The organism is Streptomyces tailanensis (genome assembly GCF_008386495.1).
GTDB classification, from domain to species: domain Bacteria; phylum Actinomycetota; class Actinomycetes; order Streptomycetales; family Streptomycetaceae; genus Streptomyces; species Streptomyces tailanensis.
Genome location: NZ_VTHJ01000022.1, coordinates 1 through 113,007, shown reverse-complemented (window position 1 = coordinate 113,007; position 113,007 = coordinate 1). Strand labels below are relative to the sequence as shown.

Sequence of the window (113,007 nt, the reverse complement as noted above, 5' to 3'; positions counted from 1 at the left end):
ACGTCCTGGATCACCTTCGGGAGCTTCTCCGGACCGAAGACGAGCACGGCAAGGACGATGAGCGTCGCCAGCTCGAGCGCACCTATGTCATTGAACACCTGAAGCTCCTTGCGATGTCCTCGGTCGCGGCCCTCGGCAGATCTTCCGCGGTCCGGCAGGTCTTCCGTGGTCCGGGCCGGGTCCACGGTACCCGGCGATCCTGTCGATCGGGTACTGTCGCGCACCCTCCGACCAGGGTCGCACGGCTGGTTTTCCCAGCTGTTTGCCTGACAGGAGGGGGTGCGGGGCCCCCTCCTGTGAAGTTCCTGTCAGTACGTCCGGCCGTCCGAGCCGTGGTGGCGCACTGTCAGCCGCCGTCGGACGAGCCGAGGGTCAGGGTGACCTTCTGTTCCCTGCCGTCGCGCTGGAGGGTGAGCTCCAGCCGGTCGCCGGGGCGGTGGGCGCGTACCTTGACGATCAGCTCGTCGCCGGAGTGGATGCGCTGGCCGTCAACCTCGGTGATGACATCACCCGACCGAATGCCGGCCCGGTCGGCCGGCCCACCCGCGTTGACCGCGTCGCCGCCGTCGTCGTTGCCGATGCGGGCGCCGTCACCCGAGTAGTCCATGTCGAGGGTGACGCCGATCACCGGGTGGGTCGCCTTGCCCGTGTTGATCAGTTCCTCGGCGACGCGCTTGCCCTGGTTGATGGGGATCGCGAAGCCGAGTCCGATCGAACCGGCCTGCCCGCCGTCCGACTCGGAGCCGCTGCCGGCGGATCGGATGGCGCTGTTGATACCGACGACCCGGGCGTTGACGTCGACGAGCGGTCCGCCGGAGTTGCCCGGGTTTATCGGCGCGTCGGTCTGCAACGCGTCCACGTACGACACATCGCTGGCGTCGCCGCTCTGGCCGCCCGCCGTGATGGGCCGCTCCTTGGCGCTGATGATGCCGGAGGTGACCGTATTGGCCAGGTCGAAGGGGGCACCGATGGCGACGACCGGGTCGCCGACCTGGACCTCGTCGGAGTTGCCGAGGGGCAGCGGCTTGAGCCCGTCGACGCCCGTCACCTTGACGACGGCGAGGTCGTAGCCGGTGTCCCGGCCGACGATCTTGGCCTCCGCGGTGTCGCCGCCACTGAAGGTCACCGATATCTCGCCGGAGGTCGCGGCGGCCTCGACGACGTGGTTGTTGGTGAGGATGTGGCCCCGCTCGTCGAGCACGAACCCGGTGCCGGTCCCCTGCGCGTCCGATCCGCTCACATGCAGGGTCACGACGCTGGGCAGCGCACTGGCGGCGATCCCGGCGACGCTGTCGGGGGCCCGCCCCGTCCCGCCTCCGCCGGACTGCGGCAGCTCGACCTCGCCGACCCCGCCGTTCCGCTCCAGATACGCGCCCACGGCTCCGCCGGCGCCCCCGGACACGAGCGCGATCAGCACGGCACCGACCGCGGCGATCTTCAGCCCCCGCTTGTGCCGCGCCTGCTCGGTCACCACGGCGGCCCCGGTCTGCTGCAACGGGCCGGAGCCCGACCAGGGGTCGTAGTTCTGCCAGGGGTTGGGGGCGCCTTGCGGGACGGCTTGGGGCGCGTCCGCGTAGGGCGGCTGGGGGGAGGGGGACGGGTAGGAGGGCGGGGCGGCCTGGGACGCGTCCAGGTAGGGGGCGGCGGGCGTGGGGTGGGAGGGGTGGCCCGTGTAGGGCTGCGGCGCCGGTTGAGCCGAGTCCGCATAGGACGGCGGCGTGGGTTGAGCCGAGTCCGCGTACGGCGTCGCGTGGGGCTGCGGGGCGTCCGTGTAGGGCGCGGCCGCAGGCTGTGGGGTGTCCGCGTACGGAGTCGCCGCGGGCGCGGTGGCGTCCGGGTACGGGCCCGTCGCGGGCTGGGGAGCGGCGGGCGGCATGGAGGTGCCGGGGGCCGGGGTCACCGGCGACGGCGAGGGTGTCGCCGACGAGGCGTGTGTGCCGTGGGCCGAAGCGGCCGACGGCAGGGGGGCGGCAGGGGGCGCTGACACCGGCGAGGGGCCGTGCGGCGGGCTCGGTGCGGCGGCGGACGGCGGGGGCGGCGCCGCCGAAGTCGCCGTGCCGTGCGACGGCTGCGCCACGACGGCGGGCGCCCCATGCGTCTGGGACGTCATGGGAGCAGGTACGCCAGGTGCCTGGGACGTCACGGGGGCGGGCACCCCCTGCGTCTGGGGTGCCGTCGGGTCGGGCACACCGTGCGCCGGAGTCGTTGCCTGAACGTTTGTGCCGTGGGCCGGCGTCGTCGCCGGATGCTGGACCGGCGGCGCGGGCGCCCAGGGGCCGGGCTCGCCGTACGGCGGGGTGCTGTAGGGATCGGGGTCGTGCAGCGGCTTGGGGCGCTCAGAGGGCGCTCCAGGGGTGCCCAGGGCCCCGCTCTGCTCGCCCGCCACCACGGTGGTGTCCTGGACCCTCGTGCTCCGCTCCGCCGAATCGAGCCCCGGCCCCTCGTGAACGGCAGCCGACCGAGCCGTGTCGCCGTTCACCGAGGCGCTCTTCGTCAGGCCCAGTCGTGTGGTTGTCGCATCGCTCGTGGTGACCTCGTCGGCGGCGGGCGAACTCTCCTCGCCGAACGACGAGTTGCTCTGCTTCAGCAGCGTCGTCGCCCCGTCACCGGCAGGCGCGGCCTCAGCGGCGGCCACGTCCTCAACCGACGCCTCGGCCGCAGCGGGCCGCTCCAACTCGAAGTCGCCCCCGGTATCGGCATCCGACGCGGAGTCACCGGACTCGGAGTCACTCGGCTGTTCGGAGCCGTTCGGCGTCAAAGGCGGTGCCGGGCGGGCCAGTTCGAAGTCGTCGTCGGGGCCGGCCCCACCCGGGGCGGGCACCGTCGCGGGTCGCTCCAACTCGAAATCGCCCCCATCGCTTTCTCCGCGAACCGAGTCCGCGGCCACCCCGTCGACCCCCGTCGCCTTGTCCCCCGCGCCCTGCGACGCCCGGGGTCGGCTCCACCACTGCGCCTTCGTGGGCTTCCCCTCGTCCATGTTCTCCCCACACCTAGGGCCGTCTCAAAAACCGGCCCGCTGCCCACCGTTCACCGAGTGCCGCAGGCCGGAACCGGCCAGTGCGGACGCGGCCCACTCTGGATTCAACCAGGTTCGTGGGCCGGCGCGCAGAACTCGGGGTCAGCGGAGGGCAGGGGAGGTGGGAGTGGGGGACGAGGTGGCGTCGGGTGCCGTCAGCAGGCCCGGAGCGGTGAGCCCGGGTGCCGGGGACCACCCGGTCAGCTGGAGCGGCGGAGCGGCGGTGAGCGGACGTATGAGCGGGGACATGGCAGCGGCGCCGGCCAGGAGGGGCGTGGTCAGCGGGTGCGCGGTCTGCCGGACCTGGCCGACCGGAGCGGGGACTCCGGGCAGCAGGGGCGCGGAGATCGCCGTCGGCGCCACGGGCACCTCGCCCGTGGACCGCTGGCCCTGTCCGAGGAGCGGCCCGGCGGATCCCCGGCGGCGCTGCGACTCGGGGGCGGCTCCCGTGGCCTGCGCCCGCAGCGGTGTCACATTGCTGCCGGAGCCGGAACCGCCGCGGGCGTCCACCGTCTCGGCCGGCACCCCGGTGGTCATGCCGCCGAGCGCGATCGCGGCCAGCGACACCGCGCCGGCGGCCACGAAGGCGAACCGGAAGCCGCGTGAGGCCGAACGCTCGGCCTCGTGCCGGCTCACATCATGGATCCGAAAGCCACGGTCACCCGTGCCTCCGCGGTTCTCGGCGGTCTCGTCCCCCCGGCCCTCGGCGGGGTCGTCGTCCGCCGAGAAGCCGCGGCCTCGGTCGAGGAAGCCTCGGTCACCCGACGGGGCATCCGGGATACCACCCCCCAGCGCCCCTCGGTCGCCCAGGAAGCCGCGCCCGCTCAGAAAGCCGCGGTCACCGAGGAACCCGCGGCCGCCGGAAAGGCCCCGGCCGCCGAGCAGTCCACGACCCTCCGACGGCGACAGAGCGCCGCGGTGCGGTCCCGACGGGAGGTATCCGAAGGAGTCGGACCGGGGTCCGAAGACGCCGAAGTCCGCGAAGTCCCCGCTGTCAGAGGAGTCCAAGGGAAGACCGGGCCCACCGGCCGTCCCCCTGAGTCTTCCCCCGAAGCCGCCGCCGTCCAACGGCGAACCGCCGTCGGTGTCGCCGCCCGCCGGGAGCATCTGGAGCCGGGCCAGGAAGCTCTCGGAAGGGGGCGGTGGGGCGGCCTCCGCGAAGACGTTCTTCAGACGGCGCTGTGCGTCCGCCTCAGCCTTGCACTTCGAGCAGGTGGCGAGATGTGCCAGGACGCGCTCGCGCGCCTCATGACCGAGCTCTCCGTCGACCAGCGCGGAGAGACGGTCTCCCAGGTGCTGGTCAGCGACTCGCCGCTCGGCTGAATTGGGTCGTGATCCAGTCACGCGGTCGCGCCCCCTCCTCCCAGCGCGGGCACCCGTGGCACCGAGAACCCTCGACGCTCGGCCCGGGCTTCCGGGGAGCGGTGCGCGAGGGCCTTGCGGAGCTGGGAGCGGCCGCGGTGGATCCGGGAGCGGACCGTGCCGAGCTTGACGCCCAGGGTCGCGGCGATCTCCTCGTACGACAGTCCTTCGATGTCGCAGAGGACGACGGCGGCGCGGAACTCGGGCGCCAGGGTGTCGAGGGCCTGCTGGACGTCGGCGTCGAAGTGCGCGTCGTTGAAGACCTGCTGCGGGGTGGGCTCGCGGCTGGGGAGCCGCTCGGCCGCGTCGTCCCCGAGGGCGTCGAAGCGGATGCGCTGCTTGCGCCGGACCATGTCCAGGAAGAGGTTCGTGGTGATGCGGTGCAGCCAGCCCTCGAACGTGCCGGGCGTGTACGTCGACAGGGAGCGGAAGACGCGGACGAAGACCTCCTGGGTGAGGTCCTCGGCGTCGTGCTGGTTGCCGGTCAGACGGTAGGCGAGGCGGTAGACCCGGCCGCTGTGGGTGCTGACGATCTCCTCCCAGGTGGGCGGAGTCCACGCCTGCGCGTGCGCGTCCGTGGTGAAGGTCGCGGTCTGCGCGGCGTCGGTGGCGTGGCTGTGGTCAGCGGTGTCGTTCACGGATTTCGGCCTGCCCGCCGACCCGAGAAAGCGCCGCAGCACTCCTCCCCGATCCACAGGCGCGGCCGCACCTCCCCTGTCGGCTCTGGTGGTGTCCAGTGGAGCCCCTACCATAGCCACCTCGCCCGTTAGCTCCGGATAAGCGGTTTTATAAGAAATTGATGTGCGCCGATGTGGCTCATATGGCTGATGCGGCTCATATGGCTTGGTCAGCACCTGCGTCTGCGCCCGCGCCCGCTCCCGCTCGGCGTACCGATCCATCCCTAGACCCCCGTCCGATCCCCCGTCGCTCACTCATCCCTTTAAACGACCGGTCCCATCAGCAGGTTCCCGACGGCAACGGATACAGTCACGCCCAGGCAACCAGGGGACATAAGGAGAGGGTCATTACCGGCAACCGGCTGACGAGCTGGGCGTTCGCCGACGCCTTTGTCGCCGAGGACGACGCGCTGCGCTGGGCCCGCGACCGGGCCCGGGAGGCAGGGCTGCGCTCGGTGTCGCCCGGCACGGGCGCCGCGCTGCGGGTGCTCGCCGCCACCGTGGACGCGAAGGCGGTGGCGGAGATCGGGACCGGGACCGGTGTGTCCGGGATCCATCTGCTGCACGGCATGCGGCCGGACGGGGTGCTGACCACCGTGGATCCGGAGCCGGAGCACCAGCAGTTCGCCCGGCAGGCGTTCCGCGTGGCCGGCTTCGCCAGCAACCGCGCGCGCTTCATCCCCGGCCACGCCCTCGACGTACTGCCCCGGCTCGCGGACTCCGGGTACGACCTCGTCTTCTGCGACGGCGACCGGCTGGAGAGCCTCGACTATCTCGCTGAATCGTTGCGCCTGCTCAGACCCGGTGGCCTCGTGGCCTTCGAGGGTGTCTTCGCCAGTGGCCGCACCGTGGACTCCGGCCCTCAGCCCACCGAGGTCATACGCCTGCGGGAGCTGCTCCGCGCGGTCCGCGAGAGCCCCGAACTCGTACCGTCCCTGCTCCCGGTGGGCGACGGCCTGCTGTGCGCGGTCAAGCGCTGATCGCTCTACTGGACCGGCTCCCGCTACAACAGTGCCCCGGCACCGCCGAGTGGCGGTGCCGGGGCAGCTGAAAGGGTATGGTCGCTACGCGCGTCAGCCGACGACCTTCTTGAGGGCGTCGCCGAGTGCGTCGGCCTCGTCAGGGGTCAGCTCGACGACGAGCCGCCCGCCGCCTTCGAGCGGAACGCGCATGACGATGCCCCGCCCCTCCTTGGTCACCTCGAGCGGGCCATCGCCCGTCCGCGGCTTCATGGCCGCCATGCTCGTACCCCTTCCTGAAACCAGCTCATCGCCTAAGCCGACGGCCCTGGAGGGCAGGCGCGGTCCCACCTCGGGGCACGCGACACCGGCATCGAACACATTGCTTCCAGGCCATTATCCCGCATCTCATGACCCGATGACCAACATCAGTCGGCATCGCTTGGGCAACGCGCGCGAGCAAAACCACCCAATTCGGCGATGTGACTGCGATACTGCGCCACCGCACGGTCCTCGGCGGCCGCTCGGCCGATCGAGATTCTTTGACGCAGGTCACACGCTCCGCCCACGCCGCCGCCCGTGATCTCCGCCATGCTGTGCTGTGACGCAGGGCGTACTGACCAGTACGCCGCCAGCCGCGACACCGGAGGGGAACCGCCATGGCCGACACCGTGCTCTACGAGGTGAGCGACGGGCTCGCGACGATCACGCTGAACCGCCCCGAGGCGATGAACGCGCTGAACCTCGCGACCAAGGTCGCGCTGCGGGAGGCCGTGGAGGCCGCCGCCTCAGACAACGCCGTACGTGCCGTGCTACTGACCGCCGCCGGGGACCGGGCGTTCTGTGTGGGGCAGGACCTGAAGGAGCACATCGGGCTGCTGGCGGAGGGCTCGGGGCAGGTCATGAGCACGGTCAAGGAGCACTACAACCCCGTCGTGAAGGCCCTCACCACCATGGCGAAACCCGTGGTAGCCGGGGTGAACGGGGTCGCGGCCGGCGCCGGCTTCGGCTTCGCGCTCGCGGCGGACTACCGCGTGGTCGCCGACACGGCCTCCTTCAACACGTCGTTCGCCGGGGTCGCGCTCACCGCCGACTCCGGGGTCTCCTGGACCCTGCCGCGGGTCGTCGGGCCCGGTCGCGCCGCCGATCTGCTGCTCTTCCCGCGCACGGTCAAGGCGCAGGAGGCGTACGAGCTGGGGATCGCGAACCGGGTCGTCCCCGCGGCCTCGCTGCACACCACGGCCGAGCAGGTGGCGCGGATGCTGGCCGAGGGACCAACGGTGGCGTATGCGGCGATCAAGGAGGCGGTGGCCTACGGGTTCTCCCACTCGCTGGCCGAGACGCTGGAGAAGGAGGACGAACTCCAGACTCGGGCAGGGGCGTCGCAGGACCACGGGATCGCGGTGCAGGCCTTCGTGAACAAGGAGACGCCCAAGTATTTGGGCCGGTAACGGTTCGTGGGGAGCTGCGGGCCGGTTGTGGATGATCGCGCCCACGCGGCGGAGTCGCATGTGTCACTGCCCCGCGCCCCTCAAGCGGCGCTCCTGGCGACGCAAGTCTCCAAGTGGTCGTCGACCAATCCGCACGCCTGCATCAGGGCGTATGCCGTTGTAGGGCCCACGAAGCGGATGCCTCGCTTCTTCAGGGCCTTCGACAGGGCCTTCGACTCGTCGGTGACCGCGGGGACGTCCGCCAGGGACTTCGGGGTGGGGCGGATGGCCGGGTCCGGGGCGTAGGACCAGATCAGGGTGTCCAGTTCGCCGGGGGGCCAGTCGGCCAGGACCTGGGCGTTGGCGATCGTCGCTTCGATCTTGGCGCGGTTGCGGATGATGCCGGGGTCGGCGAGGAGGCGGGCCTTGTCGGATTCCGTGAAGGTGGCGACTTGGGCGATCTTGAAGTCGGCGAAGGCGGTGCGGAAGCCCTCGCGGCGGCGGAGGATCGTGATCCAGGACAGGCCCGACTGGAAGGCCTCCAGGCACAGCCGCTCGTACAGGGCGTCGTCGCCGTGGACGGGGCGGCCCCATTCCTCGTCGTGGTACGCCACGTAGTCGTCGGTGGACAGAGCCCAGGGGCAGCGGAGTACGCCGTCGGGCCCCGCGAGAGCCGTGCCGTCACTCACTGGTGGTCACCCTCTTCCCGCTTGTGCAGCGAGGTCAGGGTCGCCTCGCGGGCGCCCGCGAGGGCGGACTCCAGGTCGGCGATGCGGGCGTCGCGCTCGGCGATCTCGGCGCCGAGGCGGCCGAGGGCGTCGTCGACGTCGACCATGCGGTAGCCGCGCAGGGCGAGCGGGAAGCGGAGCGCCTCCACGTCCGCTCGGTTGACCGGACGGTTCTCCGGCAGCGGGTCCTGGAGGCGCTCGCCCGCGGCCTCCGGCAGTGCCGCGCTCTCGCCGCCGCCCACCACGGCGAGCGTCACCGCGGCGACCACGACCGCGAGCGCGACGACCAGGAACAAGAACATGAACATCGTTGAGGTCCCCACGCTTCGGCTGGTGTCTCGGATCCGGGTTCTGTCGCGGACCCGAGGTGTCTCCGGGGCGGATCGGATTCGGATCCGAGTTGTGTCCGGCTCCGATCGTGCCATGCGAGTCTGACAGTTAGGGTCGCAGGTGGTCAGGGGGGTTCGGAAAGTCCTGCGCCGTGGGTGCTGTGCGGACTTTCCGAACCCCCCTGAGTCGCAGGTCGTCCACAGGGCGCAGGGGAAGAGGTCACAGCGGATGCTCAGGCTGGGCAGGCGGGAATTCGGCGTGCACGAGCCGGTGATCATGGCGATCGTGAACCGGACCCCCGACTCCTTCTACGACCAAGGGGCCACCTTCCTGGACGAGCCCGCGCTCGCGCGTGTGGAGCGGGCGGTCGCCGAGGGGGCCGCCATCATCGACGTCGGCGGGGTGAAGGCCGGGCCCGGGGAGGAAGTGACCGCCGAGGAGGAGGCGCGGCGGACGGTCGGGTTCGTCGCGGAGGTGCGGCGGCGGTTTCCCGATGTTGTCATCAGCGTCGACACGTGGCGGCATGAGGTCGGTGAGGCCGTCTGCGAGGCCGGGGCGGATCTCCTCAACGACGCGTGGGGCGGGGTGGACCCTCGGCTGGCGGAGGTCGCGGCGCGGTATCGGGTGGGGCTGGTGTGCACGCATGCCGGGGGGTCCGAGCCTCGTACGCGGCCGCATCGGGTCGAGTACGGCGATGTCATGGCCGACATTCTTCGGGTGACCGTGGGGCTGGCGGAGCGGGCCGTGGCGCTGGGGGTGCCTCGGGAGTCCGTGCTGATCGATCCTGGGCACGACTTCGGGAAGAACACGCGGCACAGTCTTGAGGCGACTCGGCGGCTGGGGGAGATGGTGGCGACCGGGTGGCCGGTGTTGGTGTCTCTGTCCAACAAGGACTTTGTGGGTGAGACGTTGGACCGGCCCGTGAAGGAACGGGTGGTGGGGACGCTCGCGACGACCGCGGTGTCGGCGTGGTTGGGGGCTCAGGTGTATCGGGTGCATGAGGTGGCCGAGACGAAGCAGGTGCTCGACATGGTGGCGTCGATCGCGGGGCATCGGGCGCCGGCCGTTGCCCGACGGGGGCTGGCGTAGGGGTTTTTCGCCCCCGCCGCCCCTACCCTCCCCATCATCAGGGGCTGCGCCCCTTCAACCCCCGCGGGGGAGCTCGGTCCAGTCGGTGCGTTGGCGGGTGCGGCTGAGTGGGGGCCGTTCGCGCAGTTCCCCGCGCCCCTGAAGGGGCGCGGGGAACTGCGCGAACAACCAACGACAACCCGCACCCGCCATACAAACCGCACCCCCCGAGCTCTCAGGCGAAGCGGGGTCGAAGGGGCAGCCGCCCCTGGGGATGGGAATGGGTAGGGGCGGCGGGGGCGAGAAAAAGACCGCCGTCGGGTTAGCGGCCGGCCTCCTTGGAGACCAGGGCTACCGCCTCGTCCACGTCGTCCGTGACGTGGAACAGGGTCAGGTCCTTCTTCGCGGCCTTGCCCTCGGCCACCAGCGTGTGGGTGAGCCAGTCGATCAGACCGCTCCAGTAGGACTCGCCGAAGAGGACGATGGGGAAGCGGGTGACCTTCTGGGTCTGGACGAGCGTGAGGGCCTCGAAGAGTTCGTCGAGGGTGCCGAGACCGCCGGGCAGGACCACGAAGCCCTGGGCGTACTTGACGAACATCATCTTCCGGACGAAGAAGTAGCGGAAGTTGAGGCCGATGTCGACGTAGGGGTTGAGGCCCTGCTCGAAGGGGAGCTCGATGCCGAGGCCGACGGAGGTGCCGCCGGCTTCGAGGGCTCCCTTGTTGGCCGCCTCCATGGCCCCGGGGCCACCCCCGGTGATCACGGCGAAGCCCGCCTCCACCAGGCCGCGTCCGAGCCGCACGCCCGCGTCGTACTCCGCGGAGTCGACCGGCGTACGGGCGGAGCCGAACACGCTGATGGCGGCGGGGAGTTCGGCGAGCGTGCCGAAGCCCTCGATGAACTCCGACTGGATGCGAAGGACCCGCCAGGGGTCGGTGTGGACCCAGTCGGAGGGACCGCCCGCATCCAGCAGGCGCTGGTCGGTCGTGCTCGCCTGCACCTGAGTGCGCCTGCGCAGCACCGGTCCCAGCCGCTGCTCCTCCGGTGGCTGCTTCTTGCCCTCGGGGTTGCCGGTCGCCATGTCCGCTCCCTCCGCCGTGCTGGTGGTTCACCTCAGCGTAGATCCACGCGGGTTACGGAGGGGGTACGCGCGCGTGTCCGCCACAATCCGCCACCCGGTACTTCTCTGAACTCCTGCGAACTCCTCCGACACTTCTCCGGCAGACGTCGTCTCACGCCGTCAGCCATGCCCTCAGGCGCTCCTCCCCCGCCAGGATCGTCGCCGTGTCCACGCGTTCGTCGCGCTTGTGCGCCAAGTGGGGGTTGCCGGGGCCGTAGTTGACGGCCGGGACGCCGAGCGCGCTGAAGCGGGAGACGTCCGTCCAGCCGTACTTGGGCTGAGGCGTGCCGCCGACCGCCTCGATGAAGGCCGCGGCCGCCGGGTGGGAGAGGCCGGGCAGAGCGCCCGGGCTGTGGTCGTCCACGACGAACTCCTCGACGCCGCAGTCGGCGAAGACCTCGCGGACGTGGGCGAGTGCCTCATCCTCCGTACGGTCGGGCGCGTAGCGGAAGTTGACGGTGACCACGCACTCGTCGGGGATGACGTTGCCCGCGACCCCGCCCCCGATGCGTACGGCGTTCAGGCCCTCCCGGTACTCCAGGCCGTCGATCACCGGGTAGCGCGGTTCGTACACGGCGAGGCGGGCCAGGATCGGGGCCGCCGCGTGGATGGCGTTGGAGCCCATCCAGCTGCGGGCGGAGTGGGCGCGCTCGCCCTTGGTCTTCAGCAGGACCCGCAGGGTGCCCTGGCAGCCGCCCTCCACCTGGCCGTTCGAGGGCTCCAGCAGGACCGCGAAGTCGCCCGCGAGCCACTCGGGGTGGGCCTCGGAGACATGCTTCAGGCCGTTCAGTTCGGCGGCGACCTCTTCGTTGTCGTAGAAGACGAAGGTCAGGTCACGGTTCGGGGAGGGGACCGTGGCCGCGATACGGAGCTGGACCGCGACGCCCGACTTCATGTCGCAGGTGCCACAGCCCCACAGGACGCCGTCCCCGTCGAGGTGGGAGGGGACGTTGTCGGCGATGGGAACGGTGTCGATATGGCCGGCCAGGATCACGCGCTCCGCCCGCCCCAGCGTCGTACGGGCGACGACGTTGTTGCCGAACCGGTCGACCGTGAGATGCGGCAGGGCACGCAGCGCGGCCTCGATCGCGTCGGCGAGCGGCTTCTCGGTACCGCTCTCGGAGGGGAAGTCGACGAGCTGCGCGGTCAGGCGCGCCGCGTCCTGCGTGAGGTCAATCGGGGTCTCGGCCATGCCGTCGACTCTAACGCGCCACCGAAAACCGCCCCCGGTCGGCGGGGGCGGGACATGCTCGGGGTCGGGCGGACGACGTGCGCGGGACTCGGCGGGCAGCGTGCGCCAGGCGAGCAGCGTGCGCGAGGCCAGGCCGCGCCGCCGCGGGCGGCCTGCCGAGGAGGCATCGCCCCGGCTGCCGGCATCGGCGCCCAGCCCGCCGACGGGTGGCCGCCGCGGCCACACTCGTCGGGGCCGAGCGTGTTCGGGGCCTGGGCCGCGAGGCGCACGGCCGCAGGGCAGATGCCCGCCGCCGCCAGACGCGGCGGCTTGCGCCGGGGCGAGCGCGCCCGCGGCCTCCGCCGCTGCGGAGCGGCTGGGGCGGGCCGCCGCGGGGCCGCGCCGCCTCGGCCGGCCCTCCGAGGAGGTTCACTCCGGCTGCCGGCATCGGCGCCCAGCCCGTCGGCGAATGGCCGCCGCGGCCGCACTCGTCAGGGCCGAACGCGCTCGGGGCCTGTGGCCGCCCGGCGCAGTTCCAGGCCCCGCACGGCGCACGGGCGCGGGCGGGTTGCCCCGCCGCCACCAGACGCGGCGGCTTGCGCCGGGGCGGGCGCGCCCGCGACCTCCGCCGCTGCGGAGCGGCTGGGGAGCGGGCGGGGCGGGTCGCGGTGAGGTTGGCGATCGGATCCGGTCAGCTCTCGTACGACTGTTCACAACCCCCGGCGGACGGCCATTACTCTCCAGTACCTTGTACCGCGTGTCTGAGCCGTACACCGTTTCTCCTCATCCCCGTCGCCGTCGTGGTGGCTGCTTTCTGCGTTTCGCGGCGGCGTTCGTCGTGCTGGTCGCGCTCGGGGCGTATCTCACGATGCAGTATCTGACCGGGGGCAACGGCACACCGCGGTGTGTGGTCGTGTCGGGCGCGGACGACGAGGTGTCGTACGAGTTCACGCCCGAGCAGGCGGCCAACGCGGCGACGATCTCGGCGGTGGGTACCTCGCGCGACCTTCCCGAGCGGGCCGTGACCATCGCGCTGGCGACGGCGATCCAGGAGTCCGCCCTGCGCAACATCAGCCACGGCGACCGGGACTCGCTCGGGCTGTTCCAGCAGCGGCCGTCGCAGGGCTGGGGCACCGAGGAGCAGATCCAGGACCCGGTGTACGCGGCGGGCGAGTTCTACGACCATCTGGTCAAAGTGGACGACTATGAGGCCCTCCCGTTGACCGTCGCCGCCCAGCGCGTGCAGCGCAGCGGTTACCCGGACGCGTACGCCAAGCACGAGCCCGACGCCACGCTGCTCGCCGCCGCCCTGACCGGCCGGGCGGCCGCCACGCTGACCTGCGAGGGGCGCCAGGAGGCGTCCACCACCGCCTACGCGGGCGGTCCCGAGGCGGTGCGCAGCGCGCTCGCACGGGACTTCGGGGACGAGATGGACGAGATCTTCGACACGGCGGGGGCCGTGGTGGGTTCCTCGGGGTCCGAAGGTTCCTCGAAGGCTGCCGCCAGTGGTTCGCCGCAGGCGCAGACCAGCCCCGACCCCGCCGCCTCCCCCGTCGCCGGCGCCGTCACCATCCCTGTCTCGGACGCCGGGGGCGCCGACGAGGTCCGGCGGCGCGGCTGGGAGTTGGCGCACTGGGCCGTGGCCAACTCGTCCCGGCTGGGCGTGCAGCGCGTCTCGTACGCGGGGCGGGAGTGGGTCGCCGAGGGGCGGGCCGGCGCGTGGCGGCAAGCGGAGGGGGCGGCGGCCGACTCCACCGCCGAGGTCCGAATCGTCACTGGACAGTAGGGGGCACGGCTCACCCGTGCGAGGTACGCGCGACACACCGCGTCGACGAAAGGCGCAGGTTTTCGCCCACTCACCCTCCCTCTCGCGAGAATCCTTGAAAACAAAGGGACGTAAGGATTCAGCAGACTTTCGGACCGGGTGGCGTTTGTCCGCCTTCATCCCCATTCGATAATGCGACGTATTGCCAACTCTTTACGTCGGGTCGCCGCAACCTTCGCGGACTTCGAGCGGTAGTCACTGCGTCCGAGCCCGGAACGGTCGACTCGACATCCACTCGACTCGACGGTCAACTCCCGGGAACGGTCGGACACTTCAACGTTCTCTTCCGTCAAAGGAGCACCATGTCCCTCCCCCTGACCCGCCGGATCGCCAATGCCGCGCTGCTCACCGCAGCGGGAGCGGCCTCCGTGGTCGGTGCGGCCGGCTCCGCGAGCGCGGCGCCCGAACTCCCCGCCACCCCGAACCTCGGCAGCCTGTCCGCCGTCGACGCGGCGAACACCGGTACCGCCGTCGAGAGCGCGACGCAGAGCGTCACCGGGGTCGCGAACGGCGTCGGCAACAAGGCGGCCAAGGAGACCCTGCCGAGCGTGAGCAAGACCGGTGCGAAGGCCGTCAAGACCGGCGGGAAGACCGTCAAGAAGACGACGCCCGTCGCGCAGAAGGCTGCCGGGCAGACCGTCGGCACTGCCGGTGACGTCCTGGGTGACACCACCAGGACCGCCACGAAGAGCGGTCTGCCGGCCGGGCAGCTGCCGGGCGCGAGCCCGCTGGGCTGACGTCCGGGATTCACGGTTCGCGGCGAAGGGGTCCGGGGGTCTCCCCCGGGCCCCTTCGGCTTGCCACGCCAGGCACTCCACTACGCCAGGCGCTCTGCGGCTTACCCCAGGCGCTCTACCGCTGCCGCCACCCTCTCGTCCGTCGCCGTGAAGGCCACACGGACGTACCGCTCCCCCGCTTCGCCGTAGAAGTCGCCGGGCGCGACGAGGATGCCCAGGTCGGCGAGGTGGGCGACCGTGTCCCAGCAGGACTCGTTCCTCGTGGCCCACAGGTAGAGGCTGGCCTCGCTGTGTTCTATGCGGAAGCCGTGGTTCTCCAGGGCCAGGCGGAGCGCGGTGCGGCGGGCGGCGTAGCGGTCTCGCTGCTCGCGGACGTGTGCGTCGTCGCCGAGGGCGGCCACGACCGCCGCCTGGGTGGGGGCGGAAGTCATCATGCCGCCGTGCTTGCGGATCTGGAGGAGGGGGTTCAGGACGGCGGGATCGCCGAGCAGGAAGGCCGCCCGGTAGCCCGCGAGGTTCGAGCGCTTCGACAACGAATGGACCGCCACGATGCCGTCGTACGAGCCGCCGTTCACGTCCGGGTGGAGAACGGAGACGGGGTCGGCCTCCCAGCCCAGCTCCAGATAGCACTCGTCGGAGAAGAGCAGGATCTCGTGCTCGCGGGCCCACGCCACGATCCGGGTCAGCTCGGCCTTCGAGAGGACCTTGCCGGTGGGGTTCGAGGGCGAGTTCAGCCAGAGGAGCTTGAGGCCGGTGGGGTCCAGGGCCGTGGGGTCGTCGTAGACCTCGTACTCGGCGCGGGCGAGGCGGGCGCCCACCTCGTACGTCGGGTAGGCGAGGCGCGGGTACGCGACCCGGTCGCCAGGGCCGAGGCCGAGCTGGGTGGGGAGCCAGGCGACCAGTTCCTTGGAGCCGACGATCGGCAGGACGTGGTGGTGGGTGATCCCGCGGGCGCCGAGGCGGCGCTCGGCCCAGCCGGTGATCGCGTCGCGCAGCTCGGGCGTGCCCCAGACGGTCGGGTAGCCCGGTGAGTCCGCCGCGGCCACCAGCGCTTTCTGGATCAGCTCGGGCACCGGGTCGACCGGGGTGCCGACGGAGAGATCGACGATGCCACCGGGATGCGCGGCGGCCGTCGCCTTGTACGGCTCCAGCTTGTCCCAGGGGAAGGTGGGGAGGCGATCGCTGACTGCGGACACGGGATCTGGCTCACTTTCTCGTCCGTACGTTCCGCCGCGGTACCGGCGGGCCGCGGGGACGGAGGCGTACGTACTGCTCGTACGGCAAACGCCTCGGTCCCGTACGGCGATCATGGTGATCAGGCCGTACGGGACCGAGGCGGCGCGGATGCGGGCCGCCGACCAGGGCGGCCTGCGGCGTCGCTCTCTCAGGCCTGCGGCGGCAGCGCGGCGACGAACGGGTGGTCACGCTCGATCAGGCCGAGCTTGCTGGCACCGCCGGGCGAGCCGAGCTCGTCGAAGAACTCGACGTTCGCCTTGTAGTAGTCCTTCCACTCCTCCGGAGTGTCGTCCTCGTAGAAGATCGCCTCGACCGGGCAGACCGGCTCGCAGGCACCACAGTCGACGCATTCGTCCGGGTGGATGTACAAGGACCGCTGGCCCTCGTAGATGCAGTCGACCGGGCACTCCTCGATGCACGCCTTGTCCTTGACGTCGACACAAGGCTGCGCGATGACGTAGGTCACGCTGTCGTTCCTCCTCGATAGGGCGCTGGCGAGCCGTCTTCAGGCTCCGCCACCTGGCGCGCGGGAGCGCGGCGTCGTCGATGCCCGCACCTAGTATCTCCGTTCTTGGGCGTGATCCGAACAGGAGGGGTGAACTGACCTGTGGAAATCTCTGCCGGTGGACGGTTCGAGATCCGTGTCTCCGCTGCTGACGTGGGCAAACGTGTCTCCGTGCGACGCGTTGCCGCGGATGCCGCCGGGGGTGGGAAATTCACTGACACGGTGGGTGTTCTCACATCATGGGACGACGGAGTGCTGGTGATCGTCCGGCGGGACGGGCAGCACGTGCGGATCGAGGAGTCGTCGCTGGTGGCGGGGAAGGTGGTGCCCGCCACGCCCGCCCGCAGGCGCGGACCGGCCGCCTCGTACGAGGAGCTCGCGCACGTCTCCGCGCGGGCCTGGCAGCCGCTCGAACGGGAGCGGCTCGGTGAGTGGGAGCTGCGGGCCGCAGTCCAGAAGGTGCCGCGCGCAGCGCGTCCGTGGGGGGCGGTGGTCGGGCGACGGGCGGGATTCACCCGGCGGGCCAACTCGGTGCTGCCCCTCGGTGACCCCGGCATGCCCCTGGACGACGCGCTGACGGCCGTACGCGGCTGGTACGCGAGCCGGGGGCTGCCCGCGTACATGCAGCTCGCCACGGGCGCCGAGGGCACGCAGGAGCTGCTGTGCGCCGAGGTGGAGGAGCGCGGGTGGGTCCGGGAGGTCACCGCCGAGCTGTGGATCGGGGCGCTGGCACCGGTCGCCGACCGGGAGGCCGCCGGGGTCGTACTGTCCCGGTCGGCAGACGAGGCATGGCTGAGCCGCTACCAACGCAAGGGCCTGAGCGAGGTCGCCCTCAAGGTGCTCGGCAGCGGTCCCTCGGTGTGGTTCGCGACCCTCCCGGGTGCCGAGGGTGAGGGGCCGGCCGCGATCGGTCGGTGCGTCGTGGACGGCCGCTGGGCCGGGTTCGCGGCCGTGGAGGTCGCCCCGGGCCGACGCCGCCAGGGCCTCGCCTCGACGGTGATGGCCGCGCTGGCCCAGCGGGCGCTGGACGAGGGTGCCTCCGCGGGGTGGTTGCAGGTGGAGTCGGAAAACGCGGGGGCGCGGGCGCTGTACGGGGGGATGGGGTTCGCGATGCATCACGCTTATCACCACTATCGGGGGCCTGAGTTCGACACCGATGCCCGGTCCGAGTCGTATGGATCGTCGTGATGGGGCACCACCCTGCTATGTCTGCGCCCTTTCCTCCGGAGCCGGAGCGGGCCGCTGAGGTGCGGCGGCGGTTCGAGGAGGAGGCGCGGGCCGAGCGGCCCGATCTGGCCACGTTGTGCCTGTTGGTGGGGGCGGCAGGGGACGGGGCGCTGGACGAGGCCGGCATCGACGCGGCGCAGATCGAGCTGGACCGGCTTGCCGGGCAGCTGCCGTTCCGGCCCGGTGGGCCGCGGGCCTGGGCGGCCGCGCTCGCCGAGTCGCTCGGGGAGCGGTGCGGGTTTCGTGGGTCCGCCGCGGACTATCAGCGGCTGGCGTCGTCGCTGCTGCATCAGGTGCTCGTACGGCGGCGCGGGCTGCCGATCCTGTTGTCGGTGGTGTGGATCGAGGTGGCCCGGAGGGCGGGGGCTCCGGTGTACGGGGTCGCGTTGCCGGGGCACTTCGTGGTGGGGTTCGGGCCGCCGGAGGAGTTGTCGGGGCAGGTCCTCGCCGATCCGTTCGACGGCGGGCGGGTGCTCAGCGGGAGCGACGCGGAGACGCTTGTCGCCGGGGCGACCGGGGGGCCGTTGGACCCCTCGATGCTGAGCCCCGCGGATCCGTTGGACGTGGTGGTGCGGATCCTCAACAACGTGCGGGCGTGGGCCGCCGCCCGGCCCGAGCGGTCGGATGTCGCGTTGTGGGCCCTGGAGTTGTCGTTGGCGATGCCTTCGCATCCGGCACGGCTCCGGTACGAGTGGGCGCAGTTGCTCGTGCGGCGGGGGGAGTTTCTGCGGGGGGCGGCCGAGTTGGAGGCCTACGCGGAGGTGGTGGAGGCGGTGGATCCGGGGGCGGCTGAGAAGGTACGGCGACAGGCCGACGCGGCTCGGGCTCTGCTGAACTGAGCCGGGTGACTGTCCTACGACGAGAGGGCACCCGGCAGATGCCGGGTGCCCTCTCGTGCGCGATCCGCTAACTCGGGTCCGTCTCGATGACCGCCGTGCGGTCATCCTTGCTCTGCAGGGCCAGCCGCAGGGCGCCGTAGACATCCTCGACGGTGACCGGCGTCTTCTCGCCGTTGGCACGGGTGATCAGTACGCCGTCGAAGGTGCTGCCGTACAGCTCCTTGAGCGCCTTCTCGTCGTAGGAGTCGACGAGCTTGCCGTCGACGGCCTTGACCTTGAGGAACTTCCAGAGGGAGTTCTCGGGGCTGAGCGGGAGCGGGGTGCTCTGCGCGGGGTTCGTCTGCACGGTGACGTTGGCAGACATCGCCGGCGCCGCGAACTCCTTCATGAACCGGTCGACCTCGGCCTTGTCGACCGACGGCTCCTGGGTCCTGGTCGGGAGGTTCACCGCGGCGTCCTTGCCGGTCTCGACCTGGGCGCGGTACGCCTCCTCGACGGCCTCGGTGGAGCCGCCGACGTCGATGCCCTTGCCCGCCTTGCCGTAGACGGCGACGGCCTTGCCGGCCTCGAACTTGACGGTGCCGTCGCTCGCCGTGCCGGAGCTGCCCGCAGCGCGCTGGAGGGCGGCCTGCAGCTTCTCCTCGTCGACGGGCATGACGGGCTCGACGACCCGCTTCTGGCCGAAGAGCGCGCCGACCACCGAGACGGGGTTGTAGTCGCTGACGGCGGCCGCGCCGACCGTGGCCTGCTTGTCGAACTGGAGTCCGGCCTGGTCGGGCGTGAGGGAGACGGTCTCGCCGTCGACCGTGAGCTTCAGCGCCTTGGTCGTACGGTCGCCGAGGGCCTTGTCGAGCTTGTTGACGGCCTCGTCGCGGGTGCCGCCACCGATGTCGACGCCGAGCACGGTGGTGCCCTTGGGGACGTCGGAGTGGTTCATGAGGAGGCCGGCGCCGTAGACACCGCCGCCGAGGACGACCACACCGCCGACGAGCAGTCCGAGCTTGCTGCGGCCCTTCTTCTTGGCCGGCTTGGCCGACTTGGCCGCCTTCGCGTTCTTCGCCTGGCCGGGCTTCTGCTGCGGGCCCGGGTCGGGCAGCTTCGGCGGGGTGTGCTGGGTCGCGCCGTCGGCGCCGCCCGGACCGAACCGGTCGGCCTGCATGCCCGGCGGCACCACGGGGATGCCGCTGGTCAGGGTGTGCCCGGAGGGGTTGTCGACGACGGGGCCGGGGCCGCCGTAGCCCGGGGTGCCCGGCTCGGGGGCGGGCCGCTGCGGGGTGAGGATCGCGGTGTCGTCGCTGAGGCCGCCACCGGGGCGGGCGTAATCGGCACCGGGGGCGGAGAAGTCGTTGCCGGGGCCACCGAAGGGGTTGCCCGGGGCGGCGGGCGACCCGAGCGGGCTGTCGCCGGTGACGGGGCCGCCGGTCGGGCCCGCCGGGCCGGACCGGCCGTTCGGGCCGGAGGGACCGCGTCCCGGGTCGTTGTCCGAGAAGTACGGCAGATCGTCGCGCTCGGGCTTGGCGGCGGCGAGCGCGGCCGACACGTCGAAGGAGCCGGTGCCGCCGCCGTGGCCGGGAGCCACCGGTCCGGCGCCGGTGGCACCGGGGAGCCCGGCACCGTTCGTACCGCTCGTACCGCTCGTACCGCCGGGCCGGGGGCCGCCGTTCGCGCCGGGGCGCGGGCCACCGGGCCTGGCACCGGCGCCGACCGGGCCGCCGCCCAGCGGACCTGCGCCGTTGCCGCCGCCGGGGCGGGCGCCCCGGCCGGGGCCGCTCGGCGCGCCGGGGCCCGGCGCGGGCATCGTACCCGTGGAGAACCCGGCGCCATTGCTCGCGCCGGAGCCCGGACCCTTGGGCGGCGCGGAGGCCTTGCGTGGCGCGAACCAGTCGCTGGTCGGCTTGTCGTCGGCCGCCGGGGAGGGCTCCGGCACGGGTGCCGGGGTGTCCGTCAGCACGGGCATGGCCGTCGTGCCGGTGGTCTCCGACTCGGACCCGGTGTCGTCCGCGGCGCCCTCGCCGTCGCCGACCGGCGTGCGCACGACGACCGGCGGGATGGGCCGGGATCCGGGGATGTTGATCCGGACCCGCGTCGTCAGTGTGGTCTCGGTCTTGGGTCCCTCCGGCCGCTCGCCCGCGCCCGACCGGGCCGCGTCGGCGCCGGCCTCGGTGGCCATGGGCGTGCCGTACGGCGGTGTCCCCGACGGGTACGCGGTGCTGCCGCGCCCATTGGCCCCGGAGGACGAAGTGTCAGTTTCACGACTCAAGGCAGGTTCTCCCGGTTTGCTCCGCCGCCCGTCACGACCTCAACTCAGCGGGCAGCTCGGCGGCGCGCACCACCATACTGGCCACTTCCGGCGTGTATCCCACGACCGAGTGGGAAACCCACACGGGACCCCCACCTGCGCGCTGCGGCGAAGTAGTACGTCACTTCCCAAGTCGGGCGCCGGGCCCGGTCGGTTGCCGCCCCCAGCCAAGCGTGGCGCACATCACAGCGACGGCCATGCCGCCGAGCAGGAAGAGGTACGAGCCCGCTCCCGCGGCGAACATGAAGTCGCCCTCCGGCCGGGTGGAGGTGAGCAGGACGACGGAGATCATCCAGCCGAGGGCCGGTGCAACGGCCCCCGATCTGGAGCCCATCGCCCGGGCGCCGCCCAGGAAGAGCCCGGCCGCGCCGAGCAGCGCGAGCAGCAACCCGCCGGGGAACCAGGCGGGTTGGACCAGCCCACCGGCCACTCCGACCACGGCTCCCAGCGCGAAGAGCCCCAGGTGGGCGGCGCTCCGCCCGAGCGAGGGCATCGTCAACGGCTGTGCGAGCGCGCTGCCTTGCCCGCCCGTCGGCCGGTCCGCCCGCGTCATCGCCGGACCACCTCTCGGCTTCCGCCCGCGAGCACCACTCGTTCGTCATGCACATATGTACGCATCACAGGCCCGTTCCGTTCTGAGCAGCCTCGAATGAAGTGCCCGGGATCCCCTCGAACAAGTCGCTCTCCCGGCTCCCCCCTTCACGTCTGCCACGCACCAACTCGTAGTACTCGGTGGCCAGAAGAGGCTGCGCCAGCTCGTTGGAGAGGACGAAATACGGCTCGGCGACCGCGATCTGGGTGGCGTGCGCGCGCATCGCCGCGGCCTTCGCTGCCGCGAAGCCGGTGCCGTCGATCTCGGTGGTGACGATGTGGTCGTCCACCACTCCGGGCACATCGGTGACGGCCGCGGCCCGGGTGAAGGGGAGCCGTCCGGGCTCGGCGAGGTCGCGGCGGAGCCGGGCGAAGCCCTCCACGATCACGCCGCGCGGCATCCGGTTCCAGTAGACCTTGGCGATCTCCCAGGGCCGGCCCAGATCGGGGCGGAACTCCGGGTCGGGGGTCAGGTCGGCGGCGCGCATGGCGACGCGGTGGGCCTGGATGTGGTCGGGGTGGCCGTAGCCGCCGCCCGGGTCGTAGGTGACGAGGACCTGGGGGCGTACCTCGCGGATCACGGCGACGAGGTGGGCGGCGGCCTCGTCGAGGTCGGCGGACCAGAAGGCGCCGGGCCGCTCGTTCTGCTCGACGCCCATCATCCCGGAGTCGCGATAGCGGCCGGGGCCGCCGAGGAAGCGGTGGTCGGTGACGCCGAGCTCCTTCATGGCCTCGGCCAGCTCGCCCACCCGGTGCGGGCCCAGCGCGTCGTCACGGTCGGGCGCGAGATGCCCGAGGTGGGGCGGGATGACCTCGCCCTCCTCGCCGAGGGTGCAGGTCACCAGCGTCACCCGCGCTCCCTCGGCCGCGTACTTGGCCATGGTCGCGCCGTTGTTGATCGACTCGTCGTCCGGGTGCGCGTGCACCAGGAGCAGTCGGCGAGCGACGCGAGATGGGGGTCCCCCCGGCCGAAGGCTGGGGGAGGGCAGATCCGTCATGGGCCCACCCTACGAGGCACCCGCACCCCGCCGACGGCGGGCACGGGCATTCACGGGAACGGGCGACCACGGGGGCGGGGACGGCCCCCGGGTGGCCAGAGGTGTCAGAACTTGATGCTGCCGATCATGCCCGCGATGTTGGTCGTCAGCTCGCTGATCGTCGGCGCGATGGTCGAGGAGGCGAGGTAGAAGCCGAGCAGGATGCAGATGATCGCGTGTGGTGCCTTCAGCCCTGACTTCTTGATCAGGATGAAGACGATGATCGCCAGCAGCACCACCGCCGAAATCGAGAGTGCCACGGCGGCTCACCTCCAAAAAGTTCCCTGGGACCTGGGGAGTGAAGCAGTAGTCAGGCTTGACGCGGATCGTGCGAGTCAAACCGTGACGTGGGTGACGCAGTTGTAAATCCACACAGCGGGCAGCAGGTTCATACCCACCCGGCGGTAGTGATCATAACTATCCATACGCGCGCATCGATCGGCGCACGGCCGCACAAGGGGGCGCATGGCCAATATGGTCGTCGCATGACGACCGAGCCCGAGTCCTTCCCCCGTCGGCACGCACGGACGCAGCGCTTCACCCTCGGCGCGCCGCGTGCGTTCTCCGTCGCTCCCGACGGTTCCCGTGTGGTGTTCCTGAGGTCCGCGTCCGGCACCGACCGGGCCAACAAGCTGTGGGTGCTGGACGTTCCGGACGGCGACGAGCGAAGCGGGACGGGCGTCCCACCGGGCGAAGGCCCGGAGAGGATCGCCGCCGATCCGGGCGCGCTGCTCGGCGGCTCCTTGGAGGAGTTGTCGGCCGAGGAGCGGGCACGCCGTGAGCGCAGCCGCGAGGGCGGCGCCGGCATCGTCGGCTACGCCACCGACGCGGCCGTGGAGTTGGCCTCCTTCGCCTTGTCGGGGCGGCTTTTCGTGGCCGAGCTGCGGGCCGGGACCGCACGTGAACTCGACGTTCCCGGACCGGTGATCGACCCCCGTCCCTCCCCCGACGGCCGGTACGTCGCGTACGTCGCCCGGGGTGGCCTGCGGGTCGTCGAGGCGGAGGGCGGCGGCGATCTGGCGCTGGCCGAGGAGGGGTCGGAGAACGTCACGCACGGTCTGGCGGAGTTCATCGCGGCCGAGGAGATGGGCCGTTCGCGGGGGTTCTGGTGGTCTCCCGACTCGGACCGCTTGCTCGTGTCACGCGTGGACGACACGCCGGTGCGCCGCTGGTGGATCTCGGACCCCGCGCAGCCGGAAGGGGAGCCGCAGCGGGTGGCATATCCGGCGGCCGGAACCGACAACGCGGACGTACGGCTCTTCGTGACCGACCTCTCCGGGACCCGCACGGAGGTGGTGTGGGACCGGGCGCGCTACCCGTATCTGGCGCATGTGCACTGGTCAGCGGCGGGTGCGCCGTTGATCCTGGTGCAGGCGAGGGACCAGCGCAGCCTGCTGTTCCTGGCCGTGGACCCGGACTCGGGGGCGACCCGGATGGTGCACGCCGACGAAGATCCACATTGGCTTGATCTTTTCCCTGGGGTGCCCTCGTGGAGTCCCTCCGGTCAGCTCGTGCGTGTCGCGGACGAGGGCGGCGCGCGGGTGCTGGCGGTCGGCGAACGCCCGCTGACGGGACCGCAGTTGCACGTCCGCGCGGTCCTGGACGTCTCCGACGACGACGTGCTGGTCTCCGCGTCGGCCGGCGAGGCGGCCGCCGAGCCGGAGATCGGCGAGGTGCACGTCTACCGCGTGAACGAGCTGGGCATGGAGCGTGTCTCCCAGGAACCCGGCGTGCACTCGGCGGTGCGCTCCGGGGGCGTGACGGTGCTGGTCTCCCATGTCCCGGACAAGGCGGGGGCCGAGGTGCGGGTGCTGCGGGACGGCAAGCACGTGGCGACCGTGGCGTCCTACGCGGAAGATCCCGGTCTGTCCCCGCGCGCACGGTTCACACAGGGGGGCGCACGCCGCGTACCGTGCGCCCTGCTTATGCCACGGGAGTACGACGGTGACACTCCCCTGCCGGTCCTCATGGATCCCTACGGCGGTCCGCACGGCCCCCGGGTACTGGCCGCGCACAACGCGCACCTCACCTCACAGTGGTTCGCCGACCAGGGTTTCGCGGTGGTGGTCGCCGACGGGCGCGGCACTCCCGGCCGCTCCCCCGCTTGGGAGAAGGAGATCGACGGCGACTTCACGCTCTCCCTCGACGACCAGGTGGACGCGCTGCACGACCTCGCGAAGTCGCATCCGCTGGACCTGTCCCGGGTGGCGATCCGCGGCTGGTCGTACGGCGGCTGGCTGGCGGCCCTCGCGGTCCTGCGCCGCCCGGACGTCTTCCACGCGGGCATCGCGGGCGCCCCGGTCACGGACTGGCGGCTGTACGACACGCACTACACGGAGCGGTACCTGGGCGATCCGACGGCGACCCCGGAGACGTACGCGAAGAGCTCGCTGGTGACGGACGAGGGGCTGTCCGCCCCCGCCGATCCGCACCGCCCGCTGATGATCGTGCACGGCACGGCCGACGACAACGTCGTGTTCGCCCACGCCCTGCGCCTGTCGTCCGCCCTTCTCGCCGCCGGCCGCCCGCACGAGGTGCTCCCGCTCTCCGGGGTCACGCACATCACCCCGCAGGAACAGGTCGCGGAGAACCTGCTGCTGCTCCAGGTGGACTTCCTGAAGCGCGCCCTGAACCTGGGCTGAGCACCGGCATTCCACGGAGCACCGCAACGATCAATTGAGGAACCACGACGAAGCACCAGCCCGGTCCGCGAGAGCGGCGCCGGTTCAGGCGCAAAGGACAGCAACAGGCCGGGGCGACATGGCGCGCCCCGGCCTGTTTACGGCACCCGCACGGCCGTACGTGATTTAGGTTCGCGCGTCCGTATATCGGAACCGCGTCAGCGAAGTTGCCGACGTGTTAACGCATTTGGTGCGCATTTGTCCGCTTATTCCACCCCATTCACATGATCGTCAGTCGGCTCCTCCGGCGGCACGACCTGCTTCTCCTCCGCGAAATGGCAGGCCGAGTCATGGGCCGCCGGCCCGGTGGTGAGCCGGAACTCCGCCGGGACCGCGAGCAGCGGTACCTCCAGCGCGCACCTCTCTTGCGCCTTCCAGCAGCGGGTGCGGAAGCGGCAGCCGGACGGGATGTTCGTCGGGGAGGGCACGTCACCGAAGAGGATGATCCGCTCCCGGTGCTCGCGGGCCTCGGGGTCCGGTACGGGCACGGCGGAGAGCAGCGCCTGGGTGTAGGGATGCGTCGGATGGTCGTAGATCTCGGCGTCGCGGCCGGTCTCCACGATGCGGCCGAGGTACATGACCCCCACCCGGTCGGAGATGTGCCGCACGATCGACAGGTCGTGGGCGATGAAGACGTACGACAGCCCGAACTCGCCCTGGAGCCGGTCCAACAGGTTGATCACCTGGGCCTGGACGGAGACGTCGAGCGCGGAGACGGGCTCGTCGGCGACGATGATCTCGGGGCGGAGCGCCAACCCGCGGGCGATGCCGATGCGTTGGCGCTGGCCGCCGGAGAACTGGTGCGGATAGCGGTTGATGTACTCGGGGTTGAGCCCGACCACGTCGAGCAGTTCCTGGACCTTGCGCCGCCGGTCGCCCTTCGGGGCCACCTCGGGGTGGATGTCGTACGGCTCTCCGATGATGTCGCCCACGGTCATACGGGGGTTGAGGGAGGTGTACGGGTCCTGGAAGACCATCTGGATGTTACGGCGGACGGACTTGAGGGCCTTGCCGGAGAGCTTGGTGATGTCCTCGCCCCTGTACTTGATCGACCCTGCCGTCGGCTGTTCAAGGTTGACCAGCATCTTGGCGACTGTCGACTTGCCGCAGCCGGACTCGCCGACGATGCCGAGGGTCTCCCCTTTGCTGAGAGTGAGGTCCACACCGTCGACGGCCTTGACGGCGCCGACCTGCTTCTTGAACAGAATGCCCTGGGTCAAGGGGAAGTGCTTGACCAGTCCACTCACCTCCAGGATCGGCTCAACCATGGAGGCACTCCGTCCAGAAGTGACAGGCGCTCACCCGGGTCCCGTCCGACGGGATCACGTCGTACAGCGGGGGCGCATCGGTCCGGCACACGTCCCGGGCCATCGGGCAGCGGGGGTTGAAGGCGCAGCCGGGCGGGATGTTCATGAGGTTGGGCGGCAGGCCCTTGATGGCGTAGAGCTCCTGTCCCTTCTGGTCCAGGCGCGGGATCGAGTCGAGGAGGCCTCGGGTGTACGGGTGGGCGGGGGCCTTGTAGATGTCGTGGACGGGGGCGGACTCCACGATGCGGCCCGCGTACATCACGGCGATGCGGTCGGCGACGTCCGCGACCACGCCGAGGTCGTGGGTGATGAGGATGAGCCCCATGTTCAGCTCGCGTCGGAGTTCGGCGAGGAGCGCCATGACCTGGGCCTGGACGGTGACGTCCAACGCCGTCGTCGGCTCGTCGGCGATGATCAGCGCCGGCTCCAGGGCCAGCGCCATGGCGATCATGATGCGTTGCCGCATGCCGCCGGAGAACTGGTGGGGATAGTCCCGTACGCGCTCCTTGGCGGCCGGGATGCGGACCCGGTCCATCAGCTCGACGGCCCTGGCGCGGGCGTCCTTCCTCGACATGCCCCGGTGGACGACGAACATCTCGCCGAGCTGGTCGCCGACGGACAGGACCGGGTTGAGGGACGACAGCGCGTCCTGGAAGATCATGGCCATCTCGGCGCCGCGGAACTTCCGGCGTTCCTCCTCCTTGAGCCGCAGCAGGTCCTGGCCCTTGAAGAGGATCTCGCCGCCGGTGATCCGCCCCGGCGGCATGTCGAGGATCCCCATGATCGCCTGCGCGGTGACCGACTTGCCGGACCCGGACTCGCCGAGGACGGCAAGCGTCTCCCCCTCATCCACCCCGTAGTCGACGCCGTTGACGGCCTTGGCGACCCCGTCCCGCGTCCTGAACTCCACATGCAGATCACGCACTTCGAGCAACATGGCGCCGGCTCACCTCAACTTCGGATCGAGGGCGTCGCGCACCGCGTCGCCGAGCATGATGAAGGCGAGGACCGTGATCGCGAGGGCTCCCGAGGGCCACAACAGCGCATGCGGAGCGTTGCGGATGTAGGGGGAGGCGGCGGAGATGTCGATGCCCCAGGAGACGCTCGGTGGTTTCAGACCGACGCCGAGGTACGACAGGGTCGCCTCCAGCGCGATGTACGTGCCGAGCGCGATGGTGGCCACGACGATGACCGGGGCGACGGCGTTCGGTGTGATGTGCCGTAGCAGCATGCGGGAGTTGGACGCGCCGAGCGCCCGGGCCGCCTGAACGTAGTCGTTCTGCTTGGCGGTGATGACCGAGCCGCGGGCGATGCGGGAGATCTGCGGCCAGCCGAGCAGCACCATGAACCCGATCACCGGCCAGATGGAGTTGCTGGTCACCACGGACAGCAGGACCAGGCCGCCGAGGATGACCGGGATGGCGAAGAAGATGTCGGTGATCCTGGAGAGGATCGAGTCCCACGGGCCGCCGAAGAAACCGGCGAGCGCCCCCAGTACCGAGCCGAGGATCGCGACCCCGAGCATGGCGCAGACGCCGACCGCGACGGACGTACGGGCACCGTAGACCGTACGCGTGTAGACGTCGCAGCCCTGGCCGTCGTAGCCGAAGGGGTGGCCGGGCGCGGAGCCCTGCTGGGACTTGGCCAGGTCGCAGTCGAGGGGGCTGCCGGAGGCGATGGCCGAGGGCCAGAGAGAGATGACGATCAGGAAGAGGATGATCAGGCCCGAGACGATGAAGACGGGGTTGCGGCGCAGGTCGCGCCAGGCGTCGGACCAGAGGGAGCGGGGTTTTCCCGTGGATTCCGTACCGCCGCCCGGTCCTCCACCGAACGCCGGCGGCGGCCGCTTCGCCGGCGTCTCCGCCTCGGTCGTGGCGAGGTCCATAGCCCCGCCCGTGCCCGTCCCCGCGATCACCCCCTCGGACTCCAACGGCTGCTCAGGCATAGCGGATCCTCGGGTCGAGTACGGCGTACAGGAGGTCGACGACCAGGTTGCAGAGCAGGAAGACGAGGACGAGCACGGTCACGAAGCCGACGACGGTCTGCGTGTTCTGCCGGAGAATCCCCTGGTAGAGCTGGTAGCCGACGCCGTGGATGTTGAAGATCCGCTCGGTGACGATCGCGCCGCCCATGAGGAAGCCGATGTCGGCGCCGATGAAGGTGACGACGGGGATGAGGGAGTTGCGCAGCAGGTGCCGGGTGACGACGCGGTGTCTGGGCAGGCCCTTGGCGATGGCCGTACGGACGTAGTCGGAGCGCCGGTTCTCCGCGATCGACGTACGGGTCAGGCGGGTGACGTACGCGAGGGAGACCGAGGCGAGGACGAGGCCCGGGAGGATCAGCTCGTCGAAGGGGGCGGCCGGGGAGACGGACGGCCTGATCCATCCCCACTCCACGCCGAGCAGCAGCTGGAGCAGCAGGCCGGTGACGAAGGTGGGGACGGAGATGACGACGAGGGTGAGCAGCAGGACACCGGTGTCGACGGGGCGGCCACGGCGCAGGCCGGTGACGACGCCCAGCGTGACCCCGATGACGACCTCGAACAGGATCGCCACGACGGTGAGCCGGATGGTGACCGGGAAGGCCGTGGACATCAGCTCGGTGACTTCCTGGCCGTTGAACGCCGTACCGAAGTCTCCGGTGAAGACGTTCCCCATGTAGGTCAGGTACTGCTGCCACACGGGCTGATCGAGGCCGAACTCCTTCCTGAGCTGCGCGGCCGTCGCCGGGTCGCACTGCCGGTCGCCGCACAGGCCCGCGACGGGGTCGCCCATCACGTTCACCATGAGGAAGATCAGCAGGGTCGCCCCGATGAACACCGGGACCATCTGCACCAGACGCCGGACGACGTACCGCCCCATGACGGGTTCAGCCGACCTTGATCTGGTCGTAGACGGGAACGCTGAACGGGTTGAGGGCCACGTTCGACAGCCGCTCGGACCAGCCGGCGCTGCCGTTCTGGTACCAGAGCGGGATGGCCGCCATGTTGTCCCGGACGACCTCCTCGGCCTGCTGGAAGATCTCGACGGCCTTGGCGACGTCGGTCTCGGCGTTCGCCTGGTCGACGAGCCTGTCGAACTCCTCGTTGGACCACTTGCCGTCGTTGGAGGAGGCATTGGTGTAGTAGAGCGGTTGGAGGAAGTTCTGGGTCAGCGGGTAGTCCATCTGCCAGCCGGCCCGGAAGGGCCCGGAGATCTTCTGGGTCGTGCTCTTGCTCCGGAAGTCGGCGAAGGTGCCGATCGGGTTGCCGACACAGGCCCGGTCGTTGTCCAGGGCGTTGTTGATGGAGTTGCAGACGGCGTCCACCCACAGCTTGTGGGAGCCGGTGTCCGCGTTGTACGTGATCTTCACCTGCCCGCCGGGCAGCCCACCGCCCTCCTCGATCAGCTTCTTCGCCGCGGCGGCGTCGTAATCGCACCACTCACCACACAGCCCCTCCTTGTAGCCGCCGTCCTTGCCGAGGACGGGTGAGGTCCAGTCGGTGGCGGGGGTGCGGGTCTTCTGGAAGATGGTGTCGGTGATCTGCTCGCGGTTGATCGCTCGGGACAGCCCCTTGCGGACCTTGACCGAGCCGGCCTTGTTCCAGTCCTTGTCGTAGTGGGGGAAGGCCAGGGTCTGGATGATGCCGGCCGGGGTGTTGAGGTAGCGGTCGCCGAGGTCGCCGCGGACGTTCTTCAGCTGCTGGGCCGGTACGTCGTCGACGAGGTCGAGGTTGCCGGCCATCAGGTCGGTGTAGGCCGTGTTGTTGTCCGTGTAGACCTTGAGGGTGACGCCACCGTTGCGGGCCGCGTCCTCACCCGGGTAGGCGTCCCACTTCGTCAGACGCATCTCGGAGCCCTTGGTGTACGACTCCACGGCGTACGGGCCGTTGCCCACGGGCTTGGCCAGCCAGGCGGCGTGGTCGTCGAAGAACGCGCGGGGCAGCGGCACGAAGGCGTTGTAGCCGAGGGTGTCGGGGAAGCTGGAGAACTTCTGGCTGAGCCTGACGGTGAAGGTCCGTTCACCTGTGACCTTCAGCCCGGACATGGTCTCGGCGCTCTGCTCGCCCTTCTCCGGGTGGACCTTGTCGTAGCCCTCGATGTAGCTGAAGAAGTAGGCGTTCTTCTGGTTGTTCTTGAGGCTCGCCCCGTAGTTCCAGGCGTCCACGAAGGACCTGGCGGTGACCTTCTCGCCGTCGCTGAAGGTCCAGCCGTCCTTGACTGTGATGGTGTAGTTCCGCGAGTCGGAGGTCTCGATCCTCTCGGCGAGCATGTCCTCGGCGGCGCCGGTCTTCGCGTCGTACCGCTTCAGCCCGCGGAAGATCATGTCCAGCACCTTGCCGCCCTGCACCTCGTTGGTGTTGGCGGGCTCCAGGGGGTTCTGCGGGTCGGTCCAGGAGGAGCTGAGCACGGCGCCGCTGTCGCCGTCGTCCCCGCCCCCACAGCCGGTCACGACCAGCGCGACCGCCGCCGCACCGGCGGCCCATCGGGCATGCGTGGCTCCGGGCATGGGGGCCTCCTCGTACGTGCGCGAATGTGCGCTGCTGCGCTGCCTGGTACCGGCCAATATCGGATGACTGGGTGCATAGCGCACATCACCCGGCCCGTCCGGGGGACGGCCTTCACGCGGATGCACGCACCACGTCGGGCAAGGCACCACGGGCACGGCCGGCCGCGCTACGCCCTCGCAGGGCCGGTCCCGCCCGGAGCCAGGCCGGCCGGGCCGCCGGTTGATGGGCGAGCCCGGGGCTTCAGCTTGTGTGCCGCCTGGCCTGGCCAAAGGCCTCGCCCTTGATTCCGCCAAGGAAGGCGCGCAGGGCGGCGGGCGTGGTCGCTATGACGGTGTCGGGGGTGGCGCTTTCGCGGAGGTGGGGGCGGTTACTGACAGGGGCTGCGGCTATCTCGACGCAGGTGTCGGAACCGGGCTCGCTGAAGCTCGACTTCTGCCACGCGAGCTGGGACACGCGGTTCCTCCTAGAGCAAGGGATGCAGAAGGCGTTGGATCAGCCGTAGGGAATCCTTCACCGGCGGCGCCCCTCCGTCGGCTTCCACCGAAGGTAGTGCCGCTTCGCACAGCCTAGCGAACCAGGTTCGGTACCTGGTGAGGACTTCCGGTTCCCCGAGATACAGCGACTTCTCGACATGGGCGACGACAACGGTACTGAGCTGGGGCGCCGTCGGCTCCAGGAACGTGAAGGACGTGCCAAAGCCCACCCGCCCATCGAAGGGGAGCACTTGGAGTGTCACGTTGGGGAGCTGCGCCACCTCGATGAGCCGGAGCAGTTGGTCTCGCATGATCTCGGGCCTGCCCCAGGAGACATGTAGAGCCGCCTCGTGAACCACCGCGTGAATCCGGGGTGGCCGCTCGCGGGTGAGTACCCGCTGCCGCTGCATGCGGAAGTCGACTTCCCTGTCCTGCTGTTCGGGTGTGGCCATGGTGTAGCCACCCCGGTAACCGGCCGTCGCGTAGGCCAAGGTCTGAAACAAGCCGGGGATGAACATGGGCTCGTAGCAGATGACACGCTCGACACTGTCCTCAAGCTCGACCAAGTCCAGCAGCGACGGCCGCAGTTGCTCCCGGTACGCGGTCCACCACCCCTTCCCCGACCTCTGCCCCAGCTCCACCAGCGCGTCAACATACGTGGTGTTCTCACAACCACCAGCAGCAGCAAGCGCGCGCAATCGCTCGGGCGACAGGCTCGTCCGCCCCGCCTCGACATTACTGATATGCGACTGCCGCATGCCCATCACCTCGGCGGCCTCAACCGTCGAGAGCCCTGCACACTCACGAATCGCACGAACTTCCGCCCCGAACCTCCGCTGACGGTACGTCGGGTTAGCCCTCAACCCCATTCCATCTCCTCATCCAGCCAGGAAGTCACCAACCACACATGACAACAAGGAGGTTGTATATCAATAACCCGTGCCGCTACCTTACGTATCACGTCAGTCACAGCCAGCGCACAACTGGAGGCTGCCACATGCGCACGCCCGAAACCGCCGAACCCCCCCCAAGTCCCACTGGTCGTACGGTTTCCTCATCCCCCACGACCCGCGCGCCGCCTCCGTCGTCAGAGCCGCCCTCCGCGCACTGCTGCGCGCGACCCGCCTCGGCTGCGTGGCGGACACGGTCGAACTCCTCGCCTCCGAGCTGGTGGCCAACGCGTACCGCCACTCCCCCGCCGACGCCTGCGTGAGCGTCGAGCACACCCCGGATACCCTCACCGTCTCCGTCTGGGACCACAACCCCGCACCCCCCACCCCCGCCGAGGCCCGCCGGGACGACGACGCCGAGTCCGGACGCGGGCTCGGGATCGTGGCGGCGTGCGCGGACGAGTGGGGCGTGCGCGACTACCCGCACGGCAAGGCCGTGTGGTTCAGCGTCGTACCGAAGCGGAACGGAGACGAGGCGTGAGTTGTCCACAGGCACAGCCCGCGCCGCAGCCCCGCAGGTACTCTGGCGGGCAGCGGGCAGACCGACGCATCGCCCCAAGGAGACCGCGCATGAGCACCGCCACGCAGTCCGGATCCGGCGACTCCGTCACCCCTCAGCCGGCCGGCACCCCGGAAGATCTACGGGCAGCCCTCGCTCAGCTGGCCCCCGATGCTCTGCCCACGTTCGACGCGGAACGCTCCGTAGCACTTCAGCAGGCGCGCGAGCAGGTCAGCGCAGCACCCATGCGCCGCTTCGTGGGGCAGTGGGCGGTGTACGTCGCGCTGGAGCGGCATCCTGAGCGGGCCGCCAGACTGCGTTCCCTGGAGGCACGCGCCGCTGCCACCGAGAGCATTGAGGAGGCCCGGGCCATCGCGTCCGAGATCGGCCGGATCCTCGACACGGCGTGCGCGGAGGCCGGGATCGAGCGGGCCGAGGGCGTGTGACGGTATGGGAGACGAAGAAGGCTGGCGCTGGGAGTACGACCCGGATGCCGAACACGTCGCGGCCGGATTCCCCCAGCACATCGTCGACGAGGTCGAGCGACTGGCGTCCGAGTTGGTCGCCCTCGCCGAGGTCGGCGTCGATGTAACGGACATCGGAGAAGGACCCCGACGAGGCGTGGCCGGTGGCGTACGCCGCATCCCGCTCCTCACCGACGGCTGGTTCTACGCGTTGCCGGTACCCCGGCTACGTCTCATCGCGATCACGCGGATCATCCCGCCGTTCGACTATCTCTGAACACCGAGGGGCCGGTGTTTGCCTCGGTATGTGAGGAAGTACCGCACTTACCTGTTCGCTACGCTCGGGACATGGAGTACGCGAAGATGCGCGCGATCGCCGAGCGGCTCACGGCCTATGCCGAGCAGTTGGAAGGCTCATGGAAGGTGGAGATCGGCCCCTCCGGCCCGTTCCTCGCCATGATGTGCCCCTCGAAACGCCACGAGGGCACCGTGCGCCGTATCCGCGATCAGCTCGACGCGCAGCTCTCTGCCACCCACCCCGGATACATCTGCGCGAACGGCCCCGTAATCGAGCACGTGTCGCTCGGCCGCATGCGACGCCCGGACGCTGTCGTCATTCCGGAGGAGGTGCTCGACGAGGAAGGCCTGACCGTGGACGCCGCCCAGGTGCTGGCCACCATCGAGATCGTCTCGCCGTCCAACCCGGACAACGACTACGGCGAGAAGCTCACCGAGTACCCCGCCATGGGGATCGCCCACTACATGATCGTCGACCCTCGCACGGGCACCATCGAGGTGTACTCCGACCCGTGCAAGGGCCGCTACGCGCGCAAGGATCCGTACATCTTCGGTGACAAGGTGCCGTTCAGTGTCTGGACGGTGGAGACCGTCGCGTTCCGCCGCTATGGCAGGGCGGGGAACCCCACAGCCTGACGTGCCTGGACGCACTGACGCTGACCGGGTCGCTGCCACGGTCAGCCCAAGTCCCCCCGCTCCACACAGAATTCGTTTCCTTCGGGGTCAGACAGCAGGACCCAGCCACCGCCGTCGGGCCGGGTGTGGTCCGCGATCAATCGGGCGCCGAGCGCAAGCGCCCGCTCGACCTCCTCGGCGCGGGTACGGCCCTGCGGCTTCAGGTCCAAGTGGAGCCGGTTCTTCACCGACTTGGCCTCGGGCACCCGGACGAACAGAAGCCTCGGGCCGCCAGCCGGATCCTCGATTATCGCCTCCGGGTCGCCGGGCTTGTCGTCGTCGGCCAGCGGACGGCCGAGCAATTGGCTCCAGAAGAGGCCGACGTCGTACGGGTCGCCGGTGCAGTCGATGGTGATGCTATGGACGGTTGCGTACAAGGTGGGACTCCGATCGGTGTCGACGATTCACAGTTCACGATTGGCGTGGCAGGGCGGGTCGGCCAGCGCCCCCAGCACCGTCCCAGCAGCCTCCTCTAGCGACCCGAAACACACGTGTGCGTCCCGGAGTTGCCCAGCACCGTGTGTGGACGCCACCGCGTACACCGTGCACCCGGCGGCGAGCCCTGCCGCCACCCCCGCTGGCGAATCCTCGACGACCAGGCAGCGGGAAGGGGCGGCGCCGAGGCGTTCCGCAGCCTTCAGATACCCCTCCGGCGACGGCTTCCCCTCGGTTACGTCCTCCGCACACACCCGCACCTCAGGAACCATCAGCCCAGTACGGGCCAGCCGGGCCGCAGTGGGCTCCGCCCGGCTGGACGTGACCACGGCCCACCGCCCCACCGGCAGCGCCCGCAAGAGCCCAGCGGCTCCGGGGAACGCCCGGAACCCCGGTTCCTCGGCGGCCATCAGCCGATCCAGCGCCCGGTGTTCCTCACCGGGATCCCTCTCGGGCGCGACGAGCCGCAGAATGTCCGCCCGTCGCCTCCCCTGCGTAGCCACCCACACGGCCTCCGGATCCAACCCCCGCTCCCGCGCCCAGGCCCGCCACACCCGCGCATGCGCATCGGCGGTGTCGATCAACACCCCGTCCACGTCGAACAGCACGGCCATGGCCACCCCCTCACCTGGCTTCCACTCCACGCCCAACGGCTCGTCCACCTTCGTTCGAGCACACCCGCCGACGGCCTATGCACGGCAGATCCTATTCCCACAGCACTGAGGCGGCCCCACCGGATTTCCCAGCGACGCCGCCTCATTGTCCTAGGCCTCAAAACGAAGCGTGGATCACTTCAGCGAGTACTTGATGATCCAGGTAGCCCTATTGAAGTTGGAGGGCTTCCTTCCGCACTTGAGGGTGGTCTTGCCCACCACTTGCAAGTAGCCACAGTTCCCGACGATCGGGGTCTTGGCGTTCTTCTTCAGGGAAGCAAGACTCCAACCCTTGGTTCCCTTGCCTATGTCGCACGCCCTCAAGTAGACCGGCTTGTTCTTGCCGTTAGAAGCGATGCAAGAGGCGTAAACGACCGTGGGCGCGCTGTAGTTCGCGTACTTATGCGAACCATAATTGTTCCAGTGGAAGGCGTCCTTTTTCTTACATGTGGCCAAGGTCAGCTTCTTCTTGTCCCCATTTCCCTTGACGCACTTCCCGTTGTACTTGTTCACCATGTACCAACGGCCACCTGCTTCGGCCTGAGCGGTGGGCGCGGGAGCACTGACAGCCAGCCCCACAGCCATCGTCGATGCCATCGCTCCAACAAGAAGGCTTCGCCTGATGGTCATTTTCGTCCCCCAGTGCAGTTTCGTTGTCGACGCCGTATGCATCGACAACTGATCATGAAGCACTTACGACGGATATCCTCGCCAAACTGTCGAGTTCATGTCACGCAACTTTAGGTACATCTGAGGTGGAGCAAAGAAGCTGGGGAGGGCCAACTGCCCCTCCCCAGCCGAAAGTTCGTCGCCGTCCGGTGTGCCGGACACCAAGGATCAGCCCTTCGTGACCTTCGGCCCGGACTCGCCTGCGGCATCCTTCTCCAGTGCCTTCAGCGCCGGATCCAGCACAACGTCCTCCGCGCGGGCCTCGGTCGTCGGGTCCTCCGGGAAGTGGCAGGCCGTCAGGTGGCCGTCGCGGTTGCCGGAGATCTGGACGAGCGGCGGCTCCTCGGAGGCGCACTTGTCCTGGGCCTTCCAGCAACGGGTACGGAAGCGGCAGCCGGACGGCGGCGAGATCGGCGAGGGCACGTCGCCGTAGAGCCGGATCCGCTCCCTGTCCTCGGCCTCGTCGTCGATCGCGACCTCGGGGACCGCGGAGAGCAGGGCGTGGGTGTAGGGGTGGCGGGGCCGGTTGTAGATCGAGTCCCGGTCGCCGACCTCCACCACCTTGCCGAGGTACATCACGGCGACGCGCTGCGAGAAGTGCCGGACGATGGCGAGGTCGTGGGCGATGAACAGGAAGGCGATGCCCAGCTCCTGCTGGACCTTCTGCAGCAGGTTCACCACCTGGGCCTGGATCGACACGTCCAGCGCGGAGACCGGCTCGTCCGCCACGATCAGCTTCGGGTTCAGTGCCAGGGCGCGGGCCACACCGATGCGCTGGCGCTGACCGCCGGAGAACTCGTGCGGGAAGCGGTTGTAGTGCTCGGGGTTGAGGCCGACCAGCTCCAGGAGCTCGCGGACCTTCTTCTCCCGGCCCCCCTCCGGCTCGATCCCGTTGACCTCCATCGGCGACTTGATGATCGTGCCGACCGTCTGCCGCGGGTTCAGCGAGGAGTACGGGTCCTGGAAGATCATCTGGATCTCGGACCGCACCGGCGCCAGCTGCCTGCGCGAGGCACGCGTGATGTCCTTGCCCAGGTACGTGATCTTGCCCGCCGTCGGCTCCAGCAGCCGGGTGATCAGCCGGCCCGTCGTCGACTTGCCGCAGCCCGACTCGCCCACCAGACCGACACTTTCGCCGACACCGACGGTCAGGTCGACGCCGTCGACCGCCTGTACGGCGCCGACCTTGCGTTTGATCGGGAAGCCGCCGTAAATGGGGAAGTGTTTGGTCAGGCCCTTGACCTCAAGGAGGGTCTCCTTCGAGGTGTCCGTGGAGCCCTTCTGTGCGGGGAGGGTGAGGTTGTCGCTCATGATCTCGGTTCTCCCTAGCGCAGCCGGGGCTGGATCTTGTCGATGAAGATGGTCTGCTTCTGCTCCGCGGTCAGGTGGCACGCGGAGGCGCGACCGTCGGCCAGCGGCGGCCGGGTGTCGGTGCACAGGGTGCCCATGACCTCGCCGGTGAACGCGCACCGGGGGTGGAAGCGGCAGCCGGTGGGCGGGTTGAGCAGCGAGGGCGGGGTGCCGGGGATGGGCGTCAGCATCTCGTGGATGTCGCCGTCCAGGCGCGGCATCGAGCTCAGCAGGCCCCAGGTGTAGGGGTGCTTGGGCTCGTGCAGCACCTCCTTGACGCTGCCGCGCTCCACGGCCCGGCCCGCGTACATCACCAGCAGGTCGTCGGCCATGTGCGAGATGACGCCGAGGTCGTGGGTGATGAAGATGATCGCGGAGCCGAACTCCTGCTGGAGGTCCTTGAGCAGGTCGAGAATCTGCGCCTGCACGGTCACGTCGAGCGCGGTCGTCGGCTCGTCGGCGATCAGCAGATCCGGGTCGCACATCAGCGACATGGCGATCATCGCGCGCTGGCGCATACCGCCGGAGAACTGGTGCGGGTAGTCGTCGAAGCGCACCTTGGGCTGCGGGATGCCGACCTTCTCCAGCATCTGGATCGCCCGGTCCTTGGCCTCCTTCTTGGAGGCGCCCTTGTGCTTCATGTACGGCTCGGACAGCTGCCGGCCCACCGTGTAGTACGGCGACAGGGCGGTCAGCGGGTCCTGGAAGATCATCGCCATCTTGTTGCCGCGGAGCTGCTCCAGCTCCTTCTCCGTGGCGGTGACGAGTTCCTTGCCGTCGAGGAGGATCTCCCCGTCGATGGTGCTGGTCCGGGGGTTGTGCAGGCCCAGGATCGTCAGGTTGGTGACGGACTTGCCGGAACCGGACTCGCCGACGATGCCCAGGGTCTTGCCGCGCTCGACGTCGAAGGAGAGACCATCGACGGCCTTGACGATGCCGTCCTCGGTGGAGAACTGCACCCGCAGGTCACGGACCGAGAGGAAGCTCTCGGACCCGGACGGGGCCGGGGCGTCCTCGGTCTTGGTCAGTGTGGTCACGGTGGTTCGTTCTTCCTAGGAGAGCCGGACGCGCGGGTCGATGTAGGCGTACGCGATGTCGGTGAGGATGTTCACCATGAGGATGAAGAAGGCTCCGAACATCATGACGCCCATCGTCAGCGGGAGGTCCTTGGAGCCGGCGCCCTCCACGGCCAGGCGTCCGATGCCCTGAAGGGAGAAGGTGATCTCCGTGACGACGGCACCGCCGAGCATGGAGCTGATGTCGATCCCCAGAACGGTGACGATCGGAATCATCGAGCCGCGCCAGGCGTAACGGAAGAAGACGTACTTCTTCGACATGCCCTTGGCACGAGCGGTACGGACGTGCTCCTCCGCGAGCTGCTCGATCATGGCGGCACGCGCCATACGCGTGTACTGCGCGGTGAAGATGGTGGCCATCACGACCACGGGAATGGACATCCCGATGAACCAGGCGACCGGGTCCTCGGTAATGGGGGTGTACTTCGGGTCCTCCATCAAACCCGTGCTGTAGACGAAGATGACCAGCACGATCGGGCCGAGGAAGTAGATCTGGAAGGAGCTCAGCACCATGGACGCGCCCGTCGCCACCTTGTCGAGCATGGAGCCGCGCCGGTAGGCGGCGAGCATGCCCGCGCCGACACCGATGACGAGGAAGCAGATCGCGCCGCCCGCGGTCAGCGTGAGGGTGGTCGGGAACCGGTCGATGATCGTGTCCCAGACCATGTCGCCCGAGTGGAACGACTGGCCGAGGCACGGGGCGGCGCAGTGGCCGTCCGGGAAGTCACGGCCCGTCACGATGCCGGACATGAACTGCCAGAACTGCTGCGCGATCGGCAGGTTGAGGCCGAGCGCCTCGCGGATGTCCTCCAGTCTCGCTGCGGAGCAGTCCCTGCCACAGGCCAGAGAGGCGTAGTCGGACGGCGCCGCGACGAAGAGGAAGAAAGTGGCTGCGCCGATGAGGAACAGGGTGACGACGGCGCCGGCCAAGCGCCGGATGATGAACTGAAGCATGGCGGGAAGGCTGCTCTCTACGGAGACGGTGGGAGGTTTCACGGAACCGCGGGAGTGCGCTCCGCCTGGTGCGCACCCCCGCGATCAGCCGTAGGACGTTACGACTTCAGGAACAGTCCGTTGACGTCGATGTAGCTCGACTCGGTGCTGTAGCGGGCACCGCCGATGTTCGAACCGTGGAGCTGGAACTGCTTGACGTACCACAGCGGAGCGGCCGGGTTGACCTTCTCCAGGATGTAGTGGTGCGCCTCCTGCCAGGTCTTCGCCGCCTCGGTCGGCTCCTGGGTCAGGGCCTTCTTGATCAGCTCCTGGACCTTCGGGTCGTTGATGTGCGAGTAGTTCGGCGAACCCTCGGCGATCTGGTCACCGTCGTAGACCGGCGTGACGACCGTACCGGCGGACGGCCAGTCCTGGCCCCAGCCGCTGATGTAGATGTCGTACGGGTTGTCGACCTTGCCGATCTGCTCGTAGTAGCTCGCCGAGTCGACCTCCTTGGAGACGACGTCGATGCCGACCTTGGTCAGCGCGTCCTCGATGGCAACCTTGCGCTTCTGGCCCTGCTCGTTGTTGTTGTAGGCGAAGACGAGCTTCTTCTCGGCGGCCGGGACGTCCTTCAGGAGCTCCTTGGCCTTCTCGATGTTGCCCTGAGGCGTCTTCAGACGGCCGTACGGGTCGTAGGAGTCCTCGTAGCCCGGCAGGGTCGGGGCGAAGAGGTTCTGGGCGACATCACCACCGTAGACACCGCCCTCACCGGCGATCAGCGACTTGGAGTTCGCCGCGTAGGTGATGGCGTCGCGGACCTTCTTGTTCTTGACCCGGTCCAGGTTGAAGTTCAGCACCTGGACGTAGGGAGCGTAGCCCTTGATCGTGCGCTTGCTGGTGGCCGGGTCCGTGACGACATCCTGGATCTGCGTGGACTCCACGGAGCCGGTGAGCTGGATGGCGTTCTTGGACACACCCTGGTCCGCGATCAGGCGCTTGGTCTGGGTCGACTCGGTGACACCGAAGTCCATGTTCCAGCCGTCCACGTACTGGTGGCGCACGGAGTCGGTCTTCGGGTCCCACTGGTCGTTCTTGACGAGCTTGAGGGACTTGCCGACCTTGTACTCGGAGATCTTGTACGGGCCGGTGGAGACCGGGGCCTTGTCGTACTTCTCCTTCGTGTCGGTCTTCTCCGGAACGATGGTGTAGCCCGGCATGGCCAGCGTCTGCGGCAGGTCCGGACGCGACTGGTCGAAGTGGAAGACGACCGTCTTGTCGTCCGGCGTCTCCAGGACGCTGTCCGGCAGGTGCTTCTTGCCGTAGCCGCCGTCCGGCAGGGCCTCGCGGTAGTCCGCGCCGCTCAGCCAGGTCTGCACATAGGTCGGACCGTCGAAGATGAACTTGGCGTACTGGCGCTCGATGGTGTGGCGGACGTCGGCCGAGGTGATCTCGTTGCCGTTCTGGTCCTTGATGCCGTCCTTGAGCGTGAACGTCCAGGTCTTGCCGTCGTCGGAGGACGTGCCCGAGTCGGTCGCGAGGTCACCGACGACCGCGACACCGCCCTTGCCGTCTTCCTTGAAGTTCGTCAGCCCGCGGAAGAGCAGGTTCGCGACCTGACCGGCGTCGGAGACGTAGATCTGTCCCGGGTCCAGGTGCGAGAGACCCGCCTCCTGGTAGACCTCGATGGTGCCGCCGCTCTTGGCGCCGGGCACTTCCTCGGCCGGGCCGGTGGAGGCAGCGGCGTCGGCGTAGGTGACGGGCTTGGACTGCGCCGCCGCCCCCTTCTGGTCTTCCGCGGTGTTCTTGTTCGAGCTCGTGCCCTTGTTCTCCGAGCAGCCGGTAAGCGCGAGAGAGCCGGCCGCGACCGCGACGACTATGGCGCGCGCTCTGCGCGAGTTGAGCGACTTCATGTGGCGAATCCACCTACCTGTCGGTTGTTATCCATGAGTACTGCCTGACGCGGCTGGTAGGCCGACGCGGGGGCGGCAGTCACCCCCCACCAATGGACGATTCAGCGCCCGGACTTGGGGTCGAAGGCATCCCGTACGGAGTCTCCGAGAAGGTTGAAGCACAGGATGAAGATCACCAGCGCCAGGCCCGGGAAGAACATGAACGCCGGGTCCTGCTCGGCGTACCTGGCGCCGGCGGCGAACAGTCGTCCCCAGTCCGGTGTGGGCTCGACGAAGCCGACACCGGCGAAGGAGAGGAAGGCGATGGTGAGGATCGTGCTCGGCAGCTGGTACGTGAACTGCACCAGGATCGGCGAGACGACGTTCGGCAGGATCTCCTTGCGGACGATCCGCCAGGGTGAGGCACCGGAGACCTTGGCGGCCTCCACGAACTCCCGCTCACGCAAGGACAGCACGGTGGAACGGACAAGTCGGGCCATGCCCATCCAGCCCAGCAGCCACAGCACGATCAGAATCGCGAGTGCCCGGAAGTACGTGGGCGTCTCCTCCCGCGGGTCCACGAAGAACGCGGTCACCACGGGCATGAAGGCGATGAAGAACAGCTGCTGCGGGAAGGACAGGAAGAAGTCGGTGACGCGGCCGATCCAGTAGTCGGTACGACCACCGAAGTAGCCGCCGATCAGACCGATGATGACGCCGGTGACCATCAGCAGCCCGGTCACGCCCAGCGCCATGAAGAGCGACGTGCGCATGCCGTACACCAGCATGGCGAACAGGTCACGGCCGTACTGCGGCTCGACGCCGAACCAGTGCTCCCCCGAGACACCACCGAAGTAGCCGAGCGGCAGACCGAAGTCGTCCAGCACGGGAGTGTCCGCGTACGTGGGGTCCTGGCCGTACAGCGTGTACGGGTTGGTCCCGCTGATCGCTGTGAGCAACGGCGCGCACAGGGCGATGACGAAGTAGAAAATCACTACCCCGGCGCAGAACATACCGGTACGGTCACGCCGGAAGCGCTGCCACATCAGCTGGCCGGGGGAACGGCCTTCGAGCGACTTCGGCTTCTCAGCCTCGCTGGTCGCCGCCAGTTCGGGGTCCAAGACGACCGTGGACCCCGAGCCCTCGGCCTTGGTTGGACTTGTCATGTCTGTTCTTCCCCCGGGGGGTTGGAGAGTCGAGCGCAGCACAGATACCGGCGGGTTCTGTGGTTTGGGGGAACTTTCGCCAAACGGGTCAACGCGCGTCAAGGGCGGAAGACATAGGGATCTCCCTACCGTCCATATTTTGAGCAAAAATTGCAAAGATTGACACCTCAGCGCGCTTGACAGGCGATCCAGAGGCTTCGCGAAACGGACATTCGAGTAGGGATTTTTGTTTACATGTCCGAAACTTGATCGCTGGATCACCGATATCCGAACGGTACTTCACAGCCCGCGGACAGCATGCCGAAGGTCCGGCCCTCCTCGGAGCGGAGAGACGGATCGGTGGTGACGACTCGCGAGTCTACACGCGTAGCACAGGTGCATCCGTGCCGGTACGGCCGCCGCGAAGATTCCCCGGAGCCGGGGCAACGGTTTGCGAGGCCCATGGACTCTATGGAGCGTCAAGGAGGTGCCCATGGGGGATCAGAAGAAGACTCGGGACGAGGAGTTCCAGAGCTTCGTCATCGGCTGCTGGCCACGGTTGCTGCGTACGGCCTTTCTCCTCTCGGGCGAGCAGCATGCCGCGGAGGACCTGGTTCAGGCGACGCTGGAGCAGGCGTACGTGGCCTGGCGCCGTATCGGCTCGGCCGACGCACCCGAGGCTTATGTACGACGCGTGCTGATCAATACGCACGCGCGCAGGCATCGCAGACGTCTCAAGGAGTTCCTGTCGCCCAAGGGCGACTCCGGCCTCGGCCACGAGCAACCCGACCCCGGCGACCCGATCGGCCGGGCCGACAGCCGCGGCGCGCTGCTCAAGGCTCTCGCCCAACTGCCGCCACGGCAGCGGCAGACGGTGGTCCTCCGTTACTGGGAGGACCTGACCGAGACACAGACGGCGGAGGCCATGGGTTGTTCGGTGGGCGCGGTGAAGAGCAACGCGGCCAAGGGGATCGCGAAGCTCCGCGCCATACCGGGGCTGGACGAGACGGTGACGTACGGAGGGCGGAAGTGATGAACGCAGGCGGGCAGGAGTACGACGACATGACGCACAGGGACATCTCCCTCCTCCTCGCGGACGCCACGGACGAGGTCGAGATCGGCCTGGCCCCGGTCCAGGCGGTGATGCGCGGCGGCCGGCGCCGCAGGACCCGCCGCTGGGCGGTCGCGGGGGCCGTGGCCCTGGTGATCGCCGGCTCGACGGCGTCGCTGGCGGTGACGGGGCTGCACGGCGGGGACGGGAAGCGGGGGGCGCCCATGGCGACTCAGGGGCCGACGGCCGAGGAGCGGGATGTGAACGCTCCCCAGCGGACGGTGCTGGCGAGCGGAACCGCTCAGGGCGAGGAATGGCAGGTGTTCATCGACGTGTGGGCGGCGCCACGTGACGAGGCGGAGGCCCGGGAGCAGTTGGCGGCGATGAAGCAGCGCGGAGAAAATCCCGGGGTCGGTCGGCCTGCCGAGCTGATCGGCAAGAAGGCGTTCTTCGTCTGGCGGAGTTTCGGGGACAGCGACGATCTCTCCCTGTTGGACCTGTTCACGCAGGAGTCCACCCAGTCGGGCACGGACATACAGGCCTTCTCATTCAAGCTGGAGCGTCCCGGCGGTCCCCTTCACATGGTCATCGGCCACGTGGCCAAGACCGCCCAGCGCGTCACATGCACCTGGAAGGACGGCACGGCCACCGAAGTCCTCCGAGCGCCCGAGAGGCAGGACGCCGGCGGCGGGGAAGTGGCGATCCGGTCGGCCGAGGGGTTGCCTGTGGACTGGTTCGTGTGCCTGGCGCCGGAGGGCAAGGCGTACAAGTCGGCGGAGGTGACGGAGTGACGGGGGTGCTGACCGACCGACGCACGCTCCGCGTCGCCCTCGTCGGCGAACTTCCAGGGCTGCGAGCCGGCATCCAGACGGCACGCGACGGCGCGGAGAGCTCCGAGGGTGTCGAGGGCGTCGAGATAGTCGCGGAGACCGGTACGTACGAGCATCCGATACTCCTGGTCAGGGACTCGGCCCCGGATGTCGTCCTCATGGACTTCGACCGGCTGGGCGCCTCCGCCCTGGGGACATGCAAGTCGCTGACCCGTGAGATGCCGATGACACGGATCGTGGCCATGGTCCAACACTGCGGCGACGAGCGGCTGTTGCGCTGGCGCTCAGGTCCGGCGTACGGGGATACATCTCGAAGTCCGCCGAAGCCGCGGAGGTGATCCGCGCGCTGCGTGCGGTGGCAGAGGGCGCCATGTTCGTCGGCAGCACCGCCGCGCATCGCGGCCAGGCTGCTGAGCACGCGACCCGCTGCCTGAGCCGTTGTCACGAACGGGCCCGGTCACCCACGTCGGTGGGTGACCGGGCCCGTTCGTCAACTGGGGCGACCGATCGCGTGGCGACCGGTCAGCCGTACTGGCGGATTCAGCCGTGCTTCGCCCGGCTCGCCGCGCGCGCCCGCTCGCGCGCGTCGAGGTTGACCTTGCGGATGCGTACGGCCTCCGGGGTCACCTCGACGCACTCGTCGTCGCGGCAGAACTCCAGGCACTGCTCCAGGGAGAGCTTGCGGGGCGGGACGATCGCCTCGAACGAGTCGGCCGAGGACGACCGCATGTTCGTGAGCTTCTTCTCCTTGGTGATGTTCACGTCCATGTCGTCGGAGCGCGAGTTCTCACCGACGATCATGCCCTCGTACACCTCGGTGCCCGGCTCCGTGAAGAGGACGCCGCGCTCCTGGAGGTTCGTCATCGCGAACGCGGTGACGGCGCCGGAGCGGTCGGCGACGAGCGAGCCGTTGTTACGGGTCGTCAGCGTGCCGAACCACGGCTCGTGGCCCTCGTGGATGGAGTGGGCGATGCCCGTGCCACGGGTGCCGGTCAGGAACTCCGTACGGAAGCCGATGAGGCCCCGGGAGGGGACGACGAACTCCATGCGGACCCAGCCGGAGCCGTGATTCGACATGTTGTCCATGCGGCCCTTGCGGACGCCCATGAGCTGCGTGACCGCGCCCATGTGCTCCTCGGGGACGTCGATCGTCATGCGCTCGACCGGCTCGTACGTCTTGCCGTCGACCTGCTTGGTGACGACCTGCGGCTTGCCGATGGTCAGCTCGAAGCCCTCACGGCGCATCTGCTCGACCAGGATGGCCAGCGCCAGCTCACCACGGCCCTGGACCTCCCAGGCGTCGGGACGCTCGGTGTCGAGGACGCGGAGGCTGACGTTACCGACCAGCTCGCGGTCCAGACGGTCCTTGACCTGACGGGCGGTGACCTTGCGGTCCTTGACCGCGGCCTTGTTGTCCGCGCCCTTGCCGGTGCCGCCGCGGCCGACCAGCGGCGAGGTGTTCGTACCGATGGTCATCGAGATCGCCGGCTCGTCGACCGTGATCAGCGGCAGCGCGATCGGGTTCTCGGGGTCGGCGAGGGTCTCTCCGATCATGATGTCCGGGATACCGGCGACGGCGCAGATGTCACCGGGGCCGGCCACCTCGGCGGGCTTACGGGTGAGCGCCTCCGTCATCATCAGCTCGGTGATGCGGACGTTGGACATCGTGCCGTCGCGCTTGATCCACGTGACGGTCTGGCCCTTGCGCAGCTCGCCCTGCTCGACGCGGAGCAGCGCGATACGGCCGAGGAAGTTGTCGGCGTCCAGGTTGGTGACGTGCGCCTGGAGCGGGGCGGCCTCGTCGTACTGCGGGGCCGGGACGTGCGACAGGATCGTGGAGAAGAACGGCTCCAGGCTGTCACTGTCGGCCGGGACGGTGCCGTCCTCCGGCTTGGTCAGCGAGGCCACGCCGTCACGCGCACAGGCGTAGACGATCGGGAACTCGATCTGCTCCTCGTCCGCGTCCAGGTCCAGGAACAGGTCGTACGTCTCGTTGACGACCTCGTCGATCCGGGAGTCGGGACGGTCCGTCTTGTTGATGCAGAGGATGACGGGCATACGCGCCTGCAGGGCCTTGCGCAGCACGAAGCGGGTCTGCGGCAGCGGCCCCTCGGAGGCGTCGACGAGCAGCACGACCGCGTCCACCATCGACAGACCGCGCTCGACCTCACCGCCGAAGTCGGCGTGGCCGGGGGTGTCGATGATGTTGATGGTGATGACGTCGCCGCCATCCTTCGGGTGGTACTTCACCGCCGTGTTCTTGGCGAGGATCGTGATGCCCTTCTCACGCTCCAGGTCGTTCGAGTCCATCATGCGGTCGTCGAGCGACTCGGCGGCGTGCGCGGCGAAGGCACCGGCCTGCTTGAGCATGGCGTCGACCAGGGTGGTCTTGCCATGGTCGACGTGGGCGACGATGGCGACATTGCGGATGTCGTGGCGCGTGGCCATGGTGTGGCGTTCTCCCGGAGTGTGAGGAAGGCCCCTGCTGCGTACGTCTGTGTTACGCGGGCCCTGCCGGGCGGAACGTGCCACGGCCTCACCCCATGGTACGGGGCCGCGGTGGGGATGGTCTCTGCAGGGGCTCCAGGCCAGGTCAGGCGCTCTTGACCTGCGGCGCAAGCTCCACCCGCAGTTCGAGACCCAGGGCTCGGGCGAGGCGGTCCAGGACCGGGATGGTCGGGACGGTGCCCCCGGCCTCGAAGCGTGCCACGGCCGACTGGGTCATATCCGCCCGGCGGCCCAGTTCGTGCTGCGACAGCCCGAGGGCCTGCCGCCGTGTGCGCACGGTCTCGCCGAGCGCGAAGCGCAGTTGTGCGGCCGCGTACTCCTCCTCGATCTCGGGGGTCATGGGTCGGGCCCGGCGGGCGTCGGCGAGGCTGGTTCGCCCGGTTTCCGTCATCGGGTGCCTACCGATCGGATAGGCTGCGGCAAGTGCGTCGCGAGAACCAAGCACGTGCTGTCTCCTTGACGTTGGCCGTCAACCGGGCTGGTTCCAACCCGGCTGGTGTTGATCGCGTAAGACTCGACCGCTCGCTGAGTGGCCGAGCAGCGTGAGCCAGGAATCCCCTGCATCAGCTGGGGGAGGGTTCAAAGCTCCTCCTCGTCCACAGTGACACGGTGGGTGCCGCAGGTGGCCCGCCGAAGCCGATCAGCCGCCAGTTCACCCGATCGTGCGTCCGGCCGCCGTCCCGCGTCTTCGCGGGGCGGCGGCCGGATGTGCGAGGGGTGATCCCCTACTTTCCCGTGGGGCTCGCCGACGCCCTCACTCCCTTCTTCAAGAACCCCATGTCCTCGTACACCGGCGTCTGGAAGCCGAAGGCGCCCGCGTTCGCGAGGTTGGTGCGGGCGGCGACGAGCTGGGGGCGCTGGTAGAGGGGGATGGAGCCGGCGGCGGCCCAGATGCGGGCGTCCGCCTTGCGGATCAGGGAGCGGGTCTTGGACTCGTCGAGGGTGGCGATGGCCTCGTCGAAGAGCTGGTCGACCTGGTCTGTGCCGACCCGGGTGTAGTTCTGCTCGACGCTCAGCGAACCGTCGGCCGCCGGGACCGGCTTGGCGTAGATCGGGCGGGCGTCGGTGGCCGGGTACGCGGAGGTGGGCCAGGAGTACAGGGCGAGGTCGTACTGCCCGTTCGCGATGTGGTCCTTGAAGTAGCTCTCGTCGGCGACCTTGCTGATCTGCGTACGGATCCCGATCCGGTCCAGCATGACGGCGACCCGCCGGCCGACGGTCCGCAGTGACTCCGTACCGGGGCCGGACGGCAGCACGAACCGGAGCGTCAGCGTCTTGCCGTTCTTGGTGAGCGGTCCGCGCACGGCGCCGACGGGCGCCGGGGTGCCCTGCGGTGCGTACGCGCCCGGGGCGCCGCCGGGCGCGAACTGCTTGCCGTCCTGGGCGAGATGCGCCCCGTCCTCGTCGGTCTCGTACGGCTTGTTGTCATCGCCGACGATGTACGTACCGTCATCCTCCGAGGACCGGGACCGGGAGGACGCCGGGGAGCCACCCTTGCCCTCGCTCTTCTCCCCTTCTGACCCGGCCGCCTTCCTGCCCTCCCTCAGCGGCGGCCCCTGCTCCCACCCCGCGTCGGCCAGCAGTGCCCGGGCCTCCTTGGGGTCCTTGCCGCCGAGGGCGCCACTGTTGTCGGCGTACGCGGCCTGGCCGGCGAGGGCGAGGTGGCTGCCGACGGGGACGGCGGGCAGGCCCAGGGGTTTCAGGACGAGGGCGGCGAGCTCCTCGCGGTCGAGGGCGCGGGCGATGGCGCGGCGGACGCGGTCGTCGGAGAGGGGGCCGTCGGAGCCGTTCAGGGCGAGCTGGGTGAAGGCGGGTTCGAGGGAGCGTCGGACCGCGAAGCCTCGCAGGGCGGCCTGCTCGGCGGTGTACTCGGCGAGCGCCTCACGCCGCTTCTCACGGGCGCTGATCTCCTTGTCGGCGGCCTTCTCGTCCGAGCCGTGCGCGATCGCCCAGGAACGCAGCGACTTCGCGGGCGGCAGCCCGGGGCCGTGGGCGATCGGGCCGCCCTGGGCGAGGGAGCCGAGGGGGCCGCTCATGCCCTTGGCGCCCCGATCGCCCCGGGTGTCGTCGGAGGCCGACATGATCCGCTGGGCCTGGGCCGAGTCGATCTCGGCGATGTCGACCTTGTTCTCGGCGAGCGCCTTGGTCCGCTCATCGCGCGGTACGGCGCGCAGCACCAGCGCGGAGAGCTTGGCGGGGCGGCCCCACCAGCGGGGGTTGCGGGTGAGGGTGACCGCGCCGTCCTCGCGGTCGATCTCCTTCAGCGCGAAGGGCCCGGCGGTGACCTTGAGCCTGCGGCGGGCGCCGTCGTTGAAGGAGTCGGGGGTGCCCATCACCTGCTTCGGGTACAGCGGTGTGAACAGCGACTTCCAGTCGGCGTAGGGGCGGGCGAAGGTGACCCGGACCTCCAGGTCGCTGTCACCGCGCTCGATCTTCGCGATGCGTTCGTAGCCCGCGTTCCGGGCCGTCCAGTACGCCGAGTCCTTGCCGGACAGGGCCCGCCACTGCGCGGCGAAGTCGGCGGCGCCGATCTCCCGGCCGTCGCTCCACACGGCCTGTTGGTTGAGTTTGTAGAGGACGACCTGGCGGGGTTCGCGTTCGACGACCTTCGCGGACTCGAGGTAGTCGGGGTTGGGCTGGGGGCGTCCGTCGGCGTCGAGGCGGTACATCGACGGCAGTACGGCGCCGGCGATCCGGGTCGTGGCCGGGTCGGCGTCCGCCTGGAACGTGTTCAACGTCTCCGGCACGGCGTCCACGGCCCAGCGCAGGGTCCCGCCGTCCTTGAGCAGGCTCCGGTCCGCCGGGGCGATGTCCTGGCCGGCGACGGGCTTGCCCGCCGGGTCGTCCTCGCCGCACGCGCTGAGCAGGGGCACCGCGAGCGCACCCGCGGTGAGGAAGGCGACCGAGCGCATGACCGCGCGCACGCCGAGGCCGTCGTGGGACATCTCTGCTACCTCCGACAGGGCCGCGCCATCTGCGACCAGGGGGTTTATGATCACGTTTGGGGGCATATGGAGCTGATCAGATCTATGACCACCCTGGAGAGGAAAGGGTTCACCAACCGAGGCGACACGGCGGCGCGGAGCGAAAAGTCACCCATGCGGCGCAACGCACCACCCGTACATCCCCGGCGTAACGCAACGCACCACACCGGACCCCCGGCGCACACCGAGCGTGCGAGGGCGTGCAGAGGAGGCCTGCAATCCGCCAATCGATGCACATCCCTTCACAGCGCAACGTGTGACGCGCAACACTCGCAGGCGCATGAACGTTGCCGCCCGGTCCTCCTCGATCCGCGGAAGTGAGGGCAAGTCATGTCCGTGCAAGATGAACTGACATCGGTCCAGCGGTGCCTCGACGACCTGTACCGGTCGGTGGGACGCCTGGAACAGCAGATCGGCGGGGGTGGGCTCGACATGCGTCGCGTCCGCACCGACGCCGATCACCTGCGCGAGAGCGTCGCGCTGCTGCGCGAGACCGCCACCGGCGCCACGTCCCCCAAGCGCCCCGAACTCGTCACGATCCCCGACACGCCGTACGACGACACCCTGTGGACGGACACGGACGACGAGGGCCTCGGCGCCCGCGACCGCCACGCCCCCTGACCCCGAGCACTCGGACCCGAGAACACCCAGAACACCCGAGGCACCCGAAGCACCCGAGAGCTCGACAACCGAAGAATAAGAACCGACCGGGAGTCCACGTTGGCCACTGGTACGGAACCACCCGCAACAGAACCCCATCCCGGACGCGGCGGCGTACTTACCGGTACGCGCGCCGCGATCACCGTCCCGCATCTGCGGACCGACCGTTGGTGGCTGGCGCCCGCGGCCACGGCCGCCGGGCTGCTGGCCTTCATCGTGTACTCGACCTGGCGGGCCTTCGCGGACGCGCACTACTACGCGGCCCCGTACGTCTCGCCGTTCTACTCCCCCTGTCTGGCGGAGCGCTGCGAGCCGATGCACGCGGGCCCCAACTGGGAGATCTTCGGCGGCTGGTGGGGCATCTCGCCCGCCATCATCATCCTGATCTTCCCGCTCGGCTTCCGCCTGACCTGCTACTACTACCGCAAGGCGTACTACCGCGGCTTCTGGGCGTCCCCGCCCGCCTGCGCGGTGGCCGAGCCGCACAAGAAGTACACCGGTGAGACCCGCTTCCCGCTGGTCCTGCAGAACATCCACCGGTACTTCTTCTACGCCGCGATCGTCGTCGCCGGGATCCTGACGTACGACACCGTCCTTGCCTTCCGCGACGAGAACTACGAGTGGGGCCACATGGGCCTCGGCACCCTCGTCTTCCTCGTCAACATCGTGCTGATCTGGGCGTACACCCTGTCCTGCCACTCGTGCCGGCACATCGTCGGCGGCAAGCTCAAGCACTTCTCCAAGCATCCCGTGCGCTACCGGATGTGGCAGTGGGTCGGGAAGCTCAACGCCCAGCACATGCTGCTGGCCTGGGCGTCGTTGGTGAGCGTGGCGCTCGCCGACTTCTACGTGTACCTGGTCGCGTCCGGCGCTTTCGATGATCCGAGGTTGTTCTGATGTCCGTGGTGGACCGGCAGGAGTGGGACGTCGTCGTGGTCGGCGCCGGGGGCGCCGGACTCAGGGCCGCGATCGAGGCGCGGGAGCGGGGCGCCCGTACGGCCGTGATCTGCAAGTCGCTGTTCGGCAAGGCGCACACCGTGATGGCGGAGGGCGGCATCGCGGCCGCCATGGCCAACGTCAACGAGAACGACAACTGGCAGGTGCACTTCCGCGACACCATGCGCGGGGGCAAGTTTCTCAACCAGTGGCGGATGGCCGAGCTGCACGCCCAGGAGGCGCCCGACCGGGTCTGGGAGCTGGAGACCTGGGGCGCCCTCTTCGACCGTACGAAGGACGGCCGCATCTCGCAGCGCAACTTCGGCGGCCACGAGTACCCGCGCCTGGCGCATGTCGGCGACCGTACGGGTCTGGAGCTGATCCGCACCCTCCAGCAGAAGATCGTGGCGCTCCAGCAGGAGGACCACAAGGAGACCGGGGACTACGAGTCCCGGCTGAAGGTGTTCCAGGAGTGCACGGTCACCCGGGTCCTGACTGTGTCTGACAGCGGCTCCGCCGCGGGCGGCAGCCGGGTGTCCGGGGTCTTCGCGTACGACCGTGAGACCGGCCGTTTCTTCGTCCTCGAAGCGCCCGCCGTCGTGATCGCCACCGGTGGCATCGGCAAGTCCTTCAAGGTGACGTCGAACTCGTGGGAGTACACGGGTGACGGGCACGCGCTGGCCCTGCTCGCGGGGGCGCCGCTGCTGAACATGGAGTTCGTGCAGTTCCATCCGACGGGCATGGTCTGGCCGCCGTCGGTGAAGGGCATCCTCGTCACCGAGTCGGTGCGCGGCGACGGCGGGGTGCTCCGGAACTCCGAGGGCAAGCGGTTCATGTTCGACTACATCCCGGACGTCTTCAAGGAGAAGTACGCGGAGTCCGAGGAGGAGGGCGACCGCTGGTACGAGGACCCGGACCACAACCGCCGCCCGCCCGAGCTGCTCCCCCGTGACGAGGTGGCCCGCGCCATCAACGCGGAGGTGAAGGCGGGCCGGGGCTCCCCGCACGGCGGTGTGTTCCTGGATGTGTCCACGCGGATGCCGGCGGAGGTCATCCGCCGCCGGCTCCCCTCCATGTACCACCAGTTCAAGGAGCTGGCGGACGTCGACATCACGGCGGAGGCGATGGAGGTCGGGCCGACCTGTCACTACGTGATGGGCGGCATCGCGGTCGAGTCGGACACGGCGGCCGCACGCGGCGTGCCGGGGCTGTACGCGGCCGGGGAGGTGGCCGGCGGTATGCACGGCTCCAACCGGCTGGGCGGCAACTCCCTGTCCGACCTGCTGGTGTTCGGCCGCCGGGCCGGGCTGCACGCGGCCGAGTACGCGGCTGGGCTGGGCGGTGAACGGCCGTCGGTGGACGACAGCCAGGTCGACACGGCCGCCGCGGAGGCCCTGCGCCCGTTCTCCGCCGAGGGTCCGGTACCCGGCGAGCAGGAGGGACGCCCGCCGGAGAACCCGTACACCCTCCACCAGGAACTCCAGCAGGCCATGAACGACCTGGTCGGCATCATCCGCCGGGAGGGCGAGATGGAGCAGGCGCTGGAGAAGCTGGCCGATCTGCGGGTACGGACGCGCCGGGCGGGGGTCGAGGGGCACCGGCAGTTCAACCCCGGCTGGCATCTCGCCCTGGACCTGCGGAACATGCTGCTGGTCAGCGAGTGCGTGGCGCGTGCCGCGCTGGAGCGCACCGAGTCGCGCGGCGGCCACACCCGCGAGGACCATCCGGCGATGGAGCGCGAGTGGCGCCGTATCAACCTCCTGTGCCGGCTGGCCGATCCTACGGGCGGGTTGGCGGCCACGGACCCGGTCGTCGGCCAGATCGCCCTCACCCGCGAGACCACCGATCCCATCCGCCCCGACCTGCTCGCCCTGTTCGACAAGGAGGAGCTGGTCAAGTACCTCGCCGAAGAGGAGCTGTACGAATGAGCGGCTACACGGCCCACTTCAGGGTATGGCGGGGTGACGTCGGGGGCGGCGACCTGGAGGACTTCAAGGTCGAGGTGAACGAGGGTGAGGTCGTCCTCGACATCATCCACCGCCTCCAGGCCACCCAGGCCCCCGATCTCGCCGTCCGCTGGAACTGCAAGGCCGGCAAGTGCGGTTCGTGCTCGGCGGAGATCAACGGGCGGCCACGGCTGATGTGCATGACCCGTATGTCGGTGTTCACCCGCGAGGAGACGATCACCGTCACGCCGCTGCGGGCGTTCCCCGTCGTACGGGACCTGGTCACGGACGTGGGCTTCAACTACCAGAAGGCGAGGGAGGTCCCGTCCTTCGTCCCGCCTTCCGGACTCGGCCCCGGCGAGTACCGCATGATGCAGGAGGACGTGGACCGGCCGCAGGAGTTCCGCAAGTGCATCGAGTGCTTCCTGTGCCAGGACACCTGCCATGTCGTCCGCGACCACGAGGAGAACAAGCAGGCCTTCGCCGGCCCCCGCTTCCTGATGCGCGTCGCCGAGCTGGACATGCACCCGCTGGACGCGGCCGAGGACACCGGCCTCGACCGCAAGACCACCGCCCAGGACGAGCACGGCCTCGGCTACTGCAACATCACCAAGTGCTGCACGGAGGTCTGCCCCGAAGGCATCAAGATCACGGACAACGCGCTGATCCCCTTGAAGGAACGGGCGGTCGACCGCAAGTACGACCCGCTGGTGTGGCTGGGATCGAAGATCAGGAGGCGTTCCTCAGCAGGCTGAGGGCCTGCTGGAGGTTGTGCTCGGCGATGTCCCGCATGAACTCCCGGTCCGGGAAGTCGCCGTCGAGGAGGCGGAGGGGGCCGGCGACGAGGGAGAGGCGTATGGCCAGGCGGTAGAGGCGGAGTCGGTCCTCGTCAAGAGCCGGGCCGGGGGTGCGGAGGACGTCGTAGTGGGGGCCGAAGCGGAGCTCCAGGAACACGTGTTCCCACTCCGGGTCGAAGTACATCAGGCCTTCGATGTCGATGAGGACCGGATGGCCGTCGGTGTCGATGAGGACGTGGTCGGGGCCCAGCTCGCCGTGGATCAGGGTGTGGTGGTCGCGGGGCCGGACGGCCGACGCGAGCGTACGTATCCGCTCGTCGAGCGCCTCGCGCGCCCCGGCGATACGGGCGTCCCGGCCGGCCGCCTCCGCGATGTCGAGCAGGGCCCGGTCCCGTACGACCTGCGCGCAGGACGTGCCGTGCGAGGTGCCTCCCGCGTCGACGACGGAGACCTTTCCGAAGGCGTGTGTCGCGTGGGCGCGCATTGCCTCCAGCGCCTCCGCCAGCCGTTCCAGGGTGGCCGTCGCCGGGCCCTCCGGGCCACGGTGCAGCGCCTCCTCCAGGGTCCCGCCACGTACGTCCTCGACGACGGTCGCGTCCGCCGGGAGGTGGCGGCCGGTGCGGTCGGCGAGGAGGAGGCGCGGGGTACGGACGCCGAGGTCGGCGAGCCGGTCGTGGGCGGCCGTGAACAGGTCGATGCCGGAGGCGTGCGAAAAGGGGTCGCGGGGGTCCGGCTCCCCGGCTCCGCCGTTCCAGTAGTCCTCGTCCGGCGACCAGACGTACGCGATCGCCGTGCGGCGGTCGTCGAAGGTGAGCCGGTAGACGCCCTTCTTACTGCCGCCGCGCAGCCGCGTGACGGCGGTGAGGCGACAGGCCGGGCCCATGGCGGCGTGGGCGAGGGGCTCCAGATCGGCGCGGGTGAGGAGCTTGCGCGCGCCCGTCACGGGGTGACGCGGGCGTTGCCGGGGCGGGTCGCGAGGAACGACAGCACCGAGCTCACGACGCACAGCACTATGGCCGCCGCGCCGATCGCGTACGAGCCCTCAGTGGCCCAGGCGTACCAGAACAGATCGAGCGCCACGGCGCCGACGAGCGTCGCGTACCCCCACAGACGCGGCCGCAGCGTGCTGCGGCGCAGCCATGGCAGCAGCCACCCCGTACGGATCGCGATGACGGCGAACACGACGACGACCAGCGAGACCGTCGCGAGGAACCCGGTGACGATGTTTTCCGGCATGTCCGCCTCCCCCGGGAACAACGAGGTTCCCTCTGAACAACAGGGCGATCATGACATGCCCTCGCCACGGCGACCAGTCCGTTCTCACCCGGCGATCCCATCCTCCCCGGCCGCCCCTCTCCGCCACATCCCGGTCGCGACCACGCGATAACCGCCATACGCTCCCAAATGTGACGTCGCGTCTGAGGAGAAGCAGGCCGCGGGGCGCCACGTCGCACATAGGTGTGCGGGTGGCGCACGCCGCGTTCGGGGGGCTGGTGGCCGTGGGCTGGCTGCTGCTGCCCTCGGCGACGGATACGACCGCCGTAGACCGCCCCACGCCCCCCGCCGTCATGGCGCAGCCCGAGGACGACGGGTCCTCCGCCACCGATCTGATCCTGCCGGTGGCCGCCGCGGGCGCGGCGGCGGCGATCGCCACGTACTCACTCGTACGGCGCAGAAGGCGCACCACGCTGCGCACGACCCCGACCGCCACCTTCGAACAGCACCTCGCCCCGTTGTCCGACCTCCACCGCCGGGGGCAGCGGTTGCTGGTGGAGACGGACGACAGCGTGCGTACGAGTGCCGAGGAACTCCGTTTCGCGGCGGCCCGGTCGGGCAATGAGGCGGCCAAGCCGTACGTGGAGGCGCTGACGGAGGCGCGGGAGGAACTGACCACCGCCTTCCGGCTGCGTCAGCGACTGGACGAACCGGGTGAAGGCGCCGACACCCTGTCGCCCGACGACGAGCGAGCCCTGCTGGAGGAGATCCTCGCCCGCTGTACGACGGCACAGCGACGGCTCGACACGGCGGCCCCCGGCTTCGACCAACTCCGCGCCCTGGAGCGGGAGATGACCCCGGCCCTGGAGTGCGCGGAGGCCCGCTTCCGTGAGCTGACCGGCCGTACGGCGACCGCGGCCACCACCCTCGCCGGGCTCCGTGAGCGGTACGCCCCCACCGCCTGTCTCCCCGTCGCCGGCCACGTCGAACAGGCCAAGGACCGTCTGGTGTTCGCCACGGCCGAGCTCAACCGGGCCCGCCAGGCAACCGACACGGGCAACAACGAAGCAGCCGCCGTGCACCTGCGGGCTGCCGAGGGCGCGGTGGACCAGACGGACGTCTTCGTGACCGGCGTGGAGCGGCTCGCCATCGAGCTGGCCCGCGCCGCCGAGACCGCGAAGCGGGGCGCACCCTTCACCGGCCCCTACGACGACCCCCTCGACGTCCTCCGCCGCCAGGGCCACTGGCCACTCCCGGCCCGCAGCACGGTGACCGCCACGGCGGACTTCATCACCACGCATCGCGGGGCGGTGGGGGTACGGGCGAGAACCCGCATGACGGAGGCGGAACGCTACTTGGCGCACGCCGAGGCCGAGAGCACCCAACGCGCCCACACCCTCGCCCAGGAGGCCCGACGCCTGGCCGAGCAGGACGTACGGGCATACGGCAACCCGTACGGCGGCCCGGTGGGCGACGGCGTTGCCGGGGCGTTGCTGGGCGGCATCCTCCTGGACGAGGCACATGGCGGGGGGCGAGGCGACCTGAGGGGGCCAGCCTGCTACGGCGGAACGGCAACACGTGGCCGCAGGGCGGTGGGCGGCCAGTTCTGAGACCCCGCGTGCCTTTAAGGGGCGTGGGGCTGTGTCGATATGCGCCTCCGCCGCGTGGGCGCGATCAACCCCCACGAACCCGCAGACCGGTACGACCCGAAGCACCCCTCCGCTGACGAACCATCACGCTAGAACAGGCTCAACAACGCCTCCGCCGGATCCGTAAGCCCGGTCTCACCCCCCGGCAGCGGCAACTCGAACCACACCGTCTTCCCCCGAGGCGTCCGACGCGACCCCCACGCCGCGGAGAGCAGCCCGACCAACTGCAGCCCCCGTCCCCCCTCATCCGTGTCGCGGGCGCGCCGACGGCGCGGCTGGACAAGCCCCGCGTCCCAGACCTCGCAGACAAGGGTCCTGTCGAGCAGCAACCGCAGCCGAATCTCCCCCTCGCCATACCGCAGCGCGTTGGTGACCAGCTCGCTGACCAGCAGTTCGGCCGTGTCGACCAGCGGCTCCAGGTCCCAGCTGAGGAGCTGCCCGCGGGCGTACTCCCGGGCACGGCCCACGCTGCGCGGCTCGCGCGGCAGGGTCCAGTCGCCGACGGAGTCGGCCGGCAGCCCCTGAACACGTGCCATCAGCAGGGCGATGTCGTCCTCGCCGTGGTGGGTGTCGAGGGTGTTGAGGACGTGGTCGCAGACGTCCTCGAGGGACCGGGGCGTGTCGGCGCGCAGCGTGGCCGGCGGCTGGGCGGGGTCGGTGAGCGCACCGACGAACGCCTGGAGGCCCTCGTCGAGGGGATGGTCGCGGGATTCGACCAGTCCATCCGTGTAGAGCGCGAGCAGCGCGCCCTCGGGGAGTTCGACCTCGACCTCCTCGAACGGCTCGCCACCGACGCCCAGCGGCATGCCGGGCGGCACGTCGAGCATGAGCGCGCTCTCACCGGGTTCGACCAGTACCGGCGGCAGATGGCCCGCGTTGGCGAAGGTGCAGCGGCGGGTCACCGAGTCGTAGACGGCGTAGACGCAGGTCGCGAGGTACACCTCGGCGAGGTCCTTGTCCCGGGGCCGGCCGGCGGCGGTGCGGGAGGCCGACTGGCCGCCGCCGGGGGTGCCGAGGCCTCGGGCGATCTCGTCGAGTGCCGAGAGAACCTCGGCGGGTTCGAGGTCCAGCAGGGCCAACGTACGGACTGCTGTACGAAGTTCGCCCATCGCCACCGCCGCGCGCAGTCCGCGGCCCATCACGTCGCCGACGACGAGCGCGGTGCGGTGGCCGGGGAGTTCGATGACGTCGAACCAGTCGCCGCCGACCTCGGTGGCCGCGTTGCCCGGCAGATAGCGGCACGCGATGTCGAGTCCGGAGGCCTCCGGGTCGCCCGGGGGCAGCAGGGAGCGTTGCAGTATCAGCGCGCGCTCGTGCTCGCGGCGGTACAGCCGCGCGTTGTCGATGCAGACGGCGGCGCGCGCGGCCAGTTCCACGGCGAGCGCGCGGTCGCGTTCGCCGAACGGCTCGCTGCCCTTCGTCCGGGAGAACTGGACGAGTCCTACGACGGTGTCGTGGGCGACCATCGGGACCGCGAGCGTGGTCTGGATCAGGTTGCCCTCCTCGGGCACCTGTTGCGGGCGGGCGGTGCGCAGGGCGTCCGCGCAGGGCGAGTTGAACGGGTAGTGGTGGACCGCGCCGACGCGCACCGGGGCCGGTCCGCCGACGAAGGGCGCGTCGGAGACCGCGCTGGCGAAGGCGACCCGGCGCAGTTCGGCGCTGCCGTCGGCGAGTCCGGGCGGGGTCTCGTCGCCGACCAGGAGGCCCTGGTAGAGGTCGACGGTGGCGAGGTCGCAGAAGCCGGGGACGACGACGTCGAGGAGTTCGCGGGCGGTGGTCTCCAGGTCGAGGGAGTTGCCGATGCGCGAGCCGGCCTGGTTCAGGAGGGCGAGGTTCCGCCGGGCGGCGGCGGCCTCGCGGGCGGCGGCCCGACGGGCCGTGATGTCGGTGCCCAGCCAGGCGATTCCGATGGGACGGCCGGTGCCGCTGTGTACGCGGTAGAGGTTGACGGACCAGTGGCGGCGCTCGTCGGAGCCGGGGACGAAGCCCGTGATGTGCATGTCCGTGATCGAGTCGCCGGTCTGCATGACCCGGCGCAGGGTCGCCTCGACCCGCTCGGCCTCCGGGGACCGCAGATAGTCGTGGACGCCCTTGCCGCGGTGGTCGTCGACGGCGCCGCCGTAGATGGAGGCGAAGCGCTCGTTGACACGGCGTACCCGAAGGTCGGGGTCGATCAGGAGGAATCCGAACGGAGATTGGCCGAAAATCGACTGCGAAGCGGCGAGGTCGGTCTCGATCCGGCGCAGGGTCCGGACGTCCACGACGATGCACACGGCGGCCCGTTCGCCGTCCTCCACCGTGGTGGGCATCACATAGACCTCGGCCAGTCCATCGACCCCCTCGCCCCCGTCGGGCCCCGGCACGCGGAACGGGACGACCCCGGTCCACTCCCGGCCGTCGAGGACCTCGGCCATCTTCCGCTGACCCTCTTCGCGCCGGTCGGGGTCGATGAAGGCCTCGATGGGGTCCATGCCGACGGCCCGCTCGGCCGATATGCCGAACAACTGCTCCGCGCGCAGACTCCATTGGTCGACGAGGCCGTCGGCGCCTATGGAGAACGAGGCGACCTTGATGTAGTCGTACATGGATCCGGGCGGGCTGATCTGCCACATCGAGTCACCGGACCCGTGCCCGGCCATGACACCCGGGACACCCGGGGGCGCGGCCTCCACATCCGCGGCACCGCCGCCGCCCGTGCCGACCGCCGCACGACTCCCGGCCCCGTCACGGCTCCCGGCCCCGTCGCCGCCCGTCGTCCTGTCGCGTGCGGCCGCGGACAGGCCGGAGTCGTCTGCGGCCCTCGCGCCGTCCGACGGGTCCTTGGACTCCGTGTCCGTGGACTCCGTGGCCTTCGCTGGTATCTCGCTCACGCGAACCGTCCCCTCCAGCTCACCGCGTCCGGCTTCGGTCACCAGGGGCGGCTGCCCGCAGTATCCAGCACTACGGCGCCACGCAACACGGTGTTCACGATCACAGCACGGTCCCGATCGTTTTTGGACCGGCCGGGACATACTCCCAAGCCTTCCAACCAGGCGGCGCCCGCTCGAACCAAAGACCCCAGCCAGCGCTACTGGCTTGAACCAGTCGGTCGCACGCGCGCCCCGGGGAGCCGCCCCTCCCTCGGCCCGTACGCCGTGGACGCCCGTCGTGCATCAGGACCCTAGGGGTGTTTCGAAAGTCCCGTACGTCGAACCGGGCCGCTCAGCCGGGAACCGCCAGCTCGAACCAGACCGTTTTGCCCGCCTCACCGGGGCGGGTACCCCAGGCACGCGAGGAAACGGCGACGAGTCGCAGACCGCGGCCGCTCTCGTCGTCCGGTTCGGCGGCGCGCTCGCGGGGCGGGTCGGGCAGCGGGTCGGAGACCTCGACGAGCAGGGTGCGCGGGGGGCCGTCGGGGCGCACGAGCCGTACGCCGATGGGGCCGGTGGCGTGGCGCAGGGCGTTGGTGACCAGTTCGCTCACCAGCAGTGCGGCGATGTCACCGAGGGGCTCCAGATCCCAGTCGCGCAGCCGCGTCCGGACGACTGCGCGCGCGGTACGCACGGCGCCGGGCTCCGCGGGGAAGGTCCACTCGGCGCAGTCGTCTCCGGTGTCGATCACGCCGATCACTTCCCAGTCCAGAAGCGAGTCCTGTCCGGTTTCATTGGGTTAATGGGCACATACCCGATATGCGGACCGGCGTACCGCGCGGAGGGCTGCCGCCCTTGGGCTCCGCCATGGGCGCCTGAGAGCTCGGGGGTTCCTGATTGCAGGCGGCTGCGGGTGATTCGTGGTTGCTCGCGCAGTTCCCACCCACCCACACTCGCCGACGAAACTGAACCCCCGAGTTCTCAGGCGCCCTGAACGTCCCCCCAAGCCAGCCGCGCCGTCTCCATCACCGCCGGGACATCCTGGTCCAGCCAGTCCACGTCCCACACCTCATCCGCCGTGAGCCAGCGCAGCTCATCGTGGTCTTCGAGAGGGCGCGGCTCGCCCGAGATGAGGTGGGCGATCCAGACGCGCAGGACGTAACCCGGTCTCACCGGCCACTCGCCGGGCACCCGCTCCGCGGACTTCGCCTCAACGCCGAGTTCTTCGCGCAGCTCACGGACGAGGGCCTGTTCAGGAGGCTCGCCGGGCTCCACCTTGCCGCCGGGCAACTCCCAGCGTCCGGCCAGCTCAGGCGGTGCGCTGCGGCGCGCGGCGAGCAGTCGCCCGTCGCTCAGCAGAGCGGCTCCCACCACCACGATCGGTTCGGTCATGCGCGGGAGCCTACGGGAGCGGGCGTACCCGCCGGGCAGAGTGGATCACTTGCTCCCGACCTGACCGTTCTGACCGTTCTGACCGACGCGTTCGACCCAGTAGAGCTGCTTGTGCCCTCGATGGTCGAGGCTGTCCGCGATCTCCTGGGCCTCCGCACGGGTCGCGTACTGCCCCACGCGGTAGCGATTGCCGTTGTCGTCCTGCCTTATGACCAGCCAGGGAAGAGTGATCGTGCCGTCGTTCATAGAGCCCCACTGCTCCTTCCCGCCCCGGCCCTCCCAGGTCCCACCCCCGGATGCCGTCGCGCCCCACTGGCCAAGGAAACCGCAATCCGCATATGCCCGAGCGTACGCCTAACCTTCACGCAGCGAATCCGAGTTTTCACAAAGAGGCACGCAACCAGCCAAGACGGAGGGGGCGCACTCCGTCGAACGCGCCGTCGATCACTACCCGCGCGCCCCCTGGTGCCGCAACGAGCAGCGAGCCAGGGCCTTTCGAACAAAGCGCGACACCACCGGATCCCATGACGCCCCGGCGGCGAGAACGACCGAATTCGAACTACGTTCGGACAGGCCCCGAAGCCTCCGAAATCTACAACTTCCGCCAGAAGACGGCCACTTGGCCCATTCCCGCACCGCCGCCCCATACACACGGAGTCGGCCGATTCCCCGTACGGGCGGCGCGCCGGTCAGTCACTCACGGCTCAGTCACTCGCTGCGCCGACGAGACACCCTTCACTTCAGCCGGGCAGCCCATACACGACTCACTTCACCGGCAGGTGATACGACACCCGGTACCGGTCCGCCGGCACCACCACGTCCGCCGTCTCGACCGGGCGGCCCGAGGCGTAGTACGTCCGCTGGACGACGAGGACGACATGGCCGGGTACGCCGCCGAGGGCGAGGAGTTCCTCGGCGAGGCCGGGGCGGGCGCCGACCTCCTCGGTGACGTTGTCGACGACGACGTCGATGGCGGCCATGCGCTCGACGACACCCATACCGCCGAGCGGGCCCTCCTCGGGGAGCATGACCGGTGTGCGGCCGGTGAGGGCGAGGGGCTCCCAGGAGGTGGAGAGCATCATCACCTCACCCGCGTCCCGGAAGGTGTACTTGGTGCACATCACGCGGTCCCCGGGCTGAATGGCCAGCCGCTCGGCGATCGCGCCGCTCGCCTCGACCTGCTCGCTGCGCGACTCCCAGGTGCCCCGCGTGGCGGCGTCGGCCTGCTCCTGCCGGAAGGGGGTGGCACCACCGGCGGGTCGGAACCCGGAGCGGGCCACCCGGCGCGGCACCGGCCGCTCCCGCACATACGTACCCGACCCGGAACGGCCTTCCACCAGCCCCTCGGCCATGAGCACCTTGCGGGCCTCCAGCGCGACCGTGTCCGAAACGCCGTACTCCTCGCGGATGCGGGCCTGGGAGGGGAGACGGGTGTGCGGCGGCAGCGAACCGTTCACGATCTTCTTGCGGAGATCACCCGCGACACGCAGATACGCCGGCTGCTCACCGAAAGTCACTGGCCGCTCCCATCTGGCTGTACAGACAGCAACAGCGTGGCAACCGTGGGTTGTGCCATGCAAGCAAAGGCCAGAGAATCACTCGATGTGATGACATGCCCCCGGTGAGGGCTTTACGCAGGCACTTTCTCCCCGCTATGGGAGCCGTCACACCTGCGCGTCGGACTCCTCCCCTCCACCGGCCTCCTCGGCGCTCTCCTCGTCGTACGTCGGCGGTGTGGTGGCCAGGCCCAGAGCCTCGCGTGCCGTGACCGCCTTCGGGCCGTCGGTGAGGCGGTGCGCCTTGTCCCAGTGGTCGCTGAAGGTGCCGGCGTCGCTCGCGTCGGCCGCACCCTGCCACTCCTCGCGCGCGTCGTCGAGCGCCTTGGCGTAGTCGGTCACGGCCTTCTCCGTACCGGCCTCCCAGTCGTGCACCCGCAGCGCCGCCGTCTGCCGGTCCAGGGCGTCGGCCACCTGCGCCGCCCACTCCTTGTGGGCGGGCAGGTCGTCCTCGACGTACTCCGTGTCGGGTACGTCGTCGAAGGCCTCGTCGAGGACGGCGTCGGCCTCAAGGAAGGTGAACTGATCGGGGTCGAGAGTCGTCTCGTCCTGCCGCAGCGAGCCCGTCAGGCTGGCTTCGGCGTCCGCGTTGCCGAACATGCAGGTGATCTCGCGGTCGCCGTACCGCCAGCTCTGCCGGGTGGGCGTGAAGTAGTACACGTCGACGTCGTCCGGGACCGCCCAGCTGTCCATCGCGTACGACTCGGAGAGGTCGTAGCACCTCTCGTCCGCGACGTCGGTGACCGCGTCGTCGCCCGGGTAGTCCCCCGCCGGCATCAGGAAGTTGGCGAAGACCTCGGCGTCGTGCTCCCCCTCGCACGGCACGGTGTCGACGTCGTACGCGTAGCCCTCCAGGGACCCGCTCGGCGCGTCGAAGCACTCGCCCTTCTCCACCGAGAAGGTGGTGCCCGCGCCGCTCGCCGCGTCCCGGAAGCCGTCCCACGCGTCGCGCGCGCCGCCCGTGGTGAACGCGAGCGTCATCAGGAGCGCGCCGATCGTCGACAGCACGATTCCGGCCACCGCCATGCCCTTGCCGCGCTCCCCCTTCTTCCTGATCTGCACCAGCGCGACGATCCCCAGCAGCAGCCCCACGCCCGGCAGGAAACACAGCACACCGAGCACCAGTCCGGCGATCGCGAGCCCGTTGACGGGCGGTGGCGGCTGGAGCGCGGGATACCCCTGCCCCCAGGCCTGGCCCCAGGGCTGAGGGGCCGGGGCCGCCTGGGACGGGTACGGCTGCCCCGGCACCCGCGGGTACGGCTGCGGCTCACCCGGAGGCACGAACGGGTTGCCCTGGGGCTGCTGGGGCCCGGAGGGCGGGGGTGTGGCCACGGGTACCGTGCTCCTTGTCCGAGGGGCGAGGGTGCGGAATCGGGCGGGATCGTGGGGGGGATCACGCGAGACGCCGGGAACTGACGTACGAACGTCATCGAACGCCGTACGACAGGGCGCATGGTAAGCGCGGGAGGGGCAGGGACGGTATGCGAGTGACCGACGGGGCGGGCCGGGCTACCGACAAGAAGGTCGCCACCGCCGAGGTGATCGAGGCGGTCGAGGCGGTCGAGGCGGTCGAGGCGGTCGAGGCGGTCAACGGGCTGACGGCCCGCTGGGCCGGCGCGGTGTGGCGTCCGGGTCGTGTCCGATGGGACCGTGTTCTCGGCGGCGGGAGTGTGGCCGCTGCTGGCGTTCCTCTCGGACGGTGCCGCGGGCGCGGCTCGGAGCGAGCCGGGAGAGGCGTTGGGCCTGCCCGCCAGCCGGGCGGCGGGCGCGGCGCGGAAGTTGCTCGACGGCCTGGCGGGCGTGCGCGGGCTGGATTCCGCGCTCGGGCTGTGGACCTGGCGGACCGACGAGCTGCGGAACGACTGGGCGGCGGGGCTGCCCGCGGGGACGCACGGGGTACTCACCGGGGACGAGGGCACCGACCGGCGGACACTGGACGCCTGGGCGGCGAAGCACACCGGCGGACAGATCGACCGTATGCCGGTGACGTTGCAACCGAACACGGTCCTGGTGCTGGCCACCGCCCTGGCGCTGCGCACAGATTGGGAGGTGCCGTTCAAGAGCGACCTCGTGCCGTGGCGGGGCGACGACCGGGCCGGGCTCACCCGGACCACCCCCGATCTCGACTCCGTGGCGGTCGTGCGGACGCCCTCCGGTGCGGTGACCGTGGCGACCGTGCGGGGGACGGACGGTCCCGACGTCCTTCTGCTGCTGGGCGACGAGGAGTTGGGGCCGGGGGAGGTCATCGGCGCGAGTGTGGAGGTCCTCGCGGGCACACGGACGGCGGTCCCCGGCAGCCGCCTCCCGCTCGGGCAGGCCGGCCCCGGACTGCTGATTCAGAAGCTCCCCTGCCCCCACCCCGAACCACCGAGCCTGCGGCTGGACACCATCCAGTTCGCCCTGGTCGCCGAGCACGACCTGGCGGCCCGGCCCGAACTGTTCGGCCTGGCCACGGCCGCGGACGGCGCCCCCGGCCACTTCCCGGGCATCAGCGCGGCCCCGCTGGGCCGTATCTCCGGTCAGCAGTCGGCGACGGCGAGCTTCGGCGCGAGGGGTTCCGGGCGGCCGCCGTCACCGCGTTCGAGATCCTCTGGATGGAACTGCCGGAGAGGGAGCCGCAGTACGAGACCCTCCGGGTCCACGCCACCTTCGGCCGCCCTTTCGGTTTCCTCGCCGTCCACCGCGACACCCGGCTCGTCCTCGCGGCGGGCTGGGTCACCGACCCGGAGCCCTTCCGCGAGGACGACCTCGAGAGGGCCGGCTAGAACTGCAGCGCCCACGAATCGATACGCCCGGTGTCCAGCGCGGCGTTGTCGCTCACCCGGAGCTTCCACACACCGTTCGCGACCTCCGAGGAGGCATTGACCGTGTACGTGGTGTTGATGTTGTCCGAGCTGCCACCGGTGCCGTACGCCTTCAGTGTGTACGCCGTGCCGTCGGGTGCGATGAGCTGTACCTGAAGGTCACCGATATAGGTGTGAACGATGCTCACAGGCACGCTCAGTGATGACGGCGCGTTACCTGAAACGCCGTTCACAGTGATCGGGGACTCGACGGTGGAATTGTCGTTGACCGTGTAGTCGGCCGTGTTCTCAAAACGCGGCCCGGTCGGCGGTGGTGTGGTCGACCCGCTGCCCACGTTGAGCAGACGGTTGGGCGAACCGCTGCCGGGGCCGGTGACGACGCCGGTCGAGGAGGCGTTCACGAGAGCCGTGGCGACCTGGGCCGGCGTGGCAGCGGGGTTGTCGGCCAGGTGGAGCGCCACCGCACCCGCGACATGCGGGGTCGCCATCGACGTACCGGAGATGGTGTTCGTCGCGGAGTCACTCGTGTTCCACGACGAGGTGATGGAGGAGCCCGGCGCGAAGATGTCCAGCACGGAGCCGTAGTTGGAGAAGCTGGAGCGGGCGTCGGAGGACGTGGTGGAGCCGACGGTGATGGCCTCGGTGACACGGGCGGGCGAGTAACCCGACGCGTTGGAGCTGTCGTTGCCGGCCGCGACGGCGAAGGTGACGCCGGCGGCGATGGCGTTGCGTACGGCGGTGTCGAGCGCGGTGTCCGCGCCGCCGCCGAGCGACATGTTGGCGACGGCCGGCTTGACCGCGTTCCGGGCGACCCAGTCGATGCCCGCGACGACCTGCGCGGTCGTACCGGAGCCGGAGTTGTTGAGCACGCGGACGCCTACGATCTTGGCCTTCTTGGCGACGCCGTACGCCGTACCGCCGACCGTGCCCGCGACGTGCGTGCCGTGGCCGTGGCCGTCCTGGGCGGTGTTGTCGTTGTCGATGGCGTCGTAGCCGTAGGAGGCGCGGCCGCCGAAGTCGCTGTGGGTGATGCGTACGCCGGTGTCGATGATGTACGCGGTCACGCCGGTCCCGGCGGAGTCCGGGTAGGTGTAGGAGCTGTTGAGCGGGAGCGCCTTCTGGTCGATCCGGTCCAGGCCCCAGGAGGGCGGGCTGGGCTGGGTCGTGTTGATGCGGAAGGTGCGGTTCTGGACGACGGAGGCGACGTTCGAATCAGCGGCGAATCGCTTCGCCTCTGCCTCGGTGGCCTCGATCGCGTAGCCGTTGAGCGCCTTGATGTACGTACGCTCGATGTCGGCGCCGTACTCCTTCGCCAGGGCCCTGCCCCTGCTGGAGTCGGCCCGGGCGTCCGCCTTGAGGGTCACGATGTAGCTGCCGGCGACGGCGTTCGCCGCGCCCTCGTACTGGATACGGCCTTCCTGGACACGGCCTTCGGGCGCGGCCGCGGCGGGGAGGGCGGAGACGAGACCGGCGGCGAGTGCGGCGGTGGCCGCCGCGCTGATCATGGCCAGTCTTCGCCGGGTTTGACGCATCACTGCCATCTGAGGGTCCTCCTCGATCGGTGGTGCGCGGGTGGGGGTGGTGCACGCACGGGAGGAGTGAACGACATGCTCATGTCAATTTCGTCCCTGTGAGACTCCTGTGCGTCAGCCGAAAGATTGAGGCCTCCACAGGAATTACACAAGGGCCCTGCACGAACGTAACGGCGGACGGACGCAGGTGGTGCAACACGGCAGCCACTCACCCACCATGACACACCGTCACCAATCACCCACCCCGACTACCCTGCGTTCATGACACCTCTGCCGGATCGCTTCTGCCCGACGGACGGCACGCGCGTCCCCGCCGCCTCTCTCGCCTGGTGCTGCCCGGCCTGCCGGGGCCCGCTGGACCTCGACTTCGCGCCCACGCCGGCCCCGCTCAAGTCCCTGACCGGCCGGGTGAACTCCCTCTGGCGCTACGCGGAGTGTCTTCCCCTCACGTCACCCTCGGTGTCGCTGGGCGAGGGCCGGACCCCGCTGGTCGAGCTGAAGGAGGGCGTATCGGCGAAGCTCGACTTCCTGATGCCGACGCTGTCCTTCAAGGACCGGGGCGCGGTGCTCCTCGCCGAACTGGCCCTGCGGCTCGGGCCGCGCCGGGTGGTCGCCGACAGCAGCGGCAACGCGGGCACAGCGGTCGCCGCGTACTGCGCCCGGGCCGGGCTGCCCTGCACGGTGTACGTCCCTGACGGAACGTCGGCCAAGAAGCTGGAGCAGATCGGGGCGCACGGCGCGCAGCTCAAGGTCGTCGACGGCAATCGCGAGGCGGCGGCGCGGGCGGCACGTGAGGCGGCGGACGCGGACGGTGTCTTCTACGCCTCGCACGTCTACAACCCGTACTTCCTGCATGGTACGAAGACCTACGTCCACGAACTGTGGGAGGACCTCGGCGGCCGCCTCCCCGAGGTGATCGTCGTCCCGGTCGGCAACGGCACACTGCTGCTGGGTGTCGCCCTGGCCGTGTCCGAGCTGTACTCGGCGGGGCTCATCGACCGACGCCCCGCCCTCCACGCCGTCCAGTCGGCGGCTGTCGCCCCGCTGGCCCACGCCTTCGCCGAGGGCGCCGACGACCTGGTCGGGGTCACCCCCACGGCCCCCACGCACGCCGAGGGCATCGCGATCCCCCGCCCACCCCGAGCCCGCCAGATCCTCCGAGCCGTACGCGCCTCCGGCGGCACCTTCCACACCGTGACAGAGGACCAGCTCCGCCACGCCCAAAGCGACCTGGCCTCCCGCGGCCTGTACGTCGAGTCCACAGGCGTGGCCTGCTGGGCAGCAGTGAGGGAGGGAGCGCTGGGGGCACGCACGGCGGTGGTCCCGCTGTGCGGGGCGGGCTTGAAGACGGGGCTGGCTTCAAACCCCGGCTGAGTGAAGCGCCCCAAAGGGGCGCGGGGAACCGCGCGAACAACCCCCAGAAGCCCGCACCCGCCAACGAACTGACCGGACCGAGCTCTCAGGCGAAGCGGGGCCGAAGGGGCGCAGCCCCTGGATGGGGGTCCCCCCACTCGAGCGAAGCCGAGAGTGGGGGAGGGACGGGTAGGGGCGGCGGGGGCGAACGCCGAGGACACCGAACGCCCGACGTCAGTACCACGCGAACAACATCAACGCGAGAACCCCCGCCCCAACCGCCGTCAACACCACACTGCTCCGCTTGTGCCCGACCCACACCAGGAGCACCGCCGCGGCAACCGCCAGCACCCGAATCTCCCCGTTGAACACAACAAGCACGCCAAGAATCGCCAGCGCCACCCACATGCGTCCCCCCTCTCCCCCACCGACTTCCTGCCCGCTGAAGGCTTTCCCCCGCCACTAGATCAACACCCCCAAACCCCCACGATCCAGACAAGGAAAAGTCCAAGGGCCGAGCCGGTAGGGGTCCGGCCCTTGCTGATCGGGGCCGAGGTCTGTGGGACTTCTCCGCAAGGTTTTCGGCCTGATCGCGCTCCCCAACTCCGTCCCTCGCCCGCAATCCGCCACTCACAGCGGCCTAGCGGTCAGCAAATCGCCGGGGCCGTAGGCGGCATCGAGCCCTGGACAGTCGACTCCGTTGCGCGAGACCGCCACGACTGGAACAGGTTCGTCGGTGAGGGCGGCCCGGTGTCGATGGAGAGCTGCCAGGTCGTGCCGGTCGAAGGGCGACTGCTCCAACCACTTGATGGAGCCGACGAAGATCAGCTCCTCGGCAATGGGAGCGCGGTCCGCCCCGACGATGTCGATCTCAACGTCGTTGGTGCGGTTCCAGTAGCCGCCCACTGCGGGCGCCGCGGGGAGTCGGTCGTCGGGCAGTATCCGGGCGAGTGACTCGCGGACGAGCGGCTCGATCGCCCGGCCGCGCCAACTGGTCCAGCTCTCCCGGATCCGCGCCAGGGTCAGATCGCCCCGCCCTCGCTCGATCTCCTCCATGGACGGGCCGAGCAGGTGCAGCCAAAACCGCAGGTAGGGATCTGTCACCCGGTAGCGGCGATCCTTCGACGGACGCAGCGATACGGGCAGCTCCGCGGCGACGATCCGCTTGTTCGTGAGCAGTTCCAGGGCTCGCTGCAACGGCGTAGCCCCGATCCCACCGGCCGCACGGGCGATGTTGGTGAAAGTCCGCTCACCACTGCCAATAGCCGCAAGCACCGTACGCGCCTGAGCCTGCGGGGGGAATTCGGCAGCCAACGAGCGCTCGGCCGACACCAGCAGGGCCGAGACGGGGTCGTTCAGGGCCTCGCCGAGGAAGTCCCACAGTCCCGCGCCGTGCGGCCACTCCGCACAGATCAGCGGCAGCCCGCCAGTGACCAGCGCGGCATCTGTTAGTGCAAGGTCTCGCCAGAGGTCGATCACGCGTGCGCGATCGCCGGGGAGCTCCTGGGGGTGATGCCGGCCGTGCCCTCGGCTACGGTGAACAGCGACGTCCGGCGTCTCGCGCGGGAACTCTCCCGCTTCCGGAGCAGCCATGCCGTACGCGATCTGCAGCCAGCGCTGGCACGGGTACTCGCCCCCGGTCACGGCTGACACGGACTCCACGACCGACACCGGATCGAGCCGCCCTGCTCACCGGGCTACCCGGTTCGGCCCTCCGGATCCCACGCCCCGGCGGGATCCTCCGATCCCTTCCGACGCGTCGCACCACGCCGCGGCTTCTGCGGAGCAGAGCCCCATCTCCGGCTGCTCACGGAGCTGTTGATGAGCGACCGGGCACCGGACCCGCCACCATGGCCGGACCTGTTCCCGGGCTGGGGGACGGTTTTCTCCCAGCCGCCGACGGAGCTCTGGAACCCGCTGGTGAGCAGCTGGCTGAACGCCGCGGCGCGCGACGGTACGCGGGAGATGGCGCTAGGCGTGATGGTCGGGGCGACGCACGGCCGCACGGCCGCTCTCCACCGGCTCTACACCATCGCCTGCGACTGGGCGGGGCCCGCGCGCCACCCGTCCCGGGCGGCGGTCGCCGCCCTCTTCTGGCAGCACATCGACCACGCGCAGTACGCCCGCACGGAGCGTGCGGGCGCCAGACCTCGGACCACGGAAGAGGCACGATGAAACACCGCTTTCCCAGCCTGCTGTTCATCGCTCTCTGCGGCCTCGCACCGGCTGTGCTCGGAAACCTCCTGCACTGGTCGGTGTGGCTGTGGGGCTTCATGTCCATGGTCACAGTCTCGGGCTCCCTGCTGCTCGTGATGACGGTCCTCAGCGGTGGCCGTGCGTCGGCCGCCCCTTACGAGCCCGGGGAACCTGAACCGCCCGCCGCGCCGACGGAGCCGCCGTACCAGGAGACGCGGGTGGTTGACGCGGCGCTGCCGAGCGCCGTGGACGGCTACGACTTCCTCTTCTCCGCCGCCGTGTGGCGAGCGCCTGCGGAAGCTGAACGACCTTCGCAAGGACGAGGAGATCTGGGAGTACGAGCGTCAGCACGAGCGCAACAAGCGGCGCTACCTCGGTGACGACGTACTCAAGAGCGCGGGCAGCGCGGTGGTGTGGTGGCTCGCCCGCCACGAGAACGAGATCGAGAAGGCGGTCGACATGATCGGCCCGCTCGCCCAGATCGCGGCGGCGGCCAACGACGAGGAGGTGCCCGAGCTGTTCCGCCACCTGCTGGTCCCACCCGTGGACGCGCGGAGCGAGGCGACCATCGGGGGTCCGCTGTGGCGCGGGGACGGCCCGGGAGGAGGGACGTTCGACCGCGAGGAGGAAGTAGAGGTCTCGGATCGGCTGCTCCTGCTGCTGGCGGCGCTGGGCCTGAAGCCGGACATGGACGAGTACGCGGTGTTCGTGCACCGCGTGGTGCGGAGTCTGGAAGCGGCCGGGCTGGACGAGGCCGCCGAGGAGATCAGGCGGACCCTTCTCCCGACGCCCGACGCCCGACGAGGGCGGGGGCGAGGGGCCGGAGGGTGGGCCTTCGTGCGAGGGGGACACCACGGGGCCCTGGTCGCCGCGCTTCCCAGCCCCCGAGGGCTCGCCGTTCACCGACGCGGCCGCGGACCCGGATGCCGATGCGGACGCGGGCATGTTCACGCCGGGGGTGGCGGAGAGCGGCGCCGGCGAACGGAACCAAGGCTGGCAGGAGACGAGCGAAGACGGTATGACACCTCCGTACTTCTGGGACACCTCGCACAGCCCACACCGGCCCGCCGCACCTCGCGCACGGGACGAGGACGACGAGGCCGGGAGCTGATCCGGTAGACGCTCGGCTCTCCAAGGCTCCCCTTCACCGCACACTGCGGCGGGGGAGTCCTTTCCTACCCCGAGGCCTGGGCAAAGCCATCACTCGCCAGGGCGCTGACCCGGGCAAACCAGGGGCCCGACCTCGAAGGTCGGACCCCTCCTGACCTGCATGTTTGCCAGATCGGTGACGTGGTGCTGCGTCACCCGCTACACGTTGAAGCGGAACTCGACGACGTCCCCGTCCTGCATCACATAGTCCTTGCCCTCCATGCGGGCCTTGCCCTTGGAGCGGGCCTCGGGGACGGAGCCGGTTTCGACGAGGTCGTGGAAGGAGATGACCTCGGCCTTGATGAAGCCCTTCTGGAAGTCGGTGTGGATGACGCCGGCGGCCTCGGGGGCGGTGGCGCCCTTCTTGATGGTCCAGGCGCGGGATTCCTTGGGGCCGGCGGTGAGGTAGGTCTGCAGGCCGAGGGTGTTGAAGCCGACGCGGGCGAGGATGGCGAGGCCCGGCTCCTCGGCGCCGACCGACTCCAGGAGCTCCATCGCGTCCGCCTCGTCGAGCTCGGCGAGGTCCGCCTCCAGCTTGGCGTTGAGGAAGATCGCCTCGGCGGGGGCGACCAGGGCGCGCTGCTCGTTCTTGAAGTCCTCGTCGACCAGTTCGTCCTCGTCGACGTTGAAGACGTAGAGGAAGGGCTTCGTGGTCAGCAGGTGCAGGTCGTGGAGGAGCTCGTTGCGCTCGGTGCCCTGGACGATGCCGTGCGCGAAAAGGGTGTCGCCCTTCTCCAGGATCTCCTTGGCCTCCTCCACCGCCTTGACCTTCGGCGCGATGTCCTTCTTGATCCGCGACTCCTTCGCCAGGCGCGGAAGGACCTTCTCGATGGTTTGAAGGTCGGCGAGGATCAGCTCGGTGTTGATCGTCTCGATGTCGTCCTTGGGCGAGACCTTGCCGTCGACGTGGACGACGTTCTCGTCCTTGAAAGCACGGATGACCTGGCAGATCGCGTCCGACTCGCGGATGTTCGCGAGAAACTTGTTGCCGAGGCCCTCGCCCTCGCTGGCGCCGCGCACGATGCCCGCGATGTCGACGAAGTCGACGGTCGCGGGGAGGATCCGCTGGGAACCGAAGATCTCGGCCAGCTTGGTCAGGCGCGCGTCCGGGACGCCCACGACGCCGACGTTCGGCTCGATCGTAGCGAACGGGTAGTTGGCCGCGAGCACGTCGTTCTTGGTCAGGGCGTTGAACAGGGTCGACTTGCCGACATTGGGCAGACCGACGATTCCGATCGTGAGCGACACGTTTGCGACTTCCCGTACGTAGGAGGAGGGCCAGGCGGCCGGGCCTGGGGTGGCAGAGCCCGGAATCAGGGCCTGTCCGCCGGATCCTGCGGATCGTGCCCCAGCGGCCAGAGGGCTGGCCGATCCCCCAGTTTACGGCGTGCCGACGCCTGACCCGGCGACGTATCGAACGCTTGGCCAAGGTCCGCTCATCGGCGTGTCTGTAGACCCATTCGGCACATTAACCGACCTAAGTTGGTGCGGTGGAGCAACCCAGGACGCAGCCCCCTCGGACCGGTCGGCCCCGCCGCACGGCCCTTCCGCCCGTTCCGTCCCAGGCGGCCAGAGGCGGCCGGGGCCCGTCGGGCGTGGGGGCACCGCGCCGTGCCCCGGTCGCGCGCCGGCCCGTTCCGCCCCCGGTCCAAGCCGTACGGCGCGTCGCCCGCGCCGTGCGCCGGATGCCGAACCCCCGGCTCACCGGGCTCGGCTGCGGGTTGTTCTGCGGAGCGTCGATGTTCGCGCTCGCCTGCCTCGACCAGCTGCTGTTCGGGGGCTCCCCCGCCCTGTACGGGGTGCTGTTCCTGTTGGTCAGCGCGTTGACCGCGGTGTGGGTGCGGTCGGGCGACCTGACGAGCGCGCCGGTGGTCGTCCCCATCGCCTTCGCCGCCGGACTGCCACCGATCGCCGGCGGCGAGGGCGGCCTCGGCGGGCATCTGATGGGGCTGATCACCGCCCTCGCCGTGGAGGCGGGCTGGTTGTACGGCGGTACGCTCGTCGCCGGGCTCATCGTGACCGTCCGCAAGGTGCGGCTGATGGCCCGGCGCGCCGCCGAGCGGGAGTGGGAGAGGGAGAGCGTGAAGGATCGGGGTCGGGATCGGGAGAGGGCCGTTCGGGAAAGGGGGCAGGGCCAGGGCAGGGTGCCCGGCGCCCAGGCCGCCCGTCCTCCGCACGACCGCCGGACCGTCCGCCCCCGATCGCCACGGCCATCCGCCCAGCCGCGCCGTACCGTCCCTCGAAGTTCCTAGCGGGGTCGCTTCGCGGAAAGCCGCTGAGCAGGCCGCTGCGTGGAGAGTCGCTGGGCGGACTGTTGCTCGGGGGGCCGATGAGCGGGCCCTGGACCGGGGCGCTGAGCGGCCGTGGCTCCGGGAGCCCCGGAGCGACCGCGGTTGGTGGAGCCCCGAGCTGGCGCTCCTCGGAGAGCGCATGAGCCGGCCGGGGTTCGGGCCCCCCGAACCGACCGCGGTTGGGGAGCCCCCGAGCGGACCGCTCCTCGGAGAGGCCTTGGGTCGGCCGGGGTTCGGGGCCCCCGAGCGGCCCGTCGCTCGGCGAGCTCCTGAACGGGCCGCTCCTCGAAAGAGACCTTGAGTCGGCCGCTGCCCGGAGCGTGCCCGAAACGACCGGCGCTCGGGGACCCTGTGCGGGCCCTCCCTCGGAAGGTCAGTAAAGCGGGCTCCCGCCCTGCGACTCCCGGCCGGCGGTGGTCCTAGCCCGCCTTCGCCGCCCGCATCGCCGCGCCCACGATGCCCGCGTTGTTCTGCAGCTGGGCGGGGACGATCTCCGCCTTGATGCCCTCGATGAGGTGGAGGAACTTCTGGGACTTGCGGCTGACGCCGCCGCCGATGATGAACAGCTCGGGCGAGAAGAGCATCTCGACGTGGGCGAGGTACTTGGTGACCCGCTTGGCCCAGTGCTCCCAGGTCAGCTCGTGGTCGTCCTTGGCCTTGGTGGAGGCCCGGGTCTCGGCGTCGTGGCCGTCCAGCTCCAGGTGGCCCAGCTCCGTGTTGGGGACGAGGACGCCGTCGGAGAAGAGGGCGCTGCCGATGCCCGTGCCGAAGGTGAGCAGGAGGACGGTGCCCTGGCGGTCGCGTCCGGCGCCGAACTGCATCTCGGCGACGCCCGCCGCGTCCGCGTCGTTCAGCACCGTCACCGGCAGCCCGCCGAGCCGCTCGCCGAGCAGGGCGCGCGCGTCGACGTCGATCCAGCTCTTGTCGACGTTGGCCGCCGTACGGATCGTGGCGCCGCCCGTGACCACGCCGGGGAAGGTGACGCCGACCGGGCCGGTCCAGCCGAAGTGGTCGATGACCTCCTTCACACCGTCGGCCACCGCGTCGGGTGTCGCCGGGTGCGGGGTCAGCACCTTGTACCGCTCGTCCGCCAGGTCGCCCCGGTCCAGGTCCACGGGAGCGCCCTTGATCCCGGATCCGCCGATGTCCACGCCGAAGATGTGCATGGCCCTACGTTACGTCGTACGACTGACAGTCACGGCGGGGAGGTACGGGACCGCCGCCACCCGGAACGGGAATCCTCACGTCCTCGAACGCGTACGGCCCCGGAACCTTCACGTTCCGGGGCCGTACGAATTCCGGGGGCTCGGGCCCCCTCAAAGCTGCTGTCACGCCTCGGTGACCGCGCCCCGGCCGGTGCGCTCGGCGACGAGGGTCGCCGCCTCCGCGCGCAGGTCGCGGCGGAGTTCCTTCGGCAGGGAGAAGGTGATCGACTCCTCAGCGGCCTTGACCAGCTCGACGTCCTCGTAACCGCGCTGGGAGAGCCACTCCAGGACCTCCTCGACGAGGATCTCCGGCACGGAGGCGCCCGAGGTGACGCCGACGGTCTCCACGCCCTCCAGCCAGGCCTCGTCGATCTCGGCGGCGAAGTCCACGAGGTACGCCTCGCGCGAGCCGGCCAGCTTGGCGACCTCGACGAGCCGCTTGGAGTTGGAGGAGTTGCGCGACCCGACCACGATGACCAGTTCGGCCTCCGCGCCCATCTGCTTCACGGCGAGCTGACGGTTCTGCGTGGCATAGCAGATGTCGTCGCTGGGCGGCGAGACGAGCAGCGGGAACTTGTCCTTGAGGGCGCCGACCGTCTCCATCGTCTCGTCGACGGAGAGCGTGGTCTGGGAGAGCCAGACGACCCTGGACGGGTCGCGGACCTCGACCTTGGCGACGTCCCCGGGGCCGTCGACCAGCTGGATGTGGTCCGGGGCCTCGCCCGATGTGCCGATGACCTCTTCGTGCCCCTCGTGCCCGATCAGGAGGATGTCGAAGTCGTCCTTGGCGTACCGGATCGCTTCCTTGTGGACCTTGGTGACGAGCGGGCAGGTCGCGTCGATCGTGGCGAGCCTGCCGCGCTCCGCCTCCTCGTGGACGGTCGGGGCGACGCCGTGCGCCGAGAACATGACGATGTTCCCTTCGGGAACCTCTTCCGTCTGCTCGACGAAGATGGCGCCCTTCTTCTCCAGGGTCTGCACGACGTACTTGTTGTGGACGATCTCGTGACGGACGTAGATCGGGGCCCCGTACTGCTCCAGGGCCTTCTCGACGGCGATCACAGCACGGTCGACACCCGCGCAGTAACCGCGCGGAGCGGCGAGGAGGACACGACGGCGGCCAGGCGAAGGGGTCATGCCTTCCATCGTAGGGGCTCCCCTGGGTCGGACCCCGACGCGGGAGAGGCTCCGACGTGGGAGAGGCTCCGCCGCCGCGTTCATGACGCCCTCTCCTTGTCAGTGCCCACCACTAGAGTCCCCACCATGGCCATCAACACGTCCGCCGAAGCCCCCCTCCCCGTCGGTGAGGTCTCCCGCCTTATCGGCGGCTGGATCGACCGGCTCGGTGCGGTGTGGGTGGAGGGGCAGATCACGCAGTTGTCGCGGCGGCCGGGCGCGGGCGTCGTCTTCCTCACGTTGCGGGATCCGTCGTACGACATCTCCGTGAGCGTGACCTGTTATCGGCAGGTGTTCGACGCGGTGGCCGACGTGGTCAGCGAGGGCGCGCGGGTCGTCGTACTGGCGAAGCCGGAGTGGTACGCGCCGAGGGGGCAGTTGTCGCTGCGGGCCACCGAGATAAGGCCGGTCGGGGTTGGTGAACTGCTCGCACGGCTGGAGCAGTTGAAGAAGTCGCTGGCGAGCGAGGGGCTGTTCGCGCCGGAGCGGAAGAAGGCGCTGCCGTTTCTGCCGCAGCTCATCGGGCTCGTGTGCGGCCGGGCCTCGGCCGCCGAGCGTGACGTCCTGCAGAACGCCCGGCACCGCTGGCCGGCCGTCCGCTTCGAGGTGCGCAATGTCGCCGTGCAGGGCGTGCACGCGGTGCCGCAGGTCGTGCAGGCGGTGAAGGAGCTGGACGCGCTGGCCGACGTGGACGTCATCATCGTGGCGCGCGGCGGCGGCAGCGTGGAGGACCTGTTGCCGTTCTCCGACGAGCAGCTCGTGCGGGCGGTGGCCGCGTGCCGGACGCCCGTCGTGTCGGCCATCGGGCACGAGCCGGACACGCCGCTGCTCGACTATGTGGCGGACCTGCGGGCCTCCACGCCCACCGACGCGGCGAAGAAGGTCGTACCGGACGTGGGCGAGGAGTACGAGCGGGTGCGGTGGCTGCGGGACCGTGCGCGGCGGTGCGTGGAGGCGTTCGTGGAGCGGGAGGAGCGAGGGCTGGCCGCTGCCCTGGCCCGTCCCTCGATAGAGGATCCGCATCGCATGATCGACGAGCGGGCCGACCATGTGGCCTCGCTCCTCGACCGGGGCCGCCGCTGCCTCGGTCATCATCTGGACCGCGCCGTCTCGGAGCTGACGCACACGCACGCGCGCGTGGTGGCCCTCTCCCCCGCCGCCACCCTCCAGCGGGGGTACGCGGTGCTGCAGAAGGCGGACGGCCATGTGGTCCGCGCTCCCGGGGAGGTCACGGCGTCGGAGCCGTTGCGGGCGCGGGTGGCGGAGGGCGAGTTCACCGTCCGGGTCGACGAGGACGACGAGGACGACGAGGTCGACGGGACTGTCGGAGGGGACGCATAGGGTGGGGCGCATGACCAGCAACGTGAGCGAGGCCGACGAGACAACCGAGGCCGCGGGGGCCGAGGCGGCCCCCGGCGCGTCCGAGTCCGAGGCCGACCGGGCCCTCGGGTACGAGCAGGCGCGTGACGAGCTGATCGAGGTCGTACGGCGGCTGGAGGCGGGCGGTACGACGCTGGAGGAGTCCCTCGCCCTCTGGGAGCGCGGCGAGGAGCTGGCCAAGGTGTGCCGCCGCTGGCTGGACGGCGCCCGGGCCCGGCTGGACGCGGCGCTGGCGGAGGACGAGGACGCGGACGGCGCCGGCGAGTCCGGGTGACTTCCCCGGCGAGCGGCCTTCTGACCGACGCCGGACCGCCAGCCACAGCAACGGCGTAACGCTTCCCTGTGAAGCGGATCACCCCGCCCCGCTTTTGATTGAACTTTGAACTTCCCTCGCGTACCGTCAACGACGTAAACGCCCCGCTTCACGAAGGTTGTCTTCATGTCCCTCGTTCTTGACGCAGCCGCCCAGGACCTGCTGTTCCGCGAGGCCCACACCGCGAACACGTTCACCGACGAGCCGGTGACCGAGGAGCAGGTGCAGGCGATCTACGACCTGGTCAAGCACGGCCCGACCGCCTTCAACCAGACCCCTCTGCGCATCACCCTGGTCCGCTCCGCCGAGGCCCGTGAGCGCCTGGTGAAGCACATGTCCGAGGGAAACCAGGCCAAGACGGCCACCGCCCCGCTGGTCGCGATCCTCTCCGCGGACAACGAGTTCCACGAGGAGCTGCCCGCCCTGTTCCCCGCGTTCCCGCAGGCCAAGGACCTCTTCTTCGCCGAGCGCCCGGCCCGAGAGTCCGCCGCCGGCATGAACGCCGCCCTCCAGGCCGCGTACTTCATCATCGGCGTCCGCGCCGCGGGCCTGGCCGCCGGCCCGATGACCGGCTTCGACTTCGCCGGCGTGCAGAAGGAGTTCCTGGACGGCGACCACACCCCGCTGATGGTCGTCAACATCGGCAAGCCGGGCGAGGGCGCTTCCTACCCGCGCTCCCCGCGCCTGGAGTTCGACCAGGTCGTCACGACGGTCTGAGCCTCACCTCCGCCAAGCAACGACGAAGGGCCCCCGGCGGCGGGGGCCCTTCGCGCATGCCCGTTCGCGGCGGGGGCGCTCACTCCGTCTTCAGTGCCTGCGCCATCTTCGTCAGCTGCCCGAACGGCGCCGAGCCCGCGACCACGGTCGTGGATCCCTCGCGCTCCAGGACTAGGGCGTCGTAGCGCTCGCCCTCGTACCGGGTCCAGGTGTCGTCGCCGATCTTCTGGGTGGTCTCTGTCTTCTTCGCGTCCTGGGTGGCGTCCGGGATGAACCGGGACGGCTTCTCGGCGGACTGCTCTATCGCCACGTACTTGCCGTCGGGGTCGTGGAACCCGAGGTGCCAGTGGTCGGACTCGTCGCCCCGGAAGCGGACCGAGGTCGCCTTCCAGGTGTCCGGCAGGCCTTCGGGCGCGGCGACCGGGTAGGAGGCCGCGCGGCGTGCCGTGGTCAGCTCGACCGTGTAGTCGACACGCTTGAGCTCCTGCTGGGTCTCGTCGTGCGGGATGAAGAGATAGATGACCCATGCCGCCAACACGATGAGCCCCAGAGAGAGGACCATGTCGCGAACGGTCTGCTTGCCTTTCGTACCTGCCACGTCCTCATCGTCGCAGGCGCACTGGTCTGCTCATCCGTGGGGTCCCCTGCTCATCCTGTCGAACTGACGATAGAGTCGAGCGGAACCCTCATCCGGCCGTCGTCGTATCAGAAAGGTGCGCTCCGATGACCGAGAATCATCAGCTGCCGTCCGAACTCGAAGTCCCCTCCGAGGCCCCCGACCGCAACCTCGCCCTGGAACTCGTACGGGTGACCGAGGCGGCCGCGATGGCCGCGGGCCGCTGGGTCGGCCGCGGGGACAAGAACGGGGCCGACGGTGCCGCCGTGCGCGCGATGCGGACCCTGGTCTCCACCGTCTCGATGAACGGTGTCGTCGTGATCGGGGAGGGCGAGAAGGACGAAGCGCCGATGCTCTTCAACGGCGAGCGCGTCGGTGACGGGACCGGCCCGGAGTGCGACATCGCCGTGGACCCGATCGACGGTACGACGCTGACGGCCAAGGGCATGACGAACGCGATCGCCGTGCTCGCGGCGGCCGACCGGGGCACGATGTTCGACCCGTCGGCCGTCTTCTACATGGACAAGCTGGTCACCGGGCCCGAGGCGGCGGACTTCGTCGACATCAACGCGCCGGTGTCCGTGAACATCCGCCGGGTCGCCAAGGCCAAGCGGTCCACGCCGGAGGACGTGACCGTCGTCATCCTCGACCGGCCGCGCCACGAGGGCCTCATCACCGAGATCCGGGAGACCGGGGCGCGCATCAAGCTGATCTCCGACGGGGATGTCGCGGGGTCGATCCTCGCGCTGCGGGAGGGCACCGGGGTCGACATGCTGCTCGGCGTGGGGGGTACGCCCGAGGGCATCATCTCGGCCTGTGCGGTGAAGTGCCTGGGCGGCACGATCCAGGGCAAGCTGTGGCCCAAGGACGACGCGGAGCGGCAGCGGGCGATCGATGCGGGGCATGACCTCGACCGGGTGCTGACCACCGATGACCTGGTGTCCGGGGAGAACGTGTTCTTCGTCGCTACCGGGATCACGGATGGGGAGTTGCTGCGGGGGGTGCGGTATCGGTCGGAGACCGCTACCACCGACTCGATCGTGATGCGGTCCAAGTCGGGGACGGTGCGGCGGATTGATTCGGTGCATCGGCTGAGCAAGCTGCGGGCTTACAGCTCGATCGACTTCGAAAAGGCCAAGTAGCTCCGCCGGTTGAGCCGTGGGGTTCGAGGGGGCTATTGCCGTCTTTGAGCTGCGGGTTCGTCGTGGCTTGTCGCGCAGTTCCCCGCGCCCCTAAAGAGCACCCCGGCGTCAGAAAGGCGCCCTCTTGTGCGGAGAGGGCGCCTTTCCCACGAATTGACGTCAGCCGGCCGCCGCTATCGTGCCAGCCGCCCTCGCCGCCTTCTTCAACTCCAGGTCCCGGCGGCGCCTTCGGGCCAGGACCACTCGGCGTTCCGCTGCCGTGAGGCCGCCCCAGACGCCGTACGGCTCGGGTTGCAGGAGTGCGTGTTCGCGGCACTCGACCATGACGGGGCAGCGGGCGCAGACGCGCTTGGCGGCTTCCTCTCGGGAGAGGCGGGCCGCGGTGGGCTCCTTGGAGGGGGCGAAGAAGAGGCCGGCCTCGTCGCGCCGGCACACCGCCTCCGTATGCCACGGGGCTTCCTGATCCCTGTCGCGCACTGGCCCCCGCTGGGGCGGAACGGCAGCGACCTGCAGGGACGAATGCGGCGGTTGCAGCACGGTCTACTCCTGACGACGGCTTCGCGAGCGAGAGACGATGCAGCAAGGCCTACCCGCTGTGCGCGGGCCTATGCACTGAGTCCCGAACCGCTGGAATCCGCGTCCTCACCGAGCGGGCACAACCGGACCGGATGCCTTCGGGCAGAGTCCGGGCGTGGTCGAATTCACAAGCGTCAATGATCCAGGTGTTTGCGCAAATGGTTGTCGACCTTGCGTGCGACGCGATCGGTGACACGGTCGATCAGGTCGGCGATCGCCTTGCCCCGCTTGGGCTTCGCCTCGACGCTGCCCAGTACGGCCAGCCCCTCGACATAGACCACCGGCGCGTCCGCCTCACCGGAATCCAGCGTGTCCACCGCGAAATCACCGAGGACACCGCCGCCGCTGCCGCGCAGCGAGACGTTCTCCGGGACGCGGATCTCGACGCTGCCGAATATCGAGATCGCCCTGATCATCACCTGACGGTGCTCGAAGAGCGCCTCGCTGAGGTCTATCTCCACGCTGCCGAATATCGCGTACGCATGGATGCGGCGGCCCGCCCGCCAGCGGCCCTTGCGGACCGAGGCGCTGAAGACGGCGACCAGCCGGTCGTCGGGGTCGATCGGAATGGCGCCGGGGGTGGGGCGGTTGGGCACGGCGGACACGGGTGTGTACGTCGCCGCCTTGGGGGCGTGGGCGGCCGGCAGGTCCCGGATGAACGCGTCCAGCTCGCCGACCGTCTTGGTGGCCAGCACGCCTTCGACCCGCTCGGCGTGCTCCTCGGCGGTGAGCCGCCCCTCGGCGAGGGCGTCGCGAAGGATGTCCGTGATGCGGTCACGGTCGGCGTCCGAGGCACGCAACTCGGCGACGGAGGTGCGCGGTTCGGGCTGCTTCTGAAGGTCCACGGCAGCAGCGTACCGAAACACGATAGATCGCGATAGCCCCTCTTCGGCCATCGACCCGGGCCATCGACCGGTCATCGACCGGAGTCCAACTGAGCCTTACCTCACAAGCCCGGCGTCAGTGGCAGGTTCTACGCTGGTGGGCGCTGCCGATGGAGGCCAGCCGCGCTGTCTTGTCGAGTGAGGAATGGGCGACATGCCTGAGTTCGAGTACACCGATCTGCTCCCCATGGGAGAGGACACCACCCCGTACCGGCTGGTGACCTCCGAGGGTGTCTCCACCTTCGAGGCCGACGGGCGCACGTTCCTCAAGGTGGAGCCGGAGGCGCTGCGCAAGCTCGCCGCCGAGGCCATCCACGACATCCAGCACTATCTGCGACCGGCGCACCTCGCGCAGCTGCGGCGGATCATCGACGACCCCGAGGCGTCGGGCAACGACAAGTTCGTCGCCCTCGACCTGCTGAAGAACGCGAACATCGCGGCCGCCGGTGTGCTGCCCATGTGCCAGGACACCGGTACGGCGATCGTCATGGGCAAACGCGGGCAGAACGTCCTCACCGGGGGCGAGGACGAGAAGGCCCTCTCGAAGGGCATCTACGACGCCTACACCAAGCTCAACCTGCGCTACTCGCAGATGGCTCCGCTCACCATGTGGGAGGAGAAGAACACCGGCTCCAACCTCCCGGCCCAGATAGAGCTGTACGCGACCGACGGTGGCGCGTACAAGTTCCTGTTCATGGCCAAGGGTGGCGGGTCGGCCAACAAGTCGTTCCTGTACCAGGAGACGAAGGCCGTTCTGAACGAGGCCTCCATGATGAAGTTCCTGGAGGCGAAGATCCGTTCGCTGGGTACGGCCGCCTGTCCGCCGTACCACCTCGCGATCGTGGTGGGTGGTACGAGCGCCGAGTACGCGCTGAAGACCGCGAAGTACGCCTCCGCGCACTACCTGGACGAGATCCCGGCCGAGGGGTCGCCGCTCGGGCACGGGTTCCGGGACAAGGAACTGGAGGAGAAGGTCTTCGAGTTGACGCAGAAGATCGGGATCGGGGCGCAGTTCGGCGGCAAGTACTTCTGCCATGACGTACGGGTCATCCGGCTGCCTCGGCACGGGGCGTCCTGCCCCGTGGCCATCGCCGTGTCCTGCTCCGCCGACCGTCAGGCCGTCGCGAAGATCACGGCGGAGGGTGTGTTCCTGGAGCAGTTGGAGACCGATCCGGCGCGGTTCCTGCCGGAGACGACCGACGAGCACTTGGCCGAGTCGTCGGACGTGGTCCGTATCGACCTCAGCCAGCCCATGGACGACATCCTCGCCGAGCTGACCAAGTACCCGGTCAAGACCCGGCTGTCGCTCTCCGGGCCGCTCGTCGTGGCGCGTGACATCGCGCACGCCAAGATCAAGGAGCGGTTGGACGCGGGTGAGGGGATGCCGCAGTACCTGAAGGACCACCCGGTGTACTACGCCGGGCCGGCGAAGACGCCCGAGGGGTACGCGTCCGGGTCCTTCGGGCCGACGACCGCCGGGCGTATGGACTCCTATGTGGAGCAGTTCCAGGCGGCGGGCGGGTCCAAGGTGATGCTGGCGAAGGGGAATCGGTCGCAGCAGGTCACGGACGCCTGTGGCAGCCACGGCGGGTTCTACCTCGGCTCCATCGGCGGCCCCGCCGCCCGGCTCGCCCAGGACTGCATCAAGAAGGTCGAGGTCGTCGAGTACGAGGAGCTCGGGATGGAGGCCGTGTGGAAGATCGAGGTGGAGGACTTCCCGGCGTTCATCGTGGTCGACGACAAGGGGAACGACTTCTTCAAGGATCCTGCGCCGGCGCCTACGTTCACGTCTATTCCGGTGCGGGGGCCTGGGCTGGCGTAGTGCCTTTGGGCGCGGCGGGGAGTAAGTTTCGCCCCCGCCGCCCCTACCCGTCCCATCCCCAGGGGCTGGCGCCCCTTCGGCCCCGCCCCCGCCTTCCAACTCGGGAGGTTGGGATGCATTGGCGGGTGCGGGTGGTGCGTGGTTTGTCGCGCAGTTCCCCGCGCCGCTGAAAAAACGGGCTGCGCCCGGTTTTCTCAGCGGCCCGCAGCGCCGTCAGAATCGCCCTCACCCGCACGGCCTACCACCGGGAACATCACGGACGGTGTGGGCGCTGTACCCGGCATGAGTGAATACCGTGTCGAACACGACTCCATGGGTGAGGTCCGGGTGCCCGCGGACGCCAAGTGGCGGGCGCAGACTCAGCGGGCCGTGGAGAACTTTCCCGTCTCCGGGCAGCGGATCGAGCGTGCCCATATCGAGGCGCTGGCCAGGATCAAGGGCGCCGCCGCGAAGGTGAACGCCGAACTGGGCGTGCTCGACAAGGACATCGCCGTGGCGATCCAGGACGCGGCTGCCGAGGTGGCCGAGGGGCGTTGGGACGAGCACTTTCCCGTGGATGTGTTCCAGACCGGGTCCGGGACCTCGTCGAACATGAACACCAACGAGGTCATCGCCACGCTGGCGACGGAGCGGCTCGGCCGGGATGTGCATCCGAACGACCACGTCAATGCCTCGCAGTCGTCCAATGATGTGTTTCCTTCGTCCATTCACATCGCCGCCACCGCCGCCGTCACCCGGGATCTCGTTCCCGCGCTCGAACATCTCGCGGACGCTCTCGACCGCAAGTCGGTGGAGTTCGCCGACGTCGTGAAGTCCGGGCGTACGCATCTGATGGATGCCACTCCGGTCACGCTCGGGCAGGAGTTCGGGGGGTATGCGGCCCAGATCCGGTACGGGGTCGAGCGGCTCCACGCCTCGCTCCCCCGCCTTGCCGAACTGCCCCTGGGGGGCACTGCGGTTGGCACCGGTATCAACACCCCGCCGGGATTCTCCGCCGCCGTGATCGCCGAGGTCGCGCGGGTCACCGGGCTGCCGTTGACCGAGGCGCGGGATCACTTCGAGGCGCAGGGGGCGCGGGACGGGATCGTCGAGACGTCGGGGCAGCTCCGTACGATCGCGGTGTCGCTCACGAAGATCGCCAACGATCTGCGGTGGATGGCCTCCGGGCCGAGGACAGGGCTCGCGGAGATCTCCCTGCCCGACCTCCAGCCCGGGTCGTCGATCATGCCCGGCAAGGTCAATCCGGTGATCCCGGAGGCCGTGCTCATGGTGGCCGCGCAGGTCATCGGGAACGACGCCACCGTCACCACCGCGGGCGCGTCCGGCAACTTCGAGCTCAACGTCATGCTGCCAGTGATCGCGAAGAACGTACTGGAGTCGATCCGGCTGCTCGCCAATGTGTCTCGGCTGCTCGCCGATCGGACCGTCGACGGGATCGTGGCCCATCGGGAACGGGCCCGTGAGTACGCCGAGTCGTCGCCGTCCGTGGTCACTCCGCTCAACAAGTACATCGGGTACGAGGAGGCCGCGAAGGTCGCCAAGAGGGCGCTGGCCGAGCGGAAGACGATCCGGGAGGTCGTCCTGGAGGGCGGGTACGTGGACCGCGGCGACCTCACCCTGGAGCAACTCGACGCGGCGCTCGATGTCCTGAGGATGACGCGGCCGTAACAGGGCGGCGGATTCCGGCCGTCCCGGATGACACGCCAGTAACTGATTTCCCGCCATCGCGTGAACCGTGACCGGGGCCGCAGCGTCGTATGCCCATGACACCTAATATCTCGGCATGACAGACGACGGAGTGGTGAGACGAGTGGAAACAGGCGGGTCGGCGGCGTTCTGGGCGCCCGGGAGCCAGATCCTGTGGCGCTACCGGGAGAACGCTGGTGAGGGCTTCCACATCGCGCGCCCCGTCACCGTCGTACGGGACGACGAGAACCTGCTGGCGGTGTGGCTGGCCCCCGGCACCGAGTGTGTGAAGCCCGTCCTCGCGGACGGCGCGTCGCTGAACTCGGTGCCGCTCGCGTCCCGGTACAAGGAGCCCCGTGGCGTGGCGTTCGGCCACTGGCGGGGCACCGGAGTGCTGAAGCTGGCGCGGCCGGGCGAGCCCTGGTCGGTGTGGCTGTTCTGGGAGCAGGGTTGGCGTTTCAAGAACTGGTACGTCAACCTGGAGACGCCGCTTGCCCGTTGGGAGGGCGGTGTGGACTCCGAGGATCACTTCCTGGACATCTGTGTGTACCCGGACCGGTCCTGGAGCTGGCTCGACGAGGACGAGTTCGCGCAGGCTCAGCTGGACGGTCTGATGGGCCCTCAAGCCGCCGAGCGGGTAAGGGAGGCGGGGCGGTCGGCCGTGGAGACGATCCGGGTCTGGGGCCCGCCGCTCTCGGACGGCTGGCAGCACTGGCGCCCGAATCCCGCCTGGGGAGTACCGTCTCTCCCGGACGACTGGGACCGTACGCCTGCGCACTTGTCCTCATGAGACCCTTGATGCGCCCCCGGTCCGCAACCGTAGGATCGTCCTCCACAACAGTTCACAGGGGCAACTCCCGCAGTTCGGGCAGGGCTTGACCGTACGTCACCGAGGGGCGGCAAGACGTGATCAAGGGGTACGAGGGCTACACCGGTACGAGCCGGAGACGGCCGGTCGGACGGACAGTGCTGTCGTCCGGCGGGCCCGCCGATACCGTGTGCGGCACAGGAACTGCCTCTGACCACGCGGGAATTCCGTTCCCAGGACATGTATTCCGGGTATCGGCCTTTCTGCGGGACGAACTGCGCACACGACGCGCAGTCCCGGACGGATGGATTCGACACGCGTGACGGAGCACCCCACCTCCCACGAGCGCCCTCAGAGCGGCGCCGGCCCTGCGGATCCCTGCGGGGCGGTCCTGCATACCCAGCAGCCGCTGCACACCACGCCCGCCACGGCCTTACCGGCACAGGCACGCATGGGTGACGCGTCCGCCGAGCCGGGTACGGCCACGTCGTGCGCGAAGAGCGGTCAGGCTGCTCCCTCGGAGCACGCCCAGCCGACGCTCTCCGAGCACTCGCAGCCCGCGGCCACCGAGCCCGACCCGCACCGCCCGCGGCCCACGCCGGAGACCATTCCGGCGCAGCCCGGCGGCGAGCCGGACCGGTCGCCCGGTGCGGTCGGCGGCCTGGAGCGGCGCAGCGGGCAGGGTGTGCCGCCGGGCGCCCCCATGCCCATGCGGCGCGACGGCGACCGGCTGCGCTTCGTGGGCGCCGCGACCCGGCGGATCGCCCGGGGCATCGACCTGGACGAGATCGTCATGGGTCTGTGCCGGGCCACCGTGCCGACGTTCTCGGACGCGATCCTCGTGTATCTGCGCGAGCCGCTGCCGGTCGGCGACGAGCGGCCCACGGGGCCCATGGTGCTGCGGCTGCGCCGCACCGACCGGATCCCGGAGGAGCGCGACACCGAGGGCGGCTTCCTGCCCGTGCTCCAGCCCGAGCCGGTCGACCTGGCGGTCGTCACGGCCGAACAGTGCGAGGTACGGCCCGGTGGCGCGCTCGCAGAGGTGCTGCGCGGTGTACGGCCGGTCTTCGCGGACGCGCCGGCCGCGCATGACGCGCTGCCGGAACTGCTGGGGTCCGACGCCGATTTGACGGTGCCGACCGGGCAGCGGGCTATCCTCGCGCCGCTGCGCGGGCGGCGCCGGGTGATCGGCGCGGCGGTCTTCCTGCGCGGACCGGAGCGGATGCCGTTCGAGCAGGACGATCTGCTGGTCGCCGCCCAGCTCGCCACGCACAGCGCGCTCGGCATCGACAAGGCGGTGCTGTACGGCCGCGAGGCGTACATCGCCGACGAGTTGCAGCGGACGATGCTGCCGGAGGCGCTGCCGCGCTGCACCGGCGTACGGCTCGCACACCGGTATCTGCCGGCCGCCGAGACCGCGCGGGTCGGCGGTGACTGGTACGACGCGATTCCCCTGCCGGGCAGCCGGGTCGCGCTGGTCGTGGGTGATGTGATGGGTCACTCGATGACCTCCGCCGCGATCATGGGGCAGTTGCGGACCACCGCGCAGACGCTGGCGGGGCTGGATCTGCCGCCGCAGGAAGTGCTCCATCATCTCGACGAGCAGGCGCAGCGGTTGGGCACGGATCGTATGGCGACCTGTCTGTACGCCGTGTACGACCCGGTATCGCATCGGATCACCATCGCCAACGCCGGGCATCCGCCGCCGGTGCTGCTGCATCTCGGCGGGCGCGCCGAGGTGCTGCGGGTGCCGCCGGGAGCGCCGATCGGGGTCGGCGGCGTGGACTTCGAGGCGGTGGAGCTGGACGCGCCGGCCGGGGGCACGCTGTTGCTGTACACGGATGGTTTGGTGGAGTCCCGCTTGCGGGACGTGTGGACCGGGATAGAGCAACTTCGCGAGAAGCTCGCCGCTACCGCGCAGTTGACCGGGCCGGATCATCCGCCGCCGCTGGAGGCGTTGTGCGACGAGGTGCTCGACATGCTCGGCCCGGGCGACCGGGACGATGACATCGCGTTGCTCGCGGCGCGGTTCGATGGGATCGCTCCCAGCGATGTCGCGTACTGGTTCCTGGAACCGGAGGAGATGGCTCCGGGGCGGGCGCGTCGGCTTGCCCGGCATGCGTTGTCCCGCTGGGGCCTTGAGGAGTTGACGGATTCCGTCGAGCTGCTCATCAGTGAGGTCGTCACGAACGCGGTGCGCTATGCGACTCGGCCGGTGACCCTGCGGTTGCTGCGGACCGATGTGCTGCGGTGTGAGGTGACCGATGATGTGCCGCAGTTGCCTCGGCTTCGGCAGGCTCGGGCCACGGATGAGGGGGGCCGGGGGCTCTACCTCGTCAATAAGTTGGCCAAGCGGTGGGGGGCTACTCGGTTGAGTGCGGGGAAGGTTGTCTGGTTCGAGCTGAATCAGGCGTGAGCGCTCCGCTGGGTTGAGCGGTCAGAGCTCGGGGCTCAGTGTGTTTTGCGGGCTGCGGGTTCGTTGTGGCTGGTCGCGCCCACGCGGCGGAGCCGCAAATGTACACAGCCCCGCGCCCCTTAAGGGCGCGAAGGGCGCCCGGTGAAAACCGGGCGCCCTTCTTTTATGTTCCTACCCGTCCGCCTGTGGGTCGTTCGGGTCTGTCGGGAGTTCTATGTCGCCCTCGTCGCCGGTCGGGGTTTCCTCCGGGGTTGTTTCCGTGGTTTCCTCCGGCGTCGTCTCCGGGGTCTCCTCCGGGGTGGTCTCCGGGGTTTCCTCCGGCGTCGTCTCCGGGGTCTCCTCCGGGGTGGGGGACGCGGACGGGGTCTCCGACGGGATGAAGCTCGGGGTGGGGGACTCGGTGGGGGCCACCGCGGCGCCCTGCGTGGTGTCCAGCTCGAACTTCGTGGTCTTGCCCATCACGCCGAAGGTGTAGTCGGCCCAGATCCGGGCGGGGAAGCCACCGCCGTTGATGCGGGGTTCGCCGAGCGCCTTGTACATCGAGACCTGCTTGCCGCCGCTGTCCATGTCCTCGCCGAAGAGGCCGACGGAGGTGACGAGGTTCGGGGTGAAGCCGGTGAACCAGGCGGAGCGGTTCTCGTCGGAGGTACCCGTCTTGCCGGCGACCTGCTGGCCGTCGCGGGCGGGGTTGTCGCGGACGGAGGTCTTGGCCGTACCGTCGTCGACCACGCCGGTGAGGACCGAGGTGACCGTGTCGGCGGCCTCCTTGGTGATGACCTGCTCGCCGATCGGGTCGTCGAACGTGACCGCGCCGTCCCGGTGCGTGGCCGAGGCGACGATCTGCGGGGTGACCTTCTCGCCGTGGTTGTCGAGGGTGGCGTAGATGCCGGCCATCTCCAGCGGGCTGGCGCCCATGGAGCCGAGGGTCTGGGCGGGAACCGCCTCCATGCCCTCGGTGTCCATGCCGAGCTTCTCCGCGTCCTCCATGACCTTCTCCATCCCGACGTCGACGCCCATCTGCGCGAAGACGGAGTTGATGGACTTGTTCATGGCGGTCTGCACGGTGACGTCGCCGTAGTCGACGTTGTCCTCGTTCGGCGGTTTGAAGCCGACCTTGGTGCCGTTGTCGACGACCTCGTGCCCGCTGTCACCGTCGTAGACGGTGCTCGCGGTGATCGGCTCGCCGTCCTGGGTCTCGGCGCCGTCGTCGAGGGCGGCGGCGAGCACGACCGGCTTGAAGGTGGAGGCGGGCTGGTAGTCCCGGCGGGTGGCGTTGTTCCCGAAGTGCTTCACGTAGTCGACGCCGCCGTACATGGCGAGGACCTTGCCGGTCTTCGGGTCGACGGAGACCGCACCGGCCTGAATGTACTTGTCGACCTTCCGCTTCTTCGGGTCGAGCTTGCTGGTGAGCTGGTCCTTGACCGCCTTCTCCAGCGCCTTCTGCTTCTTCGGGTCGATGTTCAGCGTGACGGTCCAGCCACCGGCATCGATGAGGGTCATGGCCTCTTCCAGGTCGGACGCCCTGTCGGTGGCGACGAGTCGCTTGGCCAGCTCGGCGTTGGCGGCGTCCCACAGGTAGCCGTTCTGGCCCGCCATGTCGGGGGCGGCCTGGGGTTCCTTCGGCTTGGGGAGCTTCATGCCCTCGCGCTCCGAGGCGTCCAGCTTCTTCATCTCGACCAGGTTGTCCAGCACGTAGTTCCAGCGTGCCGTGACCAGCTTCTTGCCGGTCTCGGAGGCGGTGGACAGGTCGTACTGGCTGGGGGCCTGGAGCAGTGCGGCGAGGTACGCGCCCTGCTCGACAGTGAGCTTCTTGGCGTCGACGCCGTAGTACGCCTGGGCGGCGGCCTGGATGCCCCAGGCGCCCCGGCCGTAGTAGCTCGTGTTGATGTAGCCCGCGAGGATGTAGTCCTTGGTCTCGTTGCGCTCCAGCTTCAGGGAGATGACCAGTTCCTTGAGCTTGCGGGTCACCGTCTGGTCCGACGTCAGGTAGTAGTTCTTGACGTACTGCTGGGTGATCGTCGAGCCGCCCTGCTTGCCCTTGCCGGACAGGGTGTTGATCAGACCGCGGGTCATGCCCTTGAAGTCGACGCCGGGGTCCGAGTAGAAGGTCTTGTTCTCGGCGGCGACGAAGGCCAGCTGGACTTCCTTGGGAACTTTGTCGAGCTCGACGATCTCGCGGTTGGTCTTGCCCGAGCGGACGAGGATCTTGCCGTTGGAGTACTTGTAGACGTTGCTTTCCTTGGTCGCCTCGGGGTTACCCCCCTCGGGGACCTCGATCATCAGGTAGAGCACGACGAAGGCGCCCATACCGAGCAGGATGACACCGAAGAAGGTGCCGAGGATCTTCTTCCAGGTGAAGAGGCGGCGTATGAGGCTCTTCTGCTTGGTGCCGTTCTTTCCCGCGCCCTTGGCGGCGGCTCTGGCAGCCACGCGGCCACCGCCACCGCCCTCGGGTGAGCCTATGACCGCCGTCCCTGCCGCTGTCGCGCCCCCGGACGAGCGCTTGGGCGCCGCGCGGCGACCGCCACGCTGCCGCGCTCGTCTTTCTTCCGCTCGTCCCATGGCTCCGGTCCGCTCCGCCTCTGCTCGTCTCGTACTGCTCGTACTACGTCTCGTGCTGCGTCTCGTGGTGCTCGTGCCGAGTCTCGTACGTCTGTGCGCGCCTCGTACGTCACTCGGGTGTCGCCGGTCGGCTCAGCAAGCTAACACCGAGCGCTGTGGCCAGGGGGAGCCCATACGGCCCGATTCGGCGTGACAATGCGCACGAGTGCGCGTCATCACGCACCTCATCCCACCGGAACGGACGTTCCAACAGGGCCGATGGTTGCCCCACCAGGCCCACTTGTCGCCGACGGCCTCGGTGACAGAATCGTGACAATCGGCTCCGACCAGCGCCCTTCCCACCCCGGGCGGCGACCTATACACGGTGCGTATACGCGCGGTGTATACCCCCTGTGTACAGTCGTGCTCATGTCCATCGGTCACACACTCCTGGGACTCCTGGAGTCCGGGCCCCGACACGGTTACGACCTGAAGCGGGCCTTCGACGAGAAGTTCGGTCACGACCGGCCGCTGCACTACGGCCAGGTCTACTCGACGATGTCGAGGCTGCTGAAGAACGGCCTCGTCGAGGTCGACGGCATCGAGGCCGGCGGCGGCCCCGAGCGGAAGCGGTACGCGATCACCGAGGCGGGCATCACCGATGTCCAGCGGTGGCTCGCGACCCCCGAGAAGCCCGAGCCGTATCTGCAGTCGACCCTCTACACGAAGGTCGTCCTCGCCCTGCTCACCGACCGGAACGCGGCCGACATCCTCGACAGCCAGCGCTCCGAGCACCTGCGCATGATGCGCATCCTCACCGACCGCAAGCGCAAGGGCGACCTCGCCGACCAGCTGATCTGCGACCACGCCCTGTTCCATCTGGAGGCCGACCTGCGATGGCTGGAGCTGACCACGGCCCGACTGGGCAAGCTGGCCGAGGCGGTGGCCAAGTGATGACTCCCACCGGTTCCCTGCTCATCGCGACCGACCTGCGCAAGGCGTACGGTCCGACGACCGCGCTCGACGGCGCCGAGTTCTCCATCCACCCCGGCGAGGTCGTCGCGGTGATGGGCCCTTCCGGCTCCGGCAAGTCCACGTTGCTGCACTGCCTCGCCGGGATCGTGCCGCCCGACTCGGGCTCGATCATCTACAACGGCCGCGAGATGGCCACCATGAGCGACACCGAGCGCAGCGCGCTCCGCCGCAGCGAGTTCGGGTTCGTCTTCCAGTTCGGCCAGCTCGTGCCCGAGCTGACGTGCGTGGAGAACGTGGCGCTGCCACTGCGGCTGAACGGCACCTCCCGCAAGGAGGCCGAGAAGACCGCCCTCGGCTGGATGCAGCGCCTGGAGGTCGACGACCTCGCCCGCAAGCGGCCCGGCGAGATCTCCGGCGGCCAGGGCCAGCGGGTCGCCGTGTCCCGGGCGCTGGTCACCAGCCCCCGGGTGCTGTTCGCGGACGAGCCCACCGGCGCGCTGGACTCCCTCAACGGCGAGCGCGTGATGGAGCTGCTCACCGAGGCGGCCCGGTCCACCAACGCCGCCGTCGTCCTGGTCACGCACGAGGCGCGGGTCGCCGCGTACTCCGACCGCGAGATCGTCGTACGGGACGGGAAGTCGCGGGACATGGAGCGCGTCGTATGAGCTCTCCCGTCGTCCGCCAGTGGTACCGCGACCTGGCCATGGGGGTCCGGTTCACCTTCACCGGGGGCCGTGAGGGCTGGGTGCGAGCCGTGCTCACCGCGGTCGGCGTCGGCCTGGGCGTGGCGTTACTGCTGCTCACCACGGCGATACCGAGCGCGCTGGACACCCGGGGCGCCCGCGGGGAAGCCCGGATGGACGTGGGCACCGTCTCCGCCGACGAGTACCCCAAGCCGACCGACAAGAGCCTGGTCGTCGCGGACACGGACACCGAGTACCAGTACCGGGAGATCCGGGGACGGCTGCTGCAGCCCGAGGGGGCGAACGCGCCACTGCCCCCCGGGCTGAGAGAGTTCCCCGCGCCGGGCGAGATGGTCGTCTCCCCCGCCCTCGCCGAACTGCTGAAGTCCGACGAGGGGAAGCTGCTGCGCGACCGGCTGCCGTACGTGACGGTCGGCCACATCGGCGAGGCCGGGCTGATCGGCTCGCATGAGCTCGCCTACTTCGCGGGCGCCGAGGGGCTCGCCGAGCGGATCGACGGCTCGGTCGTGGCCCGCATCGAGAAGTTCGGGCCCGCGGTCGAGGATCCCGAGGAGCCGATGGAGCCGGTCCTGGTGCTGCTCACCCTGGTCGTCTTCGTGGTGCTGCTGATGCCGGTCGCCGTCTTCATCGCCACGGCCGTACGGTTCGGCGGTGAGCGGCGCGACCGCAGGCTGGCGGCGCTCAGGCTGGTCGGCTCCGACAGCCGGATGACCCGCCGGATCGCGGCGGGCGAGGCGCTCGCCGGGGCCGTGCTGGGGCTGGTGTTCGGCACCGTGTTCTTCCTGATCGGCAGGGAGATCGTGGGCTCGGTGGAGGTGTTCGACGTCAGTGTCTTCCCGAGCTACCTCAACCCCTCCCCCGTGCTCGCACTGCTGGTCGCGCTCGCGGTCCCGGCGGCGGCCGTCGCCGTCACCCTGTTCGCGCTGCGCGGCGTCGTCATCGAGCCGCTCGGTGTGGTCCGCACGGCCAGGCCCGCGCGGCGCCGGCTCTGGTGGCGGTTGCTGCTGCCGCTCGCCGGGCTCGCCCTGCTCTACCCGATGATCGGGCAGGGGTCGGAGAACGGGGACTTCAACGAGTACGCGGTCATCAGTGGCGTCGTCCTGCTGCTCTTCGGCATCACCGCGCTGCTGCCGTGGGTTGTCGAGGCGTTCGTCGCCCGGCTGGGCTCCGGCGCCGTCTCCTGGCAACTGGCCGTCCGCCGACTCCAGTTGAGCAGCGGCTCGGCGGCCCGCATGGTCAACGGCATCGCGGTGGCGGTGGCCGGAGCGATCGCCCTGCAGATGCTGTTCTCCGGGGTCTCGGGCCGCTTCACCGAGTCGACGGGGCTGGACACCACCCGGGCCCAGATGGAACTCGCCCTGCCGCAGGGCCTCTCGGCGAGCGGCACCGGCGAGAAGCTGAAGCAGGCCAAGGGCGCGAAGGCCGTCGCGGCCATGTCCAGCGCGACGGTCGCCGGCACCGCCAAGGACCCGGAGGACGTCGCCGAGATCGTCATCGGCGACTGCGCCGCGCTGCGTGAATTCGCGAAGATCCCCTCGTGCCGCGACGGCGACGTCTTCCTCATGGGCCAACCGGACGACCCGGCCACGCTGAAGCTCTCCACGCCCAACCACACGGTCTACTTCGACCCGTCCTACGCGGGAGAAGAGCCGGGCGCCGAGGTCGCCTGGAAGCTGCCCGGCGAGGTGACGAAGGTGACCGAGCGCGCCGACACGCTGCGGCCCTTCGGGGAGGGGCTGATGGCCACCCCCGGCGCCCTGCCCGCGAAGGCGAAGACGGACGCGTACATGTACAGCACCGTCTTCGTACGGACGGACCCTTCGGTTCCGGACGCGCTTGACGAGGTCCGCAACGCCGCCGTCGCGATCGATCCGCTCATCAGGACCTGGGAGTGGGCGACGACCAGGCGGGTCGACCAGTTCACGACCATCCAGACCGGCCTGCTCGTCGGTGCGGCCGCTGTGTTCGTCCTGATCGGCACGAGCCTGCTCGTCTCCCAGTTGGAACAGCTGCGCGAACGCAAGAAGCTCCTGTCGGCCCTGGTCGCCTTCGGCACCCGGCGCCGCACGCTGGGCCTGTCGGTACTGTGGCAGACGGCGATCCCGATCACCCTGGGTCTGATCATCGCCCTCACCTTCGGTGTGGCGCTGGGCGCGGTCCTGCTGAAGATGACAGCCACCCCGGTCGCCATCGACTGGCCGAACGTCCTGGCGATGACCGGCATCGGCGCGGCCGTCGTCCTGGTCGTCACGGCGTTGAGCATGCCGCCGCTGATACGGCTGATGCGGCCGGAGGGGTTGCGGACGGAGTAGCCGAGGCCCGGACCGCCGGCCCTCGTACCCGGCGCGCTGGTCAACCACCGCAAGCCGGTCTCCTGAGGCGGCCCGCCTCACGCGTGCGGGCCGACCGTGACCTTCCCGATCGCCAACTCGGCCCGCGCTTCCAGTACTTCGCCGACCCGGTCCACCCGCTCGCCCAACGCCCGCTCCTGCCGGGCCGTCAGCCGTCCCAGTGGTTCCACCATGACCGTCGTACGGCGTCCGTTGCGCCGCTGGTGCCAGACGCCCGCGACGACGCCGTCGAGCAGGAGGAGGGGGTAGTTGCCGGCCTGGCCTCGAGCGAGGGCGCGTTCGTAGGCGCCACCCGGGAACAACCGTTCGCGCGGCTGCGCGGCGATGCCGTACGCGTCGAAGTAGGGAAGCAGCCGTACGCCCCGCAGGACTCGCGCGGGCTCCTCGGGGAAGCCGGTGTCGCCGGCCGCCACCCAGGCGGGCTCCCCCGCGAAGTCGACCTCCTCGATCTCGTCGGCGGAGGCGAGTGAGGTGAAGAGCCGGTCGGCCCAGCCGCCCGGTGCCGCCGCCCACCTGGCGAAGTGCCGGGCGCGGGCGGGACCGTAGGCGCGCAGATAGTGCCGTACGAGGGTGGTGAGCCCGGCGTCGGCCGTCGGCAGGGGCTCGAAGTGGGGTGGCCGGGTGTACGTGGCTTTGCGGCCCCGGTCGGGGGCGAAGCACAGGGCGCCGGACTGGCCCGCCCGGTGCATGACCTGCCGCCAGCGGGGCCACAGGCTCTGGAATGCGGGCATCACCCGGTCACCGGCCCACGGCCCGGTCCGTGCGACGACCTCCTCGCCCAGTTCGTCGAGGGTCAGCGGCGTCGCCGCCTCGTCCAGCGCGGCGGCGACCAACTCCGCCTGCTCCTCACTCAAGCGCACCTCCGGCGCGAACTGGCCCGCCCCGGACGGGATCGCGGGCAGCGCGGCCGTCCAGAACGGCAGCTCGGCGGCGGGCAGCAGATGCACGGTGCCGCGCGGTCCGAACGTCTTCACCAGCGTGCGGTCCTCCCACAGCGCGGCCCGTACGTCCGCTCGCGTCAGCCCCTCGGTGCGTACCCCGACCGACACCTCGGCCGCCGACAGCACCTGGGCGTGCGCGCCCATCATGGCGGCGACCATCTCCGCGACCGACGTCCCGGCCAGTACGGGAGACCCCAGGAACTGCCGCTCCATCCGCCGTGCGCTCGCCTGCTCCCAGGTGACCGTCACCGCCGGTTCCGTCTCCGTCCCGGTGTCCACATCGTTATCGCCTCCGGCTTGGCTTCGGCGGACCGTCTCGCGTAGGTTCAGACCAAGGTAATTCGCGTGAGCAAAGCTGCGCGGGCGGCACCGTGCAGTGGAGGGGGCTGCGCGGTGCCGTGAAGCCACCCCCCGAATCCTCCGACCCCCCGGCGTCAAGCGCGCGTTCCGGCGTCACTTCACCCGTACGAGGGCACCCGACCTCCTCCCGCTCGACAGTCGCACAAGAATGCGCGAGCCCATGGTTCCATCAGGATTCCCCTCGTTCCCCTTGGAATCCACCACGATCCGGCCATGATCACCGCCGATCGCGCCCTGAATGAGCGCTTCCACACTCACCGCCACGCTGTCGTTCGACTCCGGAGAGTAATTGTGGCACGCCGATGCACGCAGCATCACTCACAAAGGGTTATGGTGGAAGCCCCCCCTCGGGCCGGTCCGTCTCCCCCCCACGGACCGGCCCGTTTTTTGTGCGGCCTCAGGGCGCCTGTTTCAACCCCTCCCAGCACCTGTTTCAGCCCTCCCACGGCCACCCGACCCCCGTACACCCCTTGGCGGACTTGGCCTCAACCCCCGGTAGGCTCTGCCCACCAAAGGGGACTGCCGGACCGGAGGGGCTGACATTCACGTGAACCTGCGCGACAAACTGCGGAGCCTGCTCGTCAGGGTCTACGCACGCAGGGTCGAGGGCCACCTCGACCACGCCCAGGTGCCCCAGCACATCGGCGTCATCATGGACGGCAACCGGCGCTGGGCGAAGGCCGCGGGTTCCACCACCGCGCAGGGGCACCGGGCCGGGGCGCACAAGATCGAGGAGTTCCTCGGCTGGTGCACCGAGACGGACGTGAAGGTCGTCACCCTCTGGCTGTTCTCCACCGACAACTTCGGCCGCCCCCAGGAAGAGCTGGTGCCGCTCTTCGGCATCATCGAGGACGTCGTACGCACCCTCGCCGCCGACGGCCGCTGGCGGGTGCACCACGTGGGCACCCTCGACCAGCTCCCCGGGCAGCTCCAGAGCGCCCTGAAGGAGTCCGAGGAGGCCACCGCGGACGTCGACGGGATACTGGTCAACGTCGCCATCGGGTACGGCGGCCGCCAGGAGATCGCCGACGCCGTACGGTCGATGGTCCAGGACGCTCACGACAAGGGCACCTCGATGGAGGAGCTCGCCGAGAACGTCTCCGTCGATCTGATCGGCCGCCACCTCTACACCGGCGACCAGCCCGACCCCGATCTCGTGATCCGTACGAGCGGTGAGCAGCGGCTGTCCGGATTCATGCTCTGGCAGACCGCCCACTCGGAGTACTACTTCTGTGACGTGTTCTGGCCGGCCTTCCGGAAGGTCGACTTCCTGCGCGCCCTGCGTGACTACGCGGCGCGGCACCGGCGTTACGGAGGCTGAAACTCCGTAACCCCCGGGTATCCCAGCGGGACGGAAGTAACGAGGAGTTCACCGGGGCGCCGTCGTACCGCTTGGCATGGCGGCGCATGTTCGAGGGCATAAGCCAGTCAGGTCGACGCCCGAACCACGGGTGTCGGATCTCAGCGGGCGGCTCGGGGCCGTCCGCCCGGGAGGCCCTTTGCACCAGCCCGATCGTGCGGTCACAGCACGGACGAAGCAGCGGAGGGCCGGTCACCGGCCCGTGCAACGGCGCCGACGACCGGCCCAGTTCGAACCCGTCGCTCCCCGACCTCATCCGAGGGGGTACGTCCTTCCGTGGTGACCAGCACAAAGCGCCACAAGCCAGACCGGCGCACTTATGTCCTCGACACCAGCGTCCTGCTGGCCGACCCGAACGCTTTGAACCGCTTCGACGAGCACGAGGTCGTGCTTCCGATCGTCGTGGTGACGGAGCTGGAGGCCAAGAGGCACCATCCCGAACTCGGCTACTTCGCCCGGCAGGCGCTGCGCCTGCTCGACGAGTTCCGGGTACGGCACGGCCGCCTCGACGCCCCCATCCCGATCGGGGATCTCGGTGGCACCGTCAGGGTCGAGCTCAACCACTCGGACCCCAGCGTGCTGCCCAGCGGCTACCGGCTGGGTGACAACGACTCCCGCATCCTCGCGGTGGCCAGGAACCTGCAGGCCGAGGGTTACGACGTGACCGTCGTGTCGAAGGACCTGCCCCTGAGGATCAAGGCGTCGTCCGTCGGCCTCCTCGCCGAGGAGTACCGGGCGGAGCTCGCCATCACGGACGCCTCCGGCTGGACCGGGATGTCCGAGGTGACCCTGCCGGGCGAGCAGGTGGACGTCCTCTTCGAGGCGGGGACGGTCTACGTCCCCGAGGTCAGCGACCTCCCCGTGCACACCGGTCTGACGATCCAGTCGGAGCGCGGCAAGGCACTGGGCCGGGTGACGCCCGAGGGCAACATCCGTCTCGTACGCGGTGACCGTGAGGCCTTCGGCATCAAGGGCCGCAGCGCGGAGCAGCGCATCGCGCTGGATCTGCTGCTCGACCCGGACGTCGGGATCGTGTCGATGGGCGGCCGGGCCGGCACCGGCAAGTCCGCGCTGGCGCTCTGCGCCGGCCTGGAGGCCGTACTCGAACGCCGCCAGCACAAGAAGGTGATGGTCTTCCGGCCGCTGTACGCGGTGGGCGGGCAGGAGCTCGGCTATCTGCCGGGCTCCGAGTCCGAGAAGATGAGCCCCTGGGCGCAGGCGGTCTTCGACACGCTCTCCGCGGTCACCAGCCGCGAGGTCATCGAAGAGGTCACCGCGCGCGGCATGCTGGAGGTTCTCCCGCTCACCCACATCCGCGGCCGTTCGCTGCACGACGCGTTCGTGATCGTGGACGAGGCGCAGTCGCTGGAGCGAAACGTTCTGCTGACCGTGCTGTCCCGGATCGGCGCGAACTCGCGCGTCGTTCTGACGCATGACGTGGCGCAGCGCGACAACCTGCGCGTCGGCCGCTACGACGGTGTCGTCGCCGTGGTCGAGAAGCTGAAGGGTCATCCGCTCTTCGCGCACGTCACGCTGACGAGGTCCGAACGGTCCCAGATCGCGGCCCTTGTGACCGAAATGCTGGAGGACGGGCAGATTTAGCCGAACCTCAAGGCGCCGTCCGGCAAAGGCGATGAGCCTAGCCGGGCGGCGCCTCGGCATGTGTGGCTTTCCGGGAATCCCCTGGGGCAAACGAGGTGTGACCTTTCACACGTACCACTGAATTGCCTCGCGGTGTCGGGTTACGGCAGAGTCTCACTCCTGTCAGGCCCCGCATACGACACACCTGTACCCCCAGCGGTACGGCACAACAGAAACACCAGGTCAACTCCATACCGTCGTCGTATGCCGCCCGAGCACCACGCGGCGCTCCCCGCAAGGGAGTTGCCCACCGGGCCCGCGCCTCCGTGACCCCGCAGTTGGGAGGCCAGCGCCAGGGGCACGATTGCGTCCGCCAGGGTCACCGAGGCGGGCGATGCTGGAAGGAAACCGTGTGAGCCGGATTTCGGTCCGGGGATTCGCAGTGGCCTCGGCCACCGCGGTCACCGCAGTCGGAAGTGTTGTCGGCGTTGCCTCGGGCAGCACCGCTCAGACCACGGATGACGCCGAGGCGGTCGCGAACGACACCACGTTGCTCGCCGACATCCCCGTGGGCCAGCAGGCCCAGGTCCAGACCGCATCCCTGACTGCACAGGCCGACGCCCAGGCCATCGCCGCCGACGCGAGCGCCCGCAAGGACGCCGAGGCGACCGCCCGTAAGAAGGCGGCCCAGGACGCGATCGACAAGCAGAAGGCGGCGGAGAAGGCCGAGCAGGAGCGCAAGGAGAGGGAAGAGGCCGAGGCGCAGGCCGAAGAAGCCGCCGGCAACCTCGGCGACCTCGGGAACACCCCCGTCCAGGGCTCGTATTCCATCGCCGAGATCCAGGCCATGGCGAAGTCGGTCGTGGCGAGCGACCAGTGGACCTGCTTCAGCAACATCGTGGACCACGAGTCCGACTGGAACTACAAGGCCGTCAACCCCTCCTCGGGCGCGTACGGTCTCTTCCAGGCGCTTCCCGGTACCAAGATGTCGTCCGCCGGTTCCGACTGGCAGACCAACCCGGCCACCCAGATCAAGTGGGGCCTGAACTACATGGAATCGCGCTACGGCAGCCCCTGCGGCGCGTGGTCGTTCTGGCAGGCCAACCAGTGGTACTGAGCTGACCATCAGCTGCTCAACCTTCTGAAGCCCTCCACCGTCCTTTGGTGGGGGGCTTCGGCCATGTACGGTCGAAGCCCCCCAGCGGAATCGCGGCCTCCGGGGGGAGTGATGAACAGCAGGGGCGACGGGGGAAGAGGACGGATCATGTCGCGAGTGCCTGGGTGGCTCGGCCGACTGGGCGCCGGGCTGAGCGGGTGGGGCGAGCGGTTGGAACGGCGCCGCGCGCAGATCGAGTCGGAGGAGGGCGGGGACGGGGACGGGGACGGGGACGGCCGGAACGCCGGTGGCGCCCGGAAGGCTCCGGATGGAGGCTCCCCCGAGGAGGCGTCGGACCGGTCGGCGCAGGAATCGTCGCAGGCATCCACGCCCGCCCCCGGCCCCGTACCCGTACCCGTACCCGCTGTCGTCGTCCCCTCCCGTCCCGACCCCGCGTCCGCGGTGCCGTGGGGGATGCGGGTGGCGGCCGAGGCCGGCTGGAGGCTACTCGTACTGGCGGGCACCGTCTGGGTGTTGATGCGGATCATCAGCTCCGTACAGCTGCTGGTGCTGTCCTTCACCACCGCCCTGCTCGTCACCGCGCTGCTCCAGCCGACGGTGGCACGGCTGACCCGCTACGGCGTACCGCGCGGCCTCGCCACGTCCCTCACGGCGATCCTCGGCTTCGTCGTCATGGGGCTGATCGGCTGGTTCGTCACCTGGCAGGTGATGGAGAACATCGACGACCTGTCCGACCAGATTCAGGACGGCATCGACGAGTTGCGCAACTGGCTGCTCGACAGCCCGTTCCACGTCACCGAGAAGCAGATCAACGACATCGCCCAGAACCTCCGCGAGGCGGTCGGCGAGAACACGGACACGATCACCTCGGCCGGTCTGGAGGGTGTGACCGTCATCGTCGAGGCGCTCACCGGCATCCTGCTGACGATGTTCTCCACGCTGTTCCTGCTCTACGACGGCAAGCGGATCTGGCAGTGGACGCTGAAGCTGGTGCCGGAGGCGGCCCGGCCGGGGGTCGCGGCGGCGGGCCCGCGCGCCTGGCAGACGTTGACCGCGTACGTACGCGGCACGGTGATCGTGGCGTTGATCGACGCGATCTTCATCGGCCTGGGTATCTATTTCCTGGACGTACCGATGGCGGTCCCCCTCGCCGTCTTCATCTTCCTGTTCGCGTTCATCCCGTTGGTGGGTGCGGTCGTCTCCGGCGCGCTCGCGGTGGTGGTGGCGTTGGTGACGCAGGGCGTCTTCACCGCGGTCATGACGCTGGCCGTGGTCCTCGCCGTCCAGCAGATCGAGGGTCACGTCCTCCAGCCGTTCATCCTGGGCCGGGCCGTCCGCGTCCATCCGCTGGCCGTCGTCCTGTCCGTCGCCGCGGGCGGGATGATCGCGGGGATCGGGGGCGCGGTGGTGGCGGTGCCGTTGGTCGCGGTGACGAACACGGTGGTGGGGTCACTGCGGGCGTACGCCCGTGAGGGCGCGGGCTAGGCCCTGTCGTAGTGCAGCAGCACGACGCCGTTGCCGAAGGTGTGGGTCTCGATCAGGCGTAGCGGTGTCTGCCGCATGGCTTCGGTCTGGAGGAAGGCGGGCGTGCCTCGGCCGATGAGGATCGGGTGGACGTAGACTCGGAACTCGTCGATCAGGTCGTGCCGCAGGAACTCGGAGGCGAGGTTCACCCCGCCGATGACCAGGTCGCCGCCCTCCTGCGCCTTGAGGGCCCTGATGTCGTCGACCACGACGTCCCGGACGATCGTCGAATGCCAGTCGGCCCGCTGCAGGGTCCGGGAGAACACCAGCTTGGGAATGGTGCGCCAGATCGCGGCGAAGTCGGCCATGGGGCGGGGCAGGTTGGGGTCCCGGTCGGCCGTGGGCCAGAAGTCGGCCATCAACTCGTACGTGACGCGCCCTTCGATGAGGGCGCCCATGCCCCTGAGCAGGTCATTGAAGTGCGTATGCAGTTCGTCGTCGACGAGAGGCCAGTCGAGCTCCCGGTTCGGGCCCTCCATGTAGCCGTCGAGGGACACGGACGTGATCAGGACGATCTTTCGCATGGCGGCGGCTCCCTGCGTTCCCTGCGCTTCCCGCGCTCCCAGTGTCGGTTGTCAGGGACGAGGATGGCGCGGGCGGGACGCGACCGCACGGACTTGGGCCTCCGGCGTGTAACCCGGTCACTTGCGTCGCCGAGCCGACTGCGGGACCCGAGGGATGCCAGGTAGAGGGCGCGGCGGCGTTCGCGCAGGCCCCGGGTTGCGCGGCGGCGAACGCGTTCGTCTGCGGTGAGGGCGGATGAGGGGCCGAGGTCGCGGCATGTGGTCGGGCGAGGACTCGGTGGCGTGGGGATGTGCGGAGCCGGGGCCTGCGGGGCTGGTTCCGCGCGGTGCCGGCTTGCGCGGGTTCGGTAGCCAGATGTGCAGCATCCAGGTCAGGGCTCGGACTGTAAGGTCCAGCATTGCCGGCGCTCCTTCGAAGCGTTCGGCCATGCCCCGGGGCCCTGCCAGGCCGCCGGGGCCTCGACGCTTTTCAGCCCACATTGCTACTCATGTCAGTACATAGCAGTACGCTGCATTATGCCCATTGCTGCAGCTCAGGGCTGTTTCACGGTGGGTGGTATGGCAGCAGAGGCAAGCGATTCGCCGATCAACCCCAACAAGATCGCGTACGTCTATATGCAGGTGGCCGACCACGTTGCTGCCCGAATCGCGTCGGGCGAGCTGAGGCCAGGCGCACGACTGTCCGGCGAGCGGGATCTCGGCACGGAGTACGGCGTCGCGTACCTGACCGCCCGTCGCGCCATTCGCGAGCTACGCGAACGCGGCCTCGTCGTCACGCTTCCCGCGAAGGGCACCTTCGTCGCCTACCCGGAGGAGCAGGAGCCCAACGACGACGGCGCGTAAGCAGGCTCCGGGGTAATTGGGCACTTGGTCTCACAGTTGGGTAAGGGGGTGCCGCGTTCGCCCAGGTCAGCGGCGGGGCTTCGGTGGGTTCTTGGGACTGGGGACACAATCACGGCGTATGCGGGGTGGGCGTGGGGTTTGTCCACAGGCTTGGGCATCGGTGGAGCGGGGTGCGCGAGAGTTGGGGGGTGCGGGAACTGAGGGGAACGGCCCGGGAGGGCTTGCTGTTGACGTCGTGGGCGATGGCCGAGGGGTGGAGCAGGGCCTCCCTCTTCCGGCAGTTGAGAGAGGAGGGGTGGACAGCGCTCGGTGGTGGTGCCTGGGCGGAGCCGGGGGTCAACCCGGACCTTCGGGTGCGGCTTCGGGCCGTCCAGCTCACCACGCCTGAGCTGGTCGTCAGCCATCGGGCCGCAGCCTGGTTGTGGCGGATCGAACTGCTGGGGGTGGAAGCCGAGTTCACCGATCCGGAGGGGTTACGGCAGCGGAGGGGCGTGCGGGTTCACCGGTGCGCGTTGCCGGGCGAGGATGTGGTGACGTGGGATGGCCTGCGGGTCACCACGGTGGACCGTACGCTCGCCGATCTGCTCCCGGGGTGGCCCTCGCGACGAGGCCTTGGTCGCCGTTGACTCCGCGCTCTCCCACCGGACTGTCACCGCGCATGGCACTCGGGGTGGCACAGGTGGCGCGAGGGATGGCCTGCGGGTCCGCCGGGCGGCGCTCACCCGTCCGGACCGACTCGCTGCCGCTCTCGGGGACGGCCTACGCGGTGCCGTCCGCGCGCGTCACTGGCTCGAACTCGCTGATCCTTCATTCGGCTCACCAGCGGAGACGGTAGCGCGGCTGCCGCATGTACGACGCCGGTCTGCGCCCCGAGACGCAGGCCGAGGTCCGCACTGTCCACGGACGCGTCCTGCGGGTCGACTTCCTGTTCCGTGCGCAGGGCGTCGCTGTCGAGATCGAGGGATACGCGTACCACGGCAGCCGCGAGGACCACCGCCGTGACGTCGCACGCTTCAACGACCTCCAGCAGTGCCCCGGGATCCGGGGCATTCTGCGGTTCAGTGCGGAGGAGGTGTTCCACTCGCCGGAGCGGATGCTGGCGACGATTCGGCGGACGCTGGGGTGACGGCGACAGAGCGGCCTTGCAAGGGCATCGGCAAGGTGAGTGGTGAACATGCAGGCGGGCAAGCAACTCAGCCTCAGCTCTCGTTGCTATTACCTCCGGTCGTCGGGAAGGAGATCTCCACGCGGCGGTTCTTCTTGCGGCCTTCCTCCGTGGAGTTGTCGGCGATGGGGTAGTCCTCGCTGTAGCCGCGTACCTCGAAGGTGACGTTGCCGCCGAGGTCGCCGGTGAGGGCGTCGTGGACGGCGTCCGCGCGCTTCTTGGAGAGGGTCAGGCCGTGGGCGTACGAGCCGAGATCGTCGGTGAAGCCGAAGACGCGGACCGTGCCCGCGTTCTGGGTCTTGATCTCCTCCGCGATCGCCTGGATCCGGGAGCGCGCCTGCGGGTTGAGCGTCGCGCTGTCCTTCGGGAAGAGGACCTCCGCCTGGAGCGCGAAGGTGACGTTCTCGTTCGTGTCTTCTCGGCGCTCCTCTCCGCCGAGGTCCTCCACGACCGACTTGATGTCCAGGACCTTCGCGGGGGCGAGCGTCGCGCCTTGGGCGAGCTTCAGGCCCGGGCTGTTCGCGTCGACTTCCGGGGGTGGGGAGGTGGTGACCGTGCCTGGGGGTTTGCTGGGGTCGTCGGCGGCTTGGGCGGGGGCGGCGGTCAGGGTGAGCGCCGCCAGGAGGGCCAGGGCAGCCGTGCCCGTGGGCGTGGCACGTGGGGTCAGGGCGGCCATGGTCACTCGCCCTCGGAGAGTTCGACGGTGGCGGGGGGCATGGAACCGACTAGGAAGTCAACCTCTGTGGTGGATTCGGGCGGGGCGGGGAACTGGGCGAACCAGTCGACGGTCGCACCCTCGTCGACGCCGCCGCTGAATTGAGTGCAGAGACAGCGGCCAGAAGTATCCCGGAGCACGAGGTACCTCTTCTTACCTTCCTGGTCGACCAGGCTGGCGCCCGCCATGGAGCTGCCGTTCTTGGAAAGCTCGCGTTCGTCACCACGCCAATCCGCTGCGGACCAGAAGCCGCTTGTGTTGTTCGTGACCGTTCCCTCGACCGTCACGAATCCGCCGTCGTCGCGAGTGACAGAACCAATCGTTAGCGTCAGCCCGTTCTCGCCCTTGACCTCGGCGAGCACTGTTTCCGACTGCGGTGACTGCGACTCCCCTTGTCCATCGTCGCTGTCCCTCTTGGTTGGAGTCGAGGATGACGCGGACTCACTCGACTTGTCATCGTCTCCTCCGCCACAGCCGGCCACCGTGAGGAGCAGCCCGGTCGCGATCGCCACCGCGGTCACTGCCCTGCGGCCCTTCATGGTGTGCCGAAGGTTCATCGGTCCAGCTTCCTCTCACTCGGCCAGATACACAGAGAACATCACGGATGCGTCGGGAAGGGTGTCGGGATCAAAATCTTCGGGGTCGATGTCCACGATCTCACCGTCGCAGATCAGTTCCACGGGCTTCGTCGGATCCGCGTTCACGTCGAATTCGCAGCGCGGTTGGATGACGGCGGCCGCCTGGGCCGTGGCCGTCATGCTTTCCGTGCCGGGGATGATCGAGTCGCCGACGGTGTAGTCCGTTTCGACGCTGACCTGAAAGCCGGGATTGCCGTCCACCTCGATCTGCTCGGCATCGCCCTGCAGCGTCGAGTTGTTCTGGGCGGCCAATTCCTGGGCCGCGGCGGTGGCCCCGTCAGCGGGGAGCCCTCCATCGGGCAGGTCCAGCCAGTCCAGCCAGTCGTCTCCGGCGCCGATGGCATCTCCCAGATCGAGCAACAGCTCGTCCCGTGCCTGCTGTGCCGCCGCCAACGCCGCAGCGTCCGCCGCGGATTGAGCACCATTGCGGGCGGACGCTGCCTGGGCGAACACGAAGAAGGCCAAAGCCGTGAAGAGCAGAATCGTAGTCAGCCAGATGTAGATAGGAAGGGTCGCCCCTCGGTCGCGCTGTAGATGAACGAGGGTCAGCCGCCAGCGATAACGTCGTTGACCGCGTTCATCAAGGCTTCCGAGATTTTGCCGTCCAATCCAAGCCCGTCGATCATCACAAAAATCCCCGCAACGATGATCATGATGCCCGCGTACTCGATGAACCCGGCACCCGAGTCCCGTCCCTTCCCCCGCATTCGGGAGATGACAGTGTTCCTCCACGCCGCGAACCGGCTCTTCACCTTCATGGCGATTGCCTTCCCGCCCGATGCCGACATCAACCTGATCACCGTACGTGATAACAGTCCTACTGCGGGTGGGTCCAGGGGCCCAACTTCCCCCCGTGAGTGGAGTCATCGGGCCCACCCCTCGTGGGTCGTGCCCAGCCAGTGGGCGATGGCTTCGCTGCGGGTGGAGGTGTGCAGTTTCGCGAAGATGTGGTTGATGTGGTTCTTGACGGTCTTCTCGCTGATGAAGCAGGTGGCGGCGATTTGGCGGTTGTTCATGCCGGATGCGATGAGGTCCATCACCTCCACCTCCCTTGAACTCAGGCCGAAGGACGGCCGGTTGGAACGGTCGAGAATGCGGCGGTGGAGTGCCGACGCATGGGCGGGTCGAGCCTTTGACGACTGTGCCATAACTGGTTGCAGCTGCGAAGAGGGGTCGTGACTTTCGTGTGAAGGTTTGTAGGAAACGCCGAGCGAACTTGAGACACCCGTGGGCCTGCCCTCCCTCAAGTCCCGTACCGCCTTGACCAGTTCGGCCGCCGTGAACTCGCCGTGGACCAGGTAACCGGACGCGCCCCGGCGCCGGGCCTCGGCCACGACCTCGGGTTCCGTGCTGTAGGTCAGCATCATCACGGGGCACAGCGCGGCCAGTTCGGGCAGGGCGGTGAGGCCGTCGGTGCCGGGCATGCGGACGTCGAGGAGGGTGACGTCCGGGGTATGCCGTCGCGCGTCCCGTACCGCTTCCTCGCCGTTCGTCGCCTGGGCTACGACCTTGATGTCGGGGTGGGTGCCGAGCAGGGCGGCCAGGCCGGCGCGGACCACCGGGTTGTCGTCGGCCACCAGTACGCGGAGTGCCTGGTCCTGGTCAGGCATGGGTGGGCTCCTGTTGGGGGGCTCGGGAGGTGGGGGGTGCGGGCAAGGGGAGGGTGACCGTCACTTCCGTACCTCCTGCGGGGGCTGAGTGCAGGTGGAGGCTGCCGAGTATCCGTTCGGCGCGTTCCGCCATGCCCAGGAGGCCGAAGTGGCCGGATTTTGCTGCTTCTTCGAGGGTGAGTGAGGGCGGGAGGCCTACGCCGTTGTCCTTGATCGTGAGGTGGAGCGTGGTGGGAGAGACCGTCAACGTCACCTCCGCCTTCGTCGCGTTCGCGTGGCGGTGGGTGTTCTCCAGGGCTTCCGAGACGATCGCCAGGAGGTGGTGGGGCGTTTCGGGTGGGAGCGGTGGGGGTTCCGCCATGCCCTTGTGGGTCAGGGGGGTGGGGATCGAAGTACGGGACTCGAACTCCGTCGTCTTCGCCCTCAGTTGGGTCTTCAAGTCTGTGGGTGGAGGCGTCGTTGTCAGGTCTGTGTGGCGGCGTAGGTCCGTGAGGAGGTCCCGGGATTCGGCGGCGGCTCGGCGGGCCGCCGATGCCACCAGGGTCGCCTGTTGTTTCAGCAGGGCCGGGTCCGGGTCGGAGCGGTCCGCGGAGATGGCCAGCGCGTCTGCCGCCAGGGCCAGGCCGTGCAGGGTCTTCGCCACCGAGTCGTGCAGCTCTCGGGCCAGGCGGGCGCGCTCGGACTCGACCGCTTCCGCCACGGCCAGGCGGGACGTGGCGTCCGAGAGGGCCTGGGTGGCCGTACCGAAACGGAACAGCAGGTTGCGAAGGGTTACGCCGATGATGCCGGCCGCGATGCAGAAGCCTGCGATGAGGAGGGTGCCGGCGCCTGCGCCGGGGCGGTGGTCCCAGGCGCGGTGGACCGTGAGCAGGACGGCGAGTTGCAGGCCGGTGAGGACGCCGGCGCCGCGCCAGCCGTAGAGGAGGCCGGCGAGGACGGGGGTGCAGACGGTGGCGTAGGCGAGGGGGGAGGCCGGGGAGGCGGTGAGGAGGAGGACCGCGCCGAAGAGGAGGTCCAGCGCCATGAGGGAGGGGTGGGCGAGGAGGCGGGGGGCGAAGCGGTCCCAGTCCCTGAGGGTGGCGTAGGCGATGGTGATGCCGAGGACCGCGGCGGTGAGTACGGCGTGGGTCGGGGGGCCGTCTGTGGTGTTGGCCAGGGCGAAGGGGGTGCCGATGGCGAGCATGGTGAGGCGGACGGCGATGGTTTGGCGGGAGAGGGCCTGGAGGGCGTTGAGTTGGAGGCGGAGGGTGGCGGGGGGTGCGGCGTCGTCTGCGAGGTACCCGGTGCCGGGGCTGGGCGGGGGTTGGAGGCGCTTGCCGGCGCTGACAGGGTGCCGCCTGTGCCCACCCTCCCCCACTCTCGACTTCGCTCGAGCGGGGGGACCCCCATCGCCCCAGCGGCACGATTGCCCACAGGCTAGGGAGGCGGCCGTGAGGACCCTCTGCACGACTGCCCGCAGCTGAGTCAAGTGGTGGGTGGGCAGTCGGCTTCTCATCAGCGGCCCAGGATGTCGCCGAAGTTGGTGCCTGAGCCCAGGAACATGCCCGTTGCGATGAGGATCATCGTGGCCGGGAGCATGAAGACCAGCGTCACCAGAGTCGCCTTGGGGATGGTGCGGGCGGCTCGGCGGCGGGCGTTCTGGGCGTCTGTGCGGCGCATGTCGGCCGCCAGTTGGATCAGCGTCTCGGCGATCGGGGAGCCCAACTCCTCGCCTTGCTGTAGCGCCGAGACGAACTGGGCGACCTGTTCGGAGGAGTTGCGTTTGCGGAGTTCGTCGAAGGCCTGGCGGCGGCTTACGCCCATGTCCATCTGGCGGAGCGTGATGCGCAGCTCGTCGGCCCAGGGGCCCTCGTACTTCTCCGCCACCCGGTCCAGGGCCTGGCGGAAGCCCAGGCCCGCTGAGACGACGACCGCGAGTACGTCCAGGAAGTCCGGCAGCGTGCGGTCGATGACGTCCTTGCGGTCGCGGATGGCCTGCCAGATCGCGGCGTCGGCGGCCAGCAGGCCGAAGGCGAAGGTGCCGGCGGCCAGGAGGGGGCGGGAGCTGGTGAGGAAGACCAGGCCCATGAAGGCGCCGAAGAAGCCGTAGACGGCTCGGCGGGCGGCGTAGCGGTTGAGGGTGAGGCCGCCGGGGTTGCCCGCCATGTCGATGCGGCGGCGTTTGGCCTCGACCCTGCGGGGGCCCATGAGGCGCAGTACGAGGGGGGCGAAGCGCATGCCCAGGCGGTCGATCGCCGAGCCGGTCTTGGAAACGCGGGTGGCGCCGACCTCCAGGGCCAGGGCCAGGTCGTTCGGGAGTTTCGCCTCGGCTCGGATCATGCGGATGCCGAGGAGGACGCCCGCGACCGAGACTGCCGTCAGGGCGGCCAGGAGGAGGGGGAGCATCGTCGTCGTGGTCATCTCAGGTCACGGCTCCCCTCTCATACTTCGATCTTGCCGAGGCGGCGGATGACGAAGAAGCCGACCGTGTAGAGGCCGATCGAGACCAGGACCAGGACCTGGCCGAGGGAGGAGCCGGTCACCCGGGCCAGGGCGCCGTCGTTCGAGGAGTTGATCAGGAGGAGGGAGCCGAGGCCCAGGAGCGGGACGGTGAACGCCGTCGCGTTGACCTCCGAGAGCATCGTGCGGACCTCTCGGCGGGTTTCCTTCCTGTCCTCCAGGGTCTGGGTGAGGTTCCGGAGTGAGCTGACCACCGAGCCGCCCGCCTTGTTGGAGAGGACGAGGGTGGTGACGAGGACGATCAGTTCGCGGGAGGGGAGGCGCTCGGCCAGTTCGCCCAAGGCGTCGTCCACGGAGCGGCCGAGGGAGAGTTGGTCGGCCACTCGGGCCAGTTCCTCGCCCGCGGGGGCTTCCAGTTCCTCCGCCGCCATCGCCAGGGCGGTACGGAGGGCGAGGCCGGCGGCGGTGGCGTTGGCGAGGAGACGGGCCACGTCCGGGAGTTGGTTGATGAAGGCCTCGATGCGTTTCTGGCGCTGCCAGTTGAGGAAGATGGCCGCGCTCCAGACGCCCACCGCGCCGGCGATCGGGCCGAAGAAGGGGGCGAGCGTCGCCGCCGCGATCAGCCACAGGGCGACCACGACCATGGCGACGTACGTGGCGAACTCGCCCGCCGTCAGGTCGAGTCCCGTCGTCGTCAGGCGCAGGTGGATCGCGCGGCCGAGGCGGGTGCGGCGCAGGCGGCGGTCTACGGCCGTGAAGCGGCGTACGCGGCCCGCCGCCGTGCGCAGCGGGCCGCCCGGGGTGCCCGCGAGGCGGTCGACCAGGGCCTGGCGCTGGGCGCGGCCGGAGACGTACGTGTGCGCGCCGGCCACGGCGAGGGTGCAGCACAGGACGGTGGCGCCGAGGGCCAGGAGGGTGGGGTTGTTCACGGCGCGCTCCTGTCTGTCTTGTCATTCCCGGGGGTGCTGGGCCTCATCCGATGGCCTGCCTCGTGTTGAGTGCGTCGATGGCCTCCGCCACGCCGTACGCGGGGGGCAGGGGCTCGTTGGCGACGTACAGCTTCTCCGCTACGGGGCGGGGGATCGGGAGGTGTTCGAAGCGGCCGTGGACGACGCGGTCGGCGCCGAGAGGGGCCGGGACGAAGCGGGAGACCGTGGCGATGCGGAACTGTTCGCGGCCGTGCGAGACGAGCAGAGCGATCTCGGTGATCTTGCGGGAGCCGTCGGCGAAACGGGTGAGCTGGGCGACCACGTCCACCGCCGAGTTGATCTGGTCCTTGAGGGCCTCGAAGGGGATGAGGACCTCGGACATCGACCCGAGGGTCTGGAGGCGCATGAGCGCGTCCTCGGCGGAGTTGGCGTGGACGGTGGCGAGGGAGCCGTCGTGGCCCGTCGACATCGCCTGGAGCATGTCGAGGGTCTCGCCGCCGCGGACCTCACCGACGATGATGCGGTCGGGGCGCATACGGAGGGAGTTGCGGACCAGGTCGCGGATGGTGATCTGGCCCTTGCCCTCGATGTTCGGGGGGCGTGACTCCAGGCGGATCACGTGCTCCTGCTGGAGCTGGAGTTCTGCGGAGTCCTCGATGGTGATGATGCGTTCGCGGGGCGGGATCAGGCCGGAGAGGGCGTTGAGGAGGGTGGTCTTTCCAGTGCCGGTACCGCCGCTGACGATCACGTTGAAGCGGGCGCGTACGAAGGCGGCCAGCAGCATCAGCATCTGCTCGTCGAGGGAGCCGAGGCCGATGAGCTCCGGGAGGGTGTACGCGCGGGGGAAGCGGCGGATCGTGAGGGTCGGGCCGGTGAGGGCGAGCGGGGGGATGATGACGTTGACGCGTTCGCCGGTGGGGAGGCGGGCGTCGACCATCGGGTTGGACTCGTCGACCCTTCGGTTCACCGTGGAGACGATGCGCTCGATGGTCTGCATCAGCTGGTCGGTGGAGGCGAAGCGGATGGGGAGCTGCTCCACTCGGCCGGCTCGCTCCACGAAGATCGAGTCGGGGCCGTTGACCATGATCTCGGTGACCGACGCGTCGGCGAGGAGGGGTTCGAGGACGCCCAGGCCTAGGGCCTCGTCGACGACCCTGCGGATGAGTTGGGAGCGTTCGGAGGAGGAGAGGACCGGGCCCTCTCGGCTGATGATGTGGCCGAGTACGCGTTCCAGGCGGGCGCGGCGGTCGGATGCCGTCAGGGCCGACATCTCGGCCAGGTCGATCTCTTCGAGGAGCTTGGCGCGGTAGACGGCCACGAGGTGTCCGTCCTCGCGTCCGGTTCCCCCCTCGTCGGGGGCGGCGATACGGGATCGCAGGCTCATCTTTCGTCAACTCCTCTCGGGGGGAAGGTCGTTGTGGGGCTGGTGGTGGTGGGAGGATGGGTTGAGGGGTGTGGTTGGGGGGGCTGGTCAGTCTTCGTCGGTGTCGTTGGGCATGGTGGCGCTGCGTTCTACGGTCACGGGGTCGAGCAGGGGGACGACCGAGGGGACGGTGACGGTGACCGTGGCGGTGGTGGTGTCGCCTCCGCCGCCGCCCGGGTCGACGTCCGGGTCCAGCCACGCGCTTGCCGCCGCCGCGCCCGCGGCCGCGCCCGCGCCGGGCTCCAGCGACTCGGCCCGGGCGGCGGCGCGGGCGGCCGAGCCGGCCTGGCTGATGCCGTAGCCGATGAGGCCGAGCTGGATCGCCGCCATGCCGACGAGCAGGAGGATCGGGAGGAAACCGGCGAACTCCAGGATGGAGACGCCTCGGTCGTTCCAGCGGTGGGCACGGGTGGGCTTTGAGGTGGATGGCTGTCCCGGTCCCGCCGTGAGGGCTGCGGTTGGGGTGCCTGTGGTGTGGGGGTGGGTCGGGGGCGCGCGGGGGGGTGTCCGTCCTCGGAACGGCGCGGAATCGGTTGGCCGAGAAGTGCAACGTGTTGACGCGCCAACCGCTGCGGGCGGACACCCCCCGACACGCCCCCTTGCGTCCGTACGCGACCGCCCCGCCGTACGGGGTTCCGCGAACTCGGCACCTCTCCCCGCGTCCATACGCGGCCGCCCCGCCG

At 69.7% G+C, this 113,007-nt stretch carries 105 protein-coding genes and 2 pseudogenes (1 of these 107 only partly in view); 44 read left to right on the top strand and 63 right to left on the bottom strand.

The window, feature by feature from the left end; genetic code table 11:
• The 4 genes from F3T56_RS19990 to sigE all read right to left on the bottom strand — a co-directional run.
• Positions 1-98, bottom strand: the 5' end (the start) of a protein-coding gene (locus tag F3T56_RS19990; RefSeq protein WP_149826541.1) for a sec-independent translocase. It extends 349 nt beyond the left edge of the window; 98 of the gene's 447 nt are visible here — the first part of the coding sequence; it begins with the start codon at positions 96-98; the stop codon falls past the left edge of the window.
• A 248-nt stretch (positions 99-346) separates the two neighbouring features.
• Complete coding sequence (locus F3T56_RS19985) at positions 347-2,110, bottom strand: trypsin-like peptidase domain-containing protein (RefSeq protein WP_246203715.1); 1,764 nt, start codon at positions 2,108-2,110, stop codon at positions 347-349.
• A 1,008-nt stretch (positions 2,111-3,118) separates the two neighbouring features.
• Complete coding sequence (locus F3T56_RS19980; protein ID WP_149826539.1) at positions 3,119-4,360, bottom strand: zf-HC2 domain-containing protein; 1,242 nt, start codon at positions 4,358-4,360, stop codon at positions 3,119-3,121.
• On the bottom strand, positions 4,357-5,058 hold the full coding sequence (sigE, locus tag F3T56_RS19975; RefSeq protein WP_149826573.1) for an RNA polymerase sigma factor SigE: 702 nt from the start codon (positions 5,056-5,058) through the stop codon (positions 4,357-4,359). Before sigE ends, F3T56_RS19980 begins: the two co-directional genes overlap by 4 nt.
• Positions 5,059-5,402: 344 nt before the next feature.
• On the opposite strand from sigE, the gene F3T56_RS19970 reads away from it, so the two are divergent.
• Positions 5,403-6,035, top strand: a complete 633-nt coding sequence (locus F3T56_RS19970; RefSeq protein ID WP_342786963.1) for an O-methyltransferase — start codon at positions 5,403-5,405, stop codon at positions 6,033-6,035.
• Between the two features lie 93 nt (positions 6,036-6,128).
• Here the strand turns inward: F3T56_RS19970 and F3T56_RS19965 are convergent, their stop codons facing one another.
• Positions 6,129-6,296, bottom strand: coding sequence for a DUF3117 domain-containing protein (locus tag F3T56_RS19965; protein ID WP_003966491.1), 168 nt, complete (start codon positions 6,294-6,296; stop codon positions 6,129-6,131).
• 377 nt (positions 6,297-6,673) lie between these two features.
• On the opposite strand from F3T56_RS19965, the gene chcB reads away from it, so the two are divergent.
• Positions 6,674-7,465, top strand: coding sequence for a 2-cyclohexenylcarbonyl CoA isomerase (chcB, locus tag F3T56_RS19960; protein WP_149826538.1), 792 nt, complete (start codon positions 6,674-6,676; stop codon positions 7,463-7,465).
• 80 nt (positions 7,466-7,545) lie between these two features.
• Here the strand turns inward: chcB and F3T56_RS19955 are convergent, their stop codons facing one another.
• Positions 7,546-8,133 carry a DNA-3-methyladenine glycosylase I gene (locus F3T56_RS19955; RefSeq protein WP_149826537.1) on the bottom strand — a complete coding sequence of 196 codons (588 nt, stop codon included), beginning with the start codon at positions 8,131-8,133 and terminating at the stop codon, positions 7,546-7,548.
• Positions 8,130-8,480, bottom strand: a complete 351-nt coding sequence (locus tag F3T56_RS19950) for a DivIVA domain-containing protein (protein WP_149826536.1) — start codon at positions 8,478-8,480, stop codon at positions 8,130-8,132. The genes F3T56_RS19955 and F3T56_RS19950 overlap by 4 nt, the downstream gene beginning before the upstream one ends.
• 250 nt (positions 8,481-8,730) lie before the next feature.
• On the opposite strand from F3T56_RS19950, the gene folP reads away from it, so the two are divergent.
• Positions 8,731-9,591 carry a dihydropteroate synthase gene (folP, locus tag F3T56_RS19945; RefSeq protein ID WP_149826535.1) on the top strand — a complete coding sequence of 287 codons (861 nt, stop codon included), beginning with the start codon at positions 8,731-8,733 and terminating at the stop codon, positions 9,589-9,591.
• A gap of 301 nt (positions 9,592-9,892) precedes the next feature.
• Here the strand turns inward: folP and F3T56_RS19940 are convergent, their stop codons facing one another.
• Together F3T56_RS19940 and dapE are read right to left on the bottom strand one after the other, a co-directional pair.
• A complete protein-coding gene (locus tag F3T56_RS19940; protein ID WP_149826534.1) occupies positions 9,893-10,651 on the bottom strand; it encodes an LOG family protein in 759 nt (252 codons plus the stop codon).
• Positions 10,652-10,802: 151 nt separating this feature from the next.
• The gene (gene dapE / locus F3T56_RS19935) at positions 10,803-11,882 is read right to left on the bottom strand and encodes a succinyl-diaminopimelate desuccinylase (RefSeq protein ID WP_149826533.1); all 1,080 of its coding nucleotides are present in this window, start codon (positions 11,880-11,882) and stop codon (positions 10,803-10,805) included.
• 736 nt (positions 11,883-12,618) lie between these two features.
• Here dapE and F3T56_RS19930 point away from each other — a divergent pair.
• Both F3T56_RS19930 and F3T56_RS19925 read left to right on the top strand, forming a co-directional pair.
• Complete coding sequence (locus F3T56_RS19930) at positions 12,619-13,647, top strand: VldE C-terminal domain-containing protein (RefSeq protein ID WP_172639035.1); 1,029 nt, start codon at positions 12,619-12,621, stop codon at positions 13,645-13,647.
• Positions 13,648-13,988: 341 nt separating this feature from the next.
• Entirely contained in the window at positions 13,989-14,423 is a 435-nt protein-coding gene (locus F3T56_RS19925; protein WP_149826532.1) for an ATP-binding protein, read from the top strand.
• 101 nt (positions 14,424-14,524) lie between these two features.
• On the opposite strand, the gene F3T56_RS19920 is transcribed toward F3T56_RS19925, so the two are convergent.
• Positions 14,525-15,619 carry a bifunctional succinyldiaminopimelate transaminase/glutamate-prephenate aminotransferase gene (locus F3T56_RS19920; RefSeq protein WP_149826531.1) on the bottom strand — a complete coding sequence of 365 codons (1,095 nt, stop codon included), beginning with the start codon at positions 15,617-15,619 and terminating at the stop codon, positions 14,525-14,527.
• Between the two features lie 188 nt (positions 15,620-15,807).
• Positions 15,808-16,125, bottom strand: a complete 318-nt coding sequence (gene fdxA, locus F3T56_RS19915) for a ferredoxin (RefSeq protein WP_005480604.1) — start codon at positions 16,123-16,125, stop codon at positions 15,808-15,810.
• A gap of 141 nt (positions 16,126-16,266) precedes the next feature.
• Here fdxA and F3T56_RS19910 point away from each other — a divergent pair, with 141 nt between their 5' ends.
• Both F3T56_RS19910 and F3T56_RS19905 read left to right on the top strand, forming a co-directional pair.
• Positions 16,267-17,352, top strand: a complete 1,086-nt coding sequence (locus F3T56_RS19910; RefSeq protein WP_149826530.1) for a GNAT family N-acetyltransferase — start codon at positions 16,267-16,269, stop codon at positions 17,350-17,352.
• Positions 17,353-17,369: 17 nt separating this feature from the next.
• Complete coding sequence (locus F3T56_RS19905; protein WP_149826529.1) at positions 17,370-18,230, top strand: transglutaminase-like and tetratricopeptide repeat-containing protein; 861 nt, start codon at positions 17,370-17,372, stop codon at positions 18,228-18,230.
• A 67-nt stretch (positions 18,231-18,297) separates the two neighbouring features.
• Here the strand turns inward: F3T56_RS19905 and F3T56_RS19900 are convergent, their stop codons facing one another.
• From F3T56_RS19900 to F3T56_RS19885, 4 genes are all read right to left on the bottom strand, one after another.
• Complete coding sequence (locus F3T56_RS19900; protein WP_172639034.1) at positions 18,298-20,490, bottom strand: hypothetical protein; 2,193 nt, start codon at positions 20,488-20,490, stop codon at positions 18,298-18,300.
• 160 nt (positions 20,491-20,650) lie between these two features.
• Entirely contained in the window at positions 20,651-21,082 is a 432-nt protein-coding gene (locus tag F3T56_RS19895) for a DUF6113 family protein (RefSeq protein WP_149826527.1), read from the bottom strand.
• Positions 21,083-21,146: 64 nt separating this feature from the next.
• The gene (gene mshB / locus F3T56_RS19890; RefSeq protein WP_172639033.1) at positions 21,147-22,118 is read right to left on the bottom strand and encodes an N-acetyl-1-D-myo-inositol-2-amino-2-deoxy-alpha-D-glucopyranoside deacetylase; all 972 of its coding nucleotides are present in this window, start codon (positions 22,116-22,118) and stop codon (positions 21,147-21,149) included.
• A 104-nt stretch (positions 22,119-22,222) separates the two neighbouring features.
• Complete coding sequence (locus F3T56_RS19885; RefSeq protein ID WP_005480627.1) at positions 22,223-22,417, bottom strand: hypothetical protein; 195 nt, start codon at positions 22,415-22,417, stop codon at positions 22,223-22,225.
• Between the two features lie 225 nt (positions 22,418-22,642).
• Here F3T56_RS19885 and F3T56_RS19880 point away from each other — a divergent pair, with 225 nt between their 5' ends.
• Positions 22,643-24,799, top strand: a complete 2,157-nt coding sequence (locus tag F3T56_RS19880) for a S9 family peptidase (RefSeq protein WP_149826526.1) — start codon at positions 22,643-22,645, stop codon at positions 24,797-24,799.
• Between the two features lie 245 nt (positions 24,800-25,044).
• Here the strand turns inward: F3T56_RS19880 and F3T56_RS19875 are convergent, their stop codons facing one another.
• The 7 genes from F3T56_RS19875 to F3T56_RS19845 all read right to left on the bottom strand — a co-directional run bounded on the left by F3T56_RS19875 (position 25,045) and on the right by F3T56_RS19845 (position 31,976).
• Positions 25,045-26,106, bottom strand: a complete 1,062-nt coding sequence (locus tag F3T56_RS19875) for an ABC transporter ATP-binding protein (RefSeq protein WP_149826525.1) — start codon at positions 26,104-26,106, stop codon at positions 25,045-25,047.
• Complete coding sequence (locus tag F3T56_RS19870; RefSeq protein WP_149826524.1) at positions 26,099-27,082, bottom strand: ABC transporter ATP-binding protein; 984 nt, start codon at positions 27,080-27,082, stop codon at positions 26,099-26,101. Before F3T56_RS19870 ends, F3T56_RS19875 begins: the two co-directional genes overlap by 8 nt.
• Before the next feature lie 9 nt (positions 27,083-27,091).
• Positions 27,092-28,090, bottom strand: coding sequence for an ABC transporter permease (locus F3T56_RS19865; RefSeq protein ID WP_149826523.1), 999 nt, complete (start codon positions 28,088-28,090; stop codon positions 27,092-27,094).
• Positions 28,083-29,006 carry an ABC transporter permease gene (locus tag F3T56_RS19860; RefSeq protein WP_149826522.1) on the bottom strand — a complete coding sequence of 308 codons (924 nt, stop codon included), beginning with the start codon at positions 29,004-29,006 and terminating at the stop codon, positions 28,083-28,085. The genes F3T56_RS19865 and F3T56_RS19860 overlap by 8 nt, the downstream gene beginning before the upstream one ends.
• A 7-nt stretch (positions 29,007-29,013) precedes the next feature.
• Entirely contained in the window at positions 29,014-30,633 is a 1,620-nt protein-coding gene (locus tag F3T56_RS19855) for a peptide ABC transporter substrate-binding protein (protein ID WP_149826521.1), read from the bottom strand.
• A gap of 241 nt (positions 30,634-30,874) precedes the next feature.
• The gene (locus tag F3T56_RS19850) at positions 30,875-31,087 is read right to left on the bottom strand and encodes a DUF397 domain-containing protein (RefSeq protein ID WP_149826520.1); all 213 of its coding nucleotides are present in this window, start codon (positions 31,085-31,087) and stop codon (positions 30,875-30,877) included.
• Between the two features lie 10 nt (positions 31,088-31,097).
• On the bottom strand, positions 31,098-31,976 hold the full coding sequence (locus F3T56_RS19845) for a helix-turn-helix domain-containing protein (protein ID WP_149826519.1): 879 nt from the start codon (positions 31,974-31,976) through the stop codon (positions 31,098-31,100).
• Between the two features lie 70 nt (positions 31,977-32,046).
• Here F3T56_RS19845 and F3T56_RS19840 point away from each other — a divergent pair, with 70 nt between their 5' ends.
• The 4 genes from F3T56_RS19840 to F3T56_RS19825 all read left to right on the top strand — a co-directional run bounded on the left by F3T56_RS19840 (position 32,047) and on the right by F3T56_RS19825 (position 33,953).
• Positions 32,047-32,538, top strand: a complete 492-nt coding sequence (locus F3T56_RS19840) for an ATP-binding protein (RefSeq protein ID WP_246203712.1) — start codon at positions 32,047-32,049, stop codon at positions 32,536-32,538.
• 89 nt (positions 32,539-32,627) lie between these two features.
• A complete protein-coding gene (locus F3T56_RS19835; protein ID WP_149826518.1) occupies positions 32,628-33,002 on the top strand; it encodes a DUF6247 family protein in 375 nt (124 codons plus the stop codon).
• Between the two features lie 4 nt (positions 33,003-33,006).
• The gene (locus F3T56_RS19830; RefSeq protein WP_149826517.1) at positions 33,007-33,297 is read left to right on the top strand and encodes a hypothetical protein; all 291 of its coding nucleotides are present in this window, start codon (positions 33,007-33,009) and stop codon (positions 33,295-33,297) included.
• A gap of 71 nt (positions 33,298-33,368) precedes the next feature.
• Positions 33,369-33,953 (top strand): Uma2 family endonuclease, encoded by a 585-nt coding sequence (locus F3T56_RS19825; RefSeq protein WP_149826516.1) that lies wholly within the window; start codon positions 33,369-33,371, stop codon positions 33,951-33,953.
• A 41-nt stretch (positions 33,954-33,994) separates the two neighbouring features.
• Here the strand turns inward: F3T56_RS19825 and F3T56_RS19820 are convergent, their stop codons facing one another.
• The 8 genes from F3T56_RS19820 to F3T56_RS19785 form a co-directional block, all read right to left on the bottom strand.
• On the bottom strand, positions 33,995-34,369 hold the full coding sequence (locus F3T56_RS19820; protein ID WP_172639032.1) for a VOC family protein: 375 nt from the start codon (positions 34,367-34,369) through the stop codon (positions 33,995-33,997).
• Positions 34,370-34,396: 27 nt separating this feature from the next.
• The gene (locus tag F3T56_RS19815; RefSeq protein ID WP_149826514.1) at positions 34,397-35,041 is read right to left on the bottom strand and encodes an HAD-IA family hydrolase; all 645 of its coding nucleotides are present in this window, start codon (positions 35,039-35,041) and stop codon (positions 34,397-34,399) included.
• A 174-nt stretch (positions 35,042-35,215) separates the two neighbouring features.
• Entirely contained in the window at positions 35,216-35,596 is a 381-nt protein-coding gene (locus F3T56_RS19810; protein ID WP_149826513.1) for a hypothetical protein, read from the bottom strand.
• A 321-nt stretch (positions 35,597-35,917) separates the two neighbouring features.
• Positions 35,918-37,060, bottom strand: a complete 1,143-nt coding sequence (locus tag F3T56_RS19805; protein ID WP_149826512.1) for an ABC transporter ATP-binding protein — start codon at positions 37,058-37,060, stop codon at positions 35,918-35,920.
• Positions 37,061-37,074: 14 nt separating this feature from the next.
• Positions 37,075-38,136, bottom strand: coding sequence for an ABC transporter ATP-binding protein (locus F3T56_RS19800; protein ID WP_149826511.1), 1,062 nt, complete (start codon positions 38,134-38,136; stop codon positions 37,075-37,077).
• A 15-nt stretch (positions 38,137-38,151) separates the two neighbouring features.
• Positions 38,152-39,129: an ABC transporter permease gene (locus F3T56_RS19795; RefSeq protein ID WP_149826510.1), complete on the bottom strand. Its 978-nt coding sequence runs from the start codon at positions 39,127-39,129 to the stop codon at positions 38,152-38,154.
• 98 nt (positions 39,130-39,227) lie between these two features.
• On the bottom strand, positions 39,228-41,021 hold the full coding sequence (locus tag F3T56_RS19790; RefSeq protein WP_149826509.1) for an ABC transporter substrate-binding protein: 1,794 nt from the start codon (positions 41,019-41,021) through the stop codon (positions 39,228-39,230).
• A 101-nt stretch (positions 41,022-41,122) separates the two neighbouring features.
• Positions 41,123-42,166 carry an ABC transporter permease gene (locus F3T56_RS19785; RefSeq protein WP_149826508.1) on the bottom strand — a complete coding sequence of 348 codons (1,044 nt, stop codon included), beginning with the start codon at positions 42,164-42,166 and terminating at the stop codon, positions 41,123-41,125.
• A gap of 472 nt (positions 42,167-42,638) precedes the next feature.
• Between F3T56_RS19785 and F3T56_RS19780 the strand changes: the two genes are divergently transcribed.
• From F3T56_RS19780 to F3T56_RS19770, 3 genes are read left to right on the top strand one after another with little or no spacing between them, the layout of a single operon-like run.
• Positions 42,639-43,178: a SigE family RNA polymerase sigma factor gene (locus F3T56_RS19780; protein ID WP_149826507.1), complete on the top strand. Its 540-nt coding sequence runs from the start codon at positions 42,639-42,641 to the stop codon at positions 43,176-43,178.
• Positions 43,178-43,987 carry a hypothetical protein gene (locus F3T56_RS19775; RefSeq protein ID WP_149826506.1) on the top strand — a complete coding sequence of 270 codons (810 nt, stop codon included), beginning with the start codon at positions 43,178-43,180 and terminating at the stop codon, positions 43,985-43,987. Before F3T56_RS19780 ends, F3T56_RS19775 begins: the two co-directional genes overlap by 1 nt.
• Positions 43,988-43,992: 5 nt before the next feature.
• On the top strand, positions 43,993-44,364 hold the full coding sequence (locus tag F3T56_RS19770) for a response regulator (RefSeq protein WP_149826505.1): 372 nt from the start codon (positions 43,993-43,995) through the stop codon (positions 44,362-44,364).
• 202 nt (positions 44,365-44,566) lie between these two features.
• Here F3T56_RS19770 and typA read toward each other — a convergent pair whose 3' ends face one another.
• The 3 genes from typA to F3T56_RS19755 form a co-directional block, all read right to left on the bottom strand.
• Complete coding sequence (gene typA / locus F3T56_RS19765; protein ID WP_149826504.1) at positions 44,567-46,474, bottom strand: translational GTPase TypA; 1,908 nt, start codon at positions 46,472-46,474, stop codon at positions 44,567-44,569.
• 145 nt (positions 46,475-46,619) lie between these two features.
• Entirely contained in the window at positions 46,620-46,925 is a 306-nt protein-coding gene (locus F3T56_RS19760; RefSeq protein WP_149826503.1) for a helix-turn-helix domain-containing protein, read from the bottom strand.
• A 334-nt stretch (positions 46,926-47,259) separates the two neighbouring features.
• On the bottom strand, positions 47,260-49,479 hold the full coding sequence (locus F3T56_RS19755; RefSeq protein WP_149826502.1) for an ABC transporter family substrate-binding protein: 2,220 nt from the start codon (positions 49,477-49,479) through the stop codon (positions 47,260-47,262).
• Positions 49,480-49,848: 369 nt separating this feature from the next.
• Between F3T56_RS19755 and F3T56_RS19750 the strand changes: the two genes are divergently transcribed.
• The 4 genes from F3T56_RS19750 (at position 49,849) to F3T56_RS19735 (ending at position 53,815) form a co-directional block, all read left to right on the top strand.
• Positions 49,849-50,139 carry a hypothetical protein gene (locus tag F3T56_RS19750; RefSeq protein ID WP_149826501.1) on the top strand — a complete coding sequence of 97 codons (291 nt, stop codon included), beginning with the start codon at positions 49,849-49,851 and terminating at the stop codon, positions 50,137-50,139.
• 99 nt (positions 50,140-50,238) lie between these two features.
• Positions 50,239-51,075 carry a hypothetical protein gene (locus tag F3T56_RS19745; RefSeq protein ID WP_149826500.1) on the top strand — a complete coding sequence of 279 codons (837 nt, stop codon included), beginning with the start codon at positions 50,239-50,241 and terminating at the stop codon, positions 51,073-51,075.
• Positions 51,075-53,042, top strand: coding sequence for a fumarate reductase/succinate dehydrogenase flavoprotein subunit (locus F3T56_RS19740; protein ID WP_149826499.1), 1,968 nt, complete (start codon positions 51,075-51,077; stop codon positions 53,040-53,042). The genes F3T56_RS19745 and F3T56_RS19740 overlap by 1 nt, the downstream gene beginning before the upstream one ends.
• Positions 53,039-53,815, top strand: a complete 777-nt coding sequence (locus tag F3T56_RS19735) for a succinate dehydrogenase/fumarate reductase iron-sulfur subunit (RefSeq protein WP_149826498.1) — start codon at positions 53,039-53,041, stop codon at positions 53,813-53,815. Before F3T56_RS19740 ends, F3T56_RS19735 begins: the two co-directional genes overlap by 4 nt.
• On the opposite strand, the gene F3T56_RS19730 is transcribed toward F3T56_RS19735, so the two are convergent.
• Both F3T56_RS19730 and F3T56_RS19725 read right to left on the bottom strand, forming a co-directional pair.
• Positions 53,790-54,800: a phosphotransferase family protein gene (locus F3T56_RS19730; RefSeq protein WP_246203711.1), complete on the bottom strand. Its 1,011-nt coding sequence runs from the start codon at positions 54,798-54,800 to the stop codon at positions 53,790-53,792. The genes F3T56_RS19735 and F3T56_RS19730 overlap by 26 nt on opposite strands.
• Complete coding sequence (locus F3T56_RS19725; RefSeq protein ID WP_149826497.1) at positions 54,797-55,093, bottom strand: hypothetical protein; 297 nt, start codon at positions 55,091-55,093, stop codon at positions 54,797-54,799. The genes F3T56_RS19730 and F3T56_RS19725 overlap by 4 nt, the downstream gene beginning before the upstream one ends.
• Before the next feature lie 170 nt (positions 55,094-55,263).
• Between F3T56_RS19725 and F3T56_RS19720 the strand changes: the two genes are divergently transcribed.
• Positions 55,264-56,682, top strand: coding sequence for a hypothetical protein (locus F3T56_RS19720; protein WP_246203710.1), 1,419 nt, complete (start codon positions 55,264-55,266; stop codon positions 56,680-56,682).
• Between the two features lie 128 nt (positions 56,683-56,810).
• On the opposite strand, the gene F3T56_RS19715 is transcribed toward F3T56_RS19720, so the two are convergent.
• The 6 genes from F3T56_RS19715 to F3T56_RS19690 form a co-directional block, all read right to left on the bottom strand.
• Positions 56,811-59,591 (bottom strand): SpoIIE family protein phosphatase, encoded by a 2,781-nt coding sequence (locus F3T56_RS19715; RefSeq protein WP_172639031.1) that lies wholly within the window; start codon positions 59,589-59,591, stop codon positions 56,811-56,813.
• Positions 59,592-59,922: 331 nt separating this feature from the next.
• Positions 59,923-60,330 carry an ATP-binding protein gene (locus F3T56_RS19710; protein WP_149826496.1) on the bottom strand — a complete coding sequence of 136 codons (408 nt, stop codon included), beginning with the start codon at positions 60,328-60,330 and terminating at the stop codon, positions 59,923-59,925.
• A 221-nt stretch (positions 60,331-60,551) separates the two neighbouring features.
• Positions 60,552-60,962, bottom strand: coding sequence for a (deoxy)nucleoside triphosphate pyrophosphohydrolase (locus F3T56_RS19705; protein WP_149826495.1), 411 nt, complete (start codon positions 60,960-60,962; stop codon positions 60,552-60,554).
• A 45-nt stretch (positions 60,963-61,007) separates the two neighbouring features.
• Positions 61,008-61,208, bottom strand: coding sequence for an SPOR domain-containing protein (locus tag F3T56_RS19700; protein WP_149826494.1), 201 nt, complete (start codon positions 61,206-61,208; stop codon positions 61,008-61,010).
• Between the two features lie 518 nt (positions 61,209-61,726).
• A complete protein-coding gene (locus F3T56_RS19695) occupies positions 61,727-62,479 on the bottom strand; it encodes a GntR family transcriptional regulator (protein ID WP_149826493.1) in 753 nt (250 codons plus the stop codon).
• A 147-nt stretch (positions 62,480-62,626) separates the two neighbouring features.
• The gene (locus F3T56_RS19690) at positions 62,627-63,850 is read right to left on the bottom strand and encodes a DUF4190 domain-containing protein (RefSeq protein ID WP_149826492.1); all 1,224 of its coding nucleotides are present in this window, start codon (positions 63,848-63,850) and stop codon (positions 62,627-62,629) included.
• A 303-nt stretch (positions 63,851-64,153) separates the two neighbouring features.
• Between F3T56_RS19690 and F3T56_RS49760 the strand changes: the two are divergent.
• Both F3T56_RS49760 and F3T56_RS49755 read left to right on the top strand, forming a co-directional pair.
• Positions 64,154-64,525: pseudogene (locus F3T56_RS49760) on the top strand (serpin family protein); the annotation flags it as partial.
• 587 nt (positions 64,526-65,112) lie between these two features.
• Positions 65,113-65,283 (top strand): hypothetical protein, encoded by a 171-nt coding sequence (locus tag F3T56_RS49755; protein WP_342786964.1) that lies wholly within the window; start codon positions 65,113-65,115, stop codon positions 65,281-65,283.
• Here the strand turns inward: F3T56_RS49755 and F3T56_RS19680 are convergent.
• Positions 65,280-66,863 (bottom strand): S8 family peptidase, encoded by a 1,584-nt coding sequence (locus tag F3T56_RS19680; RefSeq protein WP_149826491.1) that lies wholly within the window; start codon positions 66,861-66,863, stop codon positions 65,280-65,282. The two genes, F3T56_RS49755 and F3T56_RS19680, sit on opposite strands and share 4 nt — an antisense overlap.
• Positions 66,864-67,115: 252 nt before the next feature.
• Between F3T56_RS19680 and F3T56_RS19675 the strand changes: the two genes are divergently transcribed.
• Positions 67,116-68,228, top strand: coding sequence for a threonine synthase (locus F3T56_RS19675; protein ID WP_149826490.1), 1,113 nt, complete (start codon positions 67,116-67,118; stop codon positions 68,226-68,228).
• Positions 68,229-68,441: 213 nt separating this feature from the next.
• Here the strand turns inward: F3T56_RS19675 and F3T56_RS46255 are convergent, their stop codons facing one another.
• Together F3T56_RS46255 and F3T56_RS19670 are read right to left on the bottom strand one after the other, a co-directional pair.
• Positions 68,442-68,615: a hypothetical protein gene (locus F3T56_RS46255; protein ID WP_172639030.1), complete on the bottom strand. Its 174-nt coding sequence runs from the start codon at positions 68,613-68,615 to the stop codon at positions 68,442-68,444.
• A gap of 222 nt (positions 68,616-68,837) precedes the next feature.
• Positions 68,838-69,653, bottom strand: a pseudogene (locus F3T56_RS19670) (ATP-binding protein); the annotation flags it as partial.
• 375 nt (positions 69,654-70,028) lie between these two features.
• Between F3T56_RS19670 and F3T56_RS19660 the strand changes: the two are divergent.
• On the top strand, positions 70,029-70,382 hold the full coding sequence (locus F3T56_RS19660; RefSeq protein WP_246203709.1) for a hypothetical protein: 354 nt from the start codon (positions 70,029-70,031) through the stop codon (positions 70,380-70,382).
• A gap of 243 nt (positions 70,383-70,625) precedes the next feature.
• The gene (locus tag F3T56_RS19655) at positions 70,626-71,522 is read left to right on the top strand and encodes a hypothetical protein (RefSeq protein WP_246203708.1); all 897 of its coding nucleotides are present in this window, start codon (positions 70,626-70,628) and stop codon (positions 71,520-71,522) included.
• Positions 71,523-71,711: 189 nt separating this feature from the next.
• On the opposite strand, the gene ychF is transcribed toward F3T56_RS19655, so the two are convergent.
• Positions 71,712-72,800 (bottom strand): redox-regulated ATPase YchF, encoded by a 1,089-nt coding sequence (gene ychF / locus F3T56_RS19650; protein WP_149826489.1) that lies wholly within the window; start codon positions 72,798-72,800, stop codon positions 71,712-71,714.
• A 437-nt stretch (positions 72,801-73,237) separates the two neighbouring features.
• On the opposite strand from ychF, the gene F3T56_RS19645 reads away from it, so the two are divergent.
• Entirely contained in the window at positions 73,238-73,804 is a 567-nt protein-coding gene (locus F3T56_RS19645; RefSeq protein ID WP_342786959.1) for a DUF6542 domain-containing protein, read from the top strand.
• Between the two features lie 458 nt (positions 73,805-74,262).
• On the opposite strand, the gene ppgK is transcribed toward F3T56_RS19645, so the two are convergent.
• Both ppgK and F3T56_RS19635 read right to left on the bottom strand, forming a co-directional pair.
• The gene (gene ppgK / locus F3T56_RS19640) at positions 74,263-75,009 is read right to left on the bottom strand and encodes a polyphosphate--glucose phosphotransferase (RefSeq protein ID WP_149826487.1); all 747 of its coding nucleotides are present in this window, start codon (positions 75,007-75,009) and stop codon (positions 74,263-74,265) included.
• Positions 75,010-75,171: 162 nt separating this feature from the next.
• A complete protein-coding gene (locus tag F3T56_RS19635) occupies positions 75,172-76,194 on the bottom strand; it encodes a 4-hydroxy-3-methylbut-2-enyl diphosphate reductase (protein ID WP_149826486.1) in 1,023 nt (340 codons plus the stop codon).
• A 117-nt stretch (positions 76,195-76,311) separates the two neighbouring features.
• Between F3T56_RS19635 and xseA the strand changes: the two genes are divergently transcribed.
• From xseA to F3T56_RS19620, 3 genes are all read left to right on the top strand, one after another.
• Positions 76,312-77,565, top strand: a complete 1,254-nt coding sequence (gene xseA / locus F3T56_RS19630; protein WP_149826485.1) for an exodeoxyribonuclease VII large subunit — start codon at positions 76,312-76,314, stop codon at positions 77,563-77,565.
• Positions 77,566-77,575: 10 nt separating this feature from the next.
• Complete coding sequence (locus F3T56_RS19625) at positions 77,576-77,878, top strand: exodeoxyribonuclease VII small subunit (protein WP_149826484.1); 303 nt, start codon at positions 77,576-77,578, stop codon at positions 77,876-77,878.
• Between the two features lie 165 nt (positions 77,879-78,043).
• Entirely contained in the window at positions 78,044-78,634 is a 591-nt protein-coding gene (locus tag F3T56_RS19620; protein WP_149826483.1) for a malonic semialdehyde reductase, read from the top strand.
• Between the two features lie 79 nt (positions 78,635-78,713).
• On the opposite strand, the gene F3T56_RS19615 is transcribed toward F3T56_RS19620, so the two are convergent.
• On the bottom strand, positions 78,714-79,232 hold the full coding sequence (locus tag F3T56_RS19615; RefSeq protein WP_149826482.1) for a DUF4245 domain-containing protein: 519 nt from the start codon (positions 79,230-79,232) through the stop codon (positions 78,714-78,716).
• A gap of 125 nt (positions 79,233-79,357) precedes the next feature.
• On the opposite strand from F3T56_RS19615, the gene glpX reads away from it, so the two are divergent.
• Entirely contained in the window at positions 79,358-80,392 is a 1,035-nt protein-coding gene (gene glpX / locus F3T56_RS19610) for a class II fructose-bisphosphatase (RefSeq protein ID WP_149826481.1), read from the top strand.
• A 159-nt stretch (positions 80,393-80,551) separates the two neighbouring features.
• Here the strand turns inward: glpX and F3T56_RS19605 are convergent, their stop codons facing one another.
• Together F3T56_RS19605 and F3T56_RS19600 are read right to left on the bottom strand one after the other, a co-directional pair.
• Complete coding sequence (locus F3T56_RS19605) at positions 80,552-80,929, bottom strand: WhiB family transcriptional regulator (RefSeq protein WP_149826480.1); 378 nt, start codon at positions 80,927-80,929, stop codon at positions 80,552-80,554.
• Between the two features lie 173 nt (positions 80,930-81,102).
• Complete coding sequence (locus F3T56_RS19600; protein WP_149826479.1) at positions 81,103-81,813, bottom strand: DUF1707 SHOCT-like domain-containing protein; 711 nt, start codon at positions 81,811-81,813, stop codon at positions 81,103-81,105.
• 193 nt (positions 81,814-82,006) lie between these two features.
• Here F3T56_RS19600 and F3T56_RS19595 point away from each other — a divergent pair, with 193 nt between their 5' ends.
• From F3T56_RS19595 to F3T56_RS19580, 4 genes are all read left to right on the top strand, one after another.
• Complete coding sequence (locus F3T56_RS19595) at positions 82,007-83,674, top strand: fumarate hydratase (protein ID WP_172639029.1); 1,668 nt, start codon at positions 82,007-82,009, stop codon at positions 83,672-83,674.
• 282 nt (positions 83,675-83,956) lie between these two features.
• Positions 83,957-85,342, top strand: a complete 1,386-nt coding sequence (locus F3T56_RS19590) for a class II fumarate hydratase (RefSeq protein ID WP_149826477.1) — start codon at positions 83,957-83,959, stop codon at positions 85,340-85,342.
• A gap of 115 nt (positions 85,343-85,457) precedes the next feature.
• On the top strand, positions 85,458-86,150 hold the full coding sequence (gene fomD / locus F3T56_RS19585) for a cytidylyl-2-hydroxypropylphosphonate hydrolase (RefSeq protein ID WP_172639028.1): 693 nt from the start codon (positions 85,458-85,460) through the stop codon (positions 86,148-86,150).
• Positions 86,151-86,472: 322 nt separating this feature from the next.
• Positions 86,473-88,584, top strand: a complete 2,112-nt coding sequence (locus F3T56_RS19580; RefSeq protein ID WP_172639027.1) for an ATP-binding SpoIIE family protein phosphatase — start codon at positions 86,473-86,475, stop codon at positions 88,582-88,584.
• A 171-nt stretch (positions 88,585-88,755) separates the two neighbouring features.
• Here the strand turns inward: F3T56_RS19580 and F3T56_RS19575 are convergent, their stop codons facing one another.
• Complete coding sequence (locus F3T56_RS19575) at positions 88,756-91,146, bottom strand: transglycosylase domain-containing protein (protein ID WP_149826475.1); 2,391 nt, start codon at positions 91,144-91,146, stop codon at positions 88,756-88,758.
• Positions 91,147-91,554: 408 nt separating this feature from the next.
• Here F3T56_RS19575 and F3T56_RS19570 point away from each other — a divergent pair, with 408 nt between their 5' ends.
• The 3 genes from F3T56_RS19570 to F3T56_RS19560 are packed head-to-tail and all read left to right on the top strand — an operon-like array spanning position 91,555 to position 95,116.
• The gene (locus tag F3T56_RS19570; protein WP_149826474.1) at positions 91,555-92,079 is read left to right on the top strand and encodes a PadR family transcriptional regulator; all 525 of its coding nucleotides are present in this window, start codon (positions 91,555-91,557) and stop codon (positions 92,077-92,079) included.
• On the top strand, positions 92,079-92,765 hold the full coding sequence (locus F3T56_RS19565; protein ID WP_172639026.1) for an ABC transporter ATP-binding protein: 687 nt from the start codon (positions 92,079-92,081) through the stop codon (positions 92,763-92,765). Before F3T56_RS19570 ends, F3T56_RS19565 begins: the two co-directional genes overlap by 1 nt.
• Positions 92,762-95,116, top strand: coding sequence for an FtsX-like permease family protein (locus F3T56_RS19560; protein WP_149826472.1), 2,355 nt, complete (start codon positions 92,762-92,764; stop codon positions 95,114-95,116). The genes F3T56_RS19565 and F3T56_RS19560 overlap by 4 nt, the downstream gene beginning before the upstream one ends.
• A gap of 77 nt (positions 95,117-95,193) precedes the next feature.
• On the opposite strand, the gene F3T56_RS19555 is transcribed toward F3T56_RS19560, so the two are convergent.
• Complete coding sequence (locus tag F3T56_RS19555; RefSeq protein WP_149826564.1) at positions 95,194-96,309, bottom strand: winged helix DNA-binding domain-containing protein; 1,116 nt, start codon at positions 96,307-96,309, stop codon at positions 95,194-95,196.
• A 694-nt stretch (positions 96,310-97,003) separates the two neighbouring features.
• Between F3T56_RS19555 and F3T56_RS19550 the strand changes: the two genes are divergently transcribed.
• From F3T56_RS19550 to F3T56_RS19535, 4 genes are all read left to right on the top strand, one after another.
• Positions 97,004-97,777, top strand: a complete 774-nt coding sequence (locus F3T56_RS19550; RefSeq protein WP_149826471.1) for an isoprenyl transferase — start codon at positions 97,004-97,006, stop codon at positions 97,775-97,777.
• A gap of 315 nt (positions 97,778-98,092) precedes the next feature.
• Entirely contained in the window at positions 98,093-99,418 is a 1,326-nt protein-coding gene (phoH2, locus tag F3T56_RS19545; protein WP_149826470.1) for an RNA 5'-3' helicase PhoH2, read from the top strand.
• A gap of 373 nt (positions 99,419-99,791) precedes the next feature.
• Positions 99,792-100,514, top strand: coding sequence for an aggregation-promoting factor C-terminal-like domain-containing protein (locus F3T56_RS19540; RefSeq protein WP_172639025.1), 723 nt, complete (start codon positions 99,792-99,794; stop codon positions 100,512-100,514).
• A gap of 147 nt (positions 100,515-100,661) precedes the next feature.
• Positions 100,662-101,999, top strand: coding sequence for an AI-2E family transporter (locus F3T56_RS19535; RefSeq protein WP_149826469.1), 1,338 nt, complete (start codon positions 100,662-100,664; stop codon positions 101,997-101,999).
• Here the strand turns inward: F3T56_RS19535 and F3T56_RS19530 are convergent.
• A complete protein-coding gene (locus F3T56_RS19530; protein WP_149826468.1) occupies positions 101,996-102,562 on the bottom strand; it encodes a dihydrofolate reductase family protein in 567 nt (188 codons plus the stop codon). The genes F3T56_RS19535 and F3T56_RS19530 overlap by 4 nt on opposite strands.
• Before the next feature lie 558 nt (positions 102,563-103,120).
• Here F3T56_RS19530 and F3T56_RS19525 point away from each other — a divergent pair.
• The 3 genes from F3T56_RS19525 to F3T56_RS19515 all read left to right on the top strand — a co-directional run bounded on the left by F3T56_RS19525 (position 103,121) and on the right by F3T56_RS19515 (position 104,531).
• On the top strand, positions 103,121-103,405 hold the full coding sequence (locus F3T56_RS19525; protein WP_149826467.1) for a winged helix-turn-helix domain-containing protein: 285 nt from the start codon (positions 103,121-103,123) through the stop codon (positions 103,403-103,405).
• A gap of 188 nt (positions 103,406-103,593) precedes the next feature.
• Positions 103,594-104,031: a hypothetical protein gene (locus F3T56_RS19520; RefSeq protein WP_149826466.1), complete on the top strand. Its 438-nt coding sequence runs from the start codon at positions 103,594-103,596 to the stop codon at positions 104,029-104,031.
• A 221-nt stretch (positions 104,032-104,252) separates the two neighbouring features.
• Entirely contained in the window at positions 104,253-104,531 is a 279-nt protein-coding gene (locus F3T56_RS19515; protein WP_149826465.1) for a DUF559 domain-containing protein, read from the top strand.
• 73 nt (positions 104,532-104,604) lie between these two features.
• Here the strand turns inward: F3T56_RS19515 and F3T56_RS19510 are convergent, their stop codons facing one another.
• The 10 genes from F3T56_RS19510 to F3T56_RS19465 all read right to left on the bottom strand — a co-directional run bounded on the left by F3T56_RS19510 (position 104,605) and on the right by F3T56_RS19465 (position 112,696).
• Positions 104,605-105,252, bottom strand: a complete 648-nt coding sequence (locus tag F3T56_RS19510) for an OmpA family protein (RefSeq protein ID WP_425473591.1) — start codon at positions 105,250-105,252, stop codon at positions 104,605-104,607.
• Entirely contained in the window at positions 105,249-105,842 is a 594-nt protein-coding gene (locus F3T56_RS19505; RefSeq protein WP_149826463.1) for a hypothetical protein, read from the bottom strand. The genes F3T56_RS19510 and F3T56_RS19505 overlap by 4 nt, the downstream gene beginning before the upstream one ends.
• A gap of 15 nt (positions 105,843-105,857) precedes the next feature.
• Positions 105,858-106,427 (bottom strand): pilus assembly protein TadG-related protein, encoded by a 570-nt coding sequence (locus F3T56_RS19500; protein ID WP_149826562.1) that lies wholly within the window; start codon positions 106,425-106,427, stop codon positions 105,858-105,860.
• 41 nt (positions 106,428-106,468) lie between these two features.
• Positions 106,469-106,681, bottom strand: a complete 213-nt coding sequence (locus F3T56_RS19495; protein ID WP_149826561.1) for a hypothetical protein — start codon at positions 106,679-106,681, stop codon at positions 106,469-106,471.
• A gap of 105 nt (positions 106,682-106,786) precedes the next feature.
• Positions 106,787-107,533 carry a response regulator transcription factor gene (locus F3T56_RS19490; RefSeq protein WP_149826462.1) on the bottom strand — a complete coding sequence of 249 codons (747 nt, stop codon included), beginning with the start codon at positions 107,531-107,533 and terminating at the stop codon, positions 106,787-106,789.
• Positions 107,526-108,890: a sensor histidine kinase gene (locus tag F3T56_RS19485; protein WP_246203706.1), complete on the bottom strand. Its 1,365-nt coding sequence runs from the start codon at positions 108,888-108,890 to the stop codon at positions 107,526-107,528. Before F3T56_RS19485 ends, F3T56_RS19490 begins: the two co-directional genes overlap by 8 nt.
• Positions 108,891-109,027: 137 nt before the next feature.
• Complete coding sequence (locus tag F3T56_RS19480; protein ID WP_149826460.1) at positions 109,028-109,933, bottom strand: DUF5936 domain-containing protein; 906 nt, start codon at positions 109,931-109,933, stop codon at positions 109,028-109,030.
• 20 nt (positions 109,934-109,953) lie between these two features.
• On the bottom strand, positions 109,954-110,901 hold the full coding sequence (locus F3T56_RS19475; RefSeq protein ID WP_149826459.1) for a type II secretion system F family protein: 948 nt from the start codon (positions 110,899-110,901) through the stop codon (positions 109,954-109,956).
• A 43-nt stretch (positions 110,902-110,944) separates the two neighbouring features.
• Positions 110,945-112,285: a TadA family conjugal transfer-associated ATPase gene (locus F3T56_RS19470; protein WP_149826458.1), complete on the bottom strand. Its 1,341-nt coding sequence runs from the start codon at positions 112,283-112,285 to the stop codon at positions 110,945-110,947.
• An 87-nt stretch (positions 112,286-112,372) separates the two neighbouring features.
• Positions 112,373-112,696 carry a TadE/TadG family type IV pilus assembly protein gene (locus F3T56_RS19465; protein ID WP_342786962.1) on the bottom strand — a complete coding sequence of 108 codons (324 nt, stop codon included), beginning with the start codon at positions 112,694-112,696 and terminating at the stop codon, positions 112,373-112,375.
• Between the last annotated feature and the right edge of the window lie 311 nt (positions 112,697-113,007).

What these genes read in the sequence shown, in the direction of transcription:
- F3T56_RS19985 (WP_246203715.1), bottom strand. Translation starts at nt 2,110, where the DNA reads ATGACGTCCCAGACGCATGGGGCGCCCGCCGTCGTGGCGCAGCCGTCG.
- F3T56_RS19965 (WP_003966491.1), bottom strand. Translation starts at nt 6,296, where the DNA reads ATGGCGGCCATGAAGCCGCGGACGGGCGATGGCCCGCTCGAGGTGACC.
- chcB (WP_149826538.1), top strand. Translation starts at nt 6,674, where the DNA reads ATGGCCGACACCGTGCTCTACGAGGTGAGCGACGGGCTCGCGACGATC.
- F3T56_RS19950 (WP_149826536.1), bottom strand. Translation starts at nt 8,480, where the DNA reads ATGTTCATGTTCTTGTTCCTGGTCGTCGCGCTCGCGGTCGTGGTCGCC.
- folP (WP_149826535.1), top strand. Translation starts at nt 8,731, where the DNA reads ATGCTCAGGCTGGGCAGGCGGGAATTCGGCGTGCACGAGCCGGTGATC.
- F3T56_RS19940 (WP_149826534.1), bottom strand. Translation starts at nt 10,651, where the DNA reads ATGGCGACCGGCAACCCCGAGGGCAAGAAGCAGCCACCGGAGGAGCAG.
- dapE (WP_149826533.1), bottom strand. Translation starts at nt 11,882, where the DNA reads ATGGCCGAGACCCCGATTGACCTCACGCAGGACGCGGCGCGCCTGACC.
- F3T56_RS19925 (WP_149826532.1), top strand. Translation starts at nt 13,989, where the DNA reads ATGTCCCTCCCCCTGACCCGCCGGATCGCCAATGCCGCGCTGCTCACC.
- F3T56_RS19905 (WP_149826529.1), top strand. Translation starts at nt 17,370, where the DNA reads ATGTCTGCGCCCTTTCCTCCGGAGCCGGAGCGGGCCGCTGAGGTGCGG.
- F3T56_RS19895 (WP_149826527.1), bottom strand. Translation starts at nt 21,082, where the DNA reads ATGACGCGGGCGGACCGGCCGACGGGCGGGCAAGGCAGCGCGCTCGCA.
- mshB (WP_172639033.1), bottom strand. Translation starts at nt 22,118, where the DNA reads ATGACGGATCTGCCCTCCCCCAGCCTTCGGCCGGGGGGACCCCCATCT.
- F3T56_RS19880 (WP_149826526.1), top strand. Translation starts at nt 22,643, where the DNA reads ATGACGACCGAGCCCGAGTCCTTCCCCCGTCGGCACGCACGGACGCAG.
- F3T56_RS19875 (WP_149826525.1), bottom strand. Translation starts at nt 26,106, where the DNA reads ATGGTTGAGCCGATCCTGGAGGTGAGTGGACTGGTCAAGCACTTCCCC.
- F3T56_RS19870 (WP_149826524.1), bottom strand. Translation starts at nt 27,082, where the DNA reads ATGTTGCTCGAAGTGCGTGATCTGCATGTGGAGTTCAGGACGCGGGAC.
- F3T56_RS19865 (WP_149826523.1), bottom strand. Translation starts at nt 28,090, where the DNA reads ATGCCTGAGCAGCCGTTGGAGTCCGAGGGGGTGATCGCGGGGACGGGC.
- F3T56_RS19860 (WP_149826522.1), bottom strand. Translation starts at nt 29,006, where the DNA reads ATGGGGCGGTACGTCGTCCGGCGTCTGGTGCAGATGGTCCCGGTGTTC.
- F3T56_RS19855 (WP_149826521.1), bottom strand. Translation starts at nt 30,633, where the DNA reads ATGCCCGGAGCCACGCATGCCCGATGGGCCGCCGGTGCGGCGGCGGTC.
- F3T56_RS19845 (WP_149826519.1), bottom strand. Translation starts at nt 31,976, where the DNA reads ATGGGGTTGAGGGCTAACCCGACGTACCGTCAGCGGAGGTTCGGGGCG.
- F3T56_RS19835 (WP_149826518.1), top strand. Translation starts at nt 32,628, where the DNA reads ATGAGCACCGCCACGCAGTCCGGATCCGGCGACTCCGTCACCCCTCAG.
- F3T56_RS19830 (WP_149826517.1), top strand. Translation starts at nt 33,007, where the DNA reads ATGGGAGACGAAGAAGGCTGGCGCTGGGAGTACGACCCGGATGCCGAA.
- F3T56_RS19825 (WP_149826516.1), top strand. Translation starts at nt 33,369, where the DNA reads ATGGAGTACGCGAAGATGCGCGCGATCGCCGAGCGGCTCACGGCCTAT.
- F3T56_RS19815 (WP_149826514.1), bottom strand. Translation starts at nt 35,041, where the DNA reads ATGGCCGTGCTGTTCGACGTGGACGGGGTGTTGATCGACACCGCCGAT.
- F3T56_RS19810 (WP_149826513.1), bottom strand. Translation starts at nt 35,596, where the DNA reads ATGGTGAACAAGTACAACGGGAAGTGCGTCAAGGGAAATGGGGACAAG.
- F3T56_RS19805 (WP_149826512.1), bottom strand. Translation starts at nt 37,060, where the DNA reads ATGAGCGACAACCTCACCCTCCCCGCACAGAAGGGCTCCACGGACACC.
- F3T56_RS19795 (WP_149826510.1), bottom strand. Translation starts at nt 39,129, where the DNA reads ATGCTTCAGTTCATCATCCGGCGCTTGGCCGGCGCCGTCGTCACCCTG.
- F3T56_RS19790 (WP_149826509.1), bottom strand. Translation starts at nt 41,021, where the DNA reads ATGAAGTCGCTCAACTCGCGCAGAGCGCGCGCCATAGTCGTCGCGGTC.
- F3T56_RS19785 (WP_149826508.1), bottom strand. Translation starts at nt 42,166, where the DNA reads ATGACAAGTCCAACCAAGGCCGAGGGCTCGGGGTCCACGGTCGTCTTG.
- F3T56_RS19780 (WP_149826507.1), top strand. Translation starts at nt 42,639, where the DNA reads ATGGGGGATCAGAAGAAGACTCGGGACGAGGAGTTCCAGAGCTTCGTC.
- F3T56_RS19775 (WP_149826506.1), top strand. Translation starts at nt 43,178, where the DNA reads ATGAACGCAGGCGGGCAGGAGTACGACGACATGACGCACAGGGACATC.
- typA (WP_149826504.1), bottom strand. Translation starts at nt 46,474, where the DNA reads ATGGCCACGCGCCACGACATCCGCAATGTCGCCATCGTCGCCCACGTC.
- F3T56_RS19760 (WP_149826503.1), bottom strand. Translation starts at nt 46,925, where the DNA reads ATGACGGAAACCGGGCGAACCAGCCTCGCCGACGCCCGCCGGGCCCGA.
- F3T56_RS19755 (WP_149826502.1), bottom strand. Translation starts at nt 49,479, where the DNA reads ATGTCCCACGACGGCCTCGGCGTGCGCGCGGTCATGCGCTCGGTCGCC.
- F3T56_RS19750 (WP_149826501.1), top strand. Translation starts at nt 49,849, where the DNA reads ATGTCCGTGCAAGATGAACTGACATCGGTCCAGCGGTGCCTCGACGAC.
- F3T56_RS19740 (WP_149826499.1), top strand. Translation starts at nt 51,075, where the DNA reads ATGTCCGTGGTGGACCGGCAGGAGTGGGACGTCGTCGTGGTCGGCGCC.
- F3T56_RS19735 (WP_149826498.1), top strand. Translation starts at nt 53,039, where the DNA reads ATGAGCGGCTACACGGCCCACTTCAGGGTATGGCGGGGTGACGTCGGG.
- F3T56_RS19725 (WP_149826497.1), bottom strand. Translation starts at nt 55,093, where the DNA reads ATGCCGGAAAACATCGTCACCGGGTTCCTCGCGACGGTCTCGCTGGTC.
- F3T56_RS19705 (WP_149826495.1), bottom strand. Translation starts at nt 60,962, where the DNA reads ATGACCGAACCGATCGTGGTGGTGGGAGCCGCTCTGCTGAGCGACGGG.
- F3T56_RS19700 (WP_149826494.1), bottom strand. Translation starts at nt 61,208, where the DNA reads ATGAACGACGGCACGATCACTCTTCCCTGGCTGGTCATAAGGCAGGAC.
- F3T56_RS49755 (WP_342786964.1), top strand. Translation starts at nt 65,113, where the DNA reads ATGGAACTGCCGGAGAGGGAGCCGCAGTACGAGACCCTCCGGGTCCAC.
- F3T56_RS19680 (WP_149826491.1), bottom strand. Translation starts at nt 66,863, where the DNA reads ATGGCAGTGATGCGTCAAACCCGGCGAAGACTGGCCATGATCAGCGCG.
- F3T56_RS19675 (WP_149826490.1), top strand. Translation starts at nt 67,116, where the DNA reads ATGACACCTCTGCCGGATCGCTTCTGCCCGACGGACGGCACGCGCGTC.
- F3T56_RS46255 (WP_172639030.1), bottom strand. Translation starts at nt 68,615, where the DNA reads ATGTGGGTGGCGCTGGCGATTCTTGGCGTGCTTGTTGTGTTCAACGGG.
- F3T56_RS19660 (WP_246203709.1), top strand. Translation starts at nt 70,029, where the DNA reads ATGAGCGACCGGGCACCGGACCCGCCACCATGGCCGGACCTGTTCCCG.
- F3T56_RS19645 (WP_342786959.1), top strand. Translation starts at nt 73,238, where the DNA reads ATGCCGAACCCCCGGCTCACCGGGCTCGGCTGCGGGTTGTTCTGCGGA.
- ppgK (WP_149826487.1), bottom strand. Translation starts at nt 75,009, where the DNA reads ATGCACATCTTCGGCGTGGACATCGGCGGATCCGGGATCAAGGGCGCT.
- F3T56_RS19635 (WP_149826486.1), bottom strand. Translation starts at nt 76,194, where the DNA reads ATGGAAGGCATGACCCCTTCGCCTGGCCGCCGTCGTGTCCTCCTCGCC.
- xseA (WP_149826485.1), top strand. Translation starts at nt 76,312, where the DNA reads ATGGCCATCAACACGTCCGCCGAAGCCCCCCTCCCCGTCGGTGAGGTC.
- F3T56_RS19625 (WP_149826484.1), top strand. Translation starts at nt 77,576, where the DNA reads ATGACCAGCAACGTGAGCGAGGCCGACGAGACAACCGAGGCCGCGGGG.
- F3T56_RS19620 (WP_149826483.1), top strand. Translation starts at nt 78,044, where the DNA reads ATGTCCCTCGTTCTTGACGCAGCCGCCCAGGACCTGCTGTTCCGCGAG.
- glpX (WP_149826481.1), top strand. Translation starts at nt 79,358, where the DNA reads ATGACCGAGAATCATCAGCTGCCGTCCGAACTCGAAGTCCCCTCCGAG.
- F3T56_RS19595 (WP_172639029.1), top strand. Translation starts at nt 82,007, where the DNA reads ATGCCTGAGTTCGAGTACACCGATCTGCTCCCCATGGGAGAGGACACC.
- F3T56_RS19590 (WP_149826477.1), top strand. Translation starts at nt 83,957, where the DNA reads ATGAGTGAATACCGTGTCGAACACGACTCCATGGGTGAGGTCCGGGTG.
- fomD (WP_172639028.1), top strand. Translation starts at nt 85,458, where the DNA reads ATGACAGACGACGGAGTGGTGAGACGAGTGGAAACAGGCGGGTCGGCG.
- F3T56_RS19580 (WP_172639027.1), top strand. Translation starts at nt 86,473, where the DNA reads ATGGATTCGACACGCGTGACGGAGCACCCCACCTCCCACGAGCGCCCT.
- F3T56_RS19575 (WP_149826475.1), bottom strand. Translation starts at nt 91,146, where the DNA reads ATGGGACGAGCGGAAGAAAGACGAGCGCGGCAGCGTGGCGGTCGCCGC.
- F3T56_RS19570 (WP_149826474.1), top strand. Translation starts at nt 91,555, where the DNA reads ATGTCCATCGGTCACACACTCCTGGGACTCCTGGAGTCCGGGCCCCGA.
- F3T56_RS19565 (WP_172639026.1), top strand. Translation starts at nt 92,079, where the DNA reads ATGACTCCCACCGGTTCCCTGCTCATCGCGACCGACCTGCGCAAGGCG.
- F3T56_RS19560 (WP_149826472.1), top strand. Translation starts at nt 92,762, where the DNA reads ATGAGCTCTCCCGTCGTCCGCCAGTGGTACCGCGACCTGGCCATGGGG.
- F3T56_RS19555 (WP_149826564.1), bottom strand. Translation starts at nt 96,309, where the DNA reads ATGGAGCGGCAGTTCCTGGGGTCTCCCGTACTGGCCGGGACGTCGGTC.
- F3T56_RS19540 (WP_172639025.1), top strand. Translation starts at nt 99,792, where the DNA reads ATGCTGGAAGGAAACCGTGTGAGCCGGATTTCGGTCCGGGGATTCGCA.
- F3T56_RS19535 (WP_149826469.1), top strand. Translation starts at nt 100,662, where the DNA reads ATGTCGCGAGTGCCTGGGTGGCTCGGCCGACTGGGCGCCGGGCTGAGC.
- F3T56_RS19530 (WP_149826468.1), bottom strand. Translation starts at nt 102,562, where the DNA reads ATGCGAAAGATCGTCCTGATCACGTCCGTGTCCCTCGACGGCTACATG.
- F3T56_RS19525 (WP_149826467.1), top strand. Translation starts at nt 103,121, where the DNA reads ATGGCAGCAGAGGCAAGCGATTCGCCGATCAACCCCAACAAGATCGCG.
- F3T56_RS19515 (WP_149826465.1), top strand. Translation starts at nt 104,253, where the DNA reads ATGTACGACGCCGGTCTGCGCCCCGAGACGCAGGCCGAGGTCCGCACT.
- F3T56_RS19505 (WP_149826463.1), bottom strand. Translation starts at nt 105,842, where the DNA reads ATGAACCTTCGGCACACCATGAAGGGCCGCAGGGCAGTGACCGCGGTG.
- F3T56_RS19495 (WP_149826561.1), bottom strand. Translation starts at nt 106,681, where the DNA reads ATGAAGGTGAAGAGCCGGTTCGCGGCGTGGAGGAACACTGTCATCTCC.
- F3T56_RS19490 (WP_149826462.1), bottom strand. Translation starts at nt 107,533, where the DNA reads ATGCCTGACCAGGACCAGGCACTCCGCGTACTGGTGGCCGACGACAAC.
- F3T56_RS19480 (WP_149826460.1), bottom strand. Translation starts at nt 109,933, where the DNA reads ATGACCACGACGACGATGCTCCCCCTCCTCCTGGCCGCCCTGACGGCA.
- F3T56_RS19470 (WP_149826458.1), bottom strand. Translation starts at nt 112,285, where the DNA reads ATGAGCCTGCGATCCCGTATCGCCGCCCCCGACGAGGGGGGAACCGGA.